The organism is Pseudomonas sp. NPDC088414 (genome assembly GCF_044753325.1).
GTDB lineage: Bacteria > Pseudomonadota > Gammaproteobacteria > Pseudomonadales > Pseudomonadaceae > Aquipseudomonas.
On sequence record NZ_JBIVMY010000004.1, the window covers coordinates 114,237 to 229,579 of the forward strand.

Sequence of the window (115,343 nt, forward strand, 5' to 3'; positions counted from 1 at the left end):
GTGGCGCTGGTGCTGCGACCGGGCGTTGACCCGGTTGCCGCCCAGCAATCGTCGCCGTTGGCGGCGGTTGCTGCGGGACCGGCGGTAGCGCGACTGGGCAATCAGCAGGTGACGCCGCAGGAATTGCAGGCGCTGCTGGTGACATTGCCACCGGCAAGCGCCGAACAACTGCGCGGCAACCGTGAAGCGCTGGAACGCTGGATTCGTGCGCGGTTGGCGGAGAAAGCCGTGCTGGAACAGGCCGATGCTCAGGGCTGGGCGCAGCGCCCGGACGTGGTGCGGCAAACCCGCGCGGCCACTGAGCAGATCGTGTTTCGCGATTACCTGCGCTCGGTCAGCACGGTGCCGGCGGACTACCCGAGTGCGAGCGAGTTGCAGCAGGCGTATGACGCTGGCAAGGGCAACTGGCAGACTCCGGCGTTGTATCGGGTGAGCCAGATTTTCCTCGCTGTGAATGACCCGCAGAGCCTCGAAGCGGTGCGCAAGCAGGCAACGGAACTGAGCAAAAAGGCTCAGGCTGCACCGAGCGATTTTGCTGCGCTGGCAAGCCAGTATTCGCAGGATCGCCTGACCGCCGAACGCGGCGGTGATAGCGGGCTGCAACCGTTACAGCAATTGGTGCCGGAGGTACGGGGTGCGGTGGCGAAATTGAAGGTCGGCGCGGTGTCTGATCCAGTGCAAGGCGCGGCTGGCTTCCATGTGATCAAACTCACTGAACAGCAACCGGCGCGTACCGCGACGCTCGACGAACTGCGCGATCAACTGACCCAGGCCTTGCGTGCGCAACGCCAGGAGCAGATTGCCCAGGCGTATCTGGACGGGATGCTCAATACCGCGACGCTGAGTATCGATGGGGCCGAGCTGAACAAAATCCTCGAAACCAACAATTAGAGCACTGGCACACCACAAAACCTGTAGGAGTGAGCCTGCTCGCGATAGCGGTGTGTCAGGCAAAAAGATGTCAGCTGTGCCGACGCCATCGCGAGCAGGCTCACTCCTACAAGGGATCTACGCAATGTCTAAATACAAAGATCGACAGGGAGTCATCGATGTCATTCACCGAACCCGCAGGACGACAGGGTAGCCCCGATTACCGCTGGGCACAGGGCGAGCGCGAGCCGTGGCTGGCGCAAGCCGCGACCATCGATGCCGACGTCGCGCAATACTTTCTGGTCAGTGCCCGTTGCGGCTGTTTCATGCAGGCGGCGCGCAGCCTCAACGTGCGTTCGACCTTGTTGCGCAAACAACTGGCGCAGCTTGAGCAGGAGCTGCAGCATTCGCTGTTCAGCTTTCAGGGCAGTGCCCTGAGCCTGACCCGTGAAGGGCAGCAGTTGCAGGCGCAACTGGTCGCGCTGGCTCACGAGCGAAAACTGCCGGTGGTCGAGCAGCCGTTGATTCGCCTGGCGGTTGCCGAGTCGATTCTGCATGACATCCTCGGTCGCGACCTGATCGCCCTGTTGCGGCGCAATGCCAGCGTGCGTCTGGAGATCATTGCGCTGGACAGTGAACTTTCATTGCGCGCCGTCAGTGCCGACGTGGTGCTGTGGCTGGCCCATGGCGACACCCCGAGCCCCGGCCCGACCTTCGCCACCAGCCAGCCGCAGGCGCTGGCGCGCCTGGACTACCTGCCGCACATCGCCAAACGCTATTCCCGCGTCACCGCGCGCCCGGCGAGTGCCGACGACCTCAGCGATTTCATGCTGGTGCAATGGCAGCACGATCGGCACATCGACAGCTTCCGGCCGTGGAATCACCTGGTCGAACAGCGTCTGGCCGGTGTGGTGCAGATGCAGTCCTATGAGCTGATGCTGGAAATGATCCGCTGCAGCGCTTGCATCGGGTTGCTGCCGGCGTACATGAGCCGCTTCGATCGCGGGCTGATTGCGCTGCCGGGGCTGTTTGATGAACCGATGCAGTTGCAGGCATGGCTGGCGGTCAACGTTGAATCCCAGGCGATAGAAGAAGTCCGCACGCTGGTCGAACTGATCCACCACACCTTCAACGAACGCCAGGAATGGTTCCAGACCTGACCCAATCTCCTTTGCCCACAATCTATGTAGGAGCTGCCGCAGGCTGCGATCTTTTGATCTTGCCTTTTAAAAGCAAAGTCAAAAGATCGTCCGATCGCGGCCCGAGCCTGCGGCAGCTCCTACAGTTTGTATGCGTCGGTCTTTGCGGTTTAGAGTGATTGGCCACACATCGATCCAGGAAGGATCCGCCATGCCCGACCACAACCCCGCCATCACCCTCGAACGCTTCAACGAATCCCATATCGAGGCCGTCACCGCGCTGTACAACGATCCGGCCGTGACTCGCCAGGTGCTGCAGATGCCGTTTCAGTCCACTGAGATCTGGCGCCAGCGGTTGCTGGCGGAGAACGAGCGGATGGTCAAACTGGTGGCGCTGCATCAGGGCACGGTGGTCGGTCATCTCGGGCTGGAAAACTATTCACGGATCCGCCGCGCCCACGCCGGCAGTGTCGGCATGGCGGTCGCCGTGGCGTGGCAGGGAAAGGGGGTCGGGTCGAAACTGCTGGCGGCGGCGCTGGAAGTGGCCGACAACTGGATGAACCTGCACCGGGTCGAACTCTCGGTGTACGCCGACAACGAGGCGGCCATCGGTCTGTACCGCAAGTTCGGTTTCGAGAACGAAGGCCTGTTCCGTGACTACGCGGTGCGCGATGGGCAATGGGTCGACACCCTGAGCATGGCCCGTCTGCGTCGTCGATAAGCCAAAAATCCTCCGGGATCGTGGCTTGCCCTCGACGAATTCATCGCGGTTTTCAGGTATTACGCGTCATCGTTCTTCGCGGGCAAGCCACGCTCCCACAGGTTCTGTGGAGTCAGTCGCCCAAGGCAAACGCCACCGCCGCCTGCGCATGCAGTTCGGTGGTGTCGAGCAGGGGCAGGGCGCTGTGTTCGGGTTTGACCAGCAGACCGATTTCCGTGCAGCCGAGGATGATCGCCTGGGCGCCGCGCGCGGTCAGTGATTCGATCACCTGTTGATAGATTTTGCGCGATTCGTCACTGATCACTCCGACGCACAGTTCGTCATAGATGATTCGGTGCACGTCCTTGCGCTCGGCGTCGTCCGGTACCAGTACCGTCAAACCCTGCGCAATCAGGCGCTGTTTGAGAAAATCCTGCTCCATGGTGAACGCCGTGCCGAGCAGGCCCACCGTGTACGCATCGATGGCCAAAGCGGCCTGCGCCGCCGGCTCGGCAATGTGCAGAAACGGAATGCTGATCGCTGCCTGAATCTGCTGCGCGACCTTGTGCATGGTGTTGGTACACAGCACCACGCAATCGGCGCCGCCGGCCTCAAGCCTGCGCGCGGCATCCACCAGAATCGCCGCCGCAGCGTCCCAGCGCCCGGCGTGCTGGGCCTGCTCGACCGGGCCGAAGTCGACGCTGTACATCAGGATTTGCGCCGAGCGCAGCGGACCGAGGCGGTCGCGGACCTGCTGATTGATGAGTCGATAGTATTCAGCGCTGGACTCCCAGCTCATGCCGCCGATCAGGCCGATGGTATGCATTGAAATTCCTCGAACAATGGCCCGTATTGGAAAAGTCGGGCTCCGGCCGAGTGTCCATCGGTTCAACGCCGGATGCCAGTACAAAGCAACTGTACCGTTGATCCTGTTGCCAAGTGTCCCGGTGCCGGTTTTCGAGGTTTAACGTACGCCGGCGCCTCGATCTGTCACTATCGACTATCGCAGGCTCTCCCCGAGGAACGTACCGATGAACGACGTACAACAACTGGGCGAAATGCTTCGTCACTATGCCGAGAGTGAAGCGCACAAGAAGCAACTGTTCGAAACCCAGTCGCAGACCTGGGCTGCACGGATCAGCGAGCTGTTCGGCCAGATCCAGCAATGGCTGGAGCCGGTGCAGGCGCCGAACCTGCTGGAGGTGAGCCGCGAGGCTTACGTCGCGTTCGGGCCAAGCACGCCGGTGGAAACCTCGACCTTCAAGACCGAGAAACTGAGCATCGTTATTGCCGGCAAACCGGTGGAATTCGTGCCGGACGTGATGGGCAGCGCCGGGCAGATTTCCCTGGCGGTGATGGGCCTGACGGCGGCGCGCTATGGCAGCATTTCGCTGGTGGGATTGCCGAGCGGTGAGTGGCAATGGCGCAAGACCAATGGCTTGAAGGATCCGGACACGTTCGTGTTTGATGCGAACTTTCTCGCACAGCAGTTGCAGAGCCTGATTCCCCGCGATCGCGCCTAAGATCAAGAGCTAACCCCCCTCACCCCAACCCTCTCCCCCAAGGAGGCGAGGGGGAAGGGAGCCTACCGGGTGCAATTCGAAAACTTGAGTTCGGCTCGGAATCTCAGGTCGGTGCATCTCGAAAGTACAACGCGGTCAGTTCCCTCTCCCTTGGGAGAGGGCTAGGGTGAGGGGCATGTCACTGACACCCCTCACATCTCCAGATTGATCCAGCCCGGTTTCGCCTCTTCCGGCGCCACGGCTTTCACGGTTTTACCGGTGGCCAACTCAACCCGCCGTGCCACCTCCGGATCATCGGCAAACGGCACCATGCTCGCGTCATCGAGGCTTTCAGTCGTCTGATGGCGCAAGCAGTACTCCACCGCCAGCCACAGAAACACCACCCCCAACACGTTCAAGAAAATCTCCATCCTCTTCGGCTCCCTGCCTCAGGCGATCTGCGCCTGGCTGCGGGCTAGCGCCACGTCGGCGACCCGCACTGTGCGCCAGACGTTGTAGGCCATCAGCAGCATGCCGCTGAGGAAGAACACCCCGCCGGCAAAGCGCACGATGAACCCCGGATGACTGGCCTGCAGCGCTTCGACGAACGAGTAGGTCAGCGTGCCGTCCTCGTTGATCGCGCGCCACATAAGGCCCTGGGTGATGCCGTTGACCCACATCGAGGCGATGTACAGCACGGTGCCGATGGTCGCCAGCCAGAAGTGCAGGTTGATCAGCGGCGTGCTGTACATCTGCTCGCGGCCAAAGACTTTCGGCACCATGTGATACGTCGCGCCGAAGGTGATCATTGCCACCCAGCCGAGCGCGCCGGCGTGAACGTGGCCGATGGTCCAGTCGGTGTAGTGGGAGAGGGCGTTGACCGTCTTGATCGCCATCATCGGCCCTTCGAAGGTCGACATGCCGTAAAACGCCAGCGACAGCACCAGAAAGCGCAGGATCGGGTCGGTGCGCAACTTATGCCAGGCGCCGGACAAGGTCATCATGCCGTTGATCATCCCGCCCCAGCTCGGCGCCAGCAGGATCAGCGACATTGCCATGCCCAGCGACTGCGCCCAGTCCGGCAGCGCGGTGTAGTGCAAGTGGTGCGGGCCGGCCCAGATATACAGGGTGATCAGCGCCCAGAAATGCACGATCGACAACCGGTACGAATACACCGGGCGGTTGACCTGCTTCGGCACGAAGTAATACATCATCCCGAGGAAGCCGGTGGTCAGGAAGAAACCCACCGCGTTATGCCCGTACCACCACTGCACCATGGCGTCGGTCGCCCCGGAATACACCGGATAGGACTTGAACCAGTCCACCGGGATCGACAGGTGATTGACCACGTGCAGCATGGCGATCACCAGAATGAACGCGCCGAAGAACCAGTTGCCGACGTAGATGTGTTTGGTCTTGCGCTGCACCACGGTGGTGAAAAACACGATGGCGTACGCGACCCAGACCACCGCCATCCACACCGCGCCGGAGAATTCGATCTCGGCGTATTCCTTGGTGGTGGTGTAGCCCAGCGGCAGGGTGATCAGCATGATCACGATCACCGATTGCCAGCCCCAGAAAGTGAAGGCCGCGAGCTTGTCCGAGTACAGCCGCACCTGGCAGGTGCGCTGTACCGCGTAGTAACTGGCGGCGAATTGCGCGCTGCCGGCGAAACCGAAAATCACCAGACTGGTGTGCAATGGCCGCAAGCGGCCGAAGGTGGTCCAGGGCAGGTCGAGGTTCATGTCCGGCCACACCAGTTGCGAGGCGATCCAGACCCCCATCTCCATGCCGACGACACCCCAGAAAACCGTCGCGATAACGAATTGGCGGACGACCTTGTAGTTATAAGCCTGTCCGATTGTTGCTGTGCTCATGGTCAGTTCATCCACGGTTGCAAAGTCTTGCCAGGCCACCCTGGTCTGGCACGAGCTGCACTGTAGGAACAGCGCCGGAAACAAAACAGGCTCAGGAATCTTTGATTTGTACGGATCAGATTAGAGTGCTGCCTGCGGCGTTCTGCCGCGCCCTGATACGGTTTTTATCGTTTCAGGTGAATCTGTTGCGTGCTGCGCTGCTCGTCCATAGTGCTGGCAAAATCTGTAGGAGTGAGCCTGCTCGCGATTGCGGTGTGTCAGTCAACAAAGCAGTTGCCTGACACACCGCAATCGCGAGCAGGCTCACTCCTACAGGAATTGCGCACAATTCTGATGGGGTGGCCGCTGCATGTACCAATACGACGATTACGACCGCGCACTGGTGTTCGAGCGCGTTGCGCAGTTTCGCGATCAGGTCGAGCGCTTCATGGCTGGCGAGTTGAGCGAAGAAGAGTTCCTGCCGCTGCGCCTGCAAAACGGTCTGTATATGCAGAAGCACGCGTACATGCTGCGGGTGGCGATTCCCTACGGCACCCTGAGTGCCGGGCAGATGCGCACGCTGGCGAGCATCGCCGCCGATTACGATCGCGGCTACGGCCACTTCACCACCCGGCAGAACCTGCAATTCAACTGGATCGAACTGGCGCAGGTGCCGGACATCCTTGAGCGCCTGGCGCAGGTCGACATGCACGCGATCCAGACCTCCGGCAACTGCGTACGCAACATCACCACCGAGGCGTTTGCCGGGGTCGCGGCGGACGAAATGATCGACCCGCGCCCGTTGGCCGAGATCCTGCGGCAATGGTCGACGATCAACCCGGAATTCCTCTTCTTGCCACGCAAGTTCAAGATCGCCATCTGCTCGGCGAAGCAGGATCGCGCGGCAATCATGATGCATGACATCGGCCTGTATCTTTACCCCGGGCGCGGCGGGCAGATGCTGTTGCGGGTGATCGTCGGTGGCGGATTGGGGCGCACGCCGATCCTCGGTCTGCAGATTCGCGAAGGCTTGCCGTGGCAGCATTTGCTGTCCTATGTCGAAGCGATCCTGCGGGTCTACAACCGCCATGGCCGGCGCGACAACAAGTACAAAGCGCGGATCAAGATTCTGGTCAAGGCGCTGGGCATCGAGGCGTTCGCCAACGAGGTCGAAGAAGAATGGCAACACCTCAAGAACGGCCCGGCGCAACTGACCGAGGCTGAATACGAGCGGGTCGCCAGAGCATTCGTGCCGCCGATCTATCACACCCTGGCCGACACCGATCCGGACTTCGGCACGCGCCTGGCCGAAAGCCCGGCGTTCGCTCGCTGGGTTGCGCGCAACGTGCAGCCGCACAAGAAACCGGGTTACACCAGCGTAGTGCTGTCGACCAAACCGGGGCTGAGCGCACCGCCGGGGGATGTCACCGGCCAGCAGATGCTGGCGGTGGCCGACTGGGCGGAGCGCTTCGGTTTCGGCGAGATTCGCATTGCCCACGAGCAGAACATCGTCCTGCCCGACGTGCAAAAGTCTGACCTGTATGAACTCTGGAGACTGGCCTGCGAGCGCAATCTGGGCAGCGCCAACGTCGGCCTGCTAACCGACATCATCGCCTGCCCGGGCGGCGATTTCTGTGCGCTGGCCAATGCCAAGTCGATCCCGATTGCCCAGGCGATTCAGGCGCGTTTCGACAACCTCGATTTCCTGCACGACCTGGGTGACATCAGCCTGAACATCTCCGGTTGCATGAACGCCTGCGGCCATCACCACATCGGCAATATCGGCATTCTCGGCGTCGATAAGAACGGCAGCGAGTGGTATCAGATCACCCTTGGCGGCGCGCAGGGCAAAAACAGCGCACTGGGCAAAGTCATCGGCCCGTCCTTCAGCGCGGCTGAGGTGCCACAGGTGATCGAGCGGATTATCGGCACCTTCGTGCGTTACCGCGAAAGCGAGGAGCTGTTTGTCGACACCGTGGCGCGCATTGGCCTGGAGCCGTTCAAGGAGCGGGTCTACCCGAAAGCGCTGGAGGTATCGGCATGAATAATCTGCTGCGCCTGGAGCAGGGTGTTGCGCGGCTGATCGAAGACGATCCGTGGACGCTGGTCCGCGAGCCGGAGCAGGGCAGGCCGCAAGGATTGTTGATCCTGCCATTGGCGCACTGGCTGCAATCGCCCTCGACCCACGCGGTGTGGCTGGGGCCGGACGATGAAGTTGAAAGCGTGGTGCCGTGGCTGGCCTCGCTGCCGCTGATTGCCCTGGACTTCCCGAGCTTTCGCGACGGTCGCGCCTACAGCCAGGCGTACCTGCTGCGCAGCCGGTTTGGCTGGGCCGGCGAGTTGCGGGCGATTGGCGATGTGCTGCGGGATCAGCTCAGCCACATGCGTCAGTGCGGGTTCGACAGCTTTGCGGTGCGCGAGGACAAATCGGCTGAAGATGCGCTCAAGGGCTTGGCGGGGATGAGCGTGTTGTACGGGCGCTCGGTGATAGAACCACGCCCCTTGTTCCGTAGACGCTGAAGACTCTGTGGCGAGGGAGCTTGCTCCCGCTGGAGTGCGCAGCACTCCCAAACAGGCATGATGCGATCCGACAGATAAGTCGCGTTGTCTGGTTTGGGGCGGCTTCGCCACCCGGCGGGAGCAAGCTCCCTCGCCACAGGTGTTTTGCGGTGACATGCAAGGGAAACCCTTACATTCCGCAGCATTCCCGGATTTTTCCTTGGGTCGATGCTGGCCTTTTGGTAGAGTCGCCGTCGCCAGCGGGTTTTCGGCTGGACGATGGAACGAAGAAGGGAGTCTGGGTAGTGAGTGCGGGCAAAAAGATTTTGGGCCTCACGGCGTTGCTGTTGATGCTGACGCTGTGGGCCAGTTACTTTTATGTGTTCAAGGAAAACCGCGACGGCCAGTTGGGCGGCGCCGGTGAAAGCACCGCTTGGTGCGGCGCGCCGCCGTCCACCGAGGCGGCGCTGTTGGGCAAGGATCAGCTGACCTTGCGCGTGACCAACAACCTGCGCGGCGAGTTCATGCTCAGTGGCTCGCTGGTGGTCTCCGAACGCACCTTCAACCGCTATGACCTGGGTCGCAACGAACTGCGTCTGCGCCTGGAACCCTTGCAGTGGTCCTACGGCGTTACGCCGATCTTCCTGGAACAGGTCAAGGTTCAGCCGCTGAGCCGCAACCTCGCCTCGCCGACCAAAAGTGCCTACGCCGAGCTTGAGCCACGGCCGATTGGCGTGCAGGGCCAGGTCACCGAGTTCCCCTTCGACACCTATCGCTACGGCTACAAACCGGTGCTGTATTACCTCAAGGGCAGCGAGCGCATCGACCTGCGCTTCAAGAACATCACCACGCTGATGGACATGTCCAACACCTTCACGCCGATCCAGAAGTACAACCGCGTCGAGTACATCAACGAGAAAAACTCGATGATCCGCGACGAGGACTACAAAGCCTACGGCCCGCACGAATGCGCGTTCAGCGTCGAGCGCAAAGGCTCGTTCAAGGTCGTGGTGCTGTTGTTGCTGCTGGTGTTGTGCCTGCCATTGCTGCATGTGTTCTACCGCGACGAACCCGGGATCGACTTCCTCGCCACGCTGGTGACCATTGCCGTAGTGCGGGTACTGCTGGTCGGGCCGGTGCAGGATTTCCAGCTGTACAACATCGACTTCCTGTTCGGCGCGGCGATTCTGCTGGTGGGCTCGGTATCGCTGATCAAGGCGATGCGCGCCAACAGCCGCCGCGAGATGGCTTTGAAGAGCGGGGCGACGTCGTCCTGGTAAGCGCAGATTTTGTGGCGAGGGAGCTTGCTCCCGCTGGAGTGCGCAGCACTCCCCAACAGACATGATGAGTCAGCCAGATAAATCGCAATGTCTGTTTTTGGGGTGGCTGCGCCACCCAGCGGGAGCAAGGTCCCTCGCCACAGGTATTCAGGGTTATTTCAGCGCCGGATCGCCCATGTTCATCTTCTTCCAGCCCTGCAACAGCACCTGCGCCTTCGGCTCCTGGCCGTTCTCCAGGTAGTACTGGATCAGCGACAGCCGCGCATTGCGGTTCGCCGGTTGGACCTTGAGCAAACGCTCCAACTCGTCACACGCCTCGCTCACCTTGCCACTGTCGTGCAGCGCCACCGCCAGCACATAACCGTACTGCGGGTTCTGCGGCTCCAGTTGCGCGGCTTTGTGCAGGGCGATCATGGCTTCTGCCGTCTTGCCGGCGCGGATCAATGACAGGCCACGGGTGTGCTGCAACAACGCAGCCTCCGGGTGCGCCTTGAGGCTGTCGTCCAGTAGGGTCTGAGCTTCCTGACCTCGGCCATTTGCCTCCAGCCATTGCACCAGCGTCACCAGCGCTGGGTAGAAATCCGGATCGCGCTTGAGTGCCGTGCGCAGCAGTCCTTCAACCTCGGAAGCACGCCCGCTGGCCTGATACAACATCGCCAGATTCAGATTGGCCTCGGCCCGTTCCGCGAGACTGTTCTGCACCGCTTCGTACTCGGCAATCGCCGCGTCCCAATTGGTTTGCGCGGCGCCTAAGCCGTTGTTGCGCGCAACATTGAGCAGATCCCGCGCGGCGACAATGCGCACGGCTTTCACCGGATCGTTGAGCATTGGCGTCAGCAACGCAGCGCGCTCCGCTGGCGGCAGGAAGGCACTGATGGCGCGCACCGCACTTTCACGCACCTGCGGCTCCCGGTTTTTCAGGTCGAGCGTCGCCAGTTTCAGGGCCTGATCGCTGGGGTACAACGGCAGTTCGGCCAGCAAGGTCGCGCGCCGGATCGCCGGTAGATCATTGCGTTGCAACTGCTCATACAAGGCGTTGGCTGCGCCCGGTTGACCGTTGCGGATCAGCCACAGGCTTTCGTCATAACGCGGCGCCTGCGGGGCGGTGGCGGAGGCATTCCACAACTTGAACTGTGCAATGACCTTGTCGCCGGCCTTGCCCTGATGGCAGCTCAGACAAGCGTCCGGGGTGCCGAGTTTTTGTGCACGCTCCGGGTTGGGGATGCTGAAACTGTGGTCATGTCGCCAGTCGTTGCCCATGTAGAATTTGCCCGGCATGTGGCAATCCACGCACTGCGAGCCGGGCTGGCCCATGGTGTGGCGCGTGTGTTCGCTGGAGTCGTAGTTTTTCGCCTGCAGGCCCTTGCCATCGACACCTTCGACCGAGGTCTTGCCCGCCGTGTTGTGACATTGCAGGCACACCGCGTTACCGGGCGCTTTCAGTTCGCTGCTGTGCGGGTTATGGCAATTGCTGCAGCGCACACCCTTGTCGAACATCTTGCTTTGCAGGAAAGAGCCGTGTTCGAACACTTCATCCTTGATCTTGCCGTCGAGCGCATACAGTTCACGGGTGAGGGTGCTTGGCAGGTAGTCGTCCATCAGCCGTTTACCGACGGTGTAGCCATCGCCCAACGGCGCACGGCGCGCATGGCAGCGGGCACAGGTTTCGATTTCGACGCTGGCGTTCTTGTCCTTGAGATCGACCGCAAAACCCTTGTGGATCAGGTCGTCTTTTTTCTGTGCCCACTCCAGGTGATTCGATGCCGGGCCGTGGCAAGCCTGACAGCCGACGCCGAGGCTGTTCCATTGACTGTTGAACCTGTTGCTGGCCGCATCGAAATTGCGCTTGAATCCGGTGGTGTGGCACTCGATGCACATGAAGTTGGCGTTCTGACTGGGCTTGCTCCAGTGCAGCGGATTCTTGAAGTTCACGCCCTGGCCGGGGTAGAGGTGAAACCAGCGGTGTTTCTCGGTATCCCACGCCACGCCAAGCGCCTGCAAACGGCCTTCGCCGACCTCGATCAGGTATTGCTGCAACGGGGCGATGCCAAAGGTGTAGGCGACTTTGAAGTCAGCGTTCTTGCCATCAATGCCGGGGGTATTGACCCAGAACTCGTCACCCTTGCGCGAGAAGCGGGTGGTCTCGTTTTCGGCCTTGAAGGTGACGTTGTTGAAGTCGCCGAGCAGGGTTTCACCATTCGCGGCCTGCATCGCCAATTGGTGGTGCGAGCCTTGCCAGTCCTTGACCTGTTCGGTGTGGCAGCCCTGGCATTGTTGCTCGTCGACCATGGTCGCGGGCTTCTGTGCCGGCGGTTGTGGCTTGGCGACAACGGGTGCGGCCACATTGATCGGCGGGGCCTTTGACGGCGCGGGCGCGGGGCTGAACAGAAACCAGCCGATGCCCGCCACAGCGGCCAGCAATACGCCGATGGTGACGGGAAACAGATAACGTGAAACGGGCGGTCGGGACGAATCAGGATCAGGCTGTGCGACTTTATTCTTATGCTTGGGCATTACGACTTCCGTGGTCCAGGTGCATTGGCCTGCTGGCGTGCGTTCAAGCTCGGTGCAGCTTTGCCGGATGCCCGTCATCTGTCAAATGACGGGTGTGAATCAGCTCCCGGTCTTGTGTGAATTTTGCGCTTTTGCAGCGCAATCGCCGAGGTTTTAGCTATACCTGTAACTCCCCCATACGCAATACATTCAGGCCTTCTGACAGGAGTTACAGCATGAAGCTAGCAGTAATGATGGGCACCCTCTGCATTGCCACGCTCGGCGTGGTGGGCTGCTCCAGCAAAACCGTCGCTCCCGATGAGTATTCCGGCTTTCTCAAGGACTACAGCCAGCTCAAGGAGGCCAAATCGCCCTCCGGTGCCGAGGTGATGCGCTGGATCGATCCGAAGGTGGATGTCAGCAAATTCACCAGCGCCTACATCGAACCGACCCAGCTCTATCTCAAGCCGCAACCGACCGCAAAGATTTCCCAACAGACCCTCAACGGCATCACTTCCTACTACGATCAGGCCCTCAAGCGTGAAATCAGCAAAGACATGCCGTTGGCCAGCGGTCCAGGCCCGGGCGTGATCGTGGTGCGGGCGGCGATCACCGCCGTCAGCAGCAAGACCGAAGGCCTGCACGCGTATGAAGTGATCCCGGTCGCTCTGGTCGCGGCAGCGGTCAGCACCGCCAGCGGTATCCGCGATCAGGAAACCACCCTGGCCACCGAAGCGGTGTTCCTCGATGGCGCGACCAACAAGGTCGTGGCACAAGTGGTGCGCAAAGGCACCGGCAAACCGCTGGAAAACGACACCCAGGCGATGACCGCCAACGACGTCAAACCGGTGATCGATGGCTGGGCGAATGACATGCATCAGATGTATGTGAAGCTCAAGGCCGGTAAATAACCGGTGCCTCTGTAGGAGCTGCCGCAGGCTGCGATCTTTTGACTTTGATTTTGTAAAAACCAGATCAAAAGATCGCAGCCTGCGGCAGCTCCTACAGGGGCAGCATTACTGCCCGGTAAACCAGCGGAAGTACGGATTGCCACCCTCCCAACGCATCACTTCACGCATATCCCGCCCCCAGGCATCCCGATCACCGTCATACGCATGCAGGCTGGCGCGGTAGAACTGCATCAGGCGCTGGCGGTGCGTGTCCATTCGTTCAGTAAAACCGATATCGGCATTCACCAGTGGCGGCGGCACATACAGATCCAGCAGCGCCGGCAGCACCCGGGTGATTTCCTTGCTGCGAACCCACGGCGCGTATTCGATCCGGGGCTGATCGTCCGTCACCGCCGGCGCGTTTGCCGCAAAGCGCTCAAGGCCTGCGCGGTCGGTGACCCAGGTCGCGAGCAACGCTGACGCCGAGCCAATCCCGACATCCTGCAAAGTGCTGCGTACGCTGGCCTGCTGGAAGCGCTCGGTGATTTTCGCCGCGTCCAGTGCCATCGGCTGCAGCGAACCGACCAGCAGCATCTCGTGGAACTCGCTGGTCCACAGCGAGGCATACGGGAACACGTCGAGGAAGCTGCGCACCAGTGAGCGCGAGTCGTCGATGTTCTGGGTCGGCAGCGGCAGCCACTGCGCGACGATGCCTTGTTGCTCAAGGCGACTGGCCGCCAACTGGTAGAAGTCCCGCGAGTACAGATTGACCACCCCGGCCGCCGACGGCGGTGGCGGTTCAAGGGTGATCAGGTCGTAGGTCTGCGCGCTGCGCAACAGTTCCTGACGGCCATCGCGCAAGCGCACGTCAATGCCGGGATCGCTGGCGGCGTTGAAGTTGCCTTTGAACAGGGGCGCGGCCTTGACCACCGACGGCAGGAGCTCGGCGACTACCCGATGTTCCAGCCCCGGATAGCGCAGCAGGGCGCCGGCGGTGATCCCGGTGCCGAAGCCGATCACCAGCGTCGAACGCGGCGTGCCGTTGTGGATCAGCAACGGCAGCAGCGCCTGGATACGCATGTAGCGCAGCGACGGCATGGCATCGCCGGTGTTGGACACGCCTTGAATGTACAAGCGGTGGAAGCTGTTCTCACCACGGCCCTGAGCAACCACCGCCACAGTGCCGCCACGGCCTTCTTCGTAGAACGCCAGCGTGCCGTTGCGCGCACCTGGCAGCAGGCTGGCGAATTTGTCCATCGGGGTCAGCAGCGCAAGCGCCACCGATACCAGCCCCAACGCGACCACGGCCTGACGCCGGCCTTTTTTGACGTGGTGGCCCTTGCGCACGGCCACGTAGGCGATGCCGGCAGCGATGATCGCCAGCAAGCCCAGCGTGCGCACCAGCCCCAGCAGCGGGATCAGCAGAAAACCGCAGAGCATCACCCCGACAATCCCGCCCAGCGTATTGAACGCGACCACGGCACCGACGTCGCGACCGACGCGTTCACGCCCCACACTCAAGCGCAGGGCCAGCGGAAACGCCGCGCCAAGCAACAGCGTCGGCACGAACACGATGCTCAGCGCTGCCACCGCAAACCGGGCGCTCATGCCGGCCATTTCGCTGGCGCCCAAGGCCAGCAGCCAGCTCTCGGCCTGACTCTGGGCCAATACCAGCCAGCGTCCGAGCAGGGCGATTTCCAGCAGCGCGATCAGCCCGGCACCTGCGATCAACAGACCGAACACACCCCACGGATCACGAATGCGCTCGACGCGACGGGCGAGCAGGGCGCTGCCGATGAACAGCCCGGTCAGGTACGTCGCGAGCACCACGGCGAACGCGTAGGTGCGGGTGCTCATGAACTGCACGATCGATTGCGACCAGACCACTTCATACCCCAGCGCCACGCCGCCGGCGATGGAGTACAGCCACAGTGCGGTATGGTCCGCAGCTTTCTCGGTGTGATGTTTGACCGTGGCCGCAATCGGCATCGGACGCTGACGCTGCAACCACAGCGCAGCGGCCGCAGCCAGCAGGTTGAGCATTGCGGCAAACAGCGCGCTGCCACGCACACCGAGGGTGGCGATCAGCACGAACGCGGCGAGCAGGGTGCCGAAAATCGCGCCGAGGGTGTTGGCCGCATACAGCTGACCGCCGGCCCTGCCCGGATCAGCCGCTAGCGAGCGCACCAATACCGGCAGCGTGCCGCCCATCAATACCGCCGGAATGCCCACCAACGCGAATGGCAACAGCCAGGCCAGGAGACCGATATGATCTTGCAGCCAGGCAAACGGGCTGGCCGCCAGGCTCATCGCAACCGTCGCGCCAACACCAAGAATCGCCACCAGTACTTCCAGCCCGGCGTAGAGCAGCACCGGTTGCAGCAAGCGATCAGCCCAGCGCCCGAACAGCCAGCCACCGATCGCCAGCCCGGCGAAAAACGCGCTGATGCCGGTGGTGATGGCATAGACCTCGACCCCGACCACCAGCGACAACTGCTTGATCCACAGCACCTGATACACCAGCGCAGCGGCGCCGGAGATGCACAGCAGCAGGGCGGGGATCAGCAGCGCCGGGGTGACGGCTTGGGTGGTGGGTATGGCCGACGGCTTGCTGGCGATACGTGAGGACATGCGGGGGACCTTGTTCAAATCACACAATATTCGTGACGGTGCGGGCCTCATCGCTGGCAAGCCAGCTCCCACAGGGATTTTCAGTGAACACTCATGTTGTGGTCGACAGAAATACCTGTGGGAGCTGGCTTGCCAGCGATTGGGGCCGGCGCGGTCTCAGGTGGAAACAGGGCCGCCCGCCGCTGAGGGCGGGCGGCAGTTCAACGGTCTTACTGTGCAGCCGGAGCCGCTTTCATTTTTTCCGCGATCTTGGCGTCAACCGCCGCACGAATCTGGTCGATGCTGAAGCTCGCCGGTTTCTGGCTTGGCGGGTATTCGATGAAGGTCTGCAGGAACTCTGCCGACTTGGTCACCGCGACGCCGGCCAGATAAACGTTTTTGGTGTTCCAGTCATAGAACTGGTCAGACACCACGTCCGCTCGCTCATACGGGTCCATGCGCAGGTTGAGGATCTTCGGTACGCGCAGGCACACGAACGGCTCGCTCCAGACCCGGAAACCGCCCGGCTGGCGTTGCTCGCAGAACACTACTTTCCAGTTGTCGAAGCGCATCGAAACCAGCACGCCGTCGTCGTTGAAGTAGTAGAACTCCTTGCGCTCGCCCTTGGGCTGCTGGCCGGTCAGGTAGGGCAACTGGTTGTAGCCGTCCAGATGCACCTTGAAGCTGGTGCCGCCGGACGTCGGTGCCCAGCCCTTGAGCAGTTTGTCTTTCACGTCGGTTTCGCCAGCCGCCGCGAGCAGGGTCGGGAACCAGTCCATGCCCGAGAACAGTTCGTTGGAGACCTCACCCGGCTTGATCTTGCCCGGCCAGCGAATCATCGCCGGTACGCGATACGCACCTTCCCAGTTGGAGTTCTTCTCGTTGCGGAACGGCGTGGTCGCCGCGTCCGGCCAGGAGAACTGGTTCGGGCCGTTGTCGGTGGTGTAGACGATGATCGTGTTATCGGCGATTTTCAGGTCGTCGATGGTTTTCAGCAGTTTGCCGACGTCGGCGTCGTGCTCGAGCATGCCGTCGGCGTATTCGTTACCGGGCATGCCGCTCTGGCCCTTCATCGAATCACGTACGTGGGTGAACACGTGCATGCGTGTGGTGTTCATCCAGACGAAGAACGGCTTGTCGGCCTTGGCCTGTTTCTCGATGAACGCCTGTGCGGCAGCGGTGGTTTCGTCGTCGATGGTTTCCATGCGCTTGGTGGTCAGCGCACCGGTGTCTTCGATCTTGCCGTCGGCGAAGCTGTGGATCACCCCGCGTGGCGAGTTGGCCTTGACGAAGGCGGCGTCGTCTTTCGGCCAGTACGGACGCTCCGGCTCTTCCTCGGCGTTGAGGTGGTAGAGGTTGCCGAAGAACTCGTCGAAACCGTGATTGGTCGGCAGGTATTCGTCGCGGTCACCGAGGTGGTTCTTGCCGAATTGCCCGGTGGCATAACCCAGACCTTTGAGCGCCTGGGCGATGGTGATGTCACGTTTCTGCAGGCCGACCGGTGCACCCGGAATGCCGACTTTCGACAGGCCGGTACGCAGTGGCGTCTGGCCGGTGATGAACGAGGAGCGTCCGGCGGTGCAGCTGTTCTCCGCGTAGTAGTCGGTGAACATCATGCCTTCTTTGGCAATCCGGTCGATGTTCGGAGTCTTGTAGCCGACCACGCCCATGGAATAGGCGCTGATGTTGGTCTGGCCGATGTCATCACCAAAGATGACGAGAATGTTGGGTTTCTCAGCCGCTGTGGCGGTTGCCGACAGCGCCATCACCGAGGTTGCCACCAGGGCGAGTTTCGGTAGCCACTTGCGTATGCGAGTCATCTGACTTGCTCCTTATCGCGGGGGTCGTTGTTGCGACTTACGTTTCTTGCAGTCCTGCATCACGTTTTTTCTTATTGCACCTGCCCGGTTGCCGGTGGATCGAACGGGTAGATCCGGCGCCACTCGGTCGCCATGTCCACCACGGTCCAGCCACGGGAATTCGCTTCGTCGAGGGCTTTGTCGAGTCGCCCGATATCGGATTTTCGGTCGTAGGCCCACTCGCGCTTCGCGTCGGTGTGGTGCACCAGACCCATGAAGCGTTTGCCGGGGCCGGCGGCGGTCCACTGCAGCATCTGCAGGTCGCCGTCGGAATTGCCGAACGCGAGGATCGGCCGTTTGCCGATCACTGCATCAATGCTCTCCGGTTTGCCCGGGCCGTCGTCGTTGTGTGCCAGTTTCCGGGTGCGCAGGATCGAGGCCTGGCCGTCCTTGAACTGGAACGCGGTGACGAACGTGGTGCCGATCACCTGTTCCGGCGGGATGCCGTAGACCTTCTCGGCGAAGGCGCGCATGAACGCGGTGTCGCCGCCCGAGACGATGTAGGTCTTGAAGTCCTGGCTGCGCAGGTAGTCGAGCATTTCCAGCATCGGCTGGAAGATCATTTCGGTGTAGGGCTTGCCGGTTTTCGGATGCCGCGCCTGGCTCAGCCAGGTCTTGGCGTAATCGTCGAAAGCCTCGGTGGTCATGCCGGTGTGGGTGGCGCCGAAGATCTTGATAATGCCGTCCATGCCGGCGGCGGCCAGTGCCTGGTGATCATTTTCCAGCACGGCTTTGAATGGCTGGGTGGTTTGCCACTCCGGGTGCTGCGGCGCATTGCGCTTGACCTCGTCGAGGGCGAACAGCAACTCGAAATACATCGGCTGCTCGCTCCACAGGGTGCCGTCGTTATCGAACACCGCGATGCGCTCGGCGGGTTTGACGAAGTCTTTGCCAGACTGGTCGGTGACGGCTTGCACAAACTCGATGATGTTTTTTTTGGCCGGGCCGTCGTTCCATGACGGCAGGGGTTCCGTGGCCTGGGCCAGCAGTGGTACTGCCAGCGCCAACCACAGTGCAAGGCTGAAACGTTGACGGTGCGGCGGCGGGTTGGTCATGGGAATTCCCTTTCCTGAGCGAGGTTGAGCGGGCGCAGGGCCGATGCCGGTTTGTGCGCCTGTTGTTCGGCCTGACTGTGAAGCGTAGTCAACGATTCACGCAGTTGAGCAAGTGTTTGTGCAGTCTGCGGATCACGTCCGTAAAGTCCGCGCAACAAGCCTTGCAGGCGCGGGCCTGTATTCACCAGTTGCAGCCCGAGCCGACTGCGCCGCAGCCACAGATACAAGGCGCTCAACTGCGCCGGTTCAGCCTGCAGTTGCGGGTTGATCTGCTGCCAGGCGAACTCCGCCGATTGCTCCCAGGCCAGTTGCCGCGCGTGCTTGCGCGCCTGCCATTGATGCCGGGCACGCAGCAGGGCAGGACGCAGCCAATAACCGACGCCGATGCAGACGGCGAGCAGCGCCAGCCACAGCAACCAGCGCGTGGAAAAGTGCGGGTTGTTGCGGCCGAGCTGCCGGAGATCGTCGGTGATCGAAAACACCGGTTTGTAGGCGCTGTTGGCTGTGGCTGCGAAGGTCACGGCCGGTACTTGCGCAGTTCGGCTCTGCTGCGTTTTCACGTCCCACCATTTCACCGCGATGGCTGGCAGGGTGTAGGCGCCAGCCTTGTCGATGCGGTAGATGACGGCGTCGATCCGCTGACCACCGAGCACGTTGCCGCGACCGTCATCCAAACGAGTGACTTGTGGGGGCTGCGGATAACGACTCAGACCGGCCACGTCACCCAGTGGCGGAACCGGCAGGGCCATCGCCAGTGCGCCATCGGCCTGCAGAGTCAGTTGGCGGGTAACGCTGTCGCCGGTTTTCAACGGGTTTGTCGAGTTGATCAGGCTTTGGCTCAGGCGCACATCGCTGGCCACCAGCGGCGTTTCTCCGGGTTTGAAGCCGGGTGGCTGGGCGGCGCTGAAGTGCAACGGTTGGCTTTGCGCGCTGAGCGGGGTGGTGGCCTGACCCGGTGTCGCACTCACCGCCAACGGCGGAATGTCGAAGCGGCGGGCGACATTCGGGGTGATCAGGTAGCTGTAGCGCAAGCCGCTGAAGGATTGTCCGTCGATGGTCTGATTCAGGTGTTGAGCCTGGCCGTCCGGCGGCGTGACCAGGGCGCCATCGAGTTTCAGCTCGGGCAGGGTGGCAGCGCTGGTGAACCAGGTATCGGTGAGCACGTCGACTTGCAACTCGACCAGCCCGCCGACCATCGCGCCTTCGGCGGGTTGCAGGTGGGCCTGGATTTTCAGTTGGGGTTCGGCGGCAGAGGCAGTCAGGCTGAGCAAGCCGGTCATGAGCAAGGTGCAGATTTTTTTGCTGGCAGATCTGGCCTCATCGCTGGCAAGCCAGCTCCCACAGGGGGTGTCTGTGTTTTCGCCAATCGAGTTAACAGCGCAAAACCTTGTGGGAGCTGGCTTGCCAGCGATGAAGCCAACCCGGTTCATGGCCTGGCCCCCGACTGATCCTGCAAACTGAATTTCTGCTTGAGAAACTTCGCCGGCGAGGTGCTCAGGTTCTGCAACCACAACGCATCGGACGTCGCCTGTTCGGTCTCGACCTTTTTGCTTTGGCCCTTGCCCGGCGCCTTGTCGAATTTCACTTCGTCCGGTTTGGTCTCGGGGGCGTTCTTTTCGGCGCTGTCGGTGTCCTTGAGCAACGCCTGCGCCAGCGCCAGATTGGCCGTGGCTTCGGGGAATTGCGGTTGCCGCTGCAAGGCTTGGGTGTAGGCGGCGATCGCCTGATCGAACTTGAAGCGCCGCACGTAAATGTTGCCCAGGTAAAACCACGCTTGCGCCGTGTCCAGCCGGGCAAAGGTCGCCAGTGCGAGGTCGTAATCTGCTGCGTGATAGGCCGCCACGCCTTTCCAGTACGGATCGACAAACAGCGCCGCTGCTTGCGGCCAATGCTCATGTTCGACAGCCCAGCGTCCTTGCTGATCGCGGGTGAAAAACGCGTCGGTCAGTGCACTGGCCTGGGCGGGGGCGGCAGGCCAGCCAAGGCTTGTGGCCAACAGCAGCGCCGGTACCCAGTTGACGCTCCAGCCCTTGCGCACACCGAGCAGCGCCAACAATAGAAGCGGCCAGCACAGCCAGTAACCGGCGTCCTTCCAGTGCAATTGCTGCTGTTCGGCGCTGGCACTCTGGAAATGTTGTTGGGCATGCAACTCGATCCAGTCCAGATCATCGTCGTCGAGGGTGAGGCTGCCCAGCGGCGCGTCGAGGGCGGCGGCCAATTGCTTGAGTGCCGCCGGATCGAAACGGCCGAGCAGCGGGCGCCCGTTGCTGTCGACTGCCGGCTGGCCGTTGGCGCCCTGAATCACCCCGCCGTCCGCGTTGCCGACCGCCAATACCAACACTTGTAATTGGCTGCCTTTGAGTCGCTGGTCGAGGTCATCAAGTTGCGTGGTGTCAGCGCCGTCGGTGATCAACAGCAGGCTGCCCGGAGTGTTCTCGGCGCTGAGCAGGCGCTTGGCCTGCTCGATGACGGCGCTAACGTCCTTGCCGGGTTTGTCGATGAGGTCTGTGCCCAGCGCCTGAATGAAGGTGTCGAGTAGCGCCGGATCGTCAGTCGGCGGCAACACCAGATGCGCGCTGCCGGCATAAGCGATCAGCGCGGTGCGCGCGCCGGCGCGACGCTGGATCAGGTCATGCAGTTTGTTTTTGACCGCTTGCAGGCGCGTCGGTGGTACGTCACTGGCGTCCATCGATGGCGACAGATCCACGGCGACGATCAGCGATGCTCGATTGTCCAGAAAGTCCGGGCGATCCTGCTCCCAGGTCGGCCCGGCGGCGGCAATGGCGCCAATTACCAGCACCGCGCATAGCCAGTGCACCGGGCGCAGGTGCTGATGATCCGTTGGCGTGACCAGCAGATGCGGCAGCAAGTGTGCGGCGATGTTACTGCGCAGCCGCCGCTGCAAGTCGCGGCTGCGGCGCCAGAGCAGTGGCAGCAGCGCGGCGAACAGTGCGAGCAGCAGCCACAGCGGACGCAAAAAGTGCAACTCACTGAGATTGATCTCCATCTCAGGCCTCCCGCCGCTGGCGGGCCAGCGCCAGGCGCGGGCGCAGCAGGGCACCGAGGTGATACAGCGCCAACAGCGTCAGCGCCGCGCCCAGCGGCCAATGAAACAACTCGCGTTGCGGCTGATGGCTGAGGGTTTTCACCTGATGCGGGGTGAGGCGGTCGAGAGTGCTGTAGACCTGATCCAGCGCCGTGCGGTCTTCGGCGCGGAAAAACTGCCCGCCTGTGGTCTGGGCGATCTGTTGCAGCCCGCGCAGATTGACCTGCGCCTCGCCGGACGCCGTCGGGTCGCCAATGCCGATGGTGTGAATGACCACGCCCTTGTTGGCGGCCATTTCCGCGGCGTGATCGGGAGTGATCGCGCTGCTGGTGTCATTGCCGTCGGTGAGCAGGATCAGCACCTTTTGCTGTTCGTGCGCCTGATCGAGCAGCTTCAGGCTCAAACCGATGGCATCACCGATGGCGGTGTTCGGCCCGGCCATGCCGATGCCGGTGTCGGCCAGCAACAGCGAGAGGCTGCCGTGATCGAGGGTCAGCGGCGCCTGCGGATAAGCGCCGCTGCCGAACACGATCAGGCCGATGCGGTCATCCTTGCGCTTGTCGATGAAGCCTTGCACCACCTCTTTGACGGCGGCGAGGCGATTGATTTTCTGGCCGCTGGCGTTGGTGAAGTCTGCGGTTTCCATCGATTGCGAGAGGTCGATGGCGAGCATCAGGTCGCGCACCGGTTGCTGGTGTTCGATGGGGTTTTCGACGAACACCGGGCGCGCGGCGGCAAGCAGGATCAACGTCCACACCAACATATTCAGCAGCAGTTGCCAGTGGTTCTGACGATTGCCAACCCGGCTCGGCGCTTCCCCGACCGCACGACTCATGGCGCCGAAAAACGGCACGCGCACGGCGCTGCGCGCTTCCTGATACGCCGGCAGGTACCGGAAGGCCAGCCACGGCAGCGGCAGCAGGAACAGCAGCCACGGGTAATCAAGCTGCCACATGGTGCTGCTCCACCCAATGTTGGCAGGTGTCAAACAGCGCCTGACGCTGCTCGGCGGGGAGGGCGCGCAGGGTGGCGTCGGGGGCGTAGGCGAGCTGGGCGAGTTGGGCGCTGAAGTCGTCGGGCAGCCTGGTTTTACTGTGCTGCTGCAGAAACGCCTGCCAATCCGCTCTCCCCAACGCCGCAGGACTCTGTAGGAGTGAGCCTGCTCGCGATAGCGTCTTCAGATTCAACATCTTCATCGACTGATCCGACGCTATCGCGAGCAGGCTCACTCCTACATTGATCGCATTCCTGTTTCGCGATTGGGTTGGCATCGACAGGGCCACGCGTTTGAGCAACTCGGGCAACTCGCGCAGGGCATTGAGGTCATCACTGCGGCTGCGTAACTGCGCCAGACGCGTCAGGCCCTCGCGGCGATAAGCGTCCCTGTGCCATTGCCGATAACGCCGCACGCCAACCATCAACGCCAGCACAACCAACAACGCCAACAACAGCCACCAGCCCCAGGTCTGCGGCGCATAACTGACCGGCGCGGGCAGGCTCAGCTCCTTGAGCTGGCTGATGTCGGGAATCGTCGGATTCATCGCCGCGGGCCGGCAGACTTGCCAAGCTCGGCGCGCAATTGCGCGTGGGCCTCTTCGGCGGTGCTGAACATCATCAGCGGCACCTGACTGCGACGCAGCAGGGTGGCGACATCCTTGAGCCGGCCACCGAGATAATCACCCAAAGGCTGATGCACGCTGCGTTTCTCGACAGCCAGTTCCACCTGCAATTGGCCTTGGGTGACCAGCAGCCGGCCATCGCTCGGCAGCTTCAAGGCCAGTGGGTCGTAGACTTGCAGGGCGATCACGTCGTTGTGCGCGCGCAGTTGCCGCATCAACTGCAAGGTACGTTCACCGGCTCCAGCGAAGTCGCTGACAATGCAGATCAGATGGTCGTGACCAGCCAACGCCAGGCAACGCTGCAAGGCCTTGTCCAGTTGGTCCTCGTCTTCGGCGTCGGGATTGGCCGCGTTCAGCGCCTGATTCTGTTGCGCCACGCGGCTGAGCAGGGCTTCGACCCGTTTGCGGCTGCGCAGCGGCGCGATGCTGTCGATGCGTTGATCATTGAATACCAGACCGCCGACCCGGTCACCGGCGTTGAACACCATCCACGCCGCCAGCGCCGCCAGTTCAGCGGCGAGGGCGGATTTGAAACTGCGTCGGGAGCCGAAGAACATCGACATGCGCTGATCGACCACGATCAATGCCGGGCGATCGCGTTCTTCAGTAAAAGTGCGTACCACCGGTTTGCCGGTGCGCAGCGAGGCGCGCCAGTCAAGGTGGCGTAAATCGTCGCCGGGTTGATAGCGGCGCAACTCATCGAAGTTCAAGCCACGGCCACGCAGGCGCGAAGCATGTTTGCCGGCCAGGATGCTGCCCTGGGGCTGACGCGCGAGCAAACTCAGGTCACGGGCCTTGAATTCCAGCGCCATCAATTGCGCCAGAGACACGTAGACCAGACCCTCCGTGTTCATGCCGGAATCGCCACTTTATCCAGCAAGCGGTCGAGCACCTGATCGGCAGTCACGCCATCCGCGACCGCGTCGTAGCTCAATTGCAGGCGATGACGCAGCACCGGATGCACCACGGCGCGCACGTTATCCGGCGAGACGAAATCCTGGCCCTGCAACCACGCATCGGCCCGCGCACAACGATCCAGGCCGATGCCGCCACGGGGACTGGCACCGATGCTGATCCAGCGTCCGAGGTCTTCGTCGTAATCGGCCGGGTGGCGAGTGGCGTTGATCAGGTCGATCAGATAGCGGTCGATGGCTGGTGATACGTGCACCGCGCTGACCTCCTTGCGCGCAGCGAAGATCACTTCCTGTGACAGGCTGAAGCCCTTGCCCGGCGCGGTGTTCGCGCCCTGGGCAAATTCTTCGGCGCGCAACAGGCGCAGCACCTGACTTTCGTTGTCGGCGCTGGGGTAATCCAGCAGCACTTTCATCAGGAACCGGTCCATCTGCGCTTCCGGCAAGGGATAAGTGCCTTCCTGCTCGATCGGGTTCTGTGTGGCGACCACAATGAACAGCTCCGGTAGCACATGACTGGTGCCGGCCACGGTAATCTGCCGTTCCTCCATGGCTTCCAGCAGCGCCGCCTGGACCTTGGCCGGGGCGCGGTTGATCTCGTCAGCGAGGATCAGATTGCCGAACAGCGGGCCTGGCTGGAAGCGGATCTCGTTCTGCCCGGCGACCTGATGCAGCACTTCGGCGCCGGTGATGTCCGAGGGCAGCAAGTCGGGGGTGAACTGGATGCGGCTCATTTTCGCGTCAAGGTGCGTGGCCAGCGCCTTGACCGTGCGCGTCTTGGCCAGCCCCGGCAGGCTTTCCAGGAGCAAATGCCCGTTGGCCAGCAGGCCGAGGAGGATCTGCCGAATGACCTGATCCTGGCCGAGTACGGCTTCGGCGATACTCGCTTGCAGGGCATTGAGGTCGGTGAGTGCGGTCATGGGACAGTCCTTTGTGGCCGGTCTAGAAAAATGCCAGGGTCATGTTGACGGCAATCCCGTTGCCTTCGGGGCGGTTCTTGGTGTCGAACTCTGGCACCCAGCGCGCGCTGATGTTGGCCTGGGCGTCGGCGAATTTTCCGGCCCAGGCGACCACCGGCCCGGCGCCGACCGAGCGGCCACGGAAGCCATTCAGGCTGTCGGCGGTCTGCCCCTTGTCGTCGGTGACTTGCTGGATATAGCCGGCTGCCAGGCCGGCGCTCCAGCCACTGCCGAAGCCGTGAGTCCACAAGGCATCGAGGGTGAAGATGTTGCCGTTGCGGTAATCGGTGGCGGTGTTTTCGGTGTAGAACTCCAGGCCACTGGACAGAGTGAACTCGCCACCCTTGCCGTCCAGATGGGTGAAGGCCACGGTGGGCATGAACGTGTAATTGTTCTGCCCGGGGTTGGCCAGGCGATTGTCGTTGTAGGCGCCGGTCGGCACGTAGATCGGCAGGGAGAACGCGATGTGGTTCAACTCATCGAAGTGGTAGCCGGCGGCAATCGGCGTGACCAGCGCGTCGGCGAACTGGGTCCCGGAATCGCTGGTGCCGAGGGTGCGTCCGCGCGGGCCGGTGATCGCCGCGTCAATGTCGGTGTACTGCACTGGAACGCCGACTGCCGAGGCAAAGTTCCATGGGCCTTTGCCGGTGTCCCAGATGTGCGTCAGGTTGGTCATGGTGTAGGAGACTTTCATGTCGATCCCGGCACTGACCTCACCGGAAATCGGCGCGCCGCGACTGCCCTTGAGCGATCCGTCGTACCAGATGCTGGTGACCGAGACGACCCAGCCCGGCTCTGGCGGGATGATCCCGGCGTTGGAGTACACCTGTTGCCCGGTGATCGGCCGGCCCACGCCACCTTCGGCTGCATAGAGTTGAGTACTGCCGATCATGCACAGCGCCAGCAGCGGACGCACAACGTAAGGCTTGACCATCACTGGCTCCGTTTATTGTTTTGAGTTGACCGGGTTGAGCAGGGGCATCTTCCACTCGCCGCTGGCCACTTCCGGTTTCGGCAGGTACAGGCGCAACACGCCGTAGAACGGTCCGTTCGGTGCCGGCAGCCAGTTGGCCTGCTTGTCCTTGCCGGGATTGTCGTGCTGCACGTAGAGGGTCAGTCCGCCGTCGGCATCGAGCTTCAAGTCGGGCAGCATCCGCGAATTGATCAGGTAGCGATTGAGCGGGTTGGCCACCAGCAATTTGCTCTTGCCGTCATACATGGTCAGCGACCAGAAGGCGTCGGCCGGGGGCAGGGCGCCTTTGTCGAAATGCAGGGTGTAGTCGTGTTTCGCTGCGTCGGCCGGCTGGCCGTCCTTATCGACGAAATAGCCGATGTAATTCGCCTCTTCGGCAGAGTTGCCGAAGATGCCCATGTTGGCGCCGGCGTAGCGATACAGGTAATTGCCCTTGAGGTGATCGCGGGTGCCGAACAGGTCACCGCTGCTGATTTCGTGCGTGTCGACCTTGTCTTTCTTGAACGCGGCGAATTCGGCCTTGGCGTCACTGATGCCGTCTTCGAGGGCCTTGCGTTGCTCGGCGCTGAGCTTTTTCAGGTCGAATGACTGACCGGCACCGATGCCGATTTTGGCGAAGCGTGCGAGCAGGTCTTTTTCGACATCCTGCGGCGGGGTAAAGGCGAGCATGAAGTTCAGGTAGCGGAACAGCTCCGGGGTTTCGCTCATGGTCGGCGTCGGTTTCGGCCAACTGACTTTTGGCGCCGGCGCCGGGGCCTTCTGTTTTACGTAGTGGCTCAGCGGCTCGACCTTGTAGCCTTTCTGGATCTGCTTGACCTTGCCCAGATCTTTTTCGTCGAACAGCTGCGTGCGGTACAGCGCGTAGGCGATGTTGCTTTCGCTGCGCACCAGCCGGTCGATGTTGATCGGTTGCTGACCCTGCCAGTCAGGCCCGGCGATCATGAAGTGGCCACCGTTATTACCGGTGCTGCGGGTGCCCAGGTAAGCGAAGTTCTGCGTGTAGGCGTCGATCAGTTGCACCGAGTAGTAACGGTGTTCTTCGATCGGCGGCAAGGTCAGGATCAACGGCTCGCTGCGCAGATCCATCCAGACGAACGAGTAGGGCGTGTCGGCGTTCGGCGTGACGAACGCGGTGTCCTTGGCGGTGAAGGCCTTGGCGGTGTTGCCGATCTGGTTGAACGGTGCCTTGAAGTTTGGGCTCTTGCTGTCCACGGCCTGGGTGTACAGAGTCTTGTACATTTCCACTATCGGGAAGCCATAGAGGTAGGCGTCCCTGGCGATGCCTCGGGCTTCTTCGGGGCTGGCGCTGAAACCCTGAGCACCGACGCCGCAGCTGGCGAACAGGGTCATCAGGCTGAAACCGGCAGCGCGTAAAGCGATGTGCATGGCGATGTCCTTATTTTCCGAACGTCACGTTGATCCCCGCGAACAGGGTGAATTGCGGCACGCCGTCGCCTTTGCGTTCGACGGTCCATTGCGGTTCGAGAAAGGCGTTGAGAATGTTGCTGCCGGACTTCCAGACCTTGCCCGCACCCAGCCCGATCGGGATGTAATGGGTGTTGTTCTTCAGGTCGAAAGTCCAGGTGCCGGTGGAGCGCAGATACCAGCCTTTTTCCAGGTTATGGATGATGAACGGCTGCAGGGTTGCGGTTTCGACGTGGGCACGGTCGTGGTCGCCGGCAAACGAACTCTGGTATTGCACCAGCGCACCGAGCAGGCCACGCGGTGACGAATCGATCGCTACCGCAGCGAGGCCGGCCTGCCATTTACCGGTGCCCAATTCATCCTCGGCAGCGGTCGGCGCGGTGATCTGCGGGCCGATGCCCAACTGCACGCCGTCGGTCTTGAGCAGGAAAATGTCGAACAGATTGAGATCGCCGATGCCGGTGCTGTAGCCGCCGTGCGGATCGGGGCGGGTGCTGATCGGCATGGTTGCGCGCAACAACTGCGGCACGCCGATGAAATCGTTGGGCGCAATCGGCAACGTGCCGCGCAGCAAAGCATCGTTGGTGTGCATGTTGCTGTCGAACAGTTTGGGCGTGTAGTAATCCTGCAGGTTGGCGCCGGGCGCCAGGTTCAGCGGATTGTTGCTTTTGTTGGCCTCCTCGGCGTTATTCGCCAAGGCACAAACCACAGGCGCCAGCAAACTCGCCAGCAGCAAGGCGTGAATCCCCAATTTTTTCGACATGATCCCCGTTTCCCTGGTGGCTACTGCATGGACGACCCGGCACTTCTCGGCCGTTGGCCGTAATTCCTTTCTTAATCAAGCCTGTAGGACACGTCTGAATGACGCTAGCAGCTAATCGGGAGTTAGCCAGTCGAAGGGATTAATTCTTTGGTTTTGTGTACGGCTTCGCAGTCGAGTGGTGAACTGTTCAATCAAATGTGTGTTGTCAGTGCTGACGCTTTCGCGGGCAAGCCACGCTCCCACAGGTATTGAAGCGTTCACAAATCCTGTGACCGACTCGATACCTGTGGGAGCGTGGCTTGCCCGCGATGGCAATTTCAAATTCAACCCGGCATGGGATCAGGCATTTTTCTTTGCTTGCTCGCGAACACGCTCTTCCTGCGCCCGTGCTTCGGGGGTGAACTCGGCGCCAAAATCCTCGGCAGAGAAAATCTGGCGGATTTCGATATCAGAGTCGCCCGGCATCGGGTTCGGGCAGCGCTTGACCCATTCGATGGCTTCTTCCTTCGATTTCACTTCCCAGATCCAGTACCCGGCCACCAACTCCTTGGTCTCGATGAACGGGCCGTCAGTGACCGTGCGTTTGTCGCCGGAGAAATGCACGCGGGCGCCTTTGCTGCTCGGGTGCAGGCCATCGGCGTCGATGAGGATGCCGGCCTTGACCAGTTCTTCGTTGAAGTTGCCCATGGCGGTGATCAGCTCTTCACTGGGCATGATGCCGGCTTCGGAATCGGCGCTGGCTTTGACAAGGATCATGAATCGCATGGTGGTTTCTCCAGGGAATGGGGTTGATTCACTGCTTAGTCGAACGGGCGGGGCGTGAATCGACAGGTCTCTGAATAAAAGATGCAGTCCGGCGTTTTAACAATCGCAATCCGACACACTGCAACTGCCAATGTAAGAGCTGCCGCAAGCTGCGATCTTTGCTCCTGTCGTTAAAAACCAACATCAAAAAATTACAGCCTTCGGCAGCTCCCAGTGCGTATTTCAATTCAGGATGTTTAAAAATTGTTTCGATTTTGCGGAACGTTCCCACAAGGTTTTCAGGTTGTCCGTCGGACGTCGGGTCTCTAGCCTGTGTTCGTCGCTGCCAATTCAGCGACCGGGACTGGAAACCCCGATGGGTATTAGTGGCGCGTACACGCCTTTCATAACGTATCCTTGCGCACTTCGAATGTGTGCACTCCGTTATGGCGGCTGTGCGCGGGGGACCTTCGGGTCGTCCGGGTCGCCGCTGCCCGGGTTTCCAACCTGCGTACAGCTGCCACCTCTTCGTCCGGAAACCGAAGGGGTCAGCTCCGACTATTCAGTGGAGTTACACCTATCATCCGACTACGAATAACTGCACAACCGTGACAATTGCAGGAGCAAAGGTTTCGGGAAAGTCAATTGTGCAGAACCCGGCGAAATTCAATGAGATGCGAGGTCTTTCTTTCATCGAAAGACAGGCAGCGCGTACGCAAAGTAGTCCGAAGGACGGTATTTTCATGCCTGCGGATTTACAAGCCATGCTCGAAGCGAATACCGAGGCCCCCTGTGATAAGAAAAATGTTTACAAATAGGTGTATTGGCCTATGGCTGGCGGCAGTTTCATCCGTCAATGCGATTTTTTTGGCTTTTCTGATTTTTGGCGATATTGAGAAAGCGCCCAATATGAAAATGATCAAGAGCAAAGAACCGTTGCTGATTGAAGGGCCGAATGGCGACGAGAATTACTATGTCCTGCCTTTGGGTACAACCCTTTATCACGATAAAAGCTTTCCTGAAGGGCATGACCGTTATGTGGTGTATCTCAATCATAAAGGTGCAATTGCACACGAAGAAGTACCCATGAAGCCTGAGTATGGCGGTTCATTTATAGACCCGCTCTGGCTGACCAATGTTGATGAGGAAACCTTGAAAGAAATTTTCAAACGGTTTCCGCTCTCCAAAACCGATATTGCCGCTGCTATCAAGGCCAATGAAATAACCAAGGATGATCTAGCCGACATCATCCGATCCATGCCCGACTGACCAATTCTTTTAGCTGTCGGTGAAACGAAGCTGTGATCTTTTGATCTTGATGAAAAGATCGCAGCCTGCGGCAGCTCCTACAGGCGGGTTGTATACAATTTTTTGCGCAGGCCCCTGACAATTTTCAGTCAGGGCATAGGTCGTCGGACAATTTCGTGGTTAACTTCGGCCTCTTGCATGCTCAATAACCACGTTAAGAAGGACTAAAGTCATGGCTCAAGTCACCCTCAAAGGCAACCCGGTTCAAGTCAACGGCCAGTTGCCACAAGCCGGTTCCAAGGCGCCAGCCTTTTCCCTGGTTGCCGGCAATCTGTCCGACGTTACCCTGAAAGACTTTGCCGGCAAGCGCAAAGTGCTGAACATCTTCCCAAGCGTTGATACCCCGACCTGCGCCACTTCGGTACGCAAGTTCAACGCTCAGGCCAACGAACTGGCCAACACCGTGGTGCTGTGCATCTCGGCTGACCTGCCATTCGCTCAGGCACGCTTCTGCGGCGCCGAAGGTCTGGAAAACGTGCAGAGCCTGTCGACCCTGCGCGGTGCCGAATTCATCGAAAACTACGGCGTAGCCATCGCTGACGGCCCGCTCAAAGGCCTGACCGCCCGTGCCGTGGTGGTGCTGGACGAGAACGACAACGTGCTGCACAGCGAGCTGGTCAAGGAAATCGCTGAAGAGCCGAACTACGACGCAGCACTCGCCGTTCTGAAATAAGCGCTTTTACAATTGTTAACGGCCTGGCCCTGTCCAGGCCGTTTTCATTTGTGTATCAGTGTTTTGCCTCACACCTTGAAACGTAAGTTGAAGGTAAATTGCCGGTAAAGCTGCTTTGCTTAAATCCGATCAGTGCTTATCGTTCAGCCTCCCGTAAAAGAAGCCCACGCGCCCAATGGTTAATCAATCCATGCAATCGTCCCCTCGCAACTCCCGTCGCTGGCTGATCAGCCTGCTCGTCCTGTTGGTCATCGCCGTCCTGTGCTGGAAATTCTGGCCCGCCGGTTCGGCCCACAAGGAGGGCGCCGACAAGGCGGCGAGCGGTCATGCCGGACGTTCGGGGATGATGCGGCCGGGCTTCGGCGGCGCGGCCGGGCCGATTCCGGTGCGTGTGGCCCCGGCGGTCACGGGCGACTTCCCGCTGTATTACAAGGCGCTGGGCACGGTGACCGCGCTCAACACCATCAACGTGCGCAGCCGGGTCGGCGGCGAACTGGTGAAGATCAACTTCGAGGAAGGGCAGATGGTCAAGGCCGGCGACCTGCTGGCAGAGATCGATCCGCGCCCGTACCAGAACGCCTTGCTCCAGGCTGAAGGCACCTTGCTGCAGAATCAGGCGCAGTTGAAAAACGCTCAGGTCGACGTCGAACGTTATCGCGGCCTGTTCAAGGAAGACAGTATCGCCAAACAGACCCTGGACACTGCCGAGGCGCTGGTCGGGCAGTATCTGGGCACGGTCAAGACCAATCAGGCGGCGGTCAACGACGCCAAGCTCAATCTCGAATTTACCAAGATCCGCGCACCGATCGCCGGTCGCGTCGGTCTGCGTCAGGTCGACGTCGGCAACCTCGTCGCGGCCAATGACACCACGTTCCTCGCGGTGATCACCCAGACCCAGCCGATCAGCGTGGTCTTCACCCTGCCGGAAAACAGCCTCGAAACCGTGCTTGCCCGCTACCACAGTGGCGCGAAACTGCCGGCCGAAGCGTGGGATCGCGGCGACACGAAAATCCAGGCCAGCGGCGTGCTGCAAAGCCTCGACAACCAGATCGACGTCGCCACCGGCACCCTGAAATTCAAGGCCCGTTACGATAACCGTGACCAGTCGCTGTTCCCCAATCAGTTCGTTAATGTGCACCTGCTGGCCGACACCCTGAAAGGCGTGGTACTGGCACCGTCGGCGGCGATTCAGTTCGGCACCAACGGCACCTTCGTTTATGCGTTGGACGGCGACAAGAAAGTCACCATCCGCCAGTTGAAGATCGGCGCCAGTGACGGCAACAACACCGTGATCACCGAAGGCCTGGCCGCAGGCGATCGTGTGGTGCTGGAAGGTACAGATCGCCTGAAGGAAGGCAGCGAAGTAGAAGTGGTCAACGACAGCAATGACGTGCCGACCACCCCGACCGGGCACCTGCAGGGCAAACCCGCCGCCAGTGCGCCGGACGCTACCGCGGCTGACAAGGCCAAGAAGGGCGCATGAACATTTCGCGGCTGTTCATTCTCCGTCCGGTAGCCACCACCCTGAGCATGCTGGCCATTGTGCTGGCCGGCCTGATTGCCTATCGCCTGCTGCCGGTTTCGGCATTGCCGCAGGTCGATTATCCGACCATCCGCGTCATGACCCTGTACCCCGGCGCCAGTCCGGACGTGATGACCAGTGCCGTCACCGCGCCGCTCGAGCGTCAGTTCGGGCAGATGCCGGGCCTGACGCAAATGGCCTCGACCAGTTCCGGCGGCGCTTCGGTGCTGACCCTGCGTTTCAGCCTTGACATCAACATGGACGTCGCCGAACAGCAGGTGCAAGCCGCAATCAACGCCGCGACCAATCTGCTGCCGACCGACTTGCCGGCGCCGCCGGTGTACAACAAGGTCAACCCGGCGGACACCCCGGTGCTGACCCTGGCGATCACCTCTAAAACCATGCTCCTGCCAAAACTCAATGATCTGGTCGATACGCGCATGGCGCAGAAGATCGCCCAGATCAGCGGCGTCGGCATGGTCAGCATTGCCGGCGGTCAGCGGCAGGCGGTGCGGATCAAAGTCAACCCGGAAGCACTGGCGGCCAACAGCCTGAACCTGGAAGACGTGCGCACCCTGATCGGCGCGTCCAACGTCAATCAGCCCAAGGGCAACTTCGACGGCCCGACCCGGGTCTCGATGCTCGACGCCAACGATCAGCTGACGTCGCCCAAGGACTACGCCAACCTGATTCTTGCCTACAAGAACGGCGCGCCGCTGCGCCTGAAGGATGTGGCGGAAATCGTCGACGGCGCCGAGAACGAACGCCTGGCCGCGTGGGCCAACCAGAATCAGGCAGTGCTGCTCAATATCCAGCGTCAGCCGGGTGCCAACGTCATCGAGGTAGTCGACCGGATCAAGGCACTGCTGCCGAGCATCACCGACAACCTGCCGGCCGGCCTCGACGTTACCGTGCTCACCGACCGCACCCAGACCATCCGCGCCTCGGTCACCGACGTGCAGCACGAACTGCTGATCGCCATTGCACTGGTGGTGATGGTGACGTTCCTGTTCCTGCGCCGTGCCAGCGCAACCATCATCCCTTCGGTGGCCGTGCCGCTGTCGCTGATCGGTACGTTTGGCGTGATGTACCTGGCCGGGTTCTCGGTCAACAACCTGACCTTGATGGCGCTGACCATCGCCACCGGTTTTGTGGTCGACGATGCGATCGTGATGCTGGAGAACATCGCGCGTTTCATCGAGGAGGGTGACAGCCCGATGCAGGCGGCGCTCAAAGGCGCGAAGCAGATCGGCTTCACCCTGATCTCCCTGACCCTGTCGCTGATCGCGGTACTGATTCCGCTGCTGTTCATGGCTGACGTGGTCGGGCGACTGTTCCGCGAGTTCGCCATCACTCTGGCGGTGGCGATCCTGATTTCGCTGGTGGTCTCGCTGACCCTGACGCCGATGATGTGCGCACGGCTGCTCAAACGTGAGCCGGAAGCCCACGAACAGGGCCGCTTCTACCGGGCCAGTGGCGCGGTCATCGACTGGATGATCGCCGCGTACGGGCGCAAGTTGCAGTGGGTACTCAAACACCAGCCGCTGACCCTGTTGGTGGCCATCGCTACGCTGGCGCTGACCGTGTTTCTTTATATGGTGGTGCCCAAGGGCTTCTTCCCGGTGCAGGACACCGGGGTGATCCAGGGCATCTCCGAAGCGCCGCAGTCGATTTCCTTCGCGGCCATGGGCGAGCGCCAGCAGGCGCTGGCCAAGGTGATTCTCGAAGATCCGGCGGTGGAGAGCCTGTCGTCCTACATCGGCGTCGACGGCGACAACGCCACGCTCAACAGCGGTCGCCTGCTGATCAACCTCAAGCCCCACGGCCAGCGTGACCTGAGCGCCACCGAAGTGATCGCGCGCCTGCAACCGCAACTGGACAAACTGGTCGGCATCCGCCTGTTCATGCAGCCGGTGCAGGATTTGACCATCGAGGATCGAGTCAGCCGTACCCAGTACCAATTCAGTATGTCCTCGCCGGATTCTGAACTGCTCAGCCAGTGGAGCGGGCGTCTGGTCGAGGCACTGGCCCAGCGTCCGGAGCTGACCGACGTTGCCAGCGATTTGCAGGACAAGGGTTTGCAGGTCTATCTGGTGATCGACCGCGATGCGGCGTCGCGCCTCGGTGTTTCGGTGCAGAACATCACCGATGCGCTGTACGACGCCTTCGGCCAGCGGCAGATCTCGACCATTTACACCCAGGCCAGCCAGTACCGCGTGGTGCTGCAGGCGCAGGCCGGGGAGAAGATCGGCCCGGCGGCGCTGGATCAGATTCACGTCAAGACCACTGACGGTGCGCAAGTGCGTCTGTCGAGCCTGGCCCATGTCGAGGAACGTCAGGCGCAACTGGCAATCACCCACATCGGCCAGTTCCCCGCCGTGATGATGTCGTTCAACCTCGCACCCGGCGTGGCGCTGGGGCATGCGGTGGACATCATCGAACAGGTGCAGCAGGACATCGGCATGCCGATTGGCGTGCAGACCCAGTTCCAGGGCGCGGCCGAAGCATTCCAGGCATCGCTGTCGAGCACCTTGCTGCTGATTCTGGCGGCGGTAGTGACCATGTACATCGTACTCGGCGTGCTTTACGAGAGTTACATCCACCCGATCACCATCCTGTCGACCCTGCCGTCGGCGGCGGTGGGCGCCTTGCTCGCGCTGCTGCTCAGCGGCAATGACCTGGGCATGATCGCGATCATTGGCATCATCCTGTTGATCGGTATCGTCAAGAAGAACGCGATCATGATGATCGACTTCGCCCTCGATGCCGAACGCACCCAAGGCATGGCGCCGGAGCAGGCGATCTATCAGGCGGCGCTGCTGCGCTTCCGGCCGATTTTGATGACTACGCTGGCGGCACTGTTCGGCGCGGTGCCGTTGATGCTCGCCACCGGTTCCGGGGCTGAATTGCGTCAGCCACTGGGTCTGGTGATGGTCGGCGGCTTGCTGGTGAGCCAGGTACTGACTCTGTTCACCACGCCGGTGATCTACCTGTATTTCGACCGCCTCGGCCGGCGCTTTGGCAAAACCGATGCCGAAGAGGTATCGGTATGACTGTCCGTACACATATCCCTTGTAGGAGTGAGCCTGCTCGCGATAGCAGTGTGTCTGTCCCTACCGATATTGAATGTGCCGACCTCATCGCGAGCAGGCTCACTCCTACAGGGGAGTGCGGTGAAAGTAAGGATCTTGGTCAATGAACCTCTCCGGTCCTTTCATCAAGCGCCCGGTCGCGACCATGCTGCTTTCATTGGCAATCATGCTGCTGGGCGGCGTCAGTTTCGGCCTGCTGCCGGTATCGCCGCTGCCGCAAATGGATTTCCCGGTGATCGTGGTCCAGGCCAGTCTGCCCGGCGCCAGCCCCGAGGTCATGGCGTCCACGGTGGCGACGCCGCTGGAGCGCTCGTTCGGGGCGATTGCCGGTGTCAACACCATGAGCAGCCGTTCCAGCCAGGGTTCGACCCGGGTCATTCTGCAATTTGACCTCGACCGTGATATCAACGGCGCGGCGCGGGAAGTGCAGGCGGCGATCAACGCTTCACGCAACCTGTTGCCGAGCGGGATGCGCAGCATGCCGACCTACAAGAAGGTCAACCCGTCGCAGGCGCCGATCATGGTGCTGTCGCTGACTTCGGATGTGCTGGAAAAAGGCCAGCTCTATGACCTGGCCTCGACCATCCTCTCGCAGAGCCTGTCCCAGGTGCAGGGTGTCGGTGAAGTGCAGATCGGCGGCAGTTCGCTGCCGGCGGTGCGCATCGAACTCGAGCCGCAGGCGCTGAACCAGTACGGCGTGGCGCTCGATGACGTGCGCAAGACCATTGCCGGGGCCAATGTGCGCCGGCCCAAGGGTTCGGTCGAAGACGGCGAACGCCTGTGGCAGATCCAGGCCAACGACCAGTTGGAGAAGGCCAAGGATTACGAATCACTGATCATCCATTACAACAACGGCGCGGCCCTGCGTCTGAAGGACGTGGCCAAGGTCAGCGACGGCGTCGAAGACCGCTACAACAGCGGTTTCTTCAACGATGACGCAGCGGTGCTGCTGGTGATCAACCGCCAGGCCGGCGCCAACATCATCGAGACGGTCAACGAGATCAAGGCGCAGTTGCCGGCGTTGCAAGCGGTACTGCCGGCCAGCGTCAAACTGAACCTGGCGATGGATCGCTCGCCGGTGATCAAGGCCACCCTGCATGAAGCGGAAATGACTCTGCTGATCGCCGTGGCGCTGGTGATTCTGGTGGTGTTCCTGTTTCTCGGGAATTTCCGCGCCTCGCTGATTCCGACGCTGGCGGTGCCGGTGTCGCTGGTCGGGACCTTCGCGGTGATGTACCTCTATGGCTTCTCGCTGAACAACTTGTCGCTGATGGCGCTGATTCTCGCGACCGGACTGGTGGTGGACGATGCCATCGTGGTGCTGGAGAACATCTCCCGGCACATCGACGAAGGCGTCAAACCGATGCAGGCTGCCTATCTCGGGGCCAAGGAAGTCGGTTTCACCTTGCTGTCGATGAACGTGTCGCTGGTAGCGGTGTTCCTGTCGATCCTGTTCATGGGCGGGATTGTCGAGAGCCTGTTCCGCGAGTTTTCCATCACCCTGGCGGCGGCGATCGTGGTGTCACTGGTGGTCTCGCTGACCCTGACGCCGATGCTCTGTGCGCGCTGGCTCAAGCCACACACGCCGGGCCAGGAAAACCGTCTGCAACGCTGGAGCCGCCGCGCCAACGACTGGATGGTCGGCAAGTACGCCACCAGTCTCGACTGGGTGCTGCGCCATCGGCGTCTGACCTTGCTCAGCCTGATCATCACGGTCGGGGTCAACGTCGCGCTGTACGTAGTAGTACCGAAGACCTTCATGCCGCAGCAGGATACCGGCCAGTTGATCGGTTTCGTGCGTGGCGATGACGGCCTGTCCTTCAGCGTGATGCAGCCGAAAATGGAAACCTTCCGCCGCGCCGTGCTCAAGGACGAGGCGGTGGAGAGTGTGGCCGGGTTCATCGGTGGTACCAACGGCACCAACAACGCGTTCATGCTGGTGCGCCTGAAGCCGATCAAGGAGCGCAATCTGTCGGCGCAGAAAGTCATCGAACGCCTGCGCAAGGAAATGCCCAAGGTACCCGGCGCCCAGTTGATGCTGATGGCGGACCAGGATCTGCAGTTCGGTGGTGGCCGCGAGCAGACCACCTCGCAATACAGCTACATCCTGCAAAGCGGTGATCTGGGCGCGTTGCGCGAGTGGTATCCGAAAGTGGTCACTGCGCTGCGCGCACTGCCCGAGCTGACCGCCATCGACGCCCGCGAGGGCCGTGGTGCGCAACAGGTGACGCTGATTGTCGACCGTGACCAGGCCAAACGCCTGGGTGTCGACATGAACATGGTCACCGCAGTGCTGAACAACGCCTACAGCCAGCGGCAGATTTCGACGATCTACGACAGCCTCAACCAGTATCAGGTGGTGATGGAGGTCAATCCGAAATACGCGCAGGATCCGGTGACGCTCAATCAAGTGCACGTAATCACCGCCGACGGCGCACGGATTCCGTTGTCGACTATCGCCCATTATGAAAACAGCCTGGAAGACGACCGCGTCAGCCACGAAGGCCAGTTCGCCTCCGAAAGCATCGCGTTCGACATGGCTGAAGGCGTGACCGTGGAGCAGGGCAGTGCCGCGATCGAGCGGGCGATTGCCAAGGTCGGCCTGCCGGAAGACGTGATCGCGAAAATGGCCGGCACCGCCGATGCCTTTGCCGCGACCCAGAAAAGCCAGCCGTTCATGATCCTCGGCGCGTTGCTGGCGGTGTATCTGGTGCTCGGCGTGCTGTATGAAAGCTACATTCACCCGCTGACCATTCTCTCGACCTTGCCCTCGGCCGGGGTCGGCGCGTTGCTGTCGATCTATTCGCTGGGCGGCGAGTTCAGCCTGATTTCGCTGCTCGGATTGTTCCTGCTGATTGGTGTGGTGAAGAAAAACGCGATCCTGATGATTGACCTGGCGCTGCAACTGGAACGCCATCAGGGCCTGTCGCCGCTGGAGTCGATCCGTAGCGCCTGCCTGCAACGGCTGCGGCCGATTCTGATGACCACCCTGGCGGCGATCCTTGGTGCCTTGCCGCTGTTGCTCAGCCGCGCCGAAGGCGCGGAGATGCGCCAGCCACTGGGCCTGACCATCATCGGCGGCCTGATCTTCAGCCAGGTCCTGACCCTCTACACCACCCCGGTGGTTTACCTCTATCTCGACAAGCTGCGCCACCGCTTCAACAAGTGGCGTGGCGTGCGTACTGACGCCGCTCTGGAAACTCCGCTATGACCGATCGTTCGCTTCTCAATCTGGCCACTGCGCGCGGCTCGCGTCTGCTGAGCCTGTCGCTGTGCGTGGCGATGCTCAGTGCCTGCGCCGTCGGCCCGGACTATCAGCGCCCGCAGACCGCCGAGGTCGCGCAATACAAGGAAGCCAAGGGCTGGCGTCAGGCCAATCCGAGCGACTCGCTGGCCCGTGGCGCCTGGTGGGAGTTGTATGGCGATCAGCAGCTCAACGGCCTGATCGAGAAACTCAACAGTTCCAACCAGACTGTCGCGCAATCCGAAGCCCAGTTCCGTCAGGCTCAGGCTCTGGTGCGCAGTGCCCGTGGGGCGTTTTACCCGAACGTGGACCTGAGCGTGGGCAAGACCCGTTCCAGCCAGGGCACCGGCAGCAGCAGTTCGAGCCTGAGCAGTTCGGCCAGCGGCATACGCGACACCTACAACGCGCAGTTGGGTGTGAGTTGGGAAGCCGACATCTGGGGCAAGTTGCGTCGCGGTCTGGAAGCCAACGAAGCCAGCGCCCAGGCCAGCTTCGCCGATCTGGCCGCGATGCGCCTGAGCCAGCAGTCGGAGCTGGTGCAGAACTACCTGCAACTGCGGGTGATCGATCAGCAGAAACGCTTGCTCGAGGCCACCGTCGCGGCCTACGAAAAGTCGCTGCAAATGACCCAGAACCAGTACCGCGCCGGGATTTCCGGACGCGATGCGGTGGCGCAGGCTCAGACCCAGCTGAAAACCACTCAGGCCGATCTGGTGGACCTGATCTGGCAACGTGCGCAGTTCGAAAACGCTATCGCCGTGCTCACCGGGCAGGCGCCGGCGGAGTTCAGCATCGCTGAAAGCCAGAACATTCCGAACCTGCCGCAGATTCCCCTGAGCCTGCCTTCGCAGTTGCTGGAGCGACGTCCGGACATCGCCTCGGCGGAACGCTCGGTAATCGCCGCCAATGCCAATATCGGCGTAGCCAAAGCTGCGTATTACCCGGATCTGACCCTGAGCATGAGCGGCGGTTACAGCAGCAGTACCTCGAAAAATCTTCTAACGCTGCCGAACCGTTTCTGGTCGGTGGGGCCGAAACTGGATTTGCCGATTTTCGATGGCGGGATCCGTTCGGCCGAAGTTGATCGCACCGAAGCGGTGTATGACCAGACCGTCGCCAAGTACCGCCAGACCGTGCTCGACGGTTTCCGTGAAGTGGAAAACTATCTGGTGCAATTGAAGGTGTATGAGGACGAGGCGGGTGTGCGTCAGGAAGCACTGGATGCTGCACGCGACTCGCTGCGCCTGACCCAGAACCAGTACAAGGCCGGGTTGATTGCCTACATCGATGTGGTTGTGGTGCAGGCCACGGCGCTGAGCAACGAGCGCACTGTGCTGAATATCCTGCAGAATCGCCTGATTGCCAGCGTGCAATTGATTGCGGCGCTGGGCGGCGGCTGGGACGGACAACTGGCCACCGAATAGCCTGTGTAGGAGCTGCGGCACGCTGCGATCTTTTGATCTTAAAAAACAAGGTCAAAGGATCGCAGCGTGCCGCAGCTCCTACAGGTTGTGATGGTTGTTCCAGAGCCTTGCGTAGTGATCAAACAAGCGTTTCATCGGGTTGATGGCAAAATGATTACTTTGTCAGTGCGTTCTTCCGCGCAATCAGTACAATCGCCGCATTTGCCCGACCGAGAATGGACGCAGTACGGCGCGGGTGGTCGCGAGAATCTTCATGCTCATCGGTAATTATTCCTTCACCCTGGTTTTCATTTCTTTGTGTGTGGCGATCCTCGCGTCCTACACCGCGCTCGACCTGACCGGGCGCATCGCCAGCGCCCGTGGGCGAGCGGTGCATTTCTGGACGGCGGGCGGTGCACTGGCGATGGGGGTCGGCGTCTGGTCGATGCACTTCATCGGCATGCTGGCCTTCAAGCTGCCGATCGACCTGGGCTACGACATCGGCATTACCGCGCTGTCGCTGTTGATCGCAGTGCTGTCCTGTGGGTTTGCCCTGTGGCTGGTCAGCCAGCCGAAACTGCCGATTCTGCAATTGGCCTTTGGTGCTTTGATCATGGGCGCCGGCATCAGTGCAATGCATTACACCGGCATGGCCGCGCTGCGTATGACGCCTGGCATCGATTATGACCCGACCCTGTTCGGCGCCTCATTGCTGATCGCGGTCGGGGCCTCGGCGGCGGCGTTATGGATCGCCTTCCGCCTGCGCCAGCACTCGCCTTATGTGCGCCTGATTCGCGGCGGTGCGGCGGTGATCATGGGCATCGCGATTGTCGGCATGCACTACACCGGCATGGCCGCCGCGCAATTTCCTGACGGCAGTTTCTGCGGCGCAACGCTCGACGGCCTCAAGGGCAACGGCCTCGACAATCTGGTGTTGATCACCACGCTGGCGGTGCTGTCGATCGCCTTGCTCACTTCGATTCTCGATGCTCGCCTTGAAGCGCGCACTGCCGATCTGGCGCATTCGCTGACCCTGGCCAACCGCGAATTGACGCAACTGGCGTTGCACGACACCCTGACCGGTCTGCCGAACCGCATGCTGCTTGATGACCGGATCAATCAGGCGATGAAAAAAGTCGAGGAACAGGGCGGCTGTTTTGCGTTGATGTTCATCGATCTGGATGGTTTCAAACCGGTCAACGATGCCTTTGGCCATCACATGGGCGACCAGTTACTGCGTGAAGTCGGGGGGCGTCTGCGTGAAGACCTGCGCAGCCAGGACACATTGGCGCGGATCGGCGGCGACGAATTCGTGCTGCTGGTACGCCTGAGCGAACCCGACGATGCGCTGGGCCTGGCCGCGCGTCAGGTCGGGTTGCTCGGTCAGGCGTTCCGCGTGGCCGAGCACGACTTGCAGATTTCCGCCAGCGTCGGCATCGCCGTGTACCCGGGCAATGGCCAAAACGCGCAGGAACTGCTGATGAACGCCGACGCGGCGATGTATCACGCCAAGGGCGGCGGCAAAAACGGTTACAGCTTCTTCGATGCCTCGATAAACAGCAACGCGCGCAAGCAGTTGCAGTTGTTACAAGATTTGCGCGCCGCGCTGGAGCACAGTCAGTTCAGCTTGTACTTCCAACCCAAATTCGACGCCGCCAGTGGCCGTCCGGTCGGTGCCGAAGCCCTGCTGCGCTGGCAGCATCCGACCCAGGGCATGCTGCTGCCGGACAAGTTCATCGATCTGGCGGAGAAGACCGGCCTGATCATCGCCATCGGCGACTGGGTACTCAACGAAGCCTGCCGGCAGATGCGCGAATGGTACGTGCTCGGTTACACCGATTGGCGTATCGCGGTGAACCTCTCGGCCCTGCAGTTCTGCCACGCGGGGCTGGTGCAGAGCGTGGCCAAGGCACTGGCGACCCATCATCTGCCGGCCAACAGCCTGACCCTGGAGATCACCGAAACCACCGCCATGAGCGACGCCGATGCGAGCATGACGGTGTTGCAGGAGTTGTCGGACATGGGCGTGGACCTGTCGATCGACGACTTCGGCACCGGGTATTCGAGCCTGATGTACCTCAAGCGCCTGCCGGCCAACGAGCTGAAGATCGATCGCGGTTTTGTCCGCGATCTGGAGCACGACAGCGATGACGCGGCCATCGTTTCGGCCATTGTGGCACTGGGGCAGGCCCTGGGCTTGCGCATTGTTGCCGAAGGCGTGGAGACCGGCGTGCAGCAGGATTTCCTGACTCAATTGGGCTGTGATTCGTTGCAGGGCTATCTGTTGGGGCATCCGCTGCCGGCGGATCGTTTCATGCAGAACATTGCCCGTGGAGAGACTCAGGCGGCTGTCTGACTGCAATCTGTGGCGAGGGAGCTTGCTCCCGCTGGGGCGCGAAGCGGCCCTGTCTTTACTCGGTTTGTACCGTGTTGGCCGGATTCACGACTGCTTCGCAGCCGAGCGGGAGCAAGCTTCCTCGCCACAAAAAAAACCTCAGTGTCATGCAGGGTTTTGTCTTTGACAGACCCCATGCAAAACCGCCCAATGGCGGTTATTCTTCCACCCGACTGTTACGTGTGCATTGGGGGGAAGGGCCAGCATGGATAAAGTCATGGTTATCACCGGTGGCGGGCGCGGAATTGGCGCCGCTACGGCGTTGTTGGCTGCCGGGCAGGGCTATCGGATTTGCATCAACTATCAGTCGGATGAACAGGCCGCGCAAAGCGTGCTGGAGCAAGTGCGGGCGCTGGGGGCGCAAGCCATTGCGGTACGCGCCGATGTCAGCATCGAAGACGAGGTGATCGCGCTGTTTCAGCGGGTCGATACCGAACTGGGACGGGTCACTGCGCTGGTCAACAACGCCGGCACCGTCGGGCACAAGTCGCGGGTCGATGAAATGTCCGAATTCCGCATTCTCAAAATCATGAAAACCAACGTCCTGGCGCCGATCCTCTGCGCCAAGCACGCGATTCTGCGCATGTCGCCCAAACACGGCGGGCAGGGCGGCAGCATCGTCAACGTCTCCTCGGTCGCCGCTCGTCTGGGGTCGCCCAACGAGTACGTCGACTACGCCGCGTCCAAAGGCGCGCTCGACACCTTCACCATCGGCCTGTCCAAGGAAGTGGCGGGCGAGGGGATTCGCGTCAACGCGGTGCGTCCGGGTTATATCTACACCGATTTCCACGCATTGAGCGGTGATCCGGATCGAGTCAGCAAACTGGAGTCGGCGATTCCGATGGCCCGGGGCGGGCGGCCGGATGAAGTAGCGGAGGCGATTGTCTGGTTGCTGTCGGACAAGGCTTCTTATGCGACGGGGACGTTTGTTGATCTGGGGGGCGGGCGTTAGAGCCTGGAAAAGCAAGATGGAGGTGGAGGAAAAGTCCGGTTGTTGAGGCGGGTGGAGTGAGGCACGGAAGATCAAAGTTATGTGCCGTGCTCACTCTGAACTGAAATTTTTAATGCTGAACTACATGGATGTCATTAAATCCGACGAGTACCTGATCAGTAGGGGCTGTAAACATCGAGATCCAAAGTTCATTCCTATTGCTCTCGGTGATTGACAACTTTGCCTTCACTGAATGCCATTTCCCATCCGCAGCAGGAGCGGAAATATCAATGTAATCCTTGCCTCCAAAGGTTTTCAGCCTAAATGTCTGTATTTCGATACCTTCTGGAACAGACATTCTGAATGTGATCTTTATATCTTTCTGTTCGAAATGGACAGGAAATTTTTTCCTTAGATCGAGAGAGGAATTTTGTCCATCACCTGTTCGTGTTAACTTAACCCCTAAGGCGATTTCTCTTTTGTCGTCAATCACTCTGCTATTGTCGCCGCTGGTACTAAGCCAGGTATAGTGAAAGTTCGTGTAATCGTCAATGTAGCTCTTTGTGCTCATTGGAAACTCCTTGGCATAAATTGCTTTGGATAAGATTGAGTTAATTGTTCTGTACGGGGCATTGGTAATAGCCAGTTAACTTAACTTAACTTCATCTTTAGCCTATTTTGACCTGAGCGTTTTATCTACTGTCAGAAATACTAGGTTTTTCCTGTTTTACCTGCCGTCGGTCTGATTTTGAGCTAGAACGACCGCACAATCCGCCCCAACGTCTCCATCGCCTTCTCCGAACTCTCAGTCCACGGGCTGCCGTAATTCAAGCGGATGCAATTCCTGAAGCGCTGGGTCGGCGAGAAGATCGGCCCCGGCGCGATGCTGATGCCTTGCGCCAACGCCATCTGAAACAACTTCAGCGAATCCATCTGCGGTGGCAGTTCCAGCCACAGGAAGTAGCCGCCGGCCGGCTGGCTGACGCGGGTCTGCGCCGGGAAGTAGCGGGCAATTGCTGCGAGCATCGCGCTTTGCTGTTCTTCCAGGGCGTAGCGCAATTTGCGCAGGTGGCGGTCGTAGCCGCCGTGCTGCAGGTAGTCGGCGATGGCCGCTTGTGCCGGCATCGAGGCACACAGCGAGGTCATCAGTTTCAGCCGTTCGATTTTCTGCGCGTAGCGCCCGGCGGCAACCCAGCCGATGCGATAGCCGGGGGCCAGGCTTTTGGCGAACGAACCGCAGTGCATCACCAGCCCTTCGGTGTCGAACGCCTTGGCCGGTTTCGGCGCTTGCTGGCCGTAATAGAGTTCGGCGTAGACATCGTCCTCGATCAGCGGCACCTGATGCCGGCGCAGCAGTTCCACCAGTTCCTGTTTCTTCGCCTCGGGCATGGTCGCGCCCATCGGGTTCTGGAAACTGGTCATGCACCAGCAGGCCTTGATCGGATGGCGTTCCAGGGTCTGCGCGAGTACGCCGAGGTCAATGCCGTCGCGCGGGTGCACGGGGATTTCCACGGCTTTGAGTTTAAGGCGCTCCAGAACTTGCAGGCTGGCATAAAACGCCGGGGCTTCGATGGCCACCAGATCCCCCGGCTCGGTGACCGCTTGCAGGCACAGGTTCAGCGCTTCGAGGGCGCCATTGGTGATCAGCAGTTCTTCCATCGGCAGCATCAGCCCGCCGACCATGTAGCGCAGGGCGATCTGCCGACGCAGTTGCGGGTTGCCCGGCGACATGTCGGTGACCACCATGCGCGGGTCCATCTCCCGCGCCGCACTGGCCAGCGAACGCGACAGCCGTTGCAGCGGGAACAGAGTCGGGCTGGGGAACGCCGAGCCGAACGGCACGGTGCTCGGGTCCTTGATCGATTCCAGCACCGAGAACACCAGTTCGCTGACGTCGACTTCGGTGGAGTCGTTGACGTGGCTGCTGATCACCGGCTCCGAGAACGGGCTCGGTGCGTGGGTGTTGACGAAGTAGCCGGAGCGCGGCCGCGCACGGATCAGACCGCGACGTTCCAGCAGGTAATAGGCCTGGAACACCGTGGACGGGCTGACCCCGTAAGTCTGGCTGGCGTAGCGCACCGACGGCACCCGCTGCCCGGGGCCGAGCACGCCGGAGCGGATCAGTTCAGCGATGTCGTCGGCGAATTTTTCGTAGCGTTTCATCGGGGGCCTTGGTGCTGGTTGGATGTGTAGGGTGTCAGGGAAAGCCCCTCACCCTAGCCCTCTCCCGGAGGGAGAGGGGACTGATCGGGTTGTATGTTCGAGTTACGCCGACTTGAAAGCCCGGAGTCGAACTCGGGTTTGAAAGCCACTGAGATCTGCTCCCTTTCCCCCTCGCCCCCTGGGGGGAGAGGGCTGGGGTGAGGGGGAGGATTCTAACGGCTCAGCGATTCATCGGCGCCACAAACCTGCTTTTCGCCACGCTGTAAATCTGCGGCTCGTCGCTGTCGGCGATTTTGAAGCTCAAGGTCTGCGAGCTGCTGGCCGGACGTTCCGTGGTCATCGCCACCGACACTGGCACATCGACAATCTCTCCCGGCGCCAGACTCAGTTCGGTCTTGCCCTGCAACTGGAAGCCATCGCCCTCCACCAGGCTCAGGGTGTAGTCCTGGCGCTGTTGGGTTTTGTTGATGACTTTAAGGGTGTAGATGTTCTCGATCTGGCCCTGACCGTTTTCACGGAACAGCCCGCGATCCTTGGTCACGTCCAGCGAGACCATTGGCCGCTCGACCAAGGCCAGCGCCAGTGCGCCGATCATCACCAGCAGCACCGCGACATAACCGATCAGCCGTGGCCGCAGCAGATGGGTCTTGCCGCCCTGCAATTCGCGTTCGGAACTGTAACGGATCAGGCCGCGCGGGTAGTTCATTTTGTCCATGATCGAATCGCAGGCGTCGATGCAGGCCGCGCAGCCGATGCATTCCATCTGCAAGCCGTCGCGGATGTCGATGCCGGTCGGGCACACCTGCACGCACAACTGGCAATCGATGCAATCGCCGAGGCCGGCTTCGGCGGGTTTCACGTCGCGCTTGCGCGGGCCACGGTTTTCCCCGCGGGCGACGTCGTAGGAGATCGCCAGGGTGTCCTTGTCGAACATCACGCTCTGGAACCGCGCATACGGGCACATGTGCATGCACACCGCTTCGCGCAGCCAACCTGCGTTGATGTAAGTGGCGGCGGTGAAGAACAACACCCAGAACAGACTGACCCCGCCGATCTGCAGGGTGAACAGCTCTTCTGCGAGCGGACGGATCGGCGTGAAGTAACCGACGAAGGTCAGCCCGGTCAGCACGCTGATCGCCAGCCACAAGGTGTGTTTGGCTGCGCGCCGGGCCAGTTTGTTCAGGCCCCAGGGTGCCGCTTGCAGTTTGATCCGCTGGTTGCGTTCACCTTCGGTGACTTTCTCGCACCACATGAAGATCCACGTCCACGAACTCTGTGGGCAGGTGTAACCACACCAGACCCGGCCAGCGAACACGGTGATGGCGAACAGGCCGAACGCGGCAATGATCAGCAGCGCCGAAAGCAGGATGAAATCCTGCGGCCAGAAGGTCGCGCCGAAGATGTGGAATTTGCTTTCGGCCAAGTCCCACAGCACCGCCTGACGCCCGCCCCAGTTCAGCCACACGGTGCCGAAGAACAGCAAAAACAGAAACCCCGCGCCGCTCATGCGCAGGGTTCGGAACAGGCCAGTGAAACTGCGGGTGTGGATCTGCTTGTCGGTGGAGCCGGCCTTCGCCTTCATCGGGCGACCAGGCACATTTTTTATGGTTGGCGCTGCTTCTACGGTTCGGACGGGGATTTGTTCGCTCATGGTCATTCGCTCATCAGCCTCCATCAGGCGGATGAACTATGAGCGCCGATCTGTTTGCATAACAGACTCAGCTATTTGAATAAAAAGCGGATCAGATGGCTTTTTGCGCCGGCCCTGCGACAACTTGAAGCAGCCCGCAGGCGCAGGCGCAAATGCCTAACGCAGGCGTTTGCGCCGGGTGTTGATCCGGGTCAGTCAAATCACCGAATCACTCTCGTCAGCCTTCAGGTGCTTGCGACCATCCCTGGCGCCAGCGACGGTCAATGCGTCGGCCTCGGCTTCGGTGATGTAAACCCGCCGGCTTTCAATTTCCACGAACGACATGGCTTTTTCGCTATCCGTTTTGACTTCCAGGGTGTCGCAAATGCGAATTTCCTCGCCATTCTCGACCGTGAAAAAACACATTTTCTGCTCAGGATTGGATTCATCGATGCGAACGGGCATGGGGGGCAGTCCTTTTTCAGGGGGATCTGCAAGGTTAGGGCGCCGCATTGGCCGATCGTTCTGCGCAACTGATTAATGGTCGCTGCTGTCCATCCCTTATCCAACCAATAACAAGGATCAAACGATGAATGCCTGGTGGCATGAAGTGTGGGAAACCCTGCAAGCGGAGTTCGCTGACATCGGCGATGCCTCACAACTGACACGCATCACCGTTCGTTTGGTGATGGCGGCGGTGCTGGGCGGAATTCTGGGCTTTGAGCGCGAACACAAAGGCAAGGCCGCCGGGGTGCGAACGCACATGCTGGTGGCGCTCGGCGCGGCGCTGTTCGTGCTGGTGCCGCAGACCTCCGGGGCTGAATCGGACGCGATGAGCCGGGTGCTGCAAGGGGTGATCGCCGGGATCGGTTTTCTCGGTGCCGGGACGATTCTGAAGAATCAGGAAGGTGACGAAGGGCACGTGAAAGGGCTGACGACGGCGGCAGGGTTGTGGATGACAGCAGCGATCGGCGTGGCGGCCGGGTTGGGCAGGGAAGCGACTGCGCTGCTCAGCACTTTGCTGGCGTTGGGGATTTTCAGCGTGATGCCACGGGTGGTCAGGGTGTTCGAGAAAGACGGCGAGAAAAACCAACACCTGTAACAACCCGCAATCACCCTGTAACCCCCCTGCGGCAGCTCCTACAGGGGGGGCGTGTCAGACGATGACGGGCGGCATCGTGGTGGGTGGTTCTTCCTTCGGCGGTGGCGTGGTGCCTGGGGGTTCCTGCTCGGGAACCGGTTGCGGCTCGGTCTCGGGCAGGGTGGGTTTGTCGATGTTCGGATCAGGGGTTTCGGCCGGGATCGGGATGTTCATCTGTAGACCTCCGTGTGGCACATGGCGTGAGAAGTGCTTAAGTGGATTGACCACCTGCTGGCGATTTCGATCCGCTTATTTGTTCAGGCAAATCCCTGTGAACTTTTCCCCGCGCCGGTCGCTCGGAACCTAAGTCAGTTCAAGTCGTGGCCGGTGCCTCATTGTGAACACGGATCCGGCACAAGAGCGTCCTTGGGGCGTAAAGGAGAGATGCTCGATGTCTGCTGAAAAACCTTCAGAGCAGAGCTACAACCCGCACATGCCGCTGTCGCAGGCGCTGCTGCTGCCGCGCATCGTGATCGAAAACACCATGCCGACCCTCGATGGCGGGCAGTTTGCCGTCAAGTCGATTGCCGGGCGTGACGTCGTGGTCACCAGCAAGGTCTTCGCCGATGGCCACGACAAGCTAGCGGTGCGCGTGCGCTGGCACGAAGAGGGCACCGAGACCTGGCAAAGCGAAGTCATGAATGACCTCGGCAACAACAGTTGGGAGGGCCGCTTTCGGCCCGAGCATCAGGGGCGTTTTGTCTTTTGTGTCGAAGCGTGGATCGATCACTTCGCCAGTTTCCAGTACGAACTGGAGAAAAAGCACAACGCCGCCGTCCCGGTTTCACTGGAACTGCAGGAAGGCCGCAGCATGGTGCAGCAGGCCGCCGAGCGTAGCGACGGTCAGCTCAGCGAGCAACTCGCAGCGCTGCATCATGAGCTGTCCGGGTTGCTCGAAACCGAGCAGGTGGCGCTGTTTCTGCACTCGCGCAGTGCGCAATTGATGGCCCAGGCCGATCACCGTGCCTATCTGAGCCTGAGCGCCGAATTCCCGGTGGATGTCGAACGGGAACTGGCCGAGTTTGCCAGTTGGTACGAACTGTTTCCGCGCTCGATCACTGACGATCCCAACCGACACGGCACTTTCAACGACGTGCACTCGCGTCTGCCGATGATTCAGGACATGGGTTTTGACGTGCTGTACTTCACGCCGATCCATCCGATCGGCCGCGCCCACCGCAAGGGCCGCAATAATTCCCTGACGGCCGGCCCGGATGATCCGGGCAGCCCTTATGCGATCGGCAGCGAGGAGGGCGGCCACGAGGCGATTCACTCGCAGCTCGGTACTCGCGAAGACTTCCGCCGGCTGGTCGCCGCCGCCGCTGAGCATGGGCTGGAAATCGCCCTCGATTTCGCCATTCAGTGTTCCCAGGATCACCCGTGGCTCAAACAGCATCCGGGCTGGTTCAACTGGCGCCCGGACGGCACGATCAAATACGCGGAAAACCCGCCGAAGAAATACCAGGACATCGTCAACGTCGATTTCTATGCGCCGGACGCGATTCCCAGCCTGTGGGTCGAGCTGCGCGATATCGTCGTTGGTTGGGTCAATGAAGGCGTGAAGATCTTCCGCGTCGACAATCCGCACACCAAGCCGCTGCCGTTCTGGCAGTGGCTGATCGCCGATGTGCGCGCGCTGCACCCGGAAGTGATTTTCCTCGCCGAGGCGTTCACCACGCCGGCGATGATGGCGCGTCTGGGCAAGGTCGGTTATTCCCAGAGCTACACCTATTTCACCTGGCGCAACACCAAGTCGGAGCTGGCGACCTATTTCACCGAACTCAACGAATCGCCGTGGCGTGAATGCTACCGGCCCAACTTCTTCGTCAACACGCCGGACATCAACCCGGCGTTCCTGCATGAATCGGGGCGGCCGGGGTTTTTGATCCGTGCGGCGTTGGCGACCATGGGCTCGGGCCTGTGGGGCATGTATTCCGGTTATGAACTGTGCGAAGCAGCGCCGGTGCCGGGCAAGGAGGAATACCTTGATTCGGAGAAGTACGAGATCCGCGTTCGCGACTTCAATGCGCCGGGCAACATCATTGCCGAAATCGCCCAGCTCAACCGCATCCGCCGGCAGAACCCGGCGCTGCACACGCACCTGGGGCTGAAGGTCTACAACGCCTGGAACGACAACATTCTGTACTTCGGCAAGCGCAGTTTCGATGGCAGCAATTTCATTCTGGTGGCGGTGAGCCTGGATCCGCACAACGTGCAGGAAGCCAATTTCGAGCTGCCGCTGTGGGAGATGGGCCTGCCGGACGACGCGACCACCCACGGTGAGGACTTGATGAACGGGCATCGCTGGGACTGGCATGGCAAGTACCAGTTCATGCGCATTGACCCGGCGTACCAGCCGTTCGGGATCTGGCGGATTACTGCCGCATAAGGTCGTGCACAGAACCTTGTGGCGAGGGAGCTTGCTCCCGCTCGGCTGCGCAGCAGTCGTAACCCAAGTGAACGCGGTGCATCAGAACAAATGCAATGGGGCTGCTTCGCAACCCAGCGGGAGCAAGCTCCCTCGCCACAGGTATTAGCCGTGTGGCTTTCCAGAATTGAACAGGAGTTTCACATGGCGAAGAAACCCAAGGCAGCCACCTTTATCAAAGACCCGCTCTGGTACAAGGATGCGGTGATCTATCAAGTACACGTCAAATCGTTTTTCGACTCCAACAATGACGGGATCGGCGACTTTCCCGGCCTGATCGCCAAACTCGATTACATCGCCGAACTCGGCGTCAACACCATCTGGCTGCTGCCGTTCTACCCGTCGCCACGCCGCGATGACGGCTATGACATTGCCGAATACCGTGGCGTACACAGCGACTACGGGACCATGGCCGACGCCAAGCGCTTCATCGCCGAGGCGCACAAACGCGGCTTGCGGGTGATCACCGAGCTGGTCATTAACCACACTTCCGACCAGCACCCGTGGTTCCAGCGTGCGCGCAAGGCCAAGCCCGGTTCGGCGGCGCGCGACTTCTACGTGTGGTCGGATGACGACCAGAAATACGACGGCACGCGGATCATCTTCCTCGACACCGAGAAGTCCAACTGGACCTGGGACCCGGTTGCCGGTCAGTACTTCTGGCACCGTTTCTACTCGCACCAGCCCGACCTGAATTTCGACAATCCGCAAGTGATGAAAGCCGTGCTGTCGGTGATGCGTTACTGGCTGGACATGGGCATCGATGGACTACGCCTCGACGCGATTCCGTACCTGATCGAGCGCGACGGCACCAACAACGAAAACCTGCCGGAGACCCACGACGTCCTCAAGCAGATCCGTGCCGAGATCGATGCGAATTACCCCGACCGTATGCTGCTGGCCGAGGCCAACCAATGGCCGGAAGACACCCAGCTGTACTTCGGTGACACCGATGCCGAGGGCGTCAACGGCGACGAATGCCACATGGCCTTCCACTTCCCGCTGATGCCGCGCATGTACATGGCGCTGGCCCAGGAAGATCGCTTCCCGATCACCGACATTTTGCGCCAGACCCCGGAAATTCCTGCCAATTGCCAATGGGCAATCTTCCTGCGCAACCACGATGAGTTGACGCTGGAAATGGTCACCGACAAGGAGCGCGACTACCTGTGGAACTACTACGCCGCTGACCGCCGCGCGCGGATCAACCTCGGCATTCGCCGGCGTCTGGCGCCGTTGATGGAGCGTGACCGCCGCCGCGTCGAGCTGCTCAACAGCCTGCTGCTGTCGATGCCCGGCACGCCGACGTTGTATTACGGCGACGAAATCGGCATGGGCGACAACATCTACCTCGGCGACCGCGACGGCGTGCGCACGCCGATGCAATGGTCGATCGACCGCAACGGCGGCTTCTCCCGCGCCGATCCGGCCAGTCTGGTGTTGCCGCCGATCATGGACCCGCAATACGGTTATCTCTCGGTCAACGTCGAGACCCAGGCTGGCGATCCGCATTCGCTGCTTAACTGGACGCGACGCATGCTCGCCGTGCGCAAGCAGTCCAAGGCGTTCGGGCGTGGCACGCTGAAGATGCTCTCGCCGAGCAACCGGCGGATTCTGGCGTACACCCGGGAATTCACCGACGCCGACGGCAAGCACGAAATCATTCTCTGCGTGGCCAACGTGTCGCGCAGCGCGCAGGCGGCGGAACTCGATCTGTCGGCCTACGTCGGCATGGTCCCGGTGGAGATGCTTGGCGGTAACGCGTTCCCGCCGATCGGCCAGTTGAATTTCCTGCTGACCCTGGCGCCGTACGGTTTCTACTGGTTCGCCCTGGCTGCAGAAAACCAGATGCCGAGCTGGCACGTGGAACCGGCGCAGAGCCTGCCGGACTTCACCACCCTGGTGCTGAAAAAACGCATGGAAGAACTGCTCGAAGTACCGACCCGCAATACGCTGGAGCAGAGCATCCTGCCGAGCTGGCTGCAGAACCGCCGCTGGTTCGCCGGCAAGGACGCAGCCATCGAACAGGTCAATCTGGCCTACGGCGTGCGCTTCGGCGATGCGCAGCATCCGGTGCTGCTCAGCGAGATCGAAGTCACCAGCGCCGGGCAGACCAGCCGCTATCAACTGCCGTTCGGCCTCATCGCCGAAGATCAGGTCGGCCCGGCGTTACCGCAGCAACTGGCGTTGTCTCGGGTTCGTCGCGGGCGGCAGGTCGGTCTGATCACGGATGCCTTCAGCCTCGAATCGTTTGTCCACGCGGTACTGCAAGGCATGCAGAGCAACACCGTGCTCAACTCCGAACAGGGCGAGATTCGTTTCGCGCCGACCGCGCAGCTGGAAAAACTCGGCCTCGGCGCGGAATCCGAGGTGCGCTATCTGTCCGCCGAGCAGTCGAACAGTTCGGTGGTGATCGGCAACAGTCTGGTGCTGAAGCTGATCCGCAAGGTCGCCTCGGGTGTTCACCCGGAACTGGAAATGAGCGCGTACCTGACCGAGGCCGGTTTCGCCAACATCTCGCCGCTGCTCGGCTCGGTGATCCGCCGCGATGGCGCGGGCGAAGACAATCTGCTGATGATCGCCCAAGGCTATCTGAGCAATCAGGGCGATGCCTGGGAATGGACGCAGAACAACCTCGAACGGGCGTTGCGTGACGAGCTGGCGGACGCGATGTCCGAGCAGGAACAGCATTACAACGCGCTCGGCGAACTGAAGGACTTTGCCGGCATGCTCGGCCAGCGTCTGGGCGAGATGCACAAAGTGCTGGCGGCGCCGAGCGACAATCCCGACTTCGCCCCGCAAACCACCAGCGCCAAGGACGCCCAAGCCACTGGCAAGGACGTTGCGGCGCAGGTCGAGCATGCCTTGAAGCTGCTCAAGCAGCATCAGAGCCATCTGAGCGCGGCGGATCAGAAAATGGTCGCGCGGCTGCTCGACAACAAAAAAGTCATCCTCGGCCATGTGCAGGAACTTGCGCAGAAAGCCGTTGGCGGCTTGCGGATCCGCGTCCACGGCGACCTGCATTTGGGTCAGGTGCTGGTGATCAAGGGCGATGCCTATCTGATCGACTTCGAGGGTGAACCGGCGCGGCCGCTGCCTGAACGGCGCGGCAAACACAGTCCGTACAAGGACGTCAGCGGCGTGCTGCGTTCCTTCGATTACGCGGCGGCGATGACGATCAACGTGCACAACGTCGATCACAGTCCAGAGTCGGAAGCGGCGCGGCATCGGGTTGCCGAGCGCTACCTGCGTGAGGCGCGCGAGGCATTTGTTCAGGCGTATCGCCAAGCGGCAGCTAGTCTTGATCATGCCTGGCAGGATCCTGCGGGTGCCGACGCTGCGCTTGCGCTGTTCGGCCTGGAGAAGGCGGCCTATGAAGTGGCCTATGAAGCCGAAAATCGCCCCACGTGGCTGCCCGTGCCGTTGCACGGTTTGTATGGGTTATTGACGGGGCTTAAACCCTTTTCCGATCTTGGTGGAGAGTAGTCATGAGTTTCTCGAACAAGGAACAGGGTCACGCTAAAGAAGCGTTATTACCGGCGACGCAGGACATCGACGCCCTGGTGCGCGCCGAACATCGCGACCCTTTTTCCATTCTCGGCCCGCATGGCGATGGTGCCGGCGGGCAGTTCATTCGCGCTTACCTGCCGGGTGCGTTGAAAGTCGAAGTGCTGGACAAGGACAGCGGCGAAGAGCGCGGCGAACTGCAAGCCACCGAAACACCGGGATTGTTTGTCGGTCACTTCGATCAGGCGCGGCCGTACCTGCTGCGCACGCGTTGGGCCGGTGGCGAGCAGGTGGCGGAAGATCCCTACAGCTTCGGTCAGTTGCTCGGCGAAATGGATTTGTATCTGTTCGCCGAAGGTAATCATCGTGATCTGAGCAGCTGTCTCGGCGCGCAACTGACCACGGTAGATGGCGTCGACGGTGTGCGTTTTGCCGTGTGGGCACCGAATGCCCGGCGAGTGTCGGTGGTCGGCGATTTCAACGTCTGGGACGGTCGCCGGCATCCGATGCGCCTGCGCCATCCATCCGGGGTCTGGGAGTTGTTCATTCCGCGCCTGCAGGCGGGCGAGTTGTACAAGTACGAGATCCTCGGCGCCCACGGCATTCTGCCGCTCAAGGCCGACCCGATGGCCCTGGCCACCAGCCTGCCGCCGGACACCGCATCGAAAGTCGCCGCGCCGCTGCAGATCGACTGGCAGGATCAGGACTGGATGAGCGGCCGTCGCGAGCGGCAGAAGCATTCAGCGCCGCTGTCGATTTACGAATTGCATGCCGGCTCGTGGCAGTGCGAACTGGACGATCTGGGCGAAGTCGCCCGCCAGTACACCTGGCCGGAGCTGGCCGAGCGGCTGATTCCTTACGTCAAGGAACTGGGCTTCACCCACATCGAACTGATGCCGATCATGGAGCACCCGTTTGGTGGTTCGTGGGGTTATCAGTTGCTCTCGCAATTCGCCCCGAGCGCCCGATACGGCACGCCGGAGCAATTCGGTGAGTTCGTCGACGCCTGTCACCGCGCCGATATCGGCGTGATCCTCGACTGGGTGCCAGCGCATTTCCCCACCGATACTCACGGTCTGGCGCAGTTCGATGGCACCGCGCTGTACGAGTACGGCAACCCGCTGGAAGGCTTTCACCAGGACTGGGACACGCTGATCTACAACCTTGGCCGCACCGAAGTGCACGGCTACATGCTGGCGTCGGCGCTGCACTGGTTGAAGCATTTCCATATCGACGGCCTGCGCGTTGATGCGGTGGCCTCGATGCTTTATCGCGACTATTCGCGCAAGGCTGGCGAATGGGTGCCGAACCGCCATGGCGGCCGCGAGAATCTGGAGGCGATCGATTTTCTCCGGCACTTGAATGACGTGGTCGAGCTGGAGGCCCCGGGGGCGTTGGTGATCGCCGAAGAATCCACCGCATGGCCGGGCGTCAGCCAGAGCACCCAGCAGGGTGGTCTCGGTTTCGCCTACAAATGGAACATGGGCTGGATGCACGATTCGCTGCACTACATTCAGCAGGATCCGGTGTACCGCGCGCATCATCACAACGAATTGAGTTTCGGTCTGGTGTACGCCTGGTCGGAACGCTTCATCCTGCCGATCTCCCACGACGAAGTGGTGCACGGCAAGCACTCGCTGATCGACAAGATGCCCGGCGACCGCTGGCAGAAATTCGCCAACCTGCGCGCCTATCTGAGTTTCATGTGGACCCATCCGGGCAAGAAGCTGTTGTTCATGGGCTGCGAATTCGGCCAGTGGCGCGAGTGGAATCATGATCAGCAACTGGACTGGTACCTGCTGCAATACTCGGAACACAAAGGCGTACAGAAACTGGTCGGCGACCTTAACCGCCTGTACCGCGAGGAACCGGCTCTGCACGATCAGGACGATGCGCCGCAGGGCTTCCAGTGGTTGATCGGCGATGACGCGATCAACAGCGTGTACGCGTGGCTGCGCTGGAGCAAGGACGGCAAGCCGGTGCTGGTGGTCGCCAACTTCACCCCGGTGCCGCGTCAGGCGTATCGGGTCGGCGTGCCGTTTGCCGGGCGCTGGGCGGAGTTGCTCAACAGTGATGCCGACACTTACGCCGGGTCCAACTATGGCAATGGCGGCGGGGCGTTTACCGAAGAGGTGCCGAGCCATGGGCAGTCGCTGTCGCTGGAGCTGAATCTGCCGCCGCTGGCGGTGTTGATCCTCAAGCCGGAGGGTTGATCCAGGTACCGATAACCCTGTGGGAGTGAGCTTGCTCGCGAAGGCGATATGTCAGTCAACGATGATGTTGAATGGTCAGCCGCTTTCGCGAGCAAGCTCGCTCTCACAATGATCCTGGGATGATCCTGGGATGATCCGAAATCACCAACGCATCCGCACCCCCAGGCTGCCAATCAACCCGTTCAGATCATTGTCATCCACGTCGCTGCTGTAATCGGCGCTGACATACAGGCTGACCGCCGGCGTCACCCGCGCCACCAATCCCAGCCCTAATTCGACTGTCGATGACTTGCGGCTGCTGCTGATCTTGTCGACCTGATCGAGGGTCACCGTGTTGCCGGTATACACCGTGTGCCAGAGGTTGGTGCGCACATAGGGCTCCACGGGCAGACCGTTCACATCGTAACTACCTTTGAGGCGGGCGCCGACGCGGCCGCTCCACGCCGACAGATCCGTTGATGAGGCATTGCCGGAATCCGCGTATGGCGTGTCGAGAGTAATGCGCTGGTTGATCAATTGCGCCAGGGGTTCGACCACCCAGTTTTCACTTAGCCCGATGGGGTAACCGCCCTCGACCGAGAAGGTCATCGCGCTGCCTTCGGTGGCCTGGCGCGCGCCCTGTTCATTGCGACTGAAACCACTGACCCGACCGCCACTGGCCGACAGGTCGACATGCCAGCCCTGTGCGCCAGTCAGGCTGTAATACGCGCCGAGGCTCTGGCCTTGCAGGTTCAGTGTATCGGCGTTCGGGTCGGCGAGGGCGCGGCTGTTGATCAGGCCGTCACTGTTGGCCATGATCTGCTTTTGCCCGCCGATCAGGCCGATGGTCTGGGTGTGTCCGCCGGGGCTTTGTATGGTCATTACTGGCGGGCCTTTGAAGTCGCCGTTGCCGGGCGTGGCAAAACCTGGCGAAAGCACGTCGGTTTGCGCTTGCCGGGCGCTTTGCCCGTACAACCGGTCCCAGGCTGCCGGCGCCAGATCCTCGGTGATCAGGTCGGCGCCTTGCAAATCGGGACGCGGGCTCAGGCGTTGTGGCTCGGGGGTGACAACGGTCGCCGGCAGGGTCAGAACGGGCATGTCCTGGCGATACCAGGGGGTGGTTTCATCCGCCGCAGGTCCGGCCTGCGCCTCCATGGATGAGCACAGCAGAATCGAACTCGACACTGTGCAAAACGTCACTTTGATCTCTTGTGGGGTGAATGAGCTTTTCATGGAGGTCTACCTTGCAAGCGCATGCGGGATCTCTTTTCTGGCGTCTCTCCTACCCCGAACGAGGGGCGACCGAATGGAGCGGGGCGAACCGCGGCGCTCGATTTCGCGAGTGCCGTAAGGGTCGCCCCGGATAGTGATTCCGGGGGTAGTAAGTTAGAGATAAGAAGAGCGATGCCCATGCGTCAAGAAACTGCACGATGAGCGGTACAGCTAAATCAGGTGCTGCAAGCGTTTGTTTTTCTGCACATATCCAAATCGTTGTTTGCAGGGCAAAACAGTGCGGAGATCGGGCTGTAGAGGGTTCAAGCAGCCTGATATCGATTCACCAACTGATGCGAACCCCAAGATTTCCCGCCAGCCCACGCAGGTCATTGCTGTCAATATTGCGGCTGTAATCGGTGCTGGCGTAAACACTCACTGCACGATCAAGCGTCAGTACGACGCCGAGGCCAACGTCTGCGGTGGAGGATTTCTGCTGGCTGTCGATGGTATCGGTGCCATCGAAGGTCACCGAATCGGTGCCGGAAAAGGTGTGCCAGAGGTTGGCCCGCAGGTACGGCTCCAGCGGCAAGCCGTTGACCTGATAACGGCCCTTGAGCCGGGCGCCGAGGCGACCGGTCCAGGCAGCGTCGGAATCGAATGACACCCGCGAGATGCCGTCGTCCTGGCTGTCGAGGGAGATCTTCTGGTGGATCACCTGCACTTGCGGTTCGACCACCCAGGTGTCGTTGAGCGCGAACGGGTAACCGGCCTCCGCCGAGAGCGTCAGGGCATGGCCACGGTTGTCCAGTTTCAGCCCACGGTCGGAACGGTTGTCGCCGTCGAAACGCGTGCCCATCACCACGGTATCGAGGTACCAGCCGTAGGGATCGGTCAGCGTCCAGTACAGGCCATAACTGTCACCCTCGAGTTTGATCTGGCCCGCGCTGTTGTTCTCGAAGCCTTCGTTGAAACCGTCAACATCGCCCTGAATCCGGCTGTGGCCAACGAACAGGCCGATGCGTTGCGTTTGCCCGCCCGACGTCTGCGTGCTGTACAGGTCATTACCGACTTGAAAGCCATTGAGTGAACCGTTCAGGCGTGGGGTGACGGTGCCGGCCCAGCTCTGGTCGATGTTCTTGCCGTAGACCCGGCCCCAACCGGCCCCGAAGGCACCGGTTTCGCTGAGCAGGCGTTGATCGCCCTGACGATCGTGAAACGTGCCGAGTGCGCTGAGAGTCAATTGCGCGGCGGCAGGCGGCAGCACTGACCAGTTGGGCACTTCCGGACGATAGATCGGGATCGGCGCAGCGCCCGCCACGGCGGCGGGCAGCACGGGGAGTACGGGCAGCTCAGGGCTGGCGATGGGTGGCGCGGGTTCGCCGGGGGCGGGTGCTACAGGAGTGATCTGCGCGACAACCGGAGTCGCCACCACCGGTACCAGAATCGGCGGCAGACCCGGATCGGGATTGGGCACGCTGACTACCTGCGGTGCGACGACGGCGGAGCGCAGGTACCAGCTGTTTTCGCTGCCGGCGGTGACGCCGCCCTTGAACAGGTAGTAATCGTAAGCGCCGACCGACACCGGACCGCTGAAGCTGAAGGCATTGTTGGTACTGACAGTGGAGCCTTGGGCCTGCACCACCTGAATGCCGTTTTCCTGGGTCAGTCCACCGATCCCGCCGATGTTGGTCACACTGATGACCGTGGCACCGCTGAGGCTGCCGTTGTTGACCACCAGTTTGTCGCTGGGCGCGCCATCGGCACCGAGCTCGCTTTGCAGCAATAACTGGCCGCCGTTGCCGACGTAGTTGCCGTTGATGGTCAGGGTGTCATCGGTACGACTGTTGTTGCGAGTCAGGTCGATGACCCCGGCGTTGTTGACGGTCACGGCCTGTCCGGCCACGGCGGGTGACACCGCGCCTTGGGTCGAGAACACGCTGCTGCTGGCATCGACATTGAGCACGCCGCTGCCGCTGACGGCATCGCCAAGCACCAGGCTGCTCGACCCCAGGTCCAGTTGCGAGGCGTTGTTGAGGTTCACCGTTTCCCAATTGCTGAATCGCGCTGGCAGCGCGGTGCGGGTGTTGTCGAAGGTCAGGACGTCGTTGCCCGCGCCGCCATCCACGTTGGGGGTCAGTGCCAATACGCTGTCATCGAGGTTGCGCAGCGTTGCGCTGTCGTTGCCGTCGCCCATCAGGATCGCCGAACGGATGATGCCGCCGCCGTCCCACAGCAGCGTGTCGTTGCCGACACTGGCGCGGATCTCGCCGACGATTTCGCCGCCGGTCACGGTAATGCTGTCGTTGCCGCCGCTGACACTGATGTTACCGCCGATGCGCCCGCCGGAAATGATGATGGTATCGGTGCCGAAACCAGTGACCAGGTTGCCGAGGATCTGCCCGCCGGACAGGTCGAAAATATTGTTGTCGAGCTTCATGTCGACCCGGCCGATGGTGCCGCCGGTCATGCGCGCGACATCGCCGTCTTCAAAGGCGCCGACGATGGTGCCGCCGGTCATCAGGAAGGTATCGCGGCCATCGCCCTGCGCCAGTGAGCCGATCGAGCCTGCGCTCATGACGAAATCGTCGATGCCGGCGCCTTGGCTGACCGCGCCGGTAATCACGCCCGATTGCATGTTCACCCGGTCAGCGCCGGCGCCGAAGGTCACGCTGCCATTGATCTGGCCGCTGCCGTTGGCGGGGAAGGTCAGGCTGTTGTTGCCCGCAAGATCGGTCAGTGCACCACTGGTGCCACTGTCACAGGTGAACGCGTCGTTGCCGGGGCCCGGGATCAGTGAACAGGCGGCGGAGGCGGGTGAACTGGCGAGCAGTAGTGAGGCAGGCAGGAACAATGACTGCGGCAGGGCCCGCAGGTATCTGGAGTAGCGCGTCATGGCAATTCCCTTCGGCTGAATTCGGGAAATTCATCCTTGAGCGAGCCTAGATCCGGCCTCCCTGTATAACTGAGGCTCCACGTGAGATCCCTGCCCTAACGAATTGAATGCGCTACTCCTTGAGCTTTCCTAGGTGTAGAAGAATTTGCTGCCCGATCAAGCACGACTGACCAACGGTCATATCCGAACTGCGCTTAAAGATGCACCTCAACCGCCAGCGGCAAGTGGTCCGACAGGTGCGTCCACGGCTTGTTGCCGAGGATCTGCGGGTCGTGGCTGCTGGCATTGCGCAGGTAGATACGGTCTAGGCGCAGCAACGGAAAACGCGCGGGGTAGGTCTTGGCCGGACGGCCGTGGTGGCGTTCGAAGGCTTCGTGCAGATAATCGCGGCGGGCGAGGGCGGCATTGCCCTGCAGTTGCCAGTCATTGAAGTCGCCGGCAATGATCACCGGTGCATCATCGGGCAATGATTCGAGCAACTGGCAGAGCAGCTGCAACTGCAATTGGCGGTGGCTTTCGAGCAGACTCAGGTGCACGCAGATCGCGTGGACTTCGGCGTGGCCCGGTACGTCCAGCACACAGTGCAGCAGGCCTCTGCGCTCGGGGCCGGTGATCGACACGTCGAGGTTGCGGTATTCGCGGATCGGGTATTTCGACAGCAGCGCATTGCCATGGTGGCCATCGGGGTACACCGCGTTGCGCCCGTAGGCGAAATCGCTCCACATGCTGTCGGCAAGAAATTCGTATTGCGAGGTTTGCGGCCATTCCTGGTAGCGATTGGAATGTCGCTCGTGTTCGCCCACCACCTCCTGCAGAAATACCAGATCAGCCGAGGTGCTGCGCACCGCTTCGCGCAGTTCCGGCAGGATGAAGCGCCGGTTGAGGGCGGTAAAACCCTTGTGAGTGTTGACCGTCAGCACGCGCAGGCGATGGATGACGGGTGCGTCGACGGCGTGACGCTTGGGATCGCTGGACACGTTCACTCCTCTGAAAAAACGGCTTCCTGTTCATGCGACTGGTCTGTGCGCGGGCAGTTCCTTCCAGATGCCTCAGGCCGTAATACAAATCAGCAGAGCCGCCAGGAAACCTGTGGGAGCGAGCTTGCTCGCCAAGGCGGCCTCCCGATCGACCAATCTCTGACTGAATGCACTCGGTCAAATTGTGGGAGCTGGCTTGCCAGCGATGACGGCCTACCCGCCGACCAATCCCCAACTGAATGCAAGCATTCCAACTGTGGGAGCGGCGGTGCGACGATTCGACTTGCTCGCGAAAGCGGCCTATCAGACAAAATGAAAACAACAGAGCAAACCCCGCAAATAAACATAACCCCGCAACCACGTTTAAAATACACGAACCGTTACGCCATAACGGCTACAACGCCTTGCGCCGTTACCTACGCGTACGCCAGAATCCGCCGGCTTACACGGCTATGCGTTGGGCTTATCGTTTCCCTGTCGCTGGAAAACAGTGATCGGGTTTGGTAGCCCATTTCGGTACGGTCGTATGGCGTCACCTTATGTAGCCTCTTTTCGGGGCTCAGTTTTATGGTGGACATGCGTGGGGCTCATTCGTGAGCGCCGGGTTCCGTATCGACCGGTCTACCAACCTGCGCATGGCCGCCACCCATCGTTTGGTAGCGAGGGTGATGGCTCCTATTACTCGATACGGAGTTTCATCCATGTTCAAAGCCACACCCAACCCCCCAGACACCTCGATCCCGTACGACCCAGCCCTTGACCCGCAGAAGATAAAAGCGGCAACCGACCGCGCCATCAACTTCTACCTCAACCCTGGCGCACTGAAGATCTCGATCCCTACAGCCTCGTCATGCAAGTCGAACAGAATCTTCCTCATCGACCCCACCGTGGACGAAGAAACCTTGCTCGTCGAAGCCTGCGAATCATTAGCCGCCGCCAGCGACATGGCCCGCGATATCGGCGACACCGTCGACCACTCACAGCGCCGGGCCATGCTGATGCTGCATCAGGTGATCATGCTCAGTGAACTGATGGTCAACCGGGTACTGGACGGCCGCCGCGCCCCGAACTAACTGCTCGGTCCCCGTGTAGGAGCTGCCGCAGGCTGCGATCTTTTGATCTTGTTTTTCAAGATCAAGATCAAAAGATCGCAGCCTGCGGCAGCTCCTACAGTGAGTAATCCATTCAAAGTGCCTTGATCGGAGTCCCAGCTAATGTCCGAAACCTCACCCAATCCGCCAATCACAGACCCGCTATCACCCTACGAATCCCTCAACTCCAGAAAACTCCACGAAGCCGCCGAACGCGCCCTCGACCACTACCTCGCGCCCGCGCACATCATGGCCACGCCCTACACCCCCAGCAGCATGTTCATGGTCAACCCGCAAACCGACACCGATTCGCTGCTGGCCAACGCCTGCGAATCCCTGGCCTCGGCCACGGTCATGCTCGGTGATTTCGCCGGCACGCTGGAAGGGCCGGGTCGCAATACGGCGCTGGGCATTGCGCAGGTGGTGATGCTGGGCGAGTTGGCGGTGAATCAGGCGCTGGATAATCTTGTGCCGAAGGAATAGCCGACAGCAGTAATGGCCTCATCGCGAGCAGGCGAAGGCCTACAGTGGATCTGCGCGGGTCACAGGTTGTGTGCCGGGCAAGGATCACTTGTAGGCGTGAGCCTGTTCGCGATTGCCATTAAATAAATCCGTCTCTTTATCCCTGCTTAGAAGAGTTTTTCAGCTTTTAAAAGTGATTTTCGCTATTCGAAACGCAACAGCTGCATGGTTTGAACTTTTCCCCTTGATCTCGAACTTGAGTGTATCGAACGCCTGGCCGTTACGCGGGGTAAATTCCTCATCAATTGAAATACCACCGGGTCCCTCGTGAAGCAATATTGAGTCCACCACATCATTGTTCTGTCGGAATTCAAGCATGACGTAAAAAGGTGAACCATAGCCGTCGTACAACTCTGCTCTGATGAGCGCACTTCTGGCATTCCCCTGCTTCAGTTCTAAGGAGTAAGCAAGTATGTTTGGAGCAGTACTTGTATACGAGTAGCCATTCAGCTCGCTGACCACTGCAACCATATGCTGATAGTTCTCGACCCCTCCGAAGGATTCATTAAGCGTTACTTTAGTGTTCGTCCCCGACACGGAATCTCCCGGTATTTTGAGGTGCGTGGCTCGTGGATATGACTGAAAATCTTCGACGAGGTCAACGAGATCGGTCACAGTCACCGCCCACACTCCCGATTCTGTACCGCTGCCATACAACGCCTTGGCCTTGAACTCATGCCTCGTAGGTGTCAGCCAGGTCAGCAGTACCGTCCATACACCTTTGTCATCGGCCCTGGCCTTTTTGCCAGTGGAGATGGCACCGTCGTAAATCTCCACCTCAAGAAAGGTGTTCGCCGTCCCCGTCAGGCGGATACGGGGGTCAGGAGTACTTCCACCATTACTGATTGGCTGCCCGTTGGAATCATGCGCTGCAGTGATAGTCGGCGCCACGCCATTCAACACGGTCAAACGCCAGAGGTTCGACGTCGGATTATTCGCGTATTGGCCAACGGCCTTGAGGGTGTGCAGCACGTTCAGCGCTAATCCGCTTACGGTTCGTGTCCAGATCCTGTCGGAGCCAGCCTCCGCGATGCCTTTGGATATCGCACCGAGGAAAACTTCTACCTTCTGGCCGGGAGGGGCGGAGCCGGTGAGTGTGATTCTGGTGTGCACGGTATGACCGTTGTCGGGGATCTCCCATTTGCTTTCGTCTTGCACTGAGGTGATCGTGGGTGCGGTCAACTCGACAGCCAGGTGAATGTCCAATGTCGTGCTGTCGGAGATCTCAAAGTTGCCTAACTGGTCGGTCACCCTGAAATAGACGGTGAGCTTGCCGTCGCCCGTTTTTTCAAAGTCGGCGGTATACAGCGTCATGCTCAATTCGGCACCCGGGTGGGTGACCTCCAGATCGAAAGCATGATTGCCAATCTGCAGGCGCACAAGGTCATAAAGCTCGGGCCCGGTGTATTTGAAGGTGAATTTAACGCCTTGAGCCGCCCGTTCCGCGCTGATGCCGTCGGTGACCACGTCGCCTGGAATCTCCAGAACCAGGTCGATCGGTCCTTGCAGATGGTAGAGCACGTCCAGATCGCGTGAGGGTTGCGGGTGGCCACCGAGGCGAGTTACGACGTAATACAGGCGATTGGTGCCATGTTTCAGGAGGTTATGCGGCACATAGAGGGGGATGCGCTTATGCTCGTCTCCGGGTTGCACGGTGTGGCTTGCCACCGGTGGTTCGTCGTCGTTCAGATACAGGGCGACCGAATCGAATTCCGCCTTGGGGTCTTGGAAGAACCGCCGTTCAGTCCATGGATCAATCACCACCTGCAGGCCCAATGGGTTACCGTCGTAAATTGATTTGGGAATACCGCCGTCGGCACGATCGGCGGGCTTGATCGGGGTTATCCAGCCTGGAATGAGTACGGGATAAAGCTCAAGAATATTGTTTGATATTGACGGGATATTCATGGCTGCACCTCGCGTGATGGGCGTCTGTCCAATCGGACGTAGCTCATCTCACCTCAGGTAAAAGCCGTTGCCTACTGTCATATCTGACAGGTGAGGGCGGGTATCAGACGAACGGCAAATCCTCTGTAGGAGTGAGCCTGCTCGCGATGGCGGTCGATCAACCATAACTGCGTTGACTGACACACCGCTATCGCGAGCAGGCTCACTCCTACAGGGGAGAAGGGGGTTCAGATGAATACAATTTCGTACGGCAGGCGCATCCGTTCCAGGATCACCGGCGGCAGCATCGGTGCGATGCCGATCGCCGGTTCGCCTTTGAGCTGGCTGGCGTAGGCGTGGGTGGCGTGGCTTTTGCGCGCCACAGTCCAGGTGTCGAGGCGCAGTTTGCGTGCGCGTTCCCAGGGGATCAGGTTCTGGTCGCGTTCCGGCCAGTGCCAGGCCCAGACCGGCACGTCATGGAAGGTCGCGCCGACTTGCGCTGCCGCTTTGGCACTCGCCCGGCCAACCGCCTCGTGATCGTCATTACGATCCTCGCGCCAGGTGCTGAACACCACGTCGCCGGGGCGCAGATAACGGGCGATGAACTCGGTGAGGTCGGCCTCTCGATCGAGCAGCGCGTTGTCGGTGAACCCGCCACGCACCCATTTCAGGCTGTGCATCGGCAAGCCGAGACGGCGCAGCGCTTCGACACTTTCCTGGGGCCGGAACACGCTCAGGCGTTTTTCCGACCATTGCCGCGAGCCGGGATGGCTGGCGCTGCCGTCAGTGATAGACAGCAGTTGCAACGGATGGCCGAGGCTGGCGAGCAATTGCAGGAGCCCGCCACAGGTCACCACCTCATCACCCGGATGCGGGGCGACGACGACGGCTCGGGCACCGGGTGGCACCAGACTGTGGGTATTGATGACAGGGATGTTGTCGAGTTGCCGGGCGCTGTTCCATATCTGCGCCGGCAGCGGATTGTCGCTGAGGGTTAACGGTTTCATGGTATTACGTCCTTGTTGTCTCTGGCCCTCAGTCGTGCAGACACCGTGAAAAATCAGGCGCGCGCGACCCGTGAAGGCGAATGGATTGCCGTGCGACGCTCCGAACCCTGGATTGCCGCGCAGCAGAGTATTGCTCATGAAACTTGATTCGTCGCGTCACAGATCAATCTGATCCGCTTTTTTTTAACCAAGCTGTGCCAGATTTCGCAGATAGTCACCGAATCCGCCTCGTGCCCGGCTGTCCAGTCGGGCACTGGTGCGTACCTGCGGGCGATGACTCCAGGCGATGTCGGCACCGCACTGTTCCAGTCGCCGCACCAGTTGCACATCTTCGTCACAGGCCAGCGGCGGGAAACCACCGGCCCAGCGATAGGCGTCGGCACTGACCCCGAGGTTGGCGCCGTGGATGTGGCGATGCCCGTCACGGGCCTGATAGTGACTGTGATAGCGAATCTGCGCGGCTTCATCGAACGACTGATCCCAATGTTCGACGGTCACCGTGCCGCATACCGCGTCGGCGCCCAGCCCCAGCTGCGCTACCAGCCAGTCATCGGCTACGCGGCTGTCGGCGTCGGAGCAGGAAATCCAGCGGGCGCCGCGCTCCAGCAGAACCTGCGCGCCGGCGGCCCGGGCCTGACCGACGTTGCGCGCGTCGATGTGCAGGCTCAGCACCGGAAAACCGCTGACGATCTGCGCCGAGCGGTCGGTGCAACTGTCGAGCACCACCAGCACTTCGACCGGCTCGCCGGCCAACAGCCCGTGTTTACTGGCGCGCAGTGCCGCGCTGAGGCATTGCTCGAGCAGGTCTTGCTCGTTATGCGCCGGAATCAGAATGCCGATCATCGCAGGCCCTCCAGTGCGGCTACCGAGCGCGGCTCGCGGCTCCAGACTTCAAGAAGGAAGTCCGCTTCCTGATGCAATGCCAGACGCGGCAGCGGCAGTTGCTCGTGGATCAGGTCATGCACCTGCCGCGCGTTCAGCGGGCAGCCGTCGATGGGCGGGCGCCAGTGGCAAGCGAGCAATTGCCCGTCCGCGGTCAGGGATTCACTGATGCGGCGGATCACTTCTGTCAGATCTTGGGCATCGAGGTAGTAGCCGATTTCGCTAAATACAATCAGGTCGAATTTTTCTTCCGGCCAGTCGCCGGGCAGGCGACTTTGGCGCACCTCGGCGTGGTCGAAAAGGCTCAAACGGGTACGCGCCAGGTTCACCGCCGCACTGGCGGTGTCGCAACACAGCAGGCGATCGCAGCGCTCGGCGAGCTCGGCACTGAGTTCGCCATTGGCGCAACCGGGTTCGAAGATCGCCCGGTAATGCGCACGGGGCAGGGCGGCGAGGGTGATCGCGCGTTTGCGCTGTTCGTACCAGCGCTCTCGGAAGGCCCAGGGATCATCGTTGGCGCTGAATAATCCGTCGAAGTAACGATCATCGACACTCATAGGAACACCACTTCGAACGGTTGCAGCAGACGATCCAGCACATACGGCGCCAATACCGGTTGCAGCCCGGCTTGCGGGTCGCCTTCCAGTTGGCTGGCGAACGCATGCACCGCGTGGCGTTTGCGCGCCACTTGCTCGGGGGACAACAGAATCTTGCGTGCGCGCTGCCACGGCACCGAAGCGTCTTCGGGGGAGGCCCAGTGCCAGGTCCATACCGGCAATTCGTGGCAGGTGGCGCCAACCCGGCGTGCAGCTTCAATACTGGCGCGGCCGGCGGCTTCGTGATCGCAGTGGCCGTCCTCGCACCAGGTGCTGAACACCACGTCGCCGGGGCGCAGGTGGCGTTCGATGAAGGCGACCAGCGACGACTCATCCGCGGCGACCTGGCTATCGCTGAAACCGCCGCGCAGCCATTTCATCCGGTGCAACGGCACGCCGAGGCGGCGCAGGGCTTCGGCCGATTCCTGCGGCCGCACCACGCTCAGACGTTCAACCGGCCAGCGCTCGGAGCCAGGATGACTGGCGCTGCCATCGGTGACCGAGATCAGTTGCAACTGACGCCCGGCGGCCGCGAGCAACTGCAACATACCGCCGCAGCCGAGCACTTCGTCATCCGGGTGTGGAGCGACAATCACCGCCCTGGCCCCCGGTGGCACCAGACTGAGGACATCAACGCTGTCCAGTGCCGCCAGGTGCCGGGAATGTTGCCATTGCAGCAGCGAAGTGCCCTGATGGCCGATGATCGGATCGGGTTTGTTCACGGCATTCATAGCGTCCAGACCTCCTCGGAGTGTTCAGCCAGCGCTTGGCCAAGGGCCGCCAGATCACGCTCGGCATGGCTCTGGCGCAGAAACACCGGCAGATCGGCGCTCAACCGGGCGAAGTGCCGATCCTTGCAGAACGGCCCGGCGCCCAGCGCACGCCCGACGTCGCGCATCACCTGCTCAGCCGATTGCTCGACCACTGCACGGGCACGCCGGGCCAACAGTGCGGCATCGGCTTCGGGGTGCGCATCAATATGCAGGGCACTGAATCGCAGCACATTGGCTGCCGCGTACAGCGCTGAGTCGACCGCACCGAGGTGGGCGAGGGCGTGCGGCTCCTCGCGTTGTGCGCAGTGTTGCCGCAGCACCTCGGCGATCTGCCGCGCCGCGCCGTACCAGCACGCGGCGATGCCGATCCCGCCTTGCCAGAAACCCGGACGATTCAGGTAGTCGCCGGGTTCGCCGATGGCTTGGGCTTCGGCGCCGTCGAACAACACTTCGACGCTGCCGGTGGCGCCCATGCCGACCGCTTGCCAGCCCTGATCGGTGATGGTCACGCCCGGTTGATCCAGCGCCACCGCGACCAGTTGCTGACGATCCTCGGCGTCCCACGTGGTGAGCAGCGCATGGCTGAGCACCGCCGCCCCCGAGCACCAGGCCTTGCGCCCGTCAAGGCGCACCATGTGCCCGGACGGTCGCACTTGCACCCGCGCCTGCGGCGGTTCAGCGGCCCACATGCCCCAGGTGCTGCCCGGCGTGGGCGAACCACCGAGCTGTTCGATGATCGCCAATGCGTCAGTGTGGCCTTCGTAGAGTTTGCACAAGCCCAGATCGTGTCCGCCGACTTCCGCCAGACGCTGAAAGCGCTCCAGCGTGCGGCCGCTGCCGGGCAACGGCAACTGATCCAGGCCGGCCTCGACCAGCGCCCGCAGGCAATGGCCGAGTGCGGCGGTGTCGTGATAGTCCGGCGGGCGGCGCGCCAGATAACTGTGCAGGTCCATATCAGTCTTCTTCTTCGCGTTGCAGTTCGAACAGCAGCAGCGAACGGCCGGTGACCGAATACTCATGGCCGAACTCGAAGCGTTCCTGACCGCGAATCGATGGCTGATTGGTGTCGATCATGCAAGTCCAGAAACTGCCTTCCGGCACCTCGGGCAGGCTGAAGTTGACGATGTCGTGGTGGGCGTTGACCACCAGCAGCAACGTCGCATCGGCACCTTTGCGGCGGATCCCGGTTTCCTGCGCGCGACCATCGAGCAGCATGCCCAGGCAACGGTTATGCGCGTCATGCCAGTGTTCGGTGGTCATCTCGGTGCCGTCCGGCGCCAGCCAGGTGACGTCCTTGACGCCAATGTCCTCGTTGTATTCGCCGACCAGGAAACGCCCGCGACGCAGGATCGGGTAAGCCATGCGCAACTTGATCAGGCGTTTGACGAATTTGAGCAGCGCCTTGCCGTCTTCGCTCAAGTCCCAGTTGACCCAGCCGATCTCGCTGTCCTGGCAATAGGCGTTGTTGTTGCCGTCCTGCGTGCGGGCGAATTCGTCGCCGGCAACGATCATCGGCGTGCCTTGCGACAGCAGCAGCGTGGCGAAGAAATTGCGCATCTGCCGATGGCGCAGTGCATTGATCTCCGGATCATCGGTCGGGCCTTCGACCCCGTGGTTCCACGACAGGTTGTTGTTGCTGCCGTCCTGGTTGTTCTCGTCGTTGGCCTCGTTGTGCTTGTCGTTGTACGACACCAGATCGTTGAGGGTAAAACCGTCGTGGGCGGTGATGAAGTTCACCGACGAGTACGGCCGCCGCCCGCGCTGGTTGAACATCTCGCCGGACGCGGTCATGCGGCTGGCGAAGTCGGCAACCTGGCCGTCGTCGCCTTTCCAGAAGGCGCGCACGGTGTCGCGGAATTTGTCGTTCCACTCGACCCAACCCGGCGGAAAGTTGCCGACCTGATAGCCACCGGGGCCGCAGTCCCAAGGCTCGGCGATCATTTTCACCTGGCGCAGCACCGGGTCCTGACGGCAGGCGACGAGGAAGCTGTGACGCTCGTCGAAACCATCGTGATAGCGCCCGAGAATGGTCGCCAGGTCGAAGCGGAAACCGTCGACATGCATCTCGCTGGCCCAGTAGCGCAGCGAGTCGGTGACCATTTGCAGCACGCACGGGTGACTGAGGTCGAGCGTGTTGCCGGTACCCGAATCGTTGATGTAGTAGCGCTTGTCGTCCGGCATCAGGCGATAGTAGGAGGCGTTGTCGATGCCGCGCATCGACAGGGTCGGGCCTTGTTCGTTGCCCTCGGCGGTGTGGTTGTAGACCACGTCGAGGATCACTTCCAGATTGGCTTCGTGCAGGTGCGCGACCATCTCCTTGAACTCGGCGATCTTGCCGCTGGCCAGATAACGCGGGTCCGGGGCGAAGAAGGCGATGCTGTTGTAGCCCCAGTAGTTGGTCATGCCCTTGTGCAGCAGGTGCTGGTCGTTGACGAAGGCGTGGATCGGCAGCAATTCCACGCTCGAGACGCCGAGTTTGCGGATGTGCTCGAGCACGTCGTCGACCATCAGACCGGCAAAGGTACCGCGCACGTTCTCCGGCACCGACGGGTGACGCATGCTGATGCCGCGTACGTGGGTCTCATAAATGATCGTCTTGTCCCACGGCACGCTGACGCGGTGGTCGTTGCCCCAGGTGTGCGCCGGGTCGATGACCTTGCACTTGGGCACGAACGGCGCGCTGTCGCGTTCATCGAAACTGAGGTCGGCGTCGGGGTGGCCGATGGTGTAGCCGAACAGCGCTTCGGACCATTTCAACTCGCCGACCAGCTGTTTGGCGTAGGGGTCGATCAACAGTTTGTTGTGGTTGAAGCGATGGCCGTTCTCCGGGTCATACGGGCCATACACACGGTAGCCGTAGATCAGCCCCGGATGGGCGTCGGGCAGATAGCCGTGGAAAATCTCGTCGGTGTATTCCGGCAGTTCGATGCGTTCGAGTTCGACTTCGCCGGCATCGTCGAAGATGCACAGCTCGACCTTGGTGGCGTTGGCGGAAAACAGCGCAAAGTTCACCCCCAGACCATCCCAGGTGGCGCCGAGCGGGAAGGGCAGACCTTCACGGATTCTGGACGGCTCAGCGTGCGCTGCGGGCTCGGCTTTTTTTGGACTGGACATGATTGCTCCTGCAAAACGGGTTGGTTCGAATAACGGATCAACTGTGGGGAACAGAATCTGTGGTGAGGGGATTTATCCCCGATCGGCTGCGAAGCAGTCGCAAACTCGGGGCCGCTGCGCGACCCATCGGGGATAAATCCCCTCACCACAAATGCTCTCCAGACAGGGGAGTAAGGTGTTTTTTTGAGGACGAGTGAGTCCTCGGTGGCGAGCGAACTCGCCACACGGTCATTCAGTTCAATAAATGCGGGTGTATCAGTTGGCCGGGGGCTTGCGCGGGGCGCGCGGCTTTTTCTCGGCGGCTTTTTCGCCCGGTGGAATTACTTTGGCGGCGCTGGAGGGCTTGGCTTTGGCGTCCGCAGACGCCTTGGGCTTGACCGCCGGCTTCTTGCTTTCGCTGGCTTTGCCGTTCGCCGTCTTGCCGGCAGTTTTGCTGCCCGCAGCCTTTGACGACTTCTTCGGCGCCAGGGCCTCGGCTTCGGCCAGTTTGCGCGCCATTTCCCAATGACGCGCTTCATGCCCTTCAGGTTTGCCCTCCGATTCCCAGATCTGATAGGCAAACTCGCGGATGCGTTTATCGTCGGTACTCATCGCAATGCTCCTGAACTGAACTCGTCGTTACGTAAAGAGTTGGATAAACAGATTGACCGGGAAATCCCCCAGCGCGGCGCTGACGTTCAGCTCCCTGTTTTTTGTGACTGCGCTGCTGTGAAAAAGTCCCTTCAGGTTTGTGTCAGAGGCGGCGAACGGTAAAACCACGCGCGTATCGCCCCAGCGCAGCGCATCCACCTGTGGCTCGGCACTGTTTTCCAGCAACGTCGCGCAGCGGATCGGCACGATCACGATGGCGTAGCGGCCCTCGTGCTCACGAGCGAACGCGAGCACGTTGTGCGCCTGCTCACCCAGCACCTCCAGGGCCTGATACGTGCCCCGGCGAAACAGCTCGGCGTGTTCGGCGCGCAGGTTCAACACCTGGGCGATCAACGCTTGCTTGATGCGCCCGTCACGCCAGTTCACCAGCAGCTCCGGGAGCGGCGCGTGTCCGTCCAGGGCCTGCGCGCGCGCGGCGTAATCCACCGGCCGGCGGTTGTCCGGATCAACCAGGCTGAAGTCCCAGAACTCGTTGCCCTGATACAGATCCGGCAGCCCCGGCACGGTCATGCGCAGCAAGGTTTGCGCCAGACTGTTGAGGGCGCCGGCCGCCGCGATGCTGTTGACAGTCTTGCTCAGCGCGGCACGCAGCAGCTCGCCTTCGTCACCGGTGAGCAGGCGCTGGGTAAACGTCTGTGCAGCGTTTTCGTAGGTTTCATTCGGCGCGCTCCAGCTGCTTTGCAGCTTGGCTTCGCGCAGGGCTTTCTGTTGCCACTGCCAGATGCGTTCGGCGTAGTCGCTGAAACCTGCCTGATCGTCATCACGCAATTGCAGCGGCCAACTGCCGAGCAGCGCCTGATAAAGGATCAATTCATCACCGGACGACGGCACTTGATCATCGTCGCGCAACGGCCGGGCGAGGGCGCGCCACAACTCGACCTGTTCGGCGTACCAATGGCTGCGTTCGCTGAGTATCGCCAGCCGTGCGCGGGTGTCTTCGCCGCGTTTGTGGTCGTGGGTGGCGGTGGCCAGCAAGTTGTCGGGGAACGCGTCCAGGCGTTGCTGATTGACCGCATGGAAGTCGCTGACCGGGGCGCTGAACTGCTCGGTGTTGTAGCCGACATCATTGCGCGACAGCAACACCGCCGAGCGATACAACGCGGTGTCTTCCACGGCTTTGGCCGCTGCCGGCGACGTCAGTTGCTGGAAACGTACGCAGGCGTGCTTGAGGATCTTGCGCGAGCGCCCGCGTGGCTTGTGCCGCCATGGCGTGCCACCGAGCCAGGCCGCCACACAGTCGAGCACCGGCCAGTCGCCTTCGCCCAAGGTCTGGCGCGCACCGTCCATGGCCTGCTGGAAGAATTGCTCATCCTGCGCTGCGCGACCCAGTGCATTGATGTAAGTGCGATACACCGGGAAATGCACGATCAGTGCCTGCAACACCCGACGGATCGCACCGAGGGTCAGGTCACGGGTCATCAGGTCATCGCGCGCCACTTGCAGCAGCGCCTGGGCGACGCTTTCGAAGTCACTGGCCAGCGAGCCGTTGAGGATCTGCTGGCGCGCCAGTTGTGCTTCTTCGATGAACGCCGCCGGACGCTCGGTGCGGCGTTGCCATAGGTCGCCGAGGACGTGTTCGCCCTCCGGGTCGTGTTGCAGCAGCGACAGTTGATTCATGAACTCGTAACCGGTGCTGCCATCCACCGCCCAGTCGGTGCGCAGGGTTTCGCCGGCACCGAGAATCTTCTCGACGTAGATCGGCAAGTGCCGATCCGGCGCAAGCAAGTCGAGGCGCCGCCGCAGTTTGCGGCAATAGCCACGCGGGTCGGCGAGGCCGTCGATGTGGTCGATACGCAGTCCGTCGACCAAGCCTTCGGCGATCAACTGGAAAATCTTGCCATGGGTCGCTTCGAACACGGCCGGGCGTTCGACGCGCAGGCCGCCGAGTTCGTTGATATCGAAAAAGCGCCGCCAGTTGATGTCGTCCGCGGCGGTGCGCCAACTGGCTAGACGATAGCTCTGGCGTTCGAGCAACTGGTGCAGCTTGTCGAAGCCTTCGGTGCTGGTGGAGTCGTAATGCGCGAGACTTTCCTCGATCGCAGCAAGGATCTGTGGATCGCTTGCCAGCTCTTTCAGTTCAGCCTTGAGCGGAATCGCCAGCGCATGCGCGTCGGTCTGGTAGCTGAGGGTACTGAAACGATCGGCCAGGGATTTCAGCGCTTCGACCGGTTTGAGCAGCTCGCCATAGTCATTCGGGCAGATCGGGAAGTGGTGCTCATAATGCTCGACATGGAAGCGTCCCTGCTGCGCATCGAAATGCAGTTTCAGCGTGCCTTCCTGCAGCGCGACACCGTAATCGCTGCCGAGAAACGGTAGCAGCAACTGGCCCTCCATCAACGGATCGGGCGAGTGCCACTGTATGTCGAAGAACTCGCCGTAAGGGCTCAGGCGGCCCCATTCCAGCAGGTCGAGCCACCACGGATTGTCACCGCCACCGACGGCCATGTGGTTGGAGACGATGTCGAGGATCAGGCCCATGCCGTGTTCGCGCAGGGTGCTGACCAGACGCCGCAGCGCCGGTTCGCCACCGAGTTCCGGATTGACTTGCGTCGGATCGACCACGTCGTAGCCGTGCATCGAACCGGCGCGGGCCGCGAGCAGCGGTGAGGCATAAATGTGGCTGATGCCGAGGCGGGCGAAGTACGGCACCAGCGGCACCGCCTGTTCCAGAGTGAAACCCTTGTGAAATTGCAGGCGCAGGGTGGCGCGCAACGGTTGGTTGAACGATGAATTCATTGGTCACGCTCGGCAGCTTGCAGGCGGGCACAGGCCAGTAGTTCCAGGCGGCGCGCAGCATCGGCGCCATCGAGCAAGGCTTCGCTGTTGCCGGGCAGGCGCCGCGACCAGTTCGGATGGCTGTCGATGGTGCCCGGCAGGTTGGCTTGCTCGTCGATGCCCAGCGCGTCTTCCAGCGGCAACAGCACCAGCGGCGCGCGGGTGTGGCCGAGGAAACGCACACTGGCATCGACCACTTGATCGGCCTCGTGGGACTCTTCGCGGAAGTTTTGCGGATCCTGACTCAGCGCATCGCGAAGGCCTTGGCGCTCACGCTGGCGATGCCGGCGCCATTCGATTTCACCGTTGGCATCGACAAAGTCCAGGCGCGCATTCCAGTCGATGTCGCGGCCATGCCACCAGCCATTGAGCGTCGGCAGGTCGTGGGTGGTGGTGGTCGCCAGCGCGTTATCCGGCCAGTCGAGAATCGGTTTGAAACGGCTGTTGTCCTGTTCGAACAGCAGCACGCGCATGCCGAGGATCGCCCGCGCACTTAGTTTTTCCCGCAGCCCGTCGGGCACGGTACCGAGGTCTTCGCCGAGGACGATGGCCTGGTGTCGATGGGATTCGAGGGTCAGCAGGCGCAGCAGATCATCCACCGGGTAATACAGGTACGCACCGTCCGCCGGAGCCGCGCCGTTGGGGATTACCCACAGACGTTGCAGGCCCATTACATGGTCGATACGCAGCCCGCCGGCATGCGCGAAGTTGGCGCGCAGCATGTCGATGAACGCACGAAAGCCATTGCGGATCAGGCCTTCGGGGGAAAACGCGGAAATCCCCCAGCCCTGCCCGGTGCGGTTGAGAATGTCTGGCGGCGCACCCACGGTGAGCGAGGCGAGCAGTTCGTCCTGAAAGCTCCAGGCCTGGCTGCCGGCGCCGTCGGCACCGACCGCTAGGTCAGCGATCAGGCCGATGCCCATGCCAGCACCGCGTGCAGCCGCTTGCGCACGCTCCAGGCAACGGTGGATCAGCCACTGGCAAAAGGCGAAGTAGCCGATGCGCTCGGCGTATTCCTCGGCAAACGCTTCGAGGGCGGCGCCACGCGGCTCGTGCCAGTGTTCCGGCCAGTGCCGCCAGTCGAGGCTTTCGCCCCGGGCGGCGCGCATTTCCTGAATGGCTTCGAAGCGGCAGTGATTTTCCAGGGCTTCGCCGCCGGCATGGCGGAAACTGGCGAAGTCGGCATGCAACGGATGCTCGCCAGCGACGAAACCGTCGTACAGCGCTTGCAGCAGTTTGTACTTGGCCTCGGCGGCGCTGGGCCAGTCAATCAGTTTGAGGTCTTCCAGTTGCTTGAATTGCTCGGCCAGGCCGCTGGCGTCGATCGCATCGCGCAAGGCCCGTTCGCCAAGGATTGCGCCTGGAGCGGCATACAGCGAATTGAGGAACAGCCGGCTGGACGGTGAATACGGGCTGTAGCGCCCGGTGTCGGCGCTGAACATCGCATGCAAAGGACTGATCGCCAGCGCCTCGGCGCCGCGTTCGCCGGCCACTCGGGCCAGCTCTTCCAGTGCCTGGGTGTCACCAAAACCGCCATCGCCGGGGCGGCGCAGACTGTACAGTTGCGCGCTCAGGCCCCACACGCGGGGGATCGGGTTATCTACCGCATCGCCGACGCTGTAGCAGCGCTCCGGCGCCACGGCGAGGGTGAAAGACTGATCGGCGATGTGTACTTGTTGATAGCCGACCGGGATCAATCCCGGCAGTTTCGCTTCGGCATCGAGCTTGAGGTTGAGCCGTGAACCGTCTTCAAGCTGGATTTCGCAAGGCGTTTCCGGTTCGAAATAGCGGGCCAGATCAACGCTGACCCCGACATCTGCGGTCAGCAGCGGCGGCAGGTGGCGATCCTGTTGCACCTGTTGCAGTTGCAGCAGGCTGGCGTCGATTTCCTGCGCGGTATTGGCCGGATGACCCAGCCCGGTGAGGACATTGCGCAGCACCGCCGGGGCGACTTTCTGCGGGCGGCCATTGGCGTCGATCCAGTCGACGGCGAGACCGGCGCGGCTTGCGAGTATTTCCAGTTGCGCATCGCTCATAGGCGCTCTCCATCCAGAGGTTGCAAGGGGGTTGCGGCCGTGAGGCTGACAAGCGCGCAATACGCGGGCAGTTGGCCCGGTTCCGACAGGGCAACGGCGGACGGCTGCTGAAACAGCCACACGGCGTCGGTCTGTGGAGGGTTGACCACTGGCGTATCGCTGAGGTTCAGGTCAATTCGCAGCTCACTGCCATCGCCCAGGCGCCAGCGCGCGCTGACCGCGCCACGGCCGAGCATGTGCGCGCCGAGGGCCTGCGTGCCGGACAGATTGGGAATGATGTATTGATGGCGCAATTGCAGCAGTTGCCGGTACAGCGCGAGGGTTTCCTGCTGTTTCTCAGTGCCGCTGCCAATCAGGCGAGGCTGCGAGGCGTGGAAGGTCTGTTCGGCATTCGGATCGGGAATTTTTTCGCGCTTGTGCGGATCGGTGAAGGCGCTGAACGCCGCGAACTCATTGCGCCGACCTTCGCGTACCAGGTCTGCCAGTTCACCGTGGTGGCTGGTGAAGAACAGAAACGGTTGCTCGGCGGCGAATTCGTCGCCCATGAACATCAGCGGAATCATCGGCGACAACAGCAACAGCACGGTGGCGGCCTGCAGTGCCCGTGGATCGGCCAGGTGGTGCAAACGCTCGCCGAAGGCCCGGTTGCCGATCTGGTCGTGGTTCTGCAGGAACAGCACGAAAGCGGTCGAGGGCAGGTGTTCGCTGGGCTCACCGCGCGGTTCGCCGTGGCGAGTGATGTGGCCCTGAAACACGAAGCCCTGACTCAGACAACGGGTCAGTTGTTCGGTGGGTTGCAGCGCATAGTCAGCGTAATAAGCGTCGGTTTCGCCGGTCAGCAGCACATGCAGTGCATTATGGCCGTCGTCGTTCCACTGCGCGTCGTAATCCTCTTCAAGCAGGCTCGACTGGTTGAGCTCGTTTTCCACGGTCAGCCAGACATGGCGCGTCGGATCGACCTGCTGCCGAATACGCTGCGCCAGTTCGGGCAGGAAATCCGGGCTTTCGATCGCGTGCACTGCGTCCAGGCGCAGACCGTCGAAGCGGTATTCGAACAGCCACATCAGCGCGTTTTCGATGAAAAAGTCCCGCACTTCACGCCGACGGAAGTCGATCGCCGCGCCCCAAGGCGTGTGCTTGTCTTCGCGGAAAAAGCCTTTGGCGTAGCGTCCGAGGTAATTGCCGTCGGGGCCGAAGTGGTTGTAGACCACGTCGAGAATCACCGCCAGACCATGGCCGTGGGCGCTGTCGATCAGGTGCTTGAGTTGTTCCGGGGTGCCATAGGAAGCTTGCGGGGCGTAGGGCAGCACGCCGTCGTAGCCCCAGTTGCGTGTGCCGGGGAACTGCGCGAGCGGCATCAGTTCGATCGCGGTGATGCCCAGTTCGGCGAGGCGCGCCAAGTGCTGCTCGACTTCGGCAAAGCCGCCGAGTGCGCCGACGTGCAACTCGTAAATCACCGCTTCGCTCCACGGCCGGCCGTGCCAGGTGGTATGTCGCCACTGATAGGCCAGCGGATCGACCACCACACTGTGGCGATCAAGGTCGCCGTCCTGGGCGCGGGAGGCCGGGTCGGGCACTTCCAGTTCGCCATCGATGTTGAAGCGGTAGCGGGTGCCCGCCGGGCACCGGGTCTTGATCACGAACCAGCCATCGGCCTGCGGTAACATCGGCAAGGACTGACCGTCTTCAAGTTCGACACTGACGTAAAACGCATCCGGTGCCCACAGCGCAAACTGAGTGTGTTCGGCGTCCTGCATGATCGCGCCGTGGGGCCAGTTTTCTTGGGTCCGTAACGGCATTATGAAAAGCTCCCTGAGTTATTTGTGGCCGGCTTTACCCAGCGCCTTGGCGACCAGTTGTTCGTAGAGTTCGGCATACGGTTCGACCGCTTTGCACCAGTTGAACGGCGCGGCCATCGCTCGGCAGCGCATGGCATTGAGCAGTTCGGGGAAAGCGAATACCTTGAACGCGCGGCTCAGGGCTTCGCGGTAACTCTCGACAGTGGATTCGTCGAAGAGAAACCCGGTGACGCCGTTCTCGATGGTGTCGGCCAGACCGCCGGTATTGCGCGCCACCGGCAACGAGCCGAAGCGCTGGGCGTACATCTGGCTCAGGCCGCAGGGTTCATAACGCGACGGCATCAACAGGAAATCGCTGCCGGCAAACATGCGCCGGGCATCGGTTTCATTGAAGCCGATGCGCACGCCGATCTGCCCAGGAAAGCGCAGCGCCAGTTCACGCATGGCCTGTTCTTCTTCCGGCTCGCCACGGCCGATGATTGCGATCTGGCCACCGTTCTGCACGATGTATTCGGAGACGGCTTCAGTCAGATCCAGACCTTTCTGATAAACCAGACGCGAGACCACGGCGAACAGCGGGCCGCTGGAATCCTTCAAGCCAAACAGTTCACGCACATGGGCGGCGTTGACCGCTTTGCCTTCCCAATCGCCAATCGCAAACGGTGCGAACAGATGCGGATCAGTGGCGGCGTCCCAGCTCTCGTCGATGCCGTTGGGAATGCCGCTGAGCAAGCCTTGCTGGGTCTTGGCGGCGAGAAAACCGTCGAGACCGCAGCCGAAATCCGGGGTGGTGATTTCCTGCGCGTACGTCGCGCTGACCGTGGTGATATGGCTCGAATAGGCCATGCCGGCCTTGAGGAACGACATTTTGCCGTAGAACTCCATGCCTTCCTGTTGCAGGGCATGGGTCGGGATGCCGAGTTCCGGGCACGAGCCGAGGCTGGTCACGCCTTGATAGGCCAGGTTATGAATGGTGAACAGGGTCGGCGTGCGCTGCCCGCGCCAGTGCATATAGGCAGGGGCCAGACCGGCGGGCCAGTCGTGGGCATGCACCAGATCCGGGCACCAGTGAATTTGTGCGAGGTTGGCGGCGATGTCGGCAGCGGCCAGGCCCAGGCGGGCGAAACGAATATGGTTGTCCGGCCAGTCGCGACCGTTGTTGGCACCGTACGGCGAGCCTTCACGCTCATACAGCTCGGGGCAGATCAGGACGTAGATCACCAGCCCGTCCGGCATGTCCATGCGCCCGATCTTGCACGGAGGCAATGCGGCATGGCCGCCAAGTTCTCCGATGATGTGGATCGGGTTTTCGCTGTGCATCACCTGCGGGTAACCGGGGATCAACACGCGCACATCGTGCAGATGCGCCATGGCGCGGGGCAGGGCGGCGGAGACGTCGCCCAGACCGCCGGTCTTCACCAGATCGGCGATTTCCGAGGTCACGAACAACACTTTCTTCTTGTTGGGATTCTGGCTGGCGACCGGCGTCAGCGTTTTGGTGCCCGGGACGTTGATCGACCGGCTGCCGGGAAGACTCAATGTGCTCGCTTCGCCAACTGACTGCTGAGCACGCTCTCCCTGAATATCCAATGCCGCACTGATCATGTGAATCTCCCGTGTCGTTGATCTGTTTCTTGTCTGGAACAAGCCATATCCATGGCCAAATCCTGTGGCCGGGCGCAAACGCGCCACGCATCGGTGAGCAAACGCTACCCAACACGCGCAAGCAGAATGGGTGAAATGGCCGTTGCAAGGATTACACCAGTCGCGTTGCCCCTGCCTTTCTGATGACCCGTCGCTTCACGCAAAAGTTTCGACTTTTTTTGCGTGCGGTGACCGACTGGTCTGACCCCGCGAAAATCAGTCTAGGCCAGATCCTAGAGCGGGCGAGGGCAAATGGGTAAATTGTTCGACAATCGGTTTGCAGGCAGCGAAAGACGTGGTGTGCAAGGCGGAACGCACCGACGAAGTGCAGGTTTTTTTGTTTGGAGGGGCTAAAACGGTGACTGGATGGTCACGATTGTGTGCTAGCGCAAAGGCGGGGTGCACTGTTGTGGTGCGGTCAGTTTGTTGATCTGCTGAACACTGATGCACCTGTAGGAGCTGCCGAAGGCTGCGATCTTTTGATCTTGATTTTCAAAAACAAGATCAAAAGATCGCAGCCTTCGGCAGCTCCTACAGGGTGAGGGTTTAATTTAATAAACGGAGTGGGTTGCCGGCCGCCCAACCCTGGATATCCTCGATCATCTGCGCAAAGAACTGCGCATAGTTCTGCCGACTCACATACCCCACGTGTGGCGTGGCCAGCACATTGTCCAGTGTGCGCAACGGGTGCAGTGCAGGCAGCGGCTCCTGATCGAATACATCCAGCGCCGCGCCGGCGATCTTCTGTTTCTGCAACGCCTTGATCAGCGCCGCTTCATCGACGATCGGCCCGCGGGCGGTGTTGACCAGCAGTGCGGTGGGTTTCATCCAGTCCAATGCCTGTGCATCGACCAGCCCGCGGCTGCGTTCGCTGAGCACCAGATGCACTGACAGCACATCGGCCTGTTCGAACAGTTGCTGCTTGCTGACCCAGGTCACGCCGGCCTGCTGCGCGCGTTCAGCGGTGAGGTTTTCGCTCCAGGCAATCACGCGCATGCCGAACACCTGAGCGAATTGTGCGACCTTCTGGCCGATGCTGCCCAGACCGAGAATGCCCAAGGTCTTGCCGTGCAAATCACCGCCCAGCCCTTGCTGCCAGCCACCGGCGCGCAGGGAATTGGCTTCATTCAGCAGATTGCGCGTGGCGGCCATGATCAGCGCCCAGGTCAGTTCCGGCGCCGCGTGTTTGTAGCTGTCGGTGCCGCAGACCTTGATCCCGAGGCCAGCGGCCGCCTGCATGTCCAGCGCCGCGTTACGCATGCCACCGGTGACCAGCAGCTTGAGATTGGGCAGGCGCTGCAGCAGGTCCTGATCGAAACGCGTGCGCTCGCGCATCACGCAGATCACCTGGTACTGGCCCAGACGTGCAGCCAGTGTGGCGTTGTCCGCCGGGTAGTCATGCACAAACGTCACTTCGCCGATGCTGTCGAGTACCGACCAGTCGACCACGTCCCGTGCCACGTCCTGCCAGTCATCGATCACTGCAATCTGCACCGCCATCAGCCTTACCTCATCAACGAACGGGATTGGTGTTGTTCAGCCAGCCGAGCAAGGCCTGGTGAAATTTCGCCGGTTCTTCCATCTGCGGCGCGTGGCCCATGCCGGGGAATTCCACCAGCGTCGACTGTGGAATCAGCTTGGCGACCTGCTGGCCGAGCACCTCATAGTGGCCGATTTTCGCCTTGACCTCGGGTGACGCGAGATCCTTGCCGATGGCCGTGGTGTCGGACGTGCCGATCAACAGCAGGGTCGGCATCTTCAGATCCTTGAACTCGTAGTACACCGGTTGGGTGAAGATCATGTCGTAGATCAGCGCCGAGTTCCACGCCACCTGGGTTTTGCCCGGGCCGTTGCTCAGGCCGGCGAGCATGTCGACCCAGCGGTCGAATTCGGGTTTCCAGCGCCCGTCGTAATAGGTGTTGCGCTCGTAGTCGCGAATGCCTTGGGCGGTGACTTTCAGTTCGCGCTGATACCACTGATCCACGGTGCGATACGGCACGCCGAGGGCCTTCCAGTCTTCCAGGCCGATCGGGTTGACCAGCGCCAGTTGTTCGACCTGATCCGGGAACAGCAGCGCGTAGCGAGTGGCAAGCATGCCGCCGGTAGAGTGGCCGAGCAGGGTGGCTTTCTGAATGCCGAGGGCCTTGAGCAGCTGTTGGGTGTTGGTCGCCAGTTGCTGGAAGCTGTACTGATAGTGATCGGGTTTACTGGAGGTGCAGAAGCCGATCTGATCCGGCGCGACGACGCGGTAACCGGCCTCGCTCAAGGCTTTGATCGAACTGTCCCAGGTGGCGGCGCAAAAGTTCTTGCCGTGCATCAGCACCACGGTGCGCCCGTTGGCCTTGCCGTGGGCGGCGACGTCCATGTAGCCCATCTGCAGGGATTTACCCTGGGACTGAAAGGCAAAGTGCTTGAGCGTGTAGGGGTATTGGAAACCTTGCAGCTCCGGGCCATAGGTCTGGCCTTCGGCGGGTGCAGCTTCGGTGGGCGCAGCAGCGTGGGCAAATAGCGGCAGCGCAGCAGTCAGGAACAGGCCGGGCAGCCAGCGGGACAGCGTGACGGACATAAGGGCAAACTCCATGGAAATCGGCCGATGCTGGAACGCCCGGATTAGGGCGACGTTAACCACAGGCAACGCCATCGCCGGAATGTTCAACCGAGCCAGCCCAGGGTGATCATCGCCACCACGGCGTAACGCGCGCCTTTGGCCAGCGAGACGATCAGCAGAAAGCGCCCGAGCGGCTCGCGCATGACGCCGGCGATCAGGGTCAGCGGATCACCGATCACCGGCAGCCAACTCAGTAACAGCGACCAGTGACCATAGCGCTCGTAGTGTTTGCGCGCAGTGGCCATGTGTTTCGCGCTGACGGGAAACCAGCGTCGATCCTGAAAGCGTTCGAGGCCGCGCCCCAGCCACCAGTTGACCAGCGAACCGAGGACGTTGCCCAGCGTCGCCACGCCCAGCAGGCCCCAGAGCCAGTAACGGTCGCTGGCGATCAGCCCGACCAGCAGCGCTTCGGATTGCAGCGGCAACAGCGTCGCTGCGCCGAACGCCGCGGCGAACAGCCCGATGTAACCGGCAGCCATCAGTGCGCCGGGTAGTCCGCCACCACGACATCCGTGCCGTCCTTTTTCAGGCCGATCACTTGATAGGCATCGCTCATGCCGTCCATTTCCATGCCCGGCGAACCCATGGGCATGCCCGGTGCGGCGATACCCAGCAGATCGTCGCGTTTGCTCAGGGCCAGCACTTGTTCAGCCGGCACATGGCCTTCGACGAACTTGCCGTTGATCAGTGCTGTGTGGCACGAGCCCAGGCGTGGTGGCACGCCGTGTTGCTGCTTGAAGCTGCTCATGTCGGTTTCGACGTGGTCTTCGACTTTGAAACCGTTGGCTTCGAGGTGACTGATCCATTTTTTGCAGCAGCCACAGTTGGCGTCGCGGTGGACTTCGATCGGGATCAGCTCGGCGGCCTGGGCCAGGGAGGACAGGAGCAGGGCGCTGAGGGCGGCCAGTCTCAGGGAGGTTCGCATAATGGATTCTCGGCTCGGATGACGATCAATAAAGGAAAGTATTTTGACCGGATTATCCTGCCCGGCATCAACGGAGTGTTTCAAGTTGATACAAGGCAGGCCGGCAGGATGATCATGGATCAAGCCTGACAGCCTGCTGAGCGAGAGATTACAAATCTGTCAGGCAGAATGGAGATGCGCTCTGTGGCGAGGAAGCTTGCTCCCGCTCGGCTGCGCAGCAGTCGCCAATCGGCCAATGTCGGCTTCCTGTTTATTGCGGTGTCAGAGTTGGGGCCGCTTCGCGACCCAGCGGGAGCAAGCTCCCTCGCCACAATAGACTGGTAGGGGAATCACCGGACCTTGAAGCGTCCCATGATCGCGCTCACCCGGTTGTTGGCTTCGAGCAGTTGGCGGGTGTTGAGTTCGCTGGCCTGGCCGCTGTGCACCAGTTCTTCGACCATGTGGCGGATCTGCACCATGCTGCGGTTGATCTCTTCGGTCACTGCACTCTGCTGTTCGGCAGCGGTGGCGATCTGCGTGCTGAGGCTGTTGATGTGGCTGACCGAACCGGCCATTTCATCCAGACCCGAGTTGACCCGCGCCGTGGCGTCGGCGGCGGACTGGCAGCTGGCCTGGGTGTTTTCCATGGCGCTGACCGAGGAACTCACGCCTTGCGTCAGGCGCGTGAGCATCTCGTTGATTTCCGAGGTGCTGGCCTGAGTGCGGGCGGCGAGGGCGCGGACTTCGTCGGCGACCACGGCAAAGCCGCGACCCTGTTCACCGGCCCGAGCGGCTTCGATGGCGGCATTGAGCGCCAGCAGGTTGGTCTGCCCGGCAATTGCACCGATCACCCCGAGAATCTCGGTGATGCGTTGTGCGTCCTGCTGCATGTTCTCGACTTTTTTGGTGGCGCTGGCCACTTCGTCGATCAAGGCCACCACGCTGTTGGTCGCTTCACCGACCACCACCCGCGAGCGGTCGGCGTTTTCGTTGGCGCGCTGGGTGAACGCCGCGGTTTCAGCGGCGTTCTGCGCAACGCTTTCGGCTGTCGAACTCATTTCGGTGATGGCGGTAACGGTCTGATCGGTTTCCGAAGCGTGGCGCAGGAGAATCTGGCTGGTGTTGGCCGACGTGCGCTGCAAGTCATCGAGGCTCGAAGCCATGGCGCCGGTGGCCTGGGTGACTTCACCGATCATGTTCTGCAGGTAGGCGATAAAGGTGTTGACCGAGTGGCCGATGGCACCCAGTTCGTCTTCGGCGCGGATGGTGATGCGCCGGGTCAGATCGGCATCGCCGCTGGACAGCAAATCGATGTTGGCTTTCAGCGCTTTCATCCGCGACACCAGTTGGCGAATCGCATACACCTGCAACAACACCAGCAGGATCACCAGCGGAATCTGCAACAGGCTCAGGCTGCTGAGCACGTCGTCACGCTGAGCGGTGAGCATTTTCGTTGGCAGAGCGGTGGCGAGAAACCACGGCGTGCCTTCGATCGGGCGCATGAAGAAGGTGCTGGCTTCGCCATTGTTGTCGAACTCGACGCGTTGCGCCTGATCACGGTTCTGCAGGCCGGCCTTGACCTGACTGGCGAAGGTCGAGCCGGCGGCCAGCTCGCTGATGTTCTTCAGCACGATCGGGCCGCTGATGCGCGAGCTGTTGCTGATGATCTTGCCGTCGGCCTCGACGATCAGCATTTCGGCGTTGAGGTCTTTTTCCTTGCGCGCCACCAGATCGTTGAAGAAACCCAGCGTCACGTCGATGGTCGACACGCCCCAGGCCGCACCGTTTTTCTGGATCGCCATGGCGCAGTTGGTGCGCGGCTCGGCACTGGCGTCGTCTTTATAGGCGGCAGCCCAGGCGCACTGGCCGCGTGGGGTCTGCATACCGCCCTTGTACCAGCTCTGATCGTAGTAGTTGGGCGCCGCGTCGCTGTTCCAGAAGGTGTTCACCGCCAGTTTGCCCGAGGCATCGCGATGCCAGAAGGTGCTGAACTTGTTGCGCCCGGCCTCACGCTGACCCGGCAGAGGCCAGATCCCCCCACCGAAGACTTTCAGCTCGCCGTATTGATCCACCAGGCCCGGCAACACTGTGTCGATGGCCGCGCTGTCGAGCAGCGGAATGGTCTGGGTGATGCTGCGCTGCTGCGCCTGGACTTTGTTCAGTTCGCCCTGAATCTGTTCGGCGACTTCGGCAATTCGGTTGAGCACCACCTGTTCTTCGGTATGCCGCAGCTTGGGCGCGACCAATTGGCTGATACCGACCACGGTCAGTACCGACAGCAGCAGGATGAACAGAACCAGAAATAACGTGTAGCGAGCCTGAATGGTGCGGAATGCGGGCATGGATACCGGTCCTTGAGCTGCGATTCTTATTGTGGGGTCGAGGGAAAAACGGCGGGGTCACACCAGCGTATCGTCGGTGAACGGCGAAGCTTTAGGTACTTTCGTGCAAGAAAACGTCGGGCTGACAGAAGGGGCGTATCGACCTCGATACAAATGAATTAACCGGCACATCAATCGGCGTAAAAAGGCAATCGGCAGCCATCGTCAAACTGCCATGAAACCGCGAGACAGTGAGCTTGTGAGGGTTTGTATCGAGAATGTACAGAAATTGTAAGCGACTGCACTAAAAGGGTTGGTGCCATCACTGGGCCGGTAGATACTTCGCGGCATTCGAGTAGTCCAGCAAGGACATTTCATGGTTATTTCACAGGGAGTCTTCTCATGACGATCGGCATTGTCGGCGGCTGGGAGAGCAAGGCAGGGGTGCTGGTTCGTAATACGGGCGCGAAAAAGCAGGTGAGTCAGAGCGTCAAGGTGCAGCAGATGCTGACCATGGTCGGCAATGATCCGAACGCGATCAACACCGCGGAAATGGACAAGCAGGGCCTGCGCAAGAACATCAAGGGCTTCGATCCGTCGAACACCTCGGTAAAGCAACTGGGCAATCTGAGCGTTTTCCTGCGCAGCCGCGGACTGATCTCCGAGATCACCTCGTTCACTCTGCTCAATGCCGGCGACAAGTTCGACCGCTTCGGCGTGACCAAAGACGTTGATGCCAAATTCAATGCGCTTGAGTATTTCGCGACCCAGCTCGACGCGATCCAGAACAATGGCCTCAATGGCAATGCCTACGGCAAGAACCTGATCCCTGAATACAAAAAGGCGATTTACGTGCTGCAGAACCTGAAAACCTACGGTGAAGGCAACGCGCCGAAGCCGGTGGACCAAGGCGTCAAAGCCAAGGCCTGAGCCCGTCACCCACGGCCCACCCATTGATTGGGTGGGCCGTTTTCGTTTTTAGTCCTGATACCGTTCGCCGGCCTGCTGCGCCTGATCCTGCAGATGCTGCATGTGTGGACAGTGCAGGCTCAGCGTGGAGGTCTGGTAGCCACGATGAAACAGTGCCAGCCAGCCGTTGCTGTAGTCATCGGGGACAACCCCGGTGAAAGCGAAACCGGCATCGGCAAGTTTTTGCAGCGCGCTGGAAAACCCTTGGGCGAGTCTGAGTCTGATCGAAATCAGCCAGTGCGCCGGCAGTTGTCCCAACTGGTTGAGCAGGTTGTCATCGAGGGCCTTGAGCAGCAGGTCATAGCGCCCTGATACGTGATCGAAGCGGATCTTCGGGCCTTTCCATGGCACGGTATTGTCGGTGGTACCAAACACCGCCTCCAGATGCGACATCAGCTCGCGGCAATCCTGCGGCCAGGCGAGTGCCGGCAGCGGGCGCCGATGACCGTCGATGCTGCAGTGACCCACAACAATCGTCTCCCGCCCTGTTCCATCGAACGGCGAAGGCGCGTAATCGGGCAACAGACCACAGCTGTGAAACCCCAGACCGGCGGCCATGCGCTGCGTATACGGGTGGTGCGTGACCTGTTTGATCGTCACGCCTCGGCAATCCAGCGCCTGGGCATGAATCAGCAGCTGCTGGCCCAACTGGGTGGCGATGTTTTGCCCGCGGGCTTCCGGGTGTACCACGGTCAGTGCCAGCTCCGCCAGTGCGGTTCGGCCAGATTGGCGAAACAACGTGGCGTGCCCGCAGATATGCTCGTTTACCACTGCCACCAGCGAGTGCCAGCGACCGTCACTGTGGTTCTGGCTGATCATCCAGGGCAGATACACGTGGGGTTGAGGATAATGAACACCGTAGATTTCTTCGAACAGGCGGCTGACTGCCGGCGCATCGGCGACGCGATAGCGGCGGATGATTGTCGTGTCCATCACGCTTGTCCCTGCTGCGGATGCTCGTAAACCCGTCGATCCACGACCCGCTGATGTTTGCCGGAGCGTGGATGACAGGTCAGTTCATCGTTCGCACAGGCGATCACGTTCAGCTCCAGCAATTGATCGAGCTGCAGCTTCTCGATCAGCGGGTATTGGTCGATCAGCGCACGGCGCAGGGTCGAGCTTGCCTGGCTGATGTCAGGTGTTCGCGTGCAGGGTACCCACTTGAGGCTCAGCAGATCTTTGCTTGCTCGCTGTTCGATGAGCAGTTGCCAGTCATCGCTGGTGGCGATCTTGCGCACCAGCTCGCCGATGTCACCGGTATCCAGACTCAACACGCTTACCCGCACGCGCTGGCTGTTCATGCTGCGGCCCATCAGGGCGAACTTGCGCATCGGCGTCCCCGGCGGTTCACGCCAGCAGGCGAGGTCGCCGACCGGGTAGCGGATCACCGGCATCAGGCGCCGGGTGAGGTTGGTCAGAACCAGCCTGCCATTACGGTTGCACTCTTCGATGACGTCACCGCTCACCTCATCGATGATCTCCAACACGCTGTGCCGCTCCAGCATCCGGTGTTCGCCCAGGCTGCAATCGCGGGTGCTGACACCGATCAGTCCGGCATCGACGCTGGCGTAGCCGATAGAGGCAATGCGTGCGTTCGGGAACACCCGCTGGAGCGTTTGCAGCTGGGCGGCAAACAGGCTCTCGCCGCCGTAGAGCAGGGTTTCGACGCCCTCCAGGATCCGTGACTGGCGCTCAAGCCAGGCGGCGAATTTGAGCATTTGCGCCGGCAGACCGGCCAACACATTGATCCGATACGCAACGATCGACTCGGCCAGTACGGCGCTGTCGACGGCCCCGGTGAAGGGAAATTCGCTGACGGGGGTCTGGACATGTGCCAGCGCGTCGTGGAGAAAAATGAAGCTGGCATACAGGTCGCCGACGAAGAACAGATTGGCGACCCGGTCACCGGGATTCAGTTGCGCCGTGAGGTGGCTGCCGAAATCGCGCACCAGGGTGTGCCATTCTGCGCGGGTGAACAGCGAGAGTTTTCCTGAGCCGGTGGTGCCCCCGGTCTTGAAGACCATCGCGTCTTCCAGCGGGCCTGACAACACTGGCCATCGGTGCGGATTCTGACTGTCACGCCAGTATTGTTCAGGGTCGATCAGTGGCAGTTCGGTCAAAGCGCTGATGGGGGCCGCGACATTTTTGAAGTGTTCGCGGCAATAGGCCGAATGATGGCGGGTGTAACCGAGCAAATCGTTCAATTCAATGAGCGTGTTCATGATTTTTTCTTGTATGAGTGGCGATGGGCCGCGTGCAGGTAGCTGCTGTCAGCGGCGCGTATCAATCAGTAGGGGTGTCTTGCCGCTGTGCCGGTTTCGGGCGAACTGCTCGACGGCACAATGCTCGACATCCAGCGTGAGCAAACCGGTCTGCACCAGCGTGATCAGCGTCGAATAATTCTGCAGTCGTCGGTGGGCTTCGGCCGGTTCCAGAGGACAGCGCAGTCGCATGCGTTCCAGGCCGTCAGGGCCGTGATCGAGGACTAGCTGAAACGGCGCTTGCAGGTGCTGCGCCAGCGTCGCCAGTGAAATGAAATCGGTGCCGATGCGCAGCAGCTTGCCGTGGCGTTGCAGCAGTTCGAAGCGCGGCGACGTCAGGCCGCAGGCACACGGGCCGGGGAGCCAGCGTCCGCTGTCGCCGATGTCATAGCGCTGCACGGACTGGCCCTGGCGTGCGCGAGTGGTCACCAGCAGTCGACCGGGCTCGCCGTCACTGACCGGCGTGTCCTGAGCGAAATCGACGATCTGCAGATGCTGGATTTCGCTCATCAGGTGAAAGACGCCATCAGGCGTGGCATGGCACGCATGACCAATGGGACCGGCGTCGACGCTGCCGTAAATCGCCGAACGGATCAGGCTCACGCCGCAGCTGTGCAGCAACTCGCGGGTGGGTTGACTGAGGTGTTCGCCGCCGAGAAAAACTTTTTCGATGCCGCCGTAGCGCCGCAGCGTTTGCTGTTCGTTGAGAAACAACCGATGCAGGGTGGCGGGCATCCCGATCAACACGCTGATCTGCTGTTGCTCGATCATCTGCGCGATTTCCCGGTAATCGTCATCTGCCGGCGCGCCCATTGGCCAGTGCCGGGCCTGCAGTTGCTCCAGCACCTTGGCAAAACTGGAGAAGCCGCCGTATAGCCCGCCGCTGAAGAACAGATTCATCACACGATCCCGCGCCGGTTCCAGGCCGGCCGCCAGCAAGCCATCGGCGGCCGCCTGCATCTGGCGCTGGAAATCGTGGTAACTGAAACCCGAAAGCGCCGGCGTGCCGCTGCTGCCGCCGGAGCGAAAATACAGCTGCGCCTGCGGGTGCGGCGGTCGATCGATGAAGGCTGTCTTGTCCATGATCGGCACACCGGCCAGCGCGGGTGGCGATGGCTGGCGATCCAGCGTGGCGTGGCGCGCCAGTGAATTCGGCGTCAGGCTGACCGACACTCGACGGCTCAGGCGCTGCAAGGCATAGACGCCGTCATGGGGTTCGCCGTCGTAGCCATCGTGAATGGCGTCGAGCGGGGCAATGCGGGTGACACCGGCGGCGATCAGGGTTTGCGCCAGTTCGGTGATCTGCGCCTCAGGGCACAACAAGGCACAGCTTTGCAGGACGTTGCGCCAGGGCAGCAACGTAGCGCTGAGCAGCTCGCGGGGCAGGGGCTTGAGCAGCAGGCTGCGAAACAGCGCCGACGGTTCGAGCTGGCGGTCATGGCTCCAGATCACGCGCCAGCCCGGCGCGCTCCAGACCCGACCGGTCTTTCCGGAAAAGCTCTGGGCCAGCTGCGCCATTGCCGTGCAGGTGGTGATTTGCGAAGCCTCTTCAAGCGTGGGTGTGAGGGCCGGCCATCGCCCGGCGCGGCGTTCGAATGCGGTGGCCAGTTGAGCGCCAATCTCGCTCAGCACGGCGGCATCATCACTGTCCACCAGCAGCCATTGCGGGCTGGAGCAGGCTTGCTGATCGAGGCGGCACACTTCATCGACGATGGCATCGAGCACGGCGGGGCAGACCGCGTCCGGGGTCAGATAGGCGAAGCTGATGCGATGCCCCCAGTCGATCCAGCGACATCCTGGCGGCACGTGTTGGCGAATGGCGTGCAGCGCGGTTTCGCCACCCCACGCTGCGACACCGTTGGCGTGTCTGCACAGTTGGCCGATTTGTCCGGTGCTCGCCGGCAGGACTGCGACATAACCCTTGAGTTGACCGCTCGAATCGCATGCGAGCAATGCCAGGAGCAATCGCGCGGTGAGGCCACCGTCGCTGCTGCTGGGGCGCAGCCAGTTGACGTTGCCGCTCAGCAGACTCTCGATCACCGCACAAAACGCCAGCAGTGGCGCGTTCGCGGGCGTGATGTGTACCACCAGGCCCAATGGGCTCCAGCGCTCAAAGCGTGACTGGCGATAGTCGATGCGCCGCAGCGAATCAGGTTGCAGGCCGAGCTCACGATCAAGCTTGGCTTGCAGCGCGGCAGGCTGGCAGAAATCGATCAGCGCCTGGCGTTGCCCGGCATCAAGCGGCAGGCCCGATGCGTGCTGTTGCAGGTGGGTGGCGAAGGCTTCGGCGGCTGCAAGCAGCGTGGCGGTTTCAAGTGGCGTCTGCAGATGTTGTGGCAACTCCACGTGAAGTTGCTGCAAGGCGCTGTCGAGGTCGCACTCGGTGTGCAGTTGTCCGTTGATCAAGTACATATCAGTGCCTCCCCAGCAGTTCGGAGGCAGCCATGGCGCAGCTCCTCGCGGCGGCGGTGCCGGCGCGGCCATGCAGTTGGAACCAGTCGCTTGCCAGGCCGCAGTCGCAACTGGCGGCGGGATGCAGCGTGGCGAGGTCACTCATGACCACCGCATGCGCCGGACTGGAGGAAATGTAGGGTGAAACCAGATTCAGCAGTCCGCATTGCCCATAGGGCAGGACCGAAAAGTCCACGGCGCTGCGCACGTAGACTTTCGAATAGACCGGCACGTGAAAGCGGTGGTGGACACACTCGATGTAAGGCACCGCGTGCTCGACGGCGCCATAACCATCGCGACAGGCCCGGGTACTGATGCCCAGCTGCTGCTGGATCCGCGCGTACAGCTGTTGCTTGGGGACTTCTTCGGAGGTGCGGGTTTTCCAGCCGCCGCCAAAAAATGCCAATGATCCTGCTGGCAGCTGCACATCCTGCACAGTCGTGGCGCGCATGCGTTGCAGGGTTTCCCAGAGAAACGCCGGGAAGCCGAAAATACGCACCGGCAGACCTTCTTCGGCAAACGCCTGCAGAGCCGCGATGACCCCGAACAGATCGAACTGGTGGCTGTCTCCATTGCGTCGCAAGGCGTAAACCACCCGGTTGGCGGGGGCAAAGCCGCAAAGGAACTGATCGGTAAAGGACGTGCCCAGGGTATTGCACGGCTCAGGCTCGTAGCTCAGCAGCAGATAGTTGCAAGGCGTATGCGGTGTGATCCAGCCGTACTGTGCGAATATCCGCTCGACCATGTACTGCGCTGCGCCGAGGCTGCGCGCGTCATACCGCATGCGGCTCTTCTGCCCGCTGGTGCCGGAGGAAGTCAGTTCCAGAGCGTCCTCGCCCGTCGGGCTGAGCAGCAAATGTTGCTTGAAGAAATTGGCGAAAATCGGAGGCAGTTGCGACCAGTCGTCCAGCGTGTCGAGATCATCGACATCGACCGAGTGGGCCTTCAGCCAATGGCCGTAACCGGGCGTATGGCGAGCGTGGAACCGGGTGATTTCGCTCATGGCCTGATTGAACAGCCCCGCGGGTACGGAGTCCGGGCAATAGGGTTGCGGCAATGCGCAGAGCGCATCGCCATGGGGAAATGAATTCATCGAATATCCTTATTGATGTACGTTGGACGCGGCGGATGCCGCAGGGTTGTGGCGCAGAATGCGGTAGAGCAGGGGCAGGCACAGCAGGCCGCCGAGGGCTGCCAACAGGCAGAAGGATTTCAGGTTGTCGCTGCCACCAACGGTAGCGATGAGCGAGCCGCCGAGGCCCATCACGGCAATCGACAGCATGCCAATCATGGCCGAGACCAGACCTTTGCCATCGGGGCTGGAGAACAGCGCCAGCCGGTACAACGCAGCGTTGCTCATGCCCAGTCCCAGCGCATAGAGGGACAGTCCGCCGACGGCCATTACCAGTGCCGCCGAACTCAGGGCCGCGCCGATCAGCATCAACAGTCCGAGACAGAACGGCCACAGAGCCAAGCCAATCACCCGGACCAGTGTGTGTCTGGCGAGCAATCGATCCAGCAGCAGATTGCCGACGATCACCGCCGAGAACACCGGGATCTGCCACATGCCGTACGCCAGTGCAGACAGCTCCAGGCGCTGCATGAGCAATACCGGCGCCAGTCCGATCCAGGCAATCAGTGGCAGACTCATCAGGCCCAGCGCCACGCTGCAGCCGACGAATCGGCGATTGCGCAGCAGTGTGAGGTAGCCCCGGCCGACTTGCGTGAGCGAAAACGACGCCGGGGCCTGCTGCTGGTCGTCGCGGCGCGTGACGCCTATCGTTTCCGGCATCCAGGCCAGCAGACCGAGCCAGACCACGGCACTGGCCAGCCCCAGACCCAGAAACATCTGCCGCCAGCTCAGCCATTCCAGCAGCAGGCTGCCGAGCAACGGTCCAAGCAGCGGCGACAGCAGCGCGACATTGCCGAGCAACGCCATGAGCCGCACCGCATCGGCCTCGCAGAACACTTCCTGCAACGCCGGATAGCTGACGGCAACGACGAACCCCAGACCCATGCCCTGAATCAGGCGCATTGCGTTGAAGGCCTCAATGCGCTGCGTCATCACCGCCGCGCTGCACGCCAGACCAAACAGCGCACAGCCGAGCAACAGCAGCCGGCGTCTGCCGTAGCGATCCGAGAGCGGGCCGATCAACCATTGCAGGCACACGCCACCCAGCAGATACAGATTGAAGGCATTGGGAACGTGGCGGGCATCGGCGTTGAACTCGCCGGTCACCGTCAACATGGCCGGCATGATCATGTCGCTGGCCATGTAGGTGAGCAGTTCAAAAGCGGTAATGGCCAGGCAGAATCCAATAGTCTGCACGGGCGTCATTACGATCAAGGTTCTCTGCATAAACATCCCTGTTTCAGTGAGCGAGAAAGTTCACAGAGACTAGGGGCAGAGCTGTTGCAGCATCCAATGCTTTGCTGCGACATGAAATTTCAAATACTTACAGCGTATTTAAGTGAATCGACCTGCGCATTGAACAGTCATGATCGACGGTCGCGCGCAGCCAAAAAAATGCCCGCTGGCGGGCGGGCATGGTTTGCTCTGAGATGATTTTTACAGCGTCTCTTCCTGTGCTTTCAGACACACGGGAAGGCGAACAATCCTGTTCTAACGATGGTAATAACCGGGGCCTTCCTGATAACGATGGTGGTCGTCATGCCAGCCGCCGTGGGGGAAAATGATGCAGCCGCTCAAGGTCAGAACGGCAAGGACAGGAATCAGCCAGGTGATTCGACGGAACATTTCAAGGATCCTCATGGTTACGCCGGCATGAAGCCAAAACTCTTCATCGGCTGTAACATGAGACCGCGTTCAGCCACGCCCATCCCCGCAACACGGTATGTGCATGGCATGCAATCGGATACAAACCGGATACATTTGAAAGTTTCAGGAACCCGCAATGACCCAGAAGCAACGCTTGAAATACTCGATCCTGATCGCCCTGTCGGTGCTGGCGATCATGCTCGGCCTGTCCTGGCTGCAAAATGCCGGGATGATCAGTCAGAAGATGTTCCAGTACATCGCCATGGGTGTGGCGGTGGTCGTGGTGGTGATCAACGGGGTGATGCGCCGCAAGGTCAAACCCTGACGGCGATCGCGGGACGCTTCAATCGTGATTGAGCACGGCAGCAGCCTGTGGATGCAGGCTGTAACTCTTGTCCGGGTTGAAGGTGACCACACCTTCGGCACACAGACGTTTCAACACTTCGCGCACGCTGAGAAAGGACAACGGAATATCCAGGTCCAGCAACTGGCTGTGCACACCGCGCACGCCCAGGCGTCGATCGCTTTGCGCGGCGACCAGCAGGGCGTCGATGACTTTCAGGCGAATCAGGCTGGTGCGCAGGCCGAAGCTTTTCAGCAGCAGGCGAATGCGCTCATTACCCAGGCGTTCGGGGCTGGGGGCGAAACTGCTCGCGCGGGAACTCATGGCAGCTCCTTGTGACGCCTGGCTACCGTCCGTTGGTAGTTGCGAGTTGTACATGGGGTTACTCCTTTTCAGAGCCCGATCAGGAAACGTTTTGACTGCTCTCAGTAAACAAGACGTTTCAGTACGACAAATCATGAAAGGAAATATGTAGAAATTTTGTCGGTTATTCGTTGTTTTCCCGTAATCAGGGGATTGCACCCTCGTCAATCGGGCTAAATTTTTTTTCCCGCATTCGTTTCCTGAACAGCCGTCTTGCGCCCAGGCGCATGAATCAATTTCAGAGCGGATCCGGCGCAAGCGCCGATCCTTGTCTTGTCGTTCAGGAGCGAGTGTGATTATTTCCCGACAGTTAACCGGACTGGCCCTCGCCGGTGCGTTTCTCGGACTCAGTCTGTCCGCCCATGCCTTCAGTCCCGCAGCACAGGCCAGTGCCGATATCCGTCGCACCTCCTTTGGTGTGCCGCACATCCGCGCCGAGAACGAGCGCGGTCTGGGTTTCGGCATCGGTTACGCCTACGCGCAGGACAACTTGTGCCTGCTGGCCAATGAGATCGTCACGGTCAATGGCCAGCGCTCGCGCTATTTCGGGCCGGAGCAGTTCACTGTCGAACAGCGCGAGAATCGCGTCAGCGACCTGTTCTTCACTTGGCTCAACACCCCCGAAGCGGTGAAAGCCTTCTGGGACGCGCAACCGGCGCAGGTGCATGATCTGGTGGAAGGTTACGCAGCGGGTTACAACCGCTATCTGGCCGAGCGCCGCCAGCAGGGGCTGCCGCAACAGTGTCAGGGTGAGTGGGTGCGTGATATCGCCGCCGAGGATCTGGTGAAACTCACTCGACGCCTGCTGGTCGAGGGCGGTGTCGGGCAGTTCGCCGAAGCCCTGGCAGGCGCGACGCCGCCGCAGGCCACGGCGCAGCTCGGCAGCAATGCGCAGGCCTATCAGTTGGCGGATGCGCGCCTGCAGCGCTTCGCCCTGGATCGCGGCAGCAACGCCGTGGCGGTCGGCAGCGAACGCTCGTTCAACGGGCGCGGCATGTTGCTGGCCAACCCGCATTTCCCGTGGGTCGGCGGCATGCGCTTTTACCAGATGCACCTGACCATTCCGGGCAAACTCGACGTCATGGGCGCAGCCTTGCCGGGGTTGCCGATGATCAACATCGGTTTCAATCAGCACCTGGCCTGGACCCACACCGTGGATTCATCCAAACACTTCACCCTGTATCGCCTGCAACTCGATCCGAAAGACGCGACCCGCTACCTGCTCGACGGTAAATCGCTGCCGCTGAACAAGCAGACGGTCACCGTGCAGGTCAAACAGGCGGATGGCCAGGTGGTGCCGGTTTCGCGCGATGTCTACAGCTCGCAGTTCGGCCCGATCGTGCAATGGCCGGGCAAACTCGACTGGGATCATCAGTACGCCTACAGCCTGCGCGACGCCAACCTGGACAATGACCGCGTGCTGACGCAGTGGTACGCGATGAACCAGGCCTCGAGCCTCAAGGATCTGCAGGATTCGGTGCACAAGCTCCAGGGCATTCCGTGGGTCAACACCCTGGCCGTGGATGACAAGGGACAGACGCTGTACATGAACCTGTCGGTGGTGCCGAACGTCAGCGCCGACAAACTGGCCAAATGCAGCGACCCGCGCATCGGCTTGCAGATGATCGTGCTCGACGGTTCCAACAGCGCTTGCGCCTGGGACATCGATCCGCAAGCTGCGCAGAAGGGCATCTATGCCGCCAGCCAGCTGCCGCAACTGTTGCGCAAGGACTTCGTCCAGCACTCCAACGATTCAGCGTGGCTGGCAAACCCGGCACAACCGCTGACCGGATTCTCGCCGCTGATCAGTCAGGACGGCCAGCCGCTGGGCCTGCGTGCGCGCTTTGCGCTGGAGCGTCTGAGTACTCTGGGCAAAAAAGGCCCGCTGGCGGTGAAGGATCTGCAACAGATGGTGATGGATGACAACGTTTATCTGGCGTCTCAGGTGCTGCCCGATCTGTTGAAATTCTGCGCAGGGGATCTGGGTGCGGACGCGGCCGCGTTGAAGCCGGTTTGCGCCAGCCTCAAGGGTTGGGACGGTCGGGCGAATCTGGATTCGGGCATTGGCCTGGTGCATTTCCAGAACATCATGCAGGCATTGCAACAGGCGCCGGATGTCTGGCGCGTACCGTTCGATTCAAAAGACCCGCAACACACGCCACGTGGTCTGGCGATCGAGCAACCGGCGGTGAGCAAGGCACTGCGTGAAGCGCTGCTGGCGTCGGCCGCCACGGCACAGAAAATGGGCCTCAAACCTGAAACCCGCTGGGGCGATATTCAGGTGGTGAGCAGCGGCGCTCGACAAACTGCGATTCACGGCGGCCCGGGAACGCTGGGGATCTACAACGCGATCCAGAGTGTGCCGCGTGAAGACGGCAAACTCGAAGTGGTCAGCGGCACCAGCTATCTGCAAGTGGTGACCTTCGACGACAAAGGCCCGCACGCTCAAGGGCTGCTGGCGTTCTCGCTGTCGAGTGACCCGGAGTCGAAATACTCTCGCGATCAGACCGAGGCATTTTCGAAAAAACAGTGGAGTGTGCTGCCGTTCACTGAGCAGCAGATCGCCGCTGATCCGCAGTATCAGCTGCAAACCGTTCGCGAGGTGGCGGGCAAGAGCGCCGAGGTGGTTGCGCAGTAAGTCAGGCTGAACGAAAAAGCCGCTGCTCCCTGAACGGGGACAGCGGCTTTTTTTTGCTTGTGTGTCTCAACTCTTCGGTGGCTGCCGCGGCATCGAGTTGATCACCGGATCACCCTCGGTATTGCGCGTCAGATAGACCGGCAGCACCTTGGGCAGGGTGTTGACGAGGCCGCCGAGTTCTTTGATGTTGTAGACGCCGCCGACGCGGATCGTGCCGGTGTTGGCGTCGGCCAGTTTCAGCGGTTTGCTCAGGTAGCGATTGATCAGCGGCAAGGCGTCGTTCAGTGCCAGGTTGTCGAGCACCAGTTTGCCGTTGCGCCAGGCCAGGGCGTTGTCGTTGGCGTAGGTCTGACTGATCTGCGGCATGTAGTCGCCATGCCGGTACTGCGCCTGCATGGCCGGCCCCAGGCGCAGACCGTCGCCGGGCAGGGCGGCGTTGCTGGTCACCAGCACCGAGCCTTCGATCAGATTGACCCGCACCTGATCTTCGTAGAGCCAGACATTGAAGCGGGTGCCGGTCACGCGGATCTTGCCTTCGCCGGCCCTGACCACGAACGGGTGGGAGAGGTCATGGCTGACTTCGAAAAACGCTTCACCCTTCTTCAGGGTGACCCGCCGCTCGTCCTTGTAATTGCTGAAGGTCAACTCGGTATTGAGGTTGAGCTCGACCTGACTGCCGTCCTTCAAGGTGACCTGACGGACATTGTCGGTGGCTGCGAAATGCTGGTAGCTGTTGGGGAGCAAGCCCAGGTTCCAGCCGCTGTAGGCCGCCAGTGGCAAGGCCAGCGCGCAGACGCTCGCGGCAATTGGGTAGCGCCGCCAGGTGGGCAGCGGTTTATTCAGCGGCACACTCGGCGGCGTCTGCGGACGTGGCAAGTGTTCGGCAACGTCCCAGATTTCCAGCATCGCTTCATATTCGAATGCATGCAGCGGATGCGCATCGCGCCATTGCTCGAAAGCCAGACGCTCCTCGGCGGAGCAGTCTACGGCGTGCAGACGCATGCACCAGTGCGCGGCGGCATCGGTGATCGCATCGTATTCGGCTTCCGAGAGGGATTCTTGGGTCATTGACTCGTCCTGATTTGCTGCATTCTAACCTTGCGGGCGTTGCGCCGAGAACATCCGTCATGGCAATTGCCCATCAAAGTGGAACTTATTTTTCCGTCAGACGCCCAAAAACAGGACATCCGAGGAACATCATCCACAAATGGAGTGAAAAAATGATCAAAAAAACCTTTGCCGCTGCAATCGCCACCGCTGCTCTGTTCAGTGCCGGTGCCGCCATGGCTGATCGTCCCGGTGCAGGCTGGGTCACCATCGAAAAGGCTATCGAGATCGTGAAAACCAAGGCCGGTTACGTCGAAGTCTATGAAATCGAGGCCGACAATGACGGCTACTGGAAGGGTGAGGGCCGCAAGGCCGACGGTTCGGTGTATGAATTCCGCATCGACGGCGCCTCGGGCAATGTATTGCGTGACCAGAAAGACTGAGTTCACCCAGCGATAAACCATGCGCAGGCCAACCGCCTGCGCATTTTTTTTTGCCTCAGTTGAGCCCGCCGTGAGGCTGGGTCACCGGATCAAGCTGGCGGCCCATTTCGCAGATCAGGAAGGCGATCGAATCGGCGTTGCGCAATATCGTGTCGATGCGTGGATGCGGGTTGGTCGGGCTGAGAAACGCCGTTCGCGCGTCCTCAAGATTCGTGGTGCGGGTGGTCCTGAGGATTTCCCTGCACACATGATCCATGCCCTCAAACTCGTCGATATCCAGCCACTCCTGACGGTTGTTGCTCCAGCGCGAAAACAGCTCATCTCGGCGCGTGGACAGTGACAGTGCTTCGCGCTGAAATCGTGTCTGTACCTGTTTGCGGGCAGCTCCGTAACCGGTCACCGTAGCAATCAGATCAGCAAACGGGCGCCGCGCTTCCAGGGAGGCAATGTCGACGGTCTTGCTGAACTGATGGGAAAACTCGTGGATCAGCGTCGCTGCCCGTGCATGCCCGTCAACATTGAACGGTTCGGTCAGGCCTGTGTTGTACCAATCCAGCCCTTGATTGAAGAACTTTTCGGTGAAATGGACTTTCTTGAGTAAATCGCCACCCAGTACGAAGGCAATAACACCCGAGCTGCTGTATCTGTTCGAGCCGACCACAAAGCGACTGGTGTTCAACAGGTCTTCCGTTGGATCGACCAGTGCATCACAGATCGGCACGATCGCCTGCTTCAACTTGTCGAGAATGTCGGCATCAATCCGTTGCACGTCAAAAAAAGACTTGAGAAAAGTATCGAGGCGGGTGCCCGGCACGTAGTTTCTCAGTTGGGCAAGATTGTGCAGGCTGTTGAATGCGTAATGCCGGGCCAGATCAATTGCCTCGATCAACATGCGTGCTTTGTCCGGATGGCGGGCGCGGATTTCTTCCATGCCTTGCGCTTCGATATTCAGCATGTACCGGGCTTGGCGATGGGTGACGTAATGGTTGAACATCGTCGACATGGCCTTGCCGAAATGCACGGTATGGCGATCCGGGTCCAGCACCAGTTGCCGGGAAGCGGTGTGTTGCAACACCGGACCTGGCTGCTCGGCGCCCTTGATTTGCCAGACGGCTCCCGGCCGCTCCACGGGATAGACTTTGCCGGCAATGGGGGCGTAGGTCGCTTTGGTTTTCAGGTCCTGATACGTGCCTTCGGCTGCATTGTGAGTCAGATCCTTCAGCGCGACCGTCGGAGCTTCAAAGGTCTGCAGCGAGGTGCGCAACGGATCGGTCGGCTCTGTCTGCGCAAGGACGGGAGCACTCAGCGTGGCTGGCTGCGGTGCTTGCGGCGCTGCCACAGCTTGAGATTCCAGACGTGACTCCAGTGCCAGTCGCCCGAGGGTGATCATCTGCGCTGCGCCAGCGACAAAGGTTTGCAGCGCACGTTTCCAGTGGTGATCCTGCAACGCTTCGGCCGAGCCCATGAAATCCTTGAAGCTTTGCCAGAGAAACTGCACATAGGCGAGCTTGCCCGGCAGCAGGCCCCGGACCTGCTGGATGCCGGAACTGAACAGGTGCTTCGCGGCGTCCCAATCCGCCTGCGCCGATGGCAGAGAATGGCTGCTCAGCAAGTGTGGCAACAACGCCAGATTGTCGTCGAACAACTGCAGCAGCAAGTTGCCGTTGACCGGGGTGGTCGCCAGGGTCATCTCGCTTGTCTGGCCGTTGCTCGCCTTGAACAACGCGCTGAAGATCGAACGTTGACTTTCCGGCAAGCGGCGCAGCAGCAAGTCCTGCAGTGAACCCGGCGTGTTCAGCGCGGCGATCACTGCCGCCTCGTTCTCGAACTCACTGAATGCGTGCTCTCCATGGTACGGCGCATAAAGTACTTGAGGGCCGGGTTGTCCCGCAGGGCCGATCAAGTACAGTCCCAGCGCCTTGATCGCTGAGGCTCCGGCAGTCTTGATCAGCGCCAACGGCCGGACAATCGCATCGGCCCCTTGCACGGTCGCACGAGCGACGGCATCGGGCATGTCGAGCACCTGTGAAATCAAGCTGAAGGCCTTCGGCGACAAGCGTTGTTGCAGTTGCAGCTGATGGGCATGCTGCAGCAGTTGCCAGGGTAGTTGCCGGAGGAAACGCTGCTTGCGTTGTTCGGCATCGACGCCATCCACAGACAACGCCTTGGTGATTTTGTCGGCAAATGTTGTCGCTACGTTCAAGGACAACAGAAGACTTCTGACCGCTTGCTGGTCGAGTCCCGTCGGCAGCGCTTGGTCGGTGCTCGAACTGAGGGTGAAGGCAGTGTCCTGTGCAACATGCGCATGGTTCAAGGCGAAATCGGTCAGGCTCATCGCGGACCCGATCAGGGGCTGCGCCGGGGTGACGGTGATCTGTTCGGGGTCGAGATCCTGCCTGTGCAAGTGGTTGCTCAGCAGCGTTCGAAGGGTCTGCTGGATGTAATCACGCAAGGTTGGCAGCGCGTGGAGATAATCCTGATCGTCAATGACGCTGAGGCGCCACTGTTCCAGCAGTTCCAGATGCAACTGCTGCTCTTCAAGCCTGGCCATTCCCAGCCAGGCAGGCAAAGAATGCTGTTTGCCGAGTGCCTGCGCCAGAGCGGTGGCACGTTGCAGATTGGTCTCAACGACTTGCTCACTCAACGTTTTGAGAATCTGCGTTTCGCGCGGCTTTGGCCATTGGCGGCCCCGCACCTGTTCACAGCGCTGGAGAAAGTGTTCGATCGCTGACTCGATACGATCCTGCAGGACATTACCGCTGATCAGCTGTAACAGTCCCAGCGTGTAGTGTTGATGGAACCTCTGGTGCAGGGGTGAAAGATTTTCCAGCAGCATCAGGCGTTTTTGCGGATCCAGCAGCCGCTGGTTCAAAACCTGCCTGGCGTGCTCGATCGAGCGGAAGACTTCCAGGCCCAGAGCCGGGGTCCACAAGATCGCGCGTCCGGAGTGCTGCGTATCGAGGCCACCGCGTTCCGTGAGCAGGACGCAGTTGGCCAGCGGCAGCATTTCGCTCTGTCCGGCGAGCTGTAACGTCAATGCCCAGGCGTCCGGCCGAAACCCGTTGAGTGCCTTGCGGCGGCTGCGATCCGGGTGATCCGGATTGAACACGGTGTCGACCAGGGCTTGCTGATGGCGGCTCAGCGTTCCGTTCAGGACTCTCAACCGTGCTTCGCCATTGATGCCGACAGACAGGGCGTGTGCCAGCTTCGCGGCAATACCCAGCAGGTAGGTGCGCTGCAGCGCCGTAACGGTCAGTGGCTGGGCGGCGAAGTCTGCGGCGATGGTCGGCATGATGCTGGCGAACTTGCGCACTTCGGCCGCGGCGGTGTCCGCCAGCACCCTTGAGGGCAATGGGTGACCGGTGAGCATCGGTCGGGTGCTCCAGCGCCCGCGGGCATCCAGTGGCACAAGGCGCTCGTGGAGCATCGAACGGATGTCCAGGGCCTTGTCGAACAGCGCGCGGATATCCACGACGCCGTCGCTGTGCCGGTACAACTGCAAGGCATAGTCGATGTTCTGTCGTTGCTTGGTGATGATCAACTCGAGCAGGACGCTGAACACGTCTCCGGCAATCGATTGGCCGGAAACCTGCGGCCGGTCGAAACCGAGGAAGCGTTGGCGCTCGTCGAGACTCAACAGACCATAGAGTTCGTCTTCATGCCCGGGGCTGGCGAACTTGCCGAGCAGCATGGCTTTCAGATCTGCGTAGTCCCTGAGCACCTGCAAACCGTGAGTCGGGGTATACAGGCAGCTGTCGGAATGACTGATCATCAGCGCACCGGCCAGTTCCACGAAGTTTGCCTGGTGCTCCCACAGACGCACGGTTTCCACGGCCGCGCGAGGTGCCAGACTTTCATTGAAACCCAACGACGTCAGCAGGCTGTCGAATTGACGCTGATCGATGATGCCGGCCTCGCGCTTGAGCAAAAAGTCCGCCAGCGCCTGCTGCCGAATAATCTGCGCAAAAACGTCGCGCCGCGAGGCCCCGTCAGCGCCGGGGCCATTCCAGTAGCGCTCCATTTGCTGGTACAGCAACACCAGCAGTTTGCCTGAAGCCGTGGTGATGGCTGTCTCCCAATGTTGCTGGTCACTGGCCTGGAAAGTCCGGTCGGGGTTCGAAAACTCATGGATCTGGCCAGCCGGCCATCCGGAGTGGCGATAGTGCAACAGCAACGCATTACCAAGTGACAGCGCTTCAAGCTCGCGCCGCGAAGCGAGGTCTGCCGATGCCGGGCTGGTTGCAGTTGCATACAGGCTCACGCGCGTGCGGGTCTGGTCGACGTCGCGCATCGTTGGCGTCAGCAGTTCGTCGACGATGGTCTGGAGCAGGCTGCCAAGCTCGGGCAGTTGCATCAGCTCATCGAGCATCGCCTGCGCGTTGAGCTGCTGGCAGTGCTCGATGGCGGCGCGTTGATCCTCGAATATATCGCCCTCGATAAGCTGATAGGTCACGCTGATACCGTGCCGTTTTGCCAGTCGTTTGCGGTGGGAAAGGGCGAGAAGCGCCAGCAGCCGATCGTCCTCACGGGCACTGTTCAGATGCTGTTCCAGATGCGCAGTCAGGCTGGCGAGGCTGGCATGTTTTTTCAGCCCGGCAAAAGGCGTGTACAACAGAATGCCGCGATCATCCGGGGTGGCGCTGAGGATGAAGCTGCCCGCCAACGGCACCGCTGGTGCGCCTTCGGTGTTGAGCAGGATGCGCTGGGCAAGCATGGGCGGGGTCTGCTGACTGCGCAGGGCATGGGTCGCCAGTTGCACGTGACTCAGCCATCGGAAGTCAGCGCTGGACATGTGATGGAGGTGGCCGAGTTCGCGCCACGATCCGGGGGAGTTGAGCATGGGCTGGAGCAGCAGGGGAGGAGTGGGTGCAGGCATCATCGGGTCTCGTTCAGGGCACCGGCCGGTGCACCGGTAAATTGAGACACGAGACTAAAGACCGGGCAGATAGCACGGGTGGTACATAGTTACCGCACAAGCGGCAGCGCAATGTGCTGGCAGCGACATGCCGGCACCACAACGGTTGACAGCACCCGTACCGGGCGTGGTTAATCGCTGGGCAAGCTGTTCGTACGCTGTTGTTCCCTCCAATAATTAGTCTGGAGCTTCAGATGTCTGCGCCACACGATTCCGTGTCTTCCCCCGTTGCGTCCACACTCTCGCTCGAAGCGCTGACGCAATTGCTTGAAAAGGTTTTCCTGCGCCACGGTACGTCGGCGTCCGTCGCCCGCACTCTGGCTGCCAACTGCGCCAGTGCCGAACGCGACGGTGCGCACAGTCATGGCGTGTTCCGTATCCCCGGTTATGTTTCGACCCTCAATAGCGGTTGGGTCAATGGTCAGGCTGTGCCGCAAGTCGAAGATGTGGCTCCGGGTTTTGTGCGGGTTGATGCCGGCAACGGTTTCGCCCAGCCGGCGCTGGCCGCTGCTCGGCCGCTGCTGGTGGAAAAGGCGCGCAATGCCGGGATCGCTGCATTGGCAATTCGCAATTCCCATCACTTTGCGGCGCTGTGGCCGGACGTCGAACCGTTCGCCGAGGAAGGACTGGTGGCGCTCAGCGTGGTCAACAGCATGACCTGCGTGGTACCGCATGGCGCTGATCGGCCGCTGTTCGGCACCAACCCGATTGCCTTTGCCGCGCCGCGCGCCGGTGGTGCGCCGATTGTCTTTGATCTGGCGACCAGCGCCATTGCTCACGGCGACGTGCAGATTGCCGCGCGCAAGGGTGAACGTCTGCCTGCCGGAATGGGTGTGGACGGTCTTGGGCAGGCGACGCAGGATCCGAAAGCCATTCTTGAAGGCGGCGCGCTGTTGCCGTTTGGCGGGCATAAGGGGTCGGCGCTGTCGATGATGGTCGAGCTGCTGGCGGCGGCGTTGACCGGGGGCAATTTTTCCTTCGAGTTCGACTGGTCGAATCATCCCGGGGCCAAGACCCCGTGGACCGGGCAACTGCTGATCGTCATCGACCCGAGCAAGGCTGCCGGGCAGAGCTTTGCCGAGCGCAGCGAAGAGCTGGTGCGGCAGATGCATGGGGTGGGGCTGAAGCGCTTGCCGGGTGATCGGCGGCATTTGCAGCGGGCCAGATCGCTGGCCGAGGGGATTGTGCTGGATGAGCAGACGCTGGCGCAGTTGCGAGAGCTGGCCGGGGAATAATTGTCAGATAACCAATGTGGCGAGGGAGCTTGCTCCCGCTGGGTCGCGAAGCGGCCCCCCTTTGTCTACTTGAGAACAGGGGGACTGCTGCGCAGTCCAGCGGGAGCAAGCTCCCTCGCCACAGGTTTACTGCCTGACTCCACAGAATGGGATCAGGCAAATATCACTTAACGACGACCGAGCAGCAGGCCCACCACCAGACCGAAACCGGCGGAAATCGCCACGGTCTGCCATGGATGGCCGCCAATGTAGCTTTCGGTGGCCTCGACCGCCGGTTTGGTGCGGTCACGCACGCTCGACACGGAATCCAGTGCCTGTTGCAGCTTCAGGGCGATTTGTCCGCGCAGAGTCTCGGCTTCTTCGCCCACCAGTGAGGCGCTGCTCTTGAGCAGTTTGTCGGACTCTTCGATCAAAGCCTGAAGTTCGCTGAACGCCTGATCCTTGATTTGGTCTTCGACGGCTTGCACGCGGGATTTGCGGGCCATTGGGTGACTCCTTGCAGATGGATGAACAGTGATCAATGGAGTGTGGCGCTGACTGAAAAGTTGCACTGATTTTAGGTGCGAAAGAAAAACCTGCGCGGGAGATTTCCGCCGAGCGTGTAAGATGTCGCCATTTTACGCAGCAGGTATTTCCCCATGAGTTTCAATCTGGCCGACAAATCCCTCGCCGAGCGCGCTGCGCTGGAAGACGAGAAATCCCGTCTGTTCGAACTCTGGCAGAACAATCTGGGCAAAGCCAAAGGCGAAGCCGCGCGGTTGTTCGGCGAACGCTCCAAGCGCAAGGGCAAATGGGCCGAGTGGGTGCGCGCCGAGCTGGATGGCATGTCCCCGCCGGAATTCGCCAACATGGTGCGCAGTGAGGTCAATCGACTGATGGCGGCCAACAAGTAACAGCGCCTCAGTCGGTGTTGAAGCACCCGACAATCGCCTCACGCACCTTGATCACCACCGGATCGATCTGCGTGCTGGTGCGCCAGCCCAGTTCGATCGGGTAGCGCGGCAACGCCAGCGGGCAGGGCAGCAGCACCAGCCCGCTGAGCTCGGCAATGGCGTGGGCGGCATGGCGGGGGATGGTTGCCACCGCGCCGCTGCCCCTGAGCAAATGCGGCAGCGCCGCAAAGTGCGTGGTCGAGGCGCAGACCCGCCGGCTCAGGCCCAGCGCCGCCAGCCCCTCATCGGTGATGCCGATAAAACCGCCCGAGGACACCAGAATGTGCTCGCGGGTGACGAACTCCGGCAAATCGATGTTCTGTTGGCCGGGCGCCAGACTGCCCGGATCGACCAGACACGCATAATCCCCTTCACCCAGTACCTGACGGCTGAGCAGGCGCTCGGCAAAACCACCGGCGGTGATCGCCAGGTCGATGCTGCGTTCCATCAGGGCGCGGGCGACGATCTGGCTGTGGGTCTGGCGGAAGATCAGCCGCAGCTTGGGCGCGCTGCGAGCAATGGCTTCGATCAGGCGCCGGCCATAAGCGATTTCGAAATCATCCGACAGGCCCACGGTGACTGAACGGCCCTCGTAGTGATGGGCTTCTGGGTCGACCATCGCCAGGCTCTGCCGGCATTTGTTCAGCGCCTCGCTGACCACCGGTTTCAGTTGATTGGCCTTGAGCGTCGGCGCCAAGCCACGGCCGGTGCGCACGAACAACTGATCGCCATACACCTCGCGTAACCGGCGCAACGCCGCGCTGACTGCCGATTGCGTCACGCCCAGACGCAGCGCCGCACGGCTGGCGCTGGACTCCTCATGCAGGGCTTCGAAGACTTTCAACAGGTTGAGGTCGATGGTTGCGATATTCATTTGGCTCATATCATTCAGCAGTGAATCGGTCTTTATTCATGATCCCGCGCCACCGCAGAATCGGCAACACTTGAACCCGATGGAGTGACCGCAATGCCCAAATCAATCGTTGCCGCCCTGCAGATCGGCGCCTTGCCCGGTGGCAAGGGTGAAACCCTGGAACAGATCCTCAGCTGGGAAGACGCGATCAGCGAGTCCGGCGCGGCACTGGTGGTGATGCCTGAAGCGTTGCTCGGTGGCTATCCGAAAGGTGAGGGCTTCGGCACGCAGTTGGGCTATCGCTTGCCCGAGGGGCGTGAGGCCTACGCCCGCTACTTCGCCAACGCCATTGACGTGCCGGGGGCAGAAACCGAGGCACTGGCCGGTTTGTCGGCGCGCACCGGGGCCAATCTGGTGATCGGCGTGATCGAGCGTGCCGGCAGCACGTTGTATTGCACGGCGCTGTATTTTGATCCGCAGGCGGGGCTGGTGGCCAAGCATCGCAAACTGATGCCGACCGGCACCGAACGGTTGATCTGGGGCAAGGGCGATGGCTCGACGCTGCCGGTACTCGACACTCAGGTCGGCAAACTCGGTGCTGTGGTGTGTTGGGAAAACATGATGCCGCTGCTGCGCACGGCTATGTACGCCAAGGGCATTGAAGTCTGGTGTGCGCCGACCGTGGACGAACGCGAGATGTGGCAGGTCAGCATGCGTCACATCGCCCACGAGGGCCGTTGCTTTGTGGTCAGCGCTTGTCAGGTACAGGCCTCGCCGAACGAGCTGGGTGTGGAAATTGCCAATTGGCCGGCGGACCGTCCGTTGATTGCCGGTGGCAGCGTGATTGTCGGGCCGATGGGCGATGTGCTGGCCGGGCCGCTGCGTGGCGAGGCGGGATTACTCACGGCTGAGATCGATACTGACGAGCTGGTGCGGGCGCGCTATGACTATGACGTGGTCGGCCACTATGCGCGGCCGGATGTGTTTGAGCTATCGGTTGATGAACGGGCCAAACCGGGCGTGCGTTTCACCGCATAACTTCGGGCTGATTGAAAAACCTGTGGGAGCTGGCTTGCCAGCGATGGCGGACTGTCAGCAACGACGATGTTGGCTGATGCGGCCCTATCGCTGGCAAGCCAGCTCCCACAGGTATTTATGAGCGGTTGCAAAATTGTGTATTTACCACGTCGCAGCAGTGGCCTTTGGCAAACTCAGCTTGCCACTGTCGACAAAACGCATGGTGCCGAACACGCCGCCCGCGAGTTTGCCGCGCAGTACGTAGGGCAGGTTGTCGAGGGTTTGGGTCTGGCTCAGGCCCAGAGTCTGGCGCAGTACCGAGAACGCAGAAACACTGACCGGCACGCTGACCACGGTTTCCGAGAAACGCGGGATCGAGCCGACCTGATTGCTGACGCCCGAGGCCAAGGGACGGCCATTGACCTCCAGATCCAGGGCGATGCCGTTGTAATCGATGGCCGTTTCGTTGGGATTCTGCACCCGCAACTTGATCGCGAAGCGCACTTCCAGATCCTGGCTCGGCAACGGTTCGAGGCCGACCACGTTGATGTTCACCGGATCGCGGTTGGGAAACAGCGCGCAGGCGCTCAGGGACAACAGCAGCAGGGACAGGATGACGGCGTGGACGCGGCGCATAAACAGTCTCTCAACGAAAAAGGGCTGAACCGTTGCCGGCTCAGCCCTTTTTTCATGGCGTCGCGTCAGCGGTTCAACTGTGCGACCGCCGCTGCAGATGCAGGTTCAGCTTTGGCCGGCAGATCGGGGTTTTCCATGACCTGCAGAATCGACGCTTCCGGATCGAAATCGTCTTCTTCCAGCTCAATGAATTCTTCCGGCAGGAAGATATTCAGCACGATAGCGCACAACGCACCCACGGTGATCGGCGATTCGAAGATGTTACGCAGCGCTTGCGGCAACTCGCGCAGCACTTCCGGCACGGCGGCGATGCCCAGGCCCATGCCCACCGAGATCGCCACGATCAGCATGTTGCGCCGATGCAGGCCGGCCTCGGCGAGGATCTTGATTCCGGCCACGGCCACGGTGCCGAACATCACCAGTTCGGCACCGCCGAGCACCGGTTTGGGCATCAGTTGCAGCACCGCGCCGATCATCGGGAACAGCCCCAGCAGCACCAGCAAGCCGGCGATGAAGAACGCCACGTAGCGGCTGGCCACGCCGGTCAACTGGATCACGCCGTTGTTCTGCGCGAACGTGACCATCGGCATGCTGTTGAACACTGCCGCCATCGCCGAGTTGAGGCCATCGGCGAGCAGACCGGATTTGATCCGGCGGATGTACAGCGGCCCCTTGACCGGTTGCCGCGAGATCATCGAGTTGGCCGTCAGGTCACCGGCTGCTTCCAGCGGTGAAACCAGGAAGATCACCGCCACTGGCACGAACGCCACCCAGTCGAAATTGAAACCGTACTTGAACGGCACCGGCACGCTGACCAGCGGCACTTCGGGCATCGAGGCGAAATCCACCGTGCCCATCAGCCACGCGACTACGTAGCCGAGGGTCAGGCCGATGACGATTGCGCCCAGGCGCAGAAACGGCACGTCGACCCGGTTCAGCACAACGATAGTGCCGATCACCAACGCGGCCAGAAACACATGGCTGGCGGCGCCCAGATCGGGCGCGCCGAAGCCACCGGCAATGTCGGTCATCGCCACTTTGATCAGCGACAGGCCCATCAGGGTGATGATGGTGCCCGTGACTACCGGAGTGATCAGCATCCGCAGTTTGCCGATGAACTGGCTCAGCACCACTTCGATGAACGCGGCGAAAAAGCACACGCCGAATATCGTCGAGAGAATTTCATCGGTGCCGCCGCCCCGGGCCTTGACCATGAACCCGGCGCTGAGAATCACGCTGATAAAGGAAAAACTGGTGCCTTGCAGGCACAGCAGACCGGAACCGACCGGGCCGAAACGCTTGGCTTGAACGAACGTGCCCAGGCCGGAGACGAACAGCGCCATGCTGATCAAGTACGGAATTTCACTCTGCAGACCGAGGGCGCCGCCCATGATCAGGGTCGGGGTGATGATGCCGACGAAGCTGGCCAGCACGTGTTGCAGCGCGGCGAAGACGGTTGCAGTCAGGTGCGGACGGTCGTTGAGGCCGTAGAGCAGATCGTTGTTGCGCGGGACTTTTTCAGAGGCGGTCATGGTGTTTTGCGCGCCGCGAGGCGGGGCCGGGTCAGAAAATGGAGGCGCAGGATGCCGGAAGAGGGCGGCGAGGGCAACGAGCAAAAATTGCCTGAAAGGTCAGGATTTATTGGTGTTGGCGGCGTCCGCGCGCACTGACACACATTGTTGTGGCGAGGGAGCTTGCTCCCGCTGGGTTGCGAAGCAGCCCTCTGCATTATCCAGTCAACAGTTTTTTACGACTGCTACGCAGCCGCACGGGAGCAAGCTCCCTCGCCACAAAAGCTTAGAGGTCATGCAAACGCGCTGAGCAAATCCTCCTCAAACGCCTTCTGCGCGTCCCCCGGTACCTGAGCGCGATGCCGGGCCAGATGAAACGCCACTTCGAAACTCAATTCCCCAGGCCGCAGTGCGCGCAGCAGGCCCTTGTCCTCCCAGACCCGCGCATAGTGATCCGGCAGATAGTCGACATGCTTGCCGGAAAGAATGAAGGCGAGGGTGCCTTCGACCTGTTCGGAACGCGCGGAAAAGCGCTTGTCAGGAAACGGCTCGCCCGTGCGCATGAACCGGTACGGATGATCCACCCGGTCGCAGGCCTGCAATGCCGCATCATCCGGCTCATCGACGCTGAACAGTGGATGCCCCTGCGCGCAATACAAATGCTGGGTTTCCCGGAACAGTTCGCGGTAATCGAAAGCGCTCTGCACCTGCGAGAAATAACCGAGGGCCAGGTCCAGCCGCTGTTGCAGCAGCAGACGCTCCATCTCCCCGGGCATGGCGCTGATCAACTCGATGCGCACCGACTCATCGCGCTCGCGAAAGCGCCGGATCGCCTCCGCCACCCGCAGCAGCACTGACTGATCAACTGCCTCGGACAAACCCATCCGCACTTCACCAATCAGCCGTCCGGCGACGCCGTTGGACTGATGCCGGAAAGTCTCGATGGACTGGAACAGTGCACGAATCGCGATCAGCAGTTGCTCACCTTTGGGCGTGACGCTGAAACCGCCCTTGCCCCGGCTGCACAGGCGATAGCCGAGGCGGGTTTCGAGTTTGGCCATTTGCTGGCTGATGCTCGACTGGCTCAGACCCAGTTCACCTTGCGCCGCGCTGAAGCCGCCGCACTCCACCACCCGTACGAACAGGCGCAGCAACTGCAGGTCGACATCGTGAAGCTGACCGAGCATTACATTACTCCCGGATAAAGTCAGGTTAACAAACTTGATATTTCTGCAATGTATCCGACGGCGCATCCTGCAGTCACTTCCTCCGCTCAGGTGTTCGTCATGGCTCCCGTGTTCAAGCTGTGTTTTCCCGCGCTGTTGTTGTCCGTGGCCCTGCAGGCACAGGCCGAGGACAAGACCCTCAATCTCTACAGCTGGGCCGATTACGTGCCGGCGCAGACGCTGCAGCGTTTCGAGCAGGAGACCGGGATTCATGTGCGCTACGACACTTTCGATACCTCCGAGGTGTTGGAGACCAAGTTGCTCACCGGTGGCAGCGGTTATGACGTGGTGGTGCCGTCCTCCAGTGTTCTGGCCCGAGGTCTGGCCGCCGGCGCCTTGAAGGAAATCCCCCACGAAGGCCTCAAGGGCTACGCCAACCTCGATCCTGATCTGCTGGAAAAACTGGCGGCCGTCGATCCGGGCAATCGCTACGCCGTGCCTTATACCTGGGGCACACTCGGGTTGGGCCTGAATGTCGAAGCGGTGAAAAAGCGCTTGCCGGATGTGCCGCTGAACAGCCTTGATCTGCTGTTCAAACCCGAGTACGCCAGCAAGCTCAAGGACTGCGGGATTGCCGTGCTCGACTCGCCCCAGGAAGTCATCGGGCTGGCGCTGCACTACCTCGGTAAAGATCCCTACAGCACCGAAAAAAATGATCTGGCCGCCGCCGAGGCCTTGTTGCAGAAGCTCCAGCCGTCGGTGCTGTATGTCGCCACCGGGCGGCAGATCAACGATCTGGCCAATGGCAGCGTGTGTCTGGCGCTGACCTACAACGGCGATGTGAGCATGGCTGCCGATCAGGCGCACAAGGCCAACAAACCCTATGAGGTCGCGTACCGGATCCCTCGCGAAGGCACGTTGATCTGGCAGGACAACCTGGCGATTCCCAAGGACGCGCCCAATCCGCAAGCGGCGCGGGCGTTCATCGAATTCATGCTGCGCCCCGAATCCGTGGCCGAACTGACCAACACGCTGTTTTTCGCCACCGCCAACACGGCCGCGACGCCGCTGGTGGATGAGGCAGTCCGTAACGATCCGGACATTTACCCGCCCGCCGAAATGCGCGAGCGCTTGTACGCCGACCGCAGCATGAGCCTCAAGGACATGCGTCAGCGCACGCGCCTTTGGACCACTTTCCGTAGCCATCAATAATAAAAGGAGCACACCGATGGACGTGCCGATGCTCAACGACCAAGCCATGACCCGCGACAGCCTGTACGGCACCTCTGCCGAAAGCACCTACGCCGGGATCACCAGTTTCATGCGCCGGCGCTACAGCCGTGATTTGCGCGGCGTCGACGTGGCGGTCAGCGGGGTGCCGTTCGACACGGCCACCAGCAACCGTCCGGGCGCGCGTTTCGGGCCACGGGGGGTTCGCGCCGCTTCCACCGGGATCGCCTGGGAACGGCACTGGCCGTGGACGTTCGATCCGTTCGATCATCTGGCGGTGATCGATTACGGCGACTGCGATTTCGATTACGGCTCGCCGCACAGCATCCCGGAAAGCATCGAGGCCCACGCCGAGCGCATTCTTGATGCCGGCAGTGCGATGCTGACCTTTGGTGGAGATCACTTCATCACTTATCCGTTGCTCAAGGCCCATGCACGTAAGCATGGCGCGCTGTCGCTGATCCACTTCGATGCGCACAGCGACACCTGGCCGGACGAGGACGGCAAGCGCGTCGATCACGGCACCATGTTCTGGCATGCGGCCAGAGAAGGGCTGGTGGATCCGGCGCGCTCGGTGCAGATCGGTTTGCGCACCACCAATGACGATCATCAGGGCTTTGAAGTGCTTGATGCGCGTCAGGTGCATCGGCGCGGCTGCGAGGCGATTGTCGAAGCGATTCGCGCGCGGGTCGGCGACCACCCGGTGTACCTGACGTTTGATATCGATTGCCTGGATCCGGCCTTTGCACCGGGCACCGGCACTCCGGTGTGTGGCGGGTTGAGCACAGTGCAGGCGCTGGAAATCCTCGGCGGCTTGCGCGGGATCAATCTGGTGGGCATGGACGTGGTGGAAGTGGCGCCGGCTTATGACCATGCAGAAGTCACCTCACTGGCGGCGGCAACCCTGGCGATGGAAATGCTCTGCCTGTACGCCGCCCGGCACAAAGTCGACCTCTGACCCCCACAATCCCCTGTGTAGGAGCTGCCGAAGGCTGCGATCTTTTGATCTTTAAAACAAAATCAAAAGATCGCAGCCTCGTTGCACTCGACAGCTCCTACAGGGATATATACTGCCGCGCATGACTTTCGACTCTCCCTTAAGCGCCTGGCAACACGCGATCGAGCACAAGGGTTTCATCCAGGATGAAGCTCAGGAGCACGCGGTCTGGGCCCTGCAAAAATGCCATGAAGCCTTGCACACCGGTGCCCGTTCGGTCTCTGGCGTGTACTTGTGGGGGCCTGTCGGGCGTGGCAAGACCTGGTTGATGGATCAGTTCTATCAGAGCCTGCGAGTGCCGGCCCGGCGTCAGCACTTTCATCATTTCATGGGCTGGGTGCATCAGCGCTCGTTCCAGCTGACCGGCATCGCTGATCCGCTGCGCGCACTGGCCAAAGAGCTGGCAGCCGAAGTGCGGGTGCTGTGCTTCGACGAACTGTTCGTCAATGACATCGGCGATGCAATCATCCTCGGACGCCTGTTTCAGGTGATGTTCGATGAAGGTGTGGTGATCGTCTGCACTTCCAACCTGCCGCCGGATCAGCTGTACGCCGACGGCTTCAACCGTGATCGCTTTGTCCCGGCGATTGCCGCGATCAAGGCGCACATGCAGGTTGTCGCGGTGAACGGCGCCGAGGATCATCGCCTGCATCCGGGCGCGGTCGAGCAGCGTTATTTTGTCGTTGAATCAGGGCGGGAAAGTGCGCTGGACAAGGTTTTCCAGGCACTCAACGCCGGGCAACCCGCCAGCGCAGAACCGGTGACCGTCGGCCATCGCGTGTTGAATGTGGTGCAGGCCAGCACAACGGTTTTATGGTGCCGCTACGCCGATCTCTGCGAGCAACCGTTCGCCGCGATGGACTTCATCGCATTGTGCGACGGCTATCGGTCTATTCTGTTGAGCGAGGTGCCGAACCTCAGTGCGCAGAAACGCGAAGGGCGCATCGCTCGCGGCACCGAGGATGGCTCGGCGCAGGTGGTGGCCGGCGACCGTGAGTTGCCGCAATTGTCGGTGCACGACGACGGCGTGCGTCGCTTCA

87 protein-coding genes and 2 pseudogenes (2 of these 89 cut by a window edge) are annotated in these 115,343 nt (G+C 61.2%); 32 read left to right on the forward strand and 57 right to left on the reverse strand.

What is annotated here, in order from left to right; genetic code table 11:
- From ACIP8I_RS07055 to ACIP8I_RS07065, 3 genes are all read left to right on the forward strand, one after another.
- Window positions 1–891, forward strand: partial view of a peptidylprolyl isomerase gene (locus tag ACIP8I_RS07055; protein WP_400759773.1) — the 3' portion only. It extends 57 nt beyond the left edge of the window; the window shows 891 of its 948 coding nt (coding positions 58–948); the start codon falls outside the window, past its left edge; its stop codon occupies window positions 889–891.
- Window positions 892–1,049: 158 nt separating this feature from the next.
- A complete protein-coding gene (locus ACIP8I_RS07060) occupies window positions 1,050–2,030 on the forward strand; it encodes a LysR family transcriptional regulator (protein WP_367084667.1) in 981 nt (326 codons plus the stop codon).
- A 190-nt stretch (window positions 2,031–2,220) separates the two neighbouring features.
- Window positions 2,221–2,730: a GNAT family N-acetyltransferase gene (locus ACIP8I_RS07065; RefSeq protein ID WP_400759775.1), complete on the forward strand. Its 510-nt coding sequence runs from the start codon at window positions 2,221–2,223 to the stop codon at window positions 2,728–2,730.
- A 112-nt stretch (window positions 2,731–2,842) separates the two neighbouring features.
- On the opposite strand, the gene ACIP8I_RS07070 is transcribed toward ACIP8I_RS07065, so the two are convergent.
- On the reverse strand, window positions 2,843–3,535 hold the full coding sequence (locus ACIP8I_RS07070) for an aspartate/glutamate racemase family protein (RefSeq protein WP_400759777.1): 693 nt from the start codon (window positions 3,533–3,535) through the stop codon (window positions 2,843–2,845).
- 205 nt (window positions 3,536–3,740) lie between these two features.
- Between ACIP8I_RS07070 and ACIP8I_RS07075 the strand changes: the two genes are divergently transcribed.
- A complete protein-coding gene (locus ACIP8I_RS07075; protein WP_400759780.1) occupies window positions 3,741–4,232 on the forward strand; it encodes a hypothetical protein in 492 nt (163 codons plus the stop codon).
- A 191-nt stretch (window positions 4,233–4,423) separates the two neighbouring features.
- Here the strand turns inward: ACIP8I_RS07075 and ACIP8I_RS07080 are convergent, their stop codons facing one another.
- Both ACIP8I_RS07080 and ccoN read right to left on the reverse strand, forming a co-directional pair.
- On the reverse strand, window positions 4,424–4,642 hold the full coding sequence (locus ACIP8I_RS07080; RefSeq protein ID WP_400759782.1) for a cbb3-type cytochrome c oxidase subunit 3: 219 nt from the start codon (window positions 4,640–4,642) through the stop codon (window positions 4,424–4,426).
- 18 nt (window positions 4,643–4,660) lie between these two features.
- Window positions 4,661–6,088 carry a cytochrome-c oxidase, cbb3-type subunit I gene (gene ccoN, locus ACIP8I_RS07085; RefSeq protein WP_400759785.1) on the reverse strand — a complete coding sequence of 476 codons (1,428 nt, stop codon included), beginning with the start codon at window positions 6,086–6,088 and terminating at the stop codon, window positions 4,661–4,663.
- A 349-nt stretch (window positions 6,089–6,437) separates the two neighbouring features.
- Here ccoN and ACIP8I_RS07090 point away from each other — a divergent pair, with 349 nt between their 5' ends.
- The 3 genes from ACIP8I_RS07090 (at window position 6,438) to ACIP8I_RS07100 (ending at window position 9,846) form a co-directional block, all read left to right on the forward strand.
- On the forward strand, window positions 6,438–8,111 hold the full coding sequence (locus ACIP8I_RS07090) for a nitrite/sulfite reductase (RefSeq protein ID WP_400759787.1): 1,674 nt from the start codon (window positions 6,438–6,440) through the stop codon (window positions 8,109–8,111).
- Entirely contained in the window at window positions 8,108–8,587 is a 480-nt protein-coding gene (locus tag ACIP8I_RS07095) for a DUF934 domain-containing protein (RefSeq protein ID WP_096797324.1), read from the forward strand. The genes ACIP8I_RS07090 and ACIP8I_RS07095 overlap by 4 nt, the downstream gene beginning before the upstream one ends.
- Before the next feature lie 284 nt (window positions 8,588–8,871).
- Complete coding sequence (locus tag ACIP8I_RS07100) at window positions 8,872–9,846, forward strand: hypothetical protein (RefSeq protein WP_400759789.1); 975 nt, start codon at window positions 8,872–8,874, stop codon at window positions 9,844–9,846.
- A 153-nt stretch (window positions 9,847–9,999) separates the two neighbouring features.
- Here the strand turns inward: ACIP8I_RS07100 and ACIP8I_RS07105 are convergent, their stop codons facing one another.
- Window positions 10,000–12,360, reverse strand: coding sequence for a tetratricopeptide repeat protein (locus ACIP8I_RS07105; RefSeq protein WP_400759791.1), 2,361 nt, complete (start codon window positions 12,358–12,360; stop codon window positions 10,000–10,002).
- A gap of 215 nt (window positions 12,361–12,575) precedes the next feature.
- Between ACIP8I_RS07105 and ACIP8I_RS07110 the strand changes: the two genes are divergently transcribed.
- Window positions 12,576–13,250, forward strand: coding sequence for a DUF3313 domain-containing protein (locus ACIP8I_RS07110; RefSeq protein WP_400759793.1), 675 nt, complete (start codon window positions 12,576–12,578; stop codon window positions 13,248–13,250).
- 105 nt (window positions 13,251–13,355) lie between these two features.
- On the opposite strand, the gene ACIP8I_RS07115 is transcribed toward ACIP8I_RS07110, so the two are convergent.
- The 13 genes from ACIP8I_RS07115 to ACIP8I_RS07175 form a co-directional block, all read right to left on the reverse strand.
- Window positions 13,356–15,860, reverse strand: a complete 2,505-nt coding sequence (locus ACIP8I_RS07115) for a fused MFS/spermidine synthase (RefSeq protein WP_400759795.1) — start codon at window positions 15,858–15,860, stop codon at window positions 13,356–13,358.
- A 209-nt stretch (window positions 15,861–16,069) separates the two neighbouring features.
- A complete protein-coding gene (locus ACIP8I_RS07120) occupies window positions 16,070–17,659 on the reverse strand; it encodes an arylsulfatase (RefSeq protein ID WP_007969166.1) in 1,590 nt (529 codons plus the stop codon).
- A gap of 71 nt (window positions 17,660–17,730) precedes the next feature.
- Window positions 17,731–18,753, reverse strand: a complete 1,023-nt coding sequence (locus ACIP8I_RS07125) for an HAD family hydrolase (protein ID WP_400759798.1) — start codon at window positions 18,751–18,753, stop codon at window positions 17,731–17,733.
- A complete protein-coding gene (locus ACIP8I_RS07130) occupies window positions 18,750–20,183 on the reverse strand; it encodes a hypothetical protein (RefSeq protein ID WP_400759801.1) in 1,434 nt (477 codons plus the stop codon). Before ACIP8I_RS07130 ends, ACIP8I_RS07125 begins: the two co-directional genes overlap by 4 nt.
- Entirely contained in the window at window positions 20,180–21,760 is a 1,581-nt protein-coding gene (locus tag ACIP8I_RS07135; protein ID WP_400759803.1) for a VWA domain-containing protein, read from the reverse strand. Before ACIP8I_RS07135 ends, ACIP8I_RS07130 begins: the two co-directional genes overlap by 4 nt.
- A 1-nt stretch (window position 21,761) precedes the next feature.
- Entirely contained in the window at window positions 21,762–22,754 is a 993-nt protein-coding gene (locus ACIP8I_RS07140; RefSeq protein WP_400759805.1) for a vWA domain-containing protein, read from the reverse strand.
- A complete protein-coding gene (locus tag ACIP8I_RS07145) occupies window positions 22,741–23,340 on the reverse strand; it encodes a DUF4381 domain-containing protein (RefSeq protein ID WP_400759808.1) in 600 nt (199 codons plus the stop codon). Before ACIP8I_RS07145 ends, ACIP8I_RS07140 begins: the two co-directional genes overlap by 14 nt.
- Window positions 23,337–24,272 carry a DUF58 domain-containing protein gene (locus ACIP8I_RS07150; RefSeq protein ID WP_400759810.1) on the reverse strand — a complete coding sequence of 312 codons (936 nt, stop codon included), beginning with the start codon at window positions 24,270–24,272 and terminating at the stop codon, window positions 23,337–23,339. Before ACIP8I_RS07150 ends, ACIP8I_RS07145 begins: the two co-directional genes overlap by 4 nt.
- Window positions 24,269–25,249 carry a MoxR family ATPase gene (locus tag ACIP8I_RS07155; protein ID WP_095135538.1) on the reverse strand — a complete coding sequence of 327 codons (981 nt, stop codon included), beginning with the start codon at window positions 25,247–25,249 and terminating at the stop codon, window positions 24,269–24,271. Before ACIP8I_RS07155 ends, ACIP8I_RS07150 begins: the two co-directional genes overlap by 4 nt.
- A 22-nt stretch (window positions 25,250–25,271) precedes the next feature.
- Window positions 25,272–26,222, reverse strand: a complete 951-nt coding sequence (locus tag ACIP8I_RS07160; protein WP_400759813.1) for a transporter — start codon at window positions 26,220–26,222, stop codon at window positions 25,272–25,274.
- Between the two features lie 12 nt (window positions 26,223–26,234).
- Window positions 26,235–27,647 carry a DUF1254 domain-containing protein gene (locus ACIP8I_RS07165; protein ID WP_400759815.1) on the reverse strand — a complete coding sequence of 471 codons (1,413 nt, stop codon included), beginning with the start codon at window positions 27,645–27,647 and terminating at the stop codon, window positions 26,235–26,237.
- A gap of 10 nt (window positions 27,648–27,657) precedes the next feature.
- A complete protein-coding gene (locus ACIP8I_RS07170) occupies window positions 27,658–28,449 on the reverse strand; it encodes a hypothetical protein (protein WP_400759817.1) in 792 nt (263 codons plus the stop codon).
- A gap of 339 nt (window positions 28,450–28,788) precedes the next feature.
- A complete protein-coding gene (locus ACIP8I_RS07175; RefSeq protein WP_007969181.1) occupies window positions 28,789–29,214 on the reverse strand; it encodes a YciI family protein in 426 nt (141 codons plus the stop codon).
- An 846-nt stretch (window positions 29,215–30,060) separates the two neighbouring features.
- Here ACIP8I_RS07175 and ACIP8I_RS07180 point away from each other — a divergent pair.
- From ACIP8I_RS07180 to ACIP8I_RS07215, 8 genes are all read left to right on the forward strand, one after another.
- Entirely contained in the window at window positions 30,061–30,462 is a 402-nt protein-coding gene (locus ACIP8I_RS07180; RefSeq protein WP_400759818.1) for a hypothetical protein, read from the forward strand.
- Window positions 30,463–30,673: 211 nt separating this feature from the next.
- Window positions 30,674–31,174: a thiol peroxidase gene (gene tpx, locus ACIP8I_RS07185; protein WP_400759821.1), complete on the forward strand. Its 501-nt coding sequence runs from the start codon at window positions 30,674–30,676 to the stop codon at window positions 31,172–31,174.
- A gap of 175 nt (window positions 31,175–31,349) precedes the next feature.
- Window positions 31,350–32,657 carry an MdtA/MuxA family multidrug efflux RND transporter periplasmic adaptor subunit gene (locus tag ACIP8I_RS07190; RefSeq protein WP_400759823.1) on the forward strand — a complete coding sequence of 436 codons (1,308 nt, stop codon included), beginning with the start codon at window positions 31,350–31,352 and terminating at the stop codon, window positions 32,655–32,657.
- Window positions 32,654–35,749 (forward strand): MdtB/MuxB family multidrug efflux RND transporter permease subunit, encoded by a 3,096-nt coding sequence (locus tag ACIP8I_RS07195; protein WP_400759825.1) that lies wholly within the window; start codon window positions 32,654–32,656, stop codon window positions 35,747–35,749. The genes ACIP8I_RS07190 and ACIP8I_RS07195 overlap by 4 nt, the downstream gene beginning before the upstream one ends.
- Before the next feature lie 142 nt (window positions 35,750–35,891).
- A complete protein-coding gene (locus ACIP8I_RS07200) occupies window positions 35,892–38,999 on the forward strand; it encodes an efflux RND transporter permease subunit (RefSeq protein ID WP_400759828.1) in 3,108 nt (1,035 codons plus the stop codon).
- Window positions 38,996–40,456, forward strand: coding sequence for an efflux transporter outer membrane subunit (locus ACIP8I_RS07205; RefSeq protein WP_367084644.1), 1,461 nt, complete (start codon window positions 38,996–38,998; stop codon window positions 40,454–40,456). The genes ACIP8I_RS07200 and ACIP8I_RS07205 overlap by 4 nt, the downstream gene beginning before the upstream one ends.
- 253 nt (window positions 40,457–40,709) lie before the next feature.
- Entirely contained in the window at window positions 40,710–42,791 is a 2,082-nt protein-coding gene (locus tag ACIP8I_RS07210; protein WP_400759831.1) for a putative bifunctional diguanylate cyclase/phosphodiesterase, read from the forward strand.
- 244 nt (window positions 42,792–43,035) lie between these two features.
- The gene (locus ACIP8I_RS07215; protein ID WP_007968514.1) at window positions 43,036–43,782 is read left to right on the forward strand and encodes an SDR family oxidoreductase; all 747 of its coding nucleotides are present in this window, start codon (window positions 43,036–43,038) and stop codon (window positions 43,780–43,782) included.
- A gap of 109 nt (window positions 43,783–43,891) precedes the next feature.
- On the opposite strand, the gene ACIP8I_RS07220 is transcribed toward ACIP8I_RS07215, so the two are convergent.
- From ACIP8I_RS07220 to ACIP8I_RS07235, 4 genes are all read right to left on the reverse strand, one after another.
- Complete coding sequence (locus ACIP8I_RS07220; protein ID WP_400759833.1) at window positions 43,892–44,332, reverse strand: hypothetical protein; 441 nt, start codon at window positions 44,330–44,332, stop codon at window positions 43,892–43,894.
- Window positions 44,333–44,514: 182 nt separating this feature from the next.
- On the reverse strand, window positions 44,515–45,924 hold the full coding sequence (gene mapR, locus ACIP8I_RS07225; RefSeq protein WP_329697883.1) for a GntR family transcriptional regulator MpaR: 1,410 nt from the start codon (window positions 45,922–45,924) through the stop codon (window positions 44,515–44,517).
- Window positions 45,925–46,144: 220 nt separating this feature from the next.
- Window positions 46,145–47,575 (reverse strand): cytochrome c oxidase accessory protein CcoG, encoded by a 1,431-nt coding sequence (ccoG, locus tag ACIP8I_RS07230; RefSeq protein ID WP_400759835.1) that lies wholly within the window; start codon window positions 47,573–47,575, stop codon window positions 46,145–46,147.
- Between the two features lie 195 nt (window positions 47,576–47,770).
- Window positions 47,771–48,019 carry a DUF3203 family protein gene (locus tag ACIP8I_RS07235; RefSeq protein WP_400759838.1) on the reverse strand — a complete coding sequence of 83 codons (249 nt, stop codon included), beginning with the start codon at window positions 48,017–48,019 and terminating at the stop codon, window positions 47,771–47,773.
- A gap of 124 nt (window positions 48,020–48,143) precedes the next feature.
- Here ACIP8I_RS07235 and ACIP8I_RS07240 point away from each other — a divergent pair, with 124 nt between their 5' ends.
- On the forward strand, window positions 48,144–48,656 hold the full coding sequence (locus ACIP8I_RS07240; RefSeq protein ID WP_400759839.1) for an MgtC/SapB family protein: 513 nt from the start codon (window positions 48,144–48,146) through the stop codon (window positions 48,654–48,656).
- A 54-nt stretch (window positions 48,657–48,710) separates the two neighbouring features.
- Here ACIP8I_RS07240 and ACIP8I_RS07245 read toward each other — a convergent pair whose 3' ends face one another.
- Window positions 48,711–48,869 carry a hypothetical protein gene (locus ACIP8I_RS07245; protein ID WP_007966757.1) on the reverse strand — a complete coding sequence of 53 codons (159 nt, stop codon included), beginning with the start codon at window positions 48,867–48,869 and terminating at the stop codon, window positions 48,711–48,713.
- A gap of 217 nt (window positions 48,870–49,086) precedes the next feature.
- Here ACIP8I_RS07245 and ACIP8I_RS07250 point away from each other — a divergent pair, with 217 nt between their 5' ends.
- The 3 genes from ACIP8I_RS07250 (at window position 49,087) to glgB (ending at window position 56,843) form a co-directional block, all read left to right on the forward strand.
- Complete coding sequence (locus ACIP8I_RS07250) at window positions 49,087–51,084, forward strand: alpha-1,4-glucan--maltose-1-phosphate maltosyltransferase (protein WP_400759840.1); 1,998 nt, start codon at window positions 49,087–49,089, stop codon at window positions 51,082–51,084.
- Window positions 51,085–51,267: 183 nt separating this feature from the next.
- Entirely contained in the window at window positions 51,268–54,609 is a 3,342-nt protein-coding gene (gene treS / locus ACIP8I_RS07255; protein ID WP_400759842.1) for a maltose alpha-D-glucosyltransferase, read from the forward strand.
- Between the two features lie 2 nt (window positions 54,610–54,611).
- Entirely contained in the window at window positions 54,612–56,843 is a 2,232-nt protein-coding gene (gene glgB, locus ACIP8I_RS07260) for a 1,4-alpha-glucan branching protein GlgB (protein WP_400759844.1), read from the forward strand.
- A gap of 141 nt (window positions 56,844–56,984) precedes the next feature.
- Here glgB and ACIP8I_RS07265 read toward each other — a convergent pair whose 3' ends face one another.
- The 3 genes from ACIP8I_RS07265 to ACIP8I_RS07275 all read right to left on the reverse strand — a co-directional run bounded on the left by ACIP8I_RS07265 (window position 56,985) and on the right by ACIP8I_RS07275 (window position 61,907).
- Window positions 56,985–58,055 carry an autotransporter domain-containing protein gene (locus tag ACIP8I_RS07265; RefSeq protein ID WP_400759846.1) on the reverse strand — a complete coding sequence of 357 codons (1,071 nt, stop codon included), beginning with the start codon at window positions 58,053–58,055 and terminating at the stop codon, window positions 56,985–56,987.
- Window positions 58,056–58,377: 322 nt separating this feature from the next.
- Window positions 58,378–60,930: an autotransporter outer membrane beta-barrel domain-containing protein gene (locus ACIP8I_RS07270; RefSeq protein WP_400759848.1), complete on the reverse strand. Its 2,553-nt coding sequence runs from the start codon at window positions 60,928–60,930 to the stop codon at window positions 58,378–58,380.
- Window positions 60,931–61,124: 194 nt separating this feature from the next.
- Window positions 61,125–61,907, reverse strand: a complete 783-nt coding sequence (locus ACIP8I_RS07275; protein WP_027613718.1) for an endonuclease/exonuclease/phosphatase family protein — start codon at window positions 61,905–61,907, stop codon at window positions 61,125–61,127.
- 701 nt (window positions 61,908–62,608) lie between these two features.
- Between ACIP8I_RS07275 and ACIP8I_RS07280 the strand changes: the two genes are divergently transcribed.
- Both ACIP8I_RS07280 and ACIP8I_RS07285 read left to right on the forward strand, forming a co-directional pair.
- On the forward strand, window positions 62,609–62,980 hold the full coding sequence (locus tag ACIP8I_RS07280; protein ID WP_400759850.1) for a DUF6124 family protein: 372 nt from the start codon (window positions 62,609–62,611) through the stop codon (window positions 62,978–62,980).
- A 141-nt stretch (window positions 62,981–63,121) separates the two neighbouring features.
- On the forward strand, window positions 63,122–63,481 hold the full coding sequence (locus ACIP8I_RS07285; RefSeq protein WP_400759853.1) for a DUF6124 family protein: 360 nt from the start codon (window positions 63,122–63,124) through the stop codon (window positions 63,479–63,481).
- Window positions 63,482–63,640: 159 nt separating this feature from the next.
- Here the strand turns inward: ACIP8I_RS07285 and ACIP8I_RS07290 are convergent, their stop codons facing one another.
- The 18 genes and pseudogenes from ACIP8I_RS07290 to ACIP8I_RS07375 form a co-directional block, all read right to left on the reverse strand.
- Window positions 63,641–65,428: a hypothetical protein gene (locus ACIP8I_RS07290; protein ID WP_400759855.1), complete on the reverse strand. Its 1,788-nt coding sequence runs from the start codon at window positions 65,426–65,428 to the stop codon at window positions 63,641–63,643.
- 227 nt (window positions 65,429–65,655) lie between these two features.
- Window positions 65,656–66,414: a PIG-L family deacetylase gene (locus tag ACIP8I_RS07295; protein WP_367084632.1), complete on the reverse strand. Its 759-nt coding sequence runs from the start codon at window positions 66,412–66,414 to the stop codon at window positions 65,656–65,658.
- A gap of 183 nt (window positions 66,415–66,597) precedes the next feature.
- The gene (locus ACIP8I_RS07300) at window positions 66,598–67,257 is read right to left on the reverse strand and encodes a glycosyltransferase (RefSeq protein WP_400759858.1); all 660 of its coding nucleotides are present in this window, start codon (window positions 67,255–67,257) and stop codon (window positions 66,598–66,600) included.
- A complete protein-coding gene (locus ACIP8I_RS07305) occupies window positions 67,254–67,853 on the reverse strand; it encodes an SAM-dependent methyltransferase (protein ID WP_367084630.1) in 600 nt (199 codons plus the stop codon). Before ACIP8I_RS07305 ends, ACIP8I_RS07300 begins: the two co-directional genes overlap by 4 nt.
- Window positions 67,850–68,623: a PIG-L deacetylase family protein gene (locus tag ACIP8I_RS07310; RefSeq protein ID WP_400759860.1), complete on the reverse strand. Its 774-nt coding sequence runs from the start codon at window positions 68,621–68,623 to the stop codon at window positions 67,850–67,852. Before ACIP8I_RS07310 ends, ACIP8I_RS07305 begins: the two co-directional genes overlap by 4 nt.
- Complete coding sequence (locus ACIP8I_RS07315) at window positions 68,620–69,618, reverse strand: acyl-CoA dehydrogenase (protein WP_400759863.1); 999 nt, start codon at window positions 69,616–69,618, stop codon at window positions 68,620–68,622. The genes ACIP8I_RS07310 and ACIP8I_RS07315 overlap by 4 nt, the downstream gene beginning before the upstream one ends.
- Window position 69,619: 1 nt before the next feature.
- Window positions 69,620–71,779 (reverse strand): glycogen debranching protein GlgX, encoded by a 2,160-nt coding sequence (gene glgX / locus ACIP8I_RS07320; protein ID WP_400759866.1) that lies wholly within the window; start codon window positions 71,777–71,779, stop codon window positions 69,620–69,622.
- Between the two features lie 255 nt (window positions 71,780–72,034).
- Window positions 72,035–72,370, reverse strand: a complete 336-nt coding sequence (locus ACIP8I_RS07325) for a DUF2934 domain-containing protein (protein ID WP_400759868.1) — start codon at window positions 72,368–72,370, stop codon at window positions 72,035–72,037.
- A gap of 27 nt (window positions 72,371–72,397) precedes the next feature.
- A complete protein-coding gene (locus ACIP8I_RS07330) occupies window positions 72,398–75,166 on the reverse strand; it encodes a malto-oligosyltrehalose synthase (protein WP_400759869.1) in 2,769 nt (922 codons plus the stop codon).
- Complete coding sequence (gene malQ, locus ACIP8I_RS07335; RefSeq protein WP_400759872.1) at window positions 75,163–77,241, reverse strand: 4-alpha-glucanotransferase; 2,079 nt, start codon at window positions 77,239–77,241, stop codon at window positions 75,163–75,165. The genes ACIP8I_RS07330 and malQ overlap by 4 nt, the downstream gene beginning before the upstream one ends.
- Complete coding sequence (treZ, locus tag ACIP8I_RS07340; protein WP_400759873.1) at window positions 77,238–79,040, reverse strand: malto-oligosyltrehalose trehalohydrolase; 1,803 nt, start codon at window positions 79,038–79,040, stop codon at window positions 77,238–77,240. The genes malQ and treZ overlap by 4 nt, the downstream gene beginning before the upstream one ends.
- A gap of 18 nt (window positions 79,041–79,058) precedes the next feature.
- Window positions 79,059–80,645 carry a glycogen synthase GlgA gene (gene glgA / locus ACIP8I_RS07345; protein ID WP_367084623.1) on the reverse strand — a complete coding sequence of 529 codons (1,587 nt, stop codon included), beginning with the start codon at window positions 80,643–80,645 and terminating at the stop codon, window positions 79,059–79,061.
- Window positions 80,646–81,230: 585 nt separating this feature from the next.
- Window positions 81,231–82,184: a D-2-hydroxyacid dehydrogenase family protein gene (locus ACIP8I_RS07350; protein ID WP_400759876.1), complete on the reverse strand. Its 954-nt coding sequence runs from the start codon at window positions 82,182–82,184 to the stop codon at window positions 81,231–81,233.
- Between the two features lie 13 nt (window positions 82,185–82,197).
- Window positions 82,198–83,250 (reverse strand): alpha/beta fold hydrolase, encoded by a 1,053-nt coding sequence (locus ACIP8I_RS07355; protein WP_400759878.1) that lies wholly within the window; start codon window positions 83,248–83,250, stop codon window positions 82,198–82,200.
- Window positions 83,251–83,336: 86 nt separating this feature from the next.
- Window positions 83,337–83,771, reverse strand: coding sequence for a YqaA family protein (locus ACIP8I_RS07360; protein WP_400759881.1), 435 nt, complete (start codon window positions 83,769–83,771; stop codon window positions 83,337–83,339).
- Window positions 83,771–84,217, reverse strand: a complete 447-nt coding sequence (locus ACIP8I_RS07365; RefSeq protein WP_400759883.1) for a DUF411 domain-containing protein — start codon at window positions 84,215–84,217, stop codon at window positions 83,771–83,773. The genes ACIP8I_RS07360 and ACIP8I_RS07365 overlap by 1 nt, the downstream gene beginning before the upstream one ends.
- Window positions 84,218–84,546: 329 nt before the next feature.
- Window positions 84,547–85,074: pseudogene (locus ACIP8I_RS07370) on the reverse strand (methyl-accepting chemotaxis protein); the annotation flags it as partial.
- A 333-nt stretch (window positions 85,075–85,407) separates the two neighbouring features.
- Window positions 85,408–86,538: pseudogene (locus ACIP8I_RS07375) on the reverse strand (cache domain-containing protein); the annotation flags it as partial.
- 381 nt (window positions 86,539–86,919) lie between these two features.
- Here ACIP8I_RS07375 and ACIP8I_RS07380 point away from each other — a divergent pair.
- Window positions 86,920–87,447, forward strand: coding sequence for a hypothetical protein (locus ACIP8I_RS07380; RefSeq protein ID WP_007966295.1), 528 nt, complete (start codon window positions 86,920–86,922; stop codon window positions 87,445–87,447).
- Window positions 87,448–87,495: 48 nt separating this feature from the next.
- Here ACIP8I_RS07380 and ACIP8I_RS07385 read toward each other — a convergent pair whose 3' ends face one another.
- The 6 genes from ACIP8I_RS07385 to ACIP8I_RS07410 form a co-directional block, all read right to left on the reverse strand.
- Window positions 87,496–88,419, reverse strand: a complete 924-nt coding sequence (locus ACIP8I_RS07385) for a GNAT family N-acetyltransferase (protein WP_400759886.1) — start codon at window positions 88,417–88,419, stop codon at window positions 87,496–87,498.
- Window positions 88,419–89,708 (reverse strand): phenylacetate--CoA ligase family protein, encoded by a 1,290-nt coding sequence (locus tag ACIP8I_RS07390; protein WP_400759887.1) that lies wholly within the window; start codon window positions 89,706–89,708, stop codon window positions 88,419–88,421. The genes ACIP8I_RS07385 and ACIP8I_RS07390 overlap by 1 nt, the downstream gene beginning before the upstream one ends.
- 48 nt (window positions 89,709–89,756) lie before the next feature.
- A complete protein-coding gene (locus ACIP8I_RS07395) occupies window positions 89,757–92,159 on the reverse strand; it encodes an aldehyde dehydrogenase family protein (protein WP_400759889.1) in 2,403 nt (800 codons plus the stop codon).
- Between the two features lies 1 nt (window position 92,160).
- The gene (locus ACIP8I_RS07400; RefSeq protein ID WP_400759892.1) at window positions 92,161–93,291 is read right to left on the reverse strand and encodes an acyl-protein synthase; all 1,131 of its coding nucleotides are present in this window, start codon (window positions 93,289–93,291) and stop codon (window positions 92,161–92,163) included.
- 9 nt (window positions 93,292–93,300) lie between these two features.
- On the reverse strand, window positions 93,301–94,557 hold the full coding sequence (locus ACIP8I_RS07405; RefSeq protein WP_400759894.1) for an MFS transporter: 1,257 nt from the start codon (window positions 94,555–94,557) through the stop codon (window positions 93,301–93,303).
- Between the two features lie 264 nt (window positions 94,558–94,821).
- Window positions 94,822–94,956, reverse strand: coding sequence for a hypothetical protein (locus ACIP8I_RS07410; protein WP_007961861.1), 135 nt, complete (start codon window positions 94,954–94,956; stop codon window positions 94,822–94,824).
- A gap of 157 nt (window positions 94,957–95,113) precedes the next feature.
- Between ACIP8I_RS07410 and ACIP8I_RS07415 the strand changes: the two genes are divergently transcribed.
- Window positions 95,114–95,302 (forward strand): hypothetical protein, encoded by a 189-nt coding sequence (locus ACIP8I_RS07415; RefSeq protein WP_007961862.1) that lies wholly within the window; start codon window positions 95,114–95,116, stop codon window positions 95,300–95,302.
- Window positions 95,303–95,320: 18 nt separating this feature from the next.
- On the opposite strand, the gene ACIP8I_RS07420 is transcribed toward ACIP8I_RS07415, so the two are convergent.
- On the reverse strand, window positions 95,321–95,698 hold the full coding sequence (locus tag ACIP8I_RS07420) for a fe2+ zn2+ uptake regulation protein (protein WP_045122207.1): 378 nt from the start codon (window positions 95,696–95,698) through the stop codon (window positions 95,321–95,323).
- A 277-nt stretch (window positions 95,699–95,975) separates the two neighbouring features.
- Here ACIP8I_RS07420 and ACIP8I_RS07425 point away from each other — a divergent pair, with 277 nt between their 5' ends.
- Window positions 95,976–98,321 (forward strand): acylase, encoded by a 2,346-nt coding sequence (locus ACIP8I_RS07425; RefSeq protein ID WP_400759897.1) that lies wholly within the window; start codon window positions 95,976–95,978, stop codon window positions 98,319–98,321.
- Window positions 98,322–98,387: 66 nt separating this feature from the next.
- Here the strand turns inward: ACIP8I_RS07425 and ACIP8I_RS07430 are convergent, their stop codons facing one another.
- Window positions 98,388–99,389, reverse strand: coding sequence for a FecR family protein (locus tag ACIP8I_RS07430; protein WP_400759899.1), 1,002 nt, complete (start codon window positions 99,387–99,389; stop codon window positions 98,388–98,390).
- Between the two features lie 152 nt (window positions 99,390–99,541).
- Between ACIP8I_RS07430 and ACIP8I_RS07435 the strand changes: the two genes are divergently transcribed.
- Window positions 99,542–99,811 (forward strand): PepSY domain-containing protein, encoded by a 270-nt coding sequence (locus tag ACIP8I_RS07435; RefSeq protein WP_202368070.1) that lies wholly within the window; start codon window positions 99,542–99,544, stop codon window positions 99,809–99,811.
- Window positions 99,812–99,866: 55 nt separating this feature from the next.
- On the opposite strand, the gene ACIP8I_RS07440 is transcribed toward ACIP8I_RS07435, so the two are convergent.
- Window positions 99,867–104,687 (reverse strand): hypothetical protein, encoded by a 4,821-nt coding sequence (locus ACIP8I_RS07440; protein WP_400759902.1) that lies wholly within the window; start codon window positions 104,685–104,687, stop codon window positions 99,867–99,869.
- A 233-nt stretch (window positions 104,688–104,920) separates the two neighbouring features.
- On the opposite strand from ACIP8I_RS07440, the gene ACIP8I_RS07445 reads away from it, so the two are divergent.
- Entirely contained in the window at window positions 104,921–105,961 is a 1,041-nt protein-coding gene (locus ACIP8I_RS07445; RefSeq protein WP_400759905.1) for an Ldh family oxidoreductase, read from the forward strand.
- Between the two features lie 167 nt (window positions 105,962–106,128).
- Here ACIP8I_RS07445 and ACIP8I_RS07450 read toward each other — a convergent pair whose 3' ends face one another.
- Window positions 106,129–106,446, reverse strand: coding sequence for a YqjD family protein (locus tag ACIP8I_RS07450; protein WP_047602264.1), 318 nt, complete (start codon window positions 106,444–106,446; stop codon window positions 106,129–106,131).
- Window positions 106,447–106,599: 153 nt separating this feature from the next.
- Between ACIP8I_RS07450 and ACIP8I_RS07455 the strand changes: the two genes are divergently transcribed.
- Window positions 106,600–106,854, forward strand: a complete 255-nt coding sequence (locus ACIP8I_RS07455; protein WP_003224595.1) for a hypothetical protein — start codon at window positions 106,600–106,602, stop codon at window positions 106,852–106,854.
- A 7-nt stretch (window positions 106,855–106,861) separates the two neighbouring features.
- Here ACIP8I_RS07455 and ACIP8I_RS07460 read toward each other — a convergent pair whose 3' ends face one another.
- A complete protein-coding gene (locus ACIP8I_RS07460) occupies window positions 106,862–107,776 on the reverse strand; it encodes a LysR family transcriptional regulator (protein WP_400759908.1) in 915 nt (304 codons plus the stop codon).
- Between the two features lie 84 nt (window positions 107,777–107,860).
- Here ACIP8I_RS07460 and ACIP8I_RS07465 point away from each other — a divergent pair, with 84 nt between their 5' ends.
- On the forward strand, window positions 107,861–108,784 hold the full coding sequence (locus ACIP8I_RS07465) for a carbon-nitrogen hydrolase family protein (protein ID WP_097089638.1): 924 nt from the start codon (window positions 107,861–107,863) through the stop codon (window positions 108,782–108,784).
- A gap of 141 nt (window positions 108,785–108,925) precedes the next feature.
- On the opposite strand, the gene ACIP8I_RS07470 is transcribed toward ACIP8I_RS07465, so the two are convergent.
- The 3 genes from ACIP8I_RS07470 to ACIP8I_RS07480 all read right to left on the reverse strand — a co-directional run bounded on the left by ACIP8I_RS07470 (window position 108,926) and on the right by ACIP8I_RS07480 (window position 112,097).
- Complete coding sequence (locus ACIP8I_RS07470; RefSeq protein ID WP_400759911.1) at window positions 108,926–109,399, reverse strand: LEA type 2 family protein; 474 nt, start codon at window positions 109,397–109,399, stop codon at window positions 108,926–108,928.
- 65 nt (window positions 109,400–109,464) lie between these two features.
- The gene (locus ACIP8I_RS07475; RefSeq protein WP_007966055.1) at window positions 109,465–110,931 is read right to left on the reverse strand and encodes a nucleobase:cation symporter-2 family protein; all 1,467 of its coding nucleotides are present in this window, start codon (window positions 110,929–110,931) and stop codon (window positions 109,465–109,467) included.
- A 272-nt stretch (window positions 110,932–111,203) separates the two neighbouring features.
- The gene (locus tag ACIP8I_RS07480; RefSeq protein WP_400759914.1) at window positions 111,204–112,097 is read right to left on the reverse strand and encodes a LysR family transcriptional regulator; all 894 of its coding nucleotides are present in this window, start codon (window positions 112,095–112,097) and stop codon (window positions 111,204–111,206) included.
- Window positions 112,098–112,196: 99 nt separating this feature from the next.
- On the opposite strand from ACIP8I_RS07480, the gene ACIP8I_RS07485 reads away from it, so the two are divergent.
- The 3 genes from ACIP8I_RS07485 to zapE all read left to right on the forward strand — a co-directional run.
- Complete coding sequence (locus ACIP8I_RS07485) at window positions 112,197–113,288, forward strand: polyamine ABC transporter substrate-binding protein (protein ID WP_400759916.1); 1,092 nt, start codon at window positions 112,197–112,199, stop codon at window positions 113,286–113,288.
- Between the two features lie 16 nt (window positions 113,289–113,304).
- Window positions 113,305–114,264 (forward strand): agmatinase, encoded by a 960-nt coding sequence (gene speB, locus ACIP8I_RS07490; protein ID WP_400759919.1) that lies wholly within the window; start codon window positions 113,305–113,307, stop codon window positions 114,262–114,264.
- Between the two features lie 121 nt (window positions 114,265–114,385).
- On the forward strand, window positions 114,386–115,343 hold the 5' portion of the coding sequence (zapE, locus tag ACIP8I_RS07495; RefSeq protein WP_400759922.1) for a cell division protein ZapE. It continues 161 nt past the right edge of the window; only the first 958 of its 1,119 coding nucleotides appear in the window; its start codon is at window positions 114,386–114,388; its stop codon lies beyond the right edge, outside the window.

Bases quoted from the DNA above. Each gene is read 5' to 3' on its own strand.
- ACIP8I_RS07060 (WP_367084667.1), top strand. From the start codon at position 1,050: ATGTCATTCACCGAACCCGCAGGACGACAGGGTAGCCCCGATTACCGC.
- ACIP8I_RS07065 (WP_400759775.1), top strand. From the start codon at position 2,221: ATGCCCGACCACAACCCCGCCATCACCCTCGAACGCTTCAACGAATCC.
- ACIP8I_RS07070 (WP_400759777.1), bottom strand. From the start codon at position 3,535: ATGCATACCATCGGCCTGATCGGCGGCATGAGCTGGGAGTCCAGCGCT.
- ACIP8I_RS07075 (WP_400759780.1), top strand. From the start codon at position 3,741: ATGAACGACGTACAACAACTGGGCGAAATGCTTCGTCACTATGCCGAG.
- ACIP8I_RS07080 (WP_400759782.1), bottom strand. From the start codon at position 4,642: ATGGAGATTTTCTTGAACGTGTTGGGGGTGGTGTTTCTGTGGCTGGCG.
- ccoN (WP_400759785.1), bottom strand. From the start codon at position 6,088: ATGAGCACAGCAACAATCGGACAGGCTTATAACTACAAGGTCGTCCGC.
- ACIP8I_RS07090 (WP_400759787.1), top strand. From the start codon at position 6,438: ATGTACCAATACGACGATTACGACCGCGCACTGGTGTTCGAGCGCGTT.
- ACIP8I_RS07095 (WP_096797324.1), top strand. From the start codon at position 8,108: ATGAATAATCTGCTGCGCCTGGAGCAGGGTGTTGCGCGGCTGATCGAA.
- ACIP8I_RS07105 (WP_400759791.1), bottom strand. From the start codon at position 12,360: ATGCCCAAGCATAAGAATAAAGTCGCACAGCCTGATCCTGATTCGTCC.
- ACIP8I_RS07110 (WP_400759793.1), top strand. From the start codon at position 12,576: ATGAAGCTAGCAGTAATGATGGGCACCCTCTGCATTGCCACGCTCGGC.
- ACIP8I_RS07115 (WP_400759795.1), bottom strand. From the start codon at position 15,860: ATGTCCTCACGTATCGCCAGCAAGCCGTCGGCCATACCCACCACCCAA.
- ACIP8I_RS07120 (WP_007969166.1), bottom strand. From the start codon at position 17,659: ATGACTCGCATACGCAAGTGGCTACCGAAACTCGCCCTGGTGGCAACC.
- ACIP8I_RS07125 (WP_400759798.1), bottom strand. From the start codon at position 18,753: ATGACCAACCCGCCGCCGCACCGTCAACGTTTCAGCCTTGCACTGTGG.
- ACIP8I_RS07130 (WP_400759801.1), bottom strand. From the start codon at position 20,183: ATGAACCGGGTTGGCTTCATCGCTGGCAAGCCAGCTCCCACAAGGTTT.
- ACIP8I_RS07135 (WP_400759803.1), bottom strand. From the start codon at position 21,760: ATGGAGATCAATCTCAGTGAGTTGCACTTTTTGCGTCCGCTGTGGCTG.
- ACIP8I_RS07140 (WP_400759805.1), bottom strand. From the start codon at position 22,754: ATGTGGCAGCTTGATTACCCGTGGCTGCTGTTCCTGCTGCCGCTGCCG.
- ACIP8I_RS07145 (WP_400759808.1), bottom strand. From the start codon at position 23,340: ATGAATCCGACGATTCCCGACATCAGCCAGCTCAAGGAGCTGAGCCTG.
- ACIP8I_RS07150 (WP_400759810.1), bottom strand. From the start codon at position 24,272: ATGAACACGGAGGGTCTGGTCTACGTGTCTCTGGCGCAATTGATGGCG.
- ACIP8I_RS07155 (WP_095135538.1), bottom strand. From the start codon at position 25,249: ATGACCGCACTCACCGACCTCAATGCCCTGCAAGCGAGTATCGCCGAA.
- ACIP8I_RS07160 (WP_400759813.1), bottom strand. From the start codon at position 26,222: ATGGTCAAGCCTTACGTTGTGCGTCCGCTGCTGGCGCTGTGCATGATC.
- ACIP8I_RS07165 (WP_400759815.1), bottom strand. From the start codon at position 27,647: ATGCACATCGCTTTACGCGCTGCCGGTTTCAGCCTGATGACCCTGTTC.
- ACIP8I_RS07170 (WP_400759817.1), bottom strand. From the start codon at position 28,449: ATGTCGAAAAAATTGGGGATTCACGCCTTGCTGCTGGCGAGTTTGCTG.
- ACIP8I_RS07175 (WP_007969181.1), bottom strand. From the start codon at position 29,214: ATGCGATTCATGATCCTTGTCAAAGCCAGCGCCGATTCCGAAGCCGGC.
- tpx (WP_400759821.1), top strand. From the start codon at position 30,674: ATGGCTCAAGTCACCCTCAAAGGCAACCCGGTTCAAGTCAACGGCCAG.
- ACIP8I_RS07190 (WP_400759823.1), top strand. From the start codon at position 31,350: ATGGTTAATCAATCCATGCAATCGTCCCCTCGCAACTCCCGTCGCTGG.
- ACIP8I_RS07195 (WP_400759825.1), top strand. From the start codon at position 32,654: ATGAACATTTCGCGGCTGTTCATTCTCCGTCCGGTAGCCACCACCCTG.
- ACIP8I_RS07200 (WP_400759828.1), top strand. From the start codon at position 35,892: ATGAACCTCTCCGGTCCTTTCATCAAGCGCCCGGTCGCGACCATGCTG.
- ACIP8I_RS07205 (WP_367084644.1), top strand. From the start codon at position 38,996: ATGACCGATCGTTCGCTTCTCAATCTGGCCACTGCGCGCGGCTCGCGT.
- ACIP8I_RS07210 (WP_400759831.1), top strand. From the start codon at position 40,710: ATGCTCATCGGTAATTATTCCTTCACCCTGGTTTTCATTTCTTTGTGT.
- ACIP8I_RS07215 (WP_007968514.1), top strand. From the start codon at position 43,036: ATGGATAAAGTCATGGTTATCACCGGTGGCGGGCGCGGAATTGGCGCC.
- ACIP8I_RS07220 (WP_400759833.1), bottom strand. From the start codon at position 44,332: ATGAGCACAAAGAGCTACATTGACGATTACACGAACTTTCACTATACC.
- mapR (WP_329697883.1), bottom strand. From the start codon at position 45,924: ATGAAACGCTACGAAAAATTCGCCGACGACATCGCTGAACTGATCCGC.
- ccoG (WP_400759835.1), bottom strand. From the start codon at position 47,575: ATGAGCGAACAAATCCCCGTCCGAACCGTAGAAGCAGCGCCAACCATA.
- ACIP8I_RS07235 (WP_400759838.1), bottom strand. From the start codon at position 48,019: ATGCCCGTTCGCATCGATGAATCCAATCCTGAGCAGAAAATGTGTTTT.
- ACIP8I_RS07240 (WP_400759839.1), top strand. From the start codon at position 48,144: ATGAATGCCTGGTGGCATGAAGTGTGGGAAACCCTGCAAGCGGAGTTC.
- ACIP8I_RS07245 (WP_007966757.1), bottom strand. From the start codon at position 48,869: ATGAACATCCCGATCCCGGCCGAAACCCCTGATCCGAACATCGACAAA.
- ACIP8I_RS07250 (WP_400759840.1), top strand. From the start codon at position 49,087: ATGTCTGCTGAAAAACCTTCAGAGCAGAGCTACAACCCGCACATGCCG.
- treS (WP_400759842.1), top strand. From the start codon at position 51,268: ATGGCGAAGAAACCCAAGGCAGCCACCTTTATCAAAGACCCGCTCTGG.
- glgB (WP_400759844.1), top strand. From the start codon at position 54,612: ATGAGTTTCTCGAACAAGGAACAGGGTCACGCTAAAGAAGCGTTATTA.
- ACIP8I_RS07265 (WP_400759846.1), bottom strand. From the start codon at position 58,055: ATGAAAAGCTCATTCACCCCACAAGAGATCAAAGTGACGTTTTGCACA.
- ACIP8I_RS07270 (WP_400759848.1), bottom strand. From the start codon at position 60,930: ATGACGCGCTACTCCAGATACCTGCGGGCCCTGCCGCAGTCATTGTTC.
- ACIP8I_RS07280 (WP_400759850.1), top strand. From the start codon at position 62,609: ATGTTCAAAGCCACACCCAACCCCCCAGACACCTCGATCCCGTACGAC.
- ACIP8I_RS07285 (WP_400759853.1), top strand. From the start codon at position 63,122: ATGTCCGAAACCTCACCCAATCCGCCAATCACAGACCCGCTATCACCC.
- ACIP8I_RS07290 (WP_400759855.1), bottom strand. From the start codon at position 65,428: ATGAATATCCCGTCAATATCAAACAATATTCTTGAGCTTTATCCCGTA.
- ACIP8I_RS07295 (WP_367084632.1), bottom strand. From the start codon at position 66,414: ATGAAACCGTTAACCCTCAGCGACAATCCGCTGCCGGCGCAGATATGG.
- ACIP8I_RS07300 (WP_400759858.1), bottom strand. From the start codon at position 67,257: ATGATCGGCATTCTGATTCCGGCGCATAACGAGCAAGACCTGCTCGAG.
- ACIP8I_RS07305 (WP_367084630.1), bottom strand. From the start codon at position 67,853: ATGAGTGTCGATGATCGTTACTTCGACGGATTATTCAGCGCCAACGAT.
- ACIP8I_RS07310 (WP_400759860.1), bottom strand. From the start codon at position 68,623: ATGAATGCCGTGAACAAACCCGATCCGATCATCGGCCATCAGGGCACT.
- ACIP8I_RS07315 (WP_400759863.1), bottom strand. From the start codon at position 69,618: ATGGACCTGCACAGTTATCTGGCGCGCCGCCCGCCGGACTATCACGAC.
- glgX (WP_400759866.1), bottom strand. From the start codon at position 71,779: ATGTCCAGTCCAAAAAAAGCCGAGCCCGCAGCGCACGCTGAGCCGTCC.
- ACIP8I_RS07325 (WP_400759868.1), bottom strand. From the start codon at position 72,370: ATGAGTACCGACGATAAACGCATCCGCGAGTTTGCCTATCAGATCTGG.
- ACIP8I_RS07330 (WP_400759869.1), bottom strand. From the start codon at position 75,166: ATGAATTCATCGTTCAACCAACCGTTGCGCGCCACCCTGCGCCTGCAA.
- malQ (WP_400759872.1), bottom strand. From the start codon at position 77,241: ATGAGCGATGCGCAACTGGAAATACTCGCAAGCCGCGCCGGTCTCGCC.
- treZ (WP_400759873.1), bottom strand. From the start codon at position 79,040: ATGCCGTTACGGACCCAAGAAAACTGGCCCCACGGCGCGATCATGCAG.
- glgA (WP_367084623.1), bottom strand. From the start codon at position 80,645: ATGATCAGTGCGGCATTGGATATTCAGGGAGAGCGTGCTCAGCAGTCA.
- ACIP8I_RS07350 (WP_400759876.1), bottom strand. From the start codon at position 82,184: ATGGCGGTGCAGATTGCAGTGATCGATGACTGGCAGGACGTGGCACGG.
- ACIP8I_RS07355 (WP_400759878.1), bottom strand. From the start codon at position 83,250: ATGTCCGTCACGCTGTCCCGCTGGCTGCCCGGCCTGTTCCTGACTGCT.
- ACIP8I_RS07360 (WP_400759881.1), bottom strand. From the start codon at position 83,771: ATGGCTGCCGGTTACATCGGGCTGTTCGCCGCGGCGTTCGGCGCAGCG.
- ACIP8I_RS07365 (WP_400759883.1), bottom strand. From the start codon at position 84,217: ATGCGAACCTCCCTGAGACTGGCCGCCCTCAGCGCCCTGCTCCTGTCC.
- ACIP8I_RS07380 (WP_007966295.1), top strand. From the start codon at position 86,920: ATGACGATCGGCATTGTCGGCGGCTGGGAGAGCAAGGCAGGGGTGCTG.
- ACIP8I_RS07385 (WP_400759886.1), bottom strand. From the start codon at position 88,419: ATGGACACGACAATCATCCGCCGCTATCGCGTCGCCGATGCGCCGGCA.
- ACIP8I_RS07390 (WP_400759887.1), bottom strand. From the start codon at position 89,708: ATGAACACGCTCATTGAATTGAACGATTTGCTCGGTTACACCCGCCAT.
- ACIP8I_RS07395 (WP_400759889.1), bottom strand. From the start codon at position 92,159: ATGTACTTGATCAACGGACAACTGCACACCGAGTGCGACCTCGACAGC.
- ACIP8I_RS07400 (WP_400759892.1), bottom strand. From the start codon at position 93,291: ATGAATTCATTTCCCCATGGCGATGCGCTCTGCGCATTGCCGCAACCC.
- ACIP8I_RS07405 (WP_400759894.1), bottom strand. From the start codon at position 94,557: ATGCAGAGAACCTTGATCGTAATGACGCCCGTGCAGACTATTGGATTC.
- ACIP8I_RS07410 (WP_007961861.1), bottom strand. From the start codon at position 94,956: ATGTTCCGTCGAATCACCTGGCTGATTCCTGTCCTTGCCGTTCTGACC.
- ACIP8I_RS07415 (WP_007961862.1), top strand. From the start codon at position 95,114: ATGACCCAGAAGCAACGCTTGAAATACTCGATCCTGATCGCCCTGTCG.
- ACIP8I_RS07420 (WP_045122207.1), bottom strand. From the start codon at position 95,698: ATGTACAACTCGCAACTACCAACGGACGGTAGCCAGGCGTCACAAGGA.
- ACIP8I_RS07430 (WP_400759899.1), bottom strand. From the start codon at position 99,389: ATGACCCAAGAATCCCTCTCGGAAGCCGAATACGATGCGATCACCGAT.
- ACIP8I_RS07435 (WP_202368070.1), top strand. From the start codon at position 99,542: ATGATCAAAAAAACCTTTGCCGCTGCAATCGCCACCGCTGCTCTGTTC.
- ACIP8I_RS07440 (WP_400759902.1), bottom strand. From the start codon at position 104,687: ATGCCTGCACCCACTCCTCCCCTGCTGCTCCAGCCCATGCTCAACTCC.
- ACIP8I_RS07445 (WP_400759905.1), top strand. From the start codon at position 104,921: ATGTCTGCGCCACACGATTCCGTGTCTTCCCCCGTTGCGTCCACACTC.
- ACIP8I_RS07450 (WP_047602264.1), bottom strand. From the start codon at position 106,446: ATGGCCCGCAAATCCCGCGTGCAAGCCGTCGAAGACCAAATCAAGGAT.
- ACIP8I_RS07455 (WP_003224595.1), top strand. From the start codon at position 106,600: ATGAGTTTCAATCTGGCCGACAAATCCCTCGCCGAGCGCGCTGCGCTG.
- ACIP8I_RS07460 (WP_400759908.1), bottom strand. From the start codon at position 107,776: ATGAGCCAAATGAATATCGCAACCATCGACCTCAACCTGTTGAAAGTC.
- ACIP8I_RS07465 (WP_097089638.1), top strand. From the start codon at position 107,861: ATGCCCAAATCAATCGTTGCCGCCCTGCAGATCGGCGCCTTGCCCGGT.
- ACIP8I_RS07470 (WP_400759911.1), bottom strand. From the start codon at position 109,399: ATGCGCCGCGTCCACGCCGTCATCCTGTCCCTGCTGCTGTTGTCCCTG.
- ACIP8I_RS07475 (WP_007966055.1), bottom strand. From the start codon at position 110,931: ATGACCGCCTCTGAAAAAGTCCCGCGCAACAACGATCTGCTCTACGGC.
- ACIP8I_RS07480 (WP_400759914.1), bottom strand. From the start codon at position 112,097: ATGCTCGGTCAGCTTCACGATGTCGACCTGCAGTTGCTGCGCCTGTTC.
- ACIP8I_RS07485 (WP_400759916.1), top strand. From the start codon at position 112,197: ATGGCTCCCGTGTTCAAGCTGTGTTTTCCCGCGCTGTTGTTGTCCGTG.
- speB (WP_400759919.1), top strand. From the start codon at position 113,305: ATGGACGTGCCGATGCTCAACGACCAAGCCATGACCCGCGACAGCCTG.